This window comes from Flavobacterium ardleyense (assembly GCF_042686085.1).
Lineage (GTDB): Bacteria > Bacteroidota > Bacteroidia > Flavobacteriales > Flavobacteriaceae > Flavobacterium > Flavobacterium ardleyense.
Genome location: NZ_JBHUOL010000018.1, coordinates 287,985 through 403,327, shown reverse-complemented (window position 1 = coordinate 403,327; position 115,343 = coordinate 287,985). Strand labels below are relative to the sequence as shown.

At 32.0% G+C, this 115,343-nt stretch carries 111 protein-coding genes (2 of these 111 cut by a window edge); 53 read left to right on the top strand and 58 right to left on the bottom strand.

The genetic code is table 11. The annotated features are described in order from the left end of the window. Positions 1–1,028, top strand: the 3' portion of a protein-coding gene (locus tag ACFSX9_RS11850) for a DEAD/DEAH box helicase (RefSeq protein WP_379807923.1). It extends 373 nt beyond the left edge of the window; only the last 1,028 of its 1,401 coding nucleotides appear in the window; its start codon lies off the left edge, out of view; its stop codon occupies positions 1,026–1,028. A 155-nt stretch (positions 1,029–1,183) separates the two neighbouring features. On the opposite strand, the gene ACFSX9_RS11845 is transcribed toward ACFSX9_RS11850, so the two are convergent. From ACFSX9_RS11845 to ACFSX9_RS11725, 25 genes are all read right to left on the bottom strand, one after another. Next, positions 1,184–1,510 carry a hypothetical protein gene (locus ACFSX9_RS11845; RefSeq protein ID WP_379807921.1) on the bottom strand — a complete coding sequence of 109 codons (327 nt, stop codon included), beginning with the start codon at positions 1,508–1,510 and terminating at the stop codon, positions 1,184–1,186. Positions 1,511–1,707: 197 nt separating this feature from the next. Next, positions 1,708–2,268, bottom strand: coding sequence for a porin family protein (locus ACFSX9_RS11840; RefSeq protein WP_379807919.1), 561 nt, complete (start codon positions 2,266–2,268; stop codon positions 1,708–1,710). A 267-nt stretch (positions 2,269–2,535) separates the two neighbouring features. Further along, positions 2,536–3,159, bottom strand: a complete 624-nt coding sequence (locus tag ACFSX9_RS11835; protein ID WP_379807917.1) for a hypothetical protein — start codon at positions 3,157–3,159, stop codon at positions 2,536–2,538. An 18-nt stretch (positions 3,160–3,177) separates the two neighbouring features. Further along, positions 3,178–4,155 carry a hypothetical protein gene (locus ACFSX9_RS11830; protein ID WP_379807915.1) on the bottom strand — a complete coding sequence of 326 codons (978 nt, stop codon included), beginning with the start codon at positions 4,153–4,155 and terminating at the stop codon, positions 3,178–3,180. 58 nt (positions 4,156–4,213) lie between these two features. Beyond that, the gene (locus ACFSX9_RS11825) at positions 4,214–4,987 is read right to left on the bottom strand and encodes a hypothetical protein (RefSeq protein WP_379807913.1); all 774 of its coding nucleotides are present in this window, start codon (positions 4,985–4,987) and stop codon (positions 4,214–4,216) included. Between the two features lie 191 nt (positions 4,988–5,178). After that, on the bottom strand, positions 5,179–5,703 hold the full coding sequence (locus ACFSX9_RS11820) for a DUF488 domain-containing protein (RefSeq protein WP_379807911.1): 525 nt from the start codon (positions 5,701–5,703) through the stop codon (positions 5,179–5,181). 5 nt (positions 5,704–5,708) lie between these two features. Next, positions 5,709–6,404 (bottom strand): SMUG2 DNA glycosylase family protein, encoded by a 696-nt coding sequence (locus ACFSX9_RS11815; protein ID WP_379807909.1) that lies wholly within the window; start codon positions 6,402–6,404, stop codon positions 5,709–5,711. A gap of 107 nt (positions 6,405–6,511) precedes the next feature. Continuing rightward, positions 6,512–7,249, bottom strand: coding sequence for a hypothetical protein (locus tag ACFSX9_RS11810; protein ID WP_379807907.1), 738 nt, complete (start codon positions 7,247–7,249; stop codon positions 6,512–6,514). 1 nt (position 7,250) lies between these two features. Beyond that, a complete protein-coding gene (locus ACFSX9_RS11805; protein WP_379807905.1) occupies positions 7,251–7,538 on the bottom strand; it encodes a hypothetical protein in 288 nt (95 codons plus the stop codon). 250 nt (positions 7,539–7,788) lie between these two features. Next, positions 7,789–8,496 carry a hypothetical protein gene (locus tag ACFSX9_RS11800; protein ID WP_379807903.1) on the bottom strand — a complete coding sequence of 236 codons (708 nt, stop codon included), beginning with the start codon at positions 8,494–8,496 and terminating at the stop codon, positions 7,789–7,791. Between the two features lie 144 nt (positions 8,497–8,640). After that, a complete protein-coding gene (locus ACFSX9_RS11795) occupies positions 8,641–9,279 on the bottom strand; it encodes a hypothetical protein (RefSeq protein WP_379807901.1) in 639 nt (212 codons plus the stop codon). 122 nt (positions 9,280–9,401) lie between these two features. Beyond that, positions 9,402–11,174, bottom strand: a complete 1,773-nt coding sequence (locus tag ACFSX9_RS11790) for a MutS-related protein (protein WP_452124586.1) — start codon at positions 11,172–11,174, stop codon at positions 9,402–9,404. A 103-nt stretch (positions 11,175–11,277) separates the two neighbouring features. Next, a complete protein-coding gene (locus ACFSX9_RS11785; RefSeq protein ID WP_379807897.1) occupies positions 11,278–11,811 on the bottom strand; it encodes a hypothetical protein in 534 nt (177 codons plus the stop codon). A gap of 79 nt (positions 11,812–11,890) precedes the next feature. Then, complete coding sequence (locus ACFSX9_RS11780; protein WP_379807895.1) at positions 11,891–12,355, bottom strand: hypothetical protein; 465 nt, start codon at positions 12,353–12,355, stop codon at positions 11,891–11,893. A gap of 422 nt (positions 12,356–12,777) precedes the next feature. Further along, on the bottom strand, positions 12,778–13,449 hold the full coding sequence (locus tag ACFSX9_RS11775) for a hypothetical protein (protein ID WP_379807893.1): 672 nt from the start codon (positions 13,447–13,449) through the stop codon (positions 12,778–12,780). Positions 13,450–13,758: 309 nt separating this feature from the next. Then, positions 13,759–14,862, bottom strand: a complete 1,104-nt coding sequence (locus ACFSX9_RS11770; RefSeq protein WP_379807891.1) for a DUF4932 domain-containing protein — start codon at positions 14,860–14,862, stop codon at positions 13,759–13,761. Positions 14,863–14,934: 72 nt separating this feature from the next. Continuing rightward, the gene (locus ACFSX9_RS11765; protein WP_379807889.1) at positions 14,935–15,408 is read right to left on the bottom strand and encodes an SRPBCC family protein; all 474 of its coding nucleotides are present in this window, start codon (positions 15,406–15,408) and stop codon (positions 14,935–14,937) included. Positions 15,409–15,636: 228 nt separating this feature from the next. Then, positions 15,637–17,064 (bottom strand): thioredoxin-like domain-containing protein, encoded by a 1,428-nt coding sequence (locus tag ACFSX9_RS11760; RefSeq protein ID WP_379807887.1) that lies wholly within the window; start codon positions 17,062–17,064, stop codon positions 15,637–15,639. A 308-nt stretch (positions 17,065–17,372) separates the two neighbouring features. Then, positions 17,373–17,678, bottom strand: a complete 306-nt coding sequence (locus ACFSX9_RS11755) for a hypothetical protein (protein WP_379807885.1) — start codon at positions 17,676–17,678, stop codon at positions 17,373–17,375. A 681-nt stretch (positions 17,679–18,359) separates the two neighbouring features. Further along, entirely contained in the window at positions 18,360–19,208 is an 849-nt protein-coding gene (locus ACFSX9_RS11750; RefSeq protein ID WP_379807883.1) for a carboxypeptidase-like regulatory domain-containing protein, read from the bottom strand. Positions 19,209–19,370: 162 nt separating this feature from the next. Next, positions 19,371–20,900, bottom strand: a complete 1,530-nt coding sequence (locus tag ACFSX9_RS11745) for a SulP family inorganic anion transporter (protein WP_379807881.1) — start codon at positions 20,898–20,900, stop codon at positions 19,371–19,373. Between the two features lie 62 nt (positions 20,901–20,962). Next, complete coding sequence (gene coaD / locus ACFSX9_RS11740; RefSeq protein WP_379807879.1) at positions 20,963–21,421, bottom strand: pantetheine-phosphate adenylyltransferase; 459 nt, start codon at positions 21,419–21,421, stop codon at positions 20,963–20,965. 17 nt (positions 21,422–21,438) lie between these two features. Then, on the bottom strand, positions 21,439–22,131 hold the full coding sequence (locus tag ACFSX9_RS11735; protein WP_379807877.1) for a DUF421 domain-containing protein: 693 nt from the start codon (positions 22,129–22,131) through the stop codon (positions 21,439–21,441). Between the two features lie 42 nt (positions 22,132–22,173). Further along, the gene (locus tag ACFSX9_RS11730) at positions 22,174–22,704 is read right to left on the bottom strand and encodes a hypothetical protein (RefSeq protein WP_379807875.1); all 531 of its coding nucleotides are present in this window, start codon (positions 22,702–22,704) and stop codon (positions 22,174–22,176) included. 118 nt (positions 22,705–22,822) lie between these two features. After that, positions 22,823–23,797: a D-alanine--D-alanine ligase gene (locus tag ACFSX9_RS11725; protein ID WP_379807873.1), complete on the bottom strand. Its 975-nt coding sequence runs from the start codon at positions 23,795–23,797 to the stop codon at positions 22,823–22,825. Between the two features lie 181 nt (positions 23,798–23,978). On the opposite strand from ACFSX9_RS11725, the gene ACFSX9_RS11720 reads away from it, so the two are divergent. Together ACFSX9_RS11720 and ACFSX9_RS11715 are read left to right on the top strand one after the other, a co-directional pair. Continuing rightward, entirely contained in the window at positions 23,979–24,611 is a 633-nt protein-coding gene (locus tag ACFSX9_RS11720) for a PASTA domain-containing protein (protein ID WP_379807871.1), read from the top strand. Between the two features lie 4 nt (positions 24,612–24,615). Further along, complete coding sequence (locus ACFSX9_RS11715; protein ID WP_379807869.1) at positions 24,616–25,659, top strand: RluA family pseudouridine synthase; 1,044 nt, start codon at positions 24,616–24,618, stop codon at positions 25,657–25,659. Positions 25,660–25,781: 122 nt separating this feature from the next. On the opposite strand, the gene ACFSX9_RS11710 is transcribed toward ACFSX9_RS11715, so the two are convergent. Both ACFSX9_RS11710 and ACFSX9_RS11705 read right to left on the bottom strand, forming a co-directional pair. Beyond that, on the bottom strand, positions 25,782–26,156 hold the full coding sequence (locus ACFSX9_RS11710) for a YchJ family protein (protein ID WP_379807867.1): 375 nt from the start codon (positions 26,154–26,156) through the stop codon (positions 25,782–25,784). A gap of 3 nt (positions 26,157–26,159) precedes the next feature. After that, positions 26,160–26,300, bottom strand: a complete 141-nt coding sequence (locus ACFSX9_RS11705; protein ID WP_379807865.1) for a hypothetical protein — start codon at positions 26,298–26,300, stop codon at positions 26,160–26,162. 152 nt (positions 26,301–26,452) lie between these two features. On the opposite strand from ACFSX9_RS11705, the gene ACFSX9_RS11700 reads away from it, so the two are divergent. Continuing rightward, positions 26,453–26,968: a hypothetical protein gene (locus ACFSX9_RS11700; RefSeq protein WP_379807863.1), complete on the top strand. Its 516-nt coding sequence runs from the start codon at positions 26,453–26,455 to the stop codon at positions 26,966–26,968. 32 nt (positions 26,969–27,000) lie between these two features. Here the strand turns inward: ACFSX9_RS11700 and ACFSX9_RS11695 are convergent, their stop codons facing one another. Then, positions 27,001–27,567 carry a DUF1543 domain-containing protein gene (locus tag ACFSX9_RS11695; protein ID WP_379807861.1) on the bottom strand — a complete coding sequence of 189 codons (567 nt, stop codon included), beginning with the start codon at positions 27,565–27,567 and terminating at the stop codon, positions 27,001–27,003. 121 nt (positions 27,568–27,688) lie between these two features. On the opposite strand from ACFSX9_RS11695, the gene ACFSX9_RS11690 reads away from it, so the two are divergent. The 15 genes from ACFSX9_RS11690 (at position 27,689) to proC (ending at position 46,479) form a co-directional block, all read left to right on the top strand. Further along, on the top strand, positions 27,689–29,875 hold the full coding sequence (locus ACFSX9_RS11690; RefSeq protein WP_379807859.1) for a glutamine synthetase III family protein: 2,187 nt from the start codon (positions 27,689–27,691) through the stop codon (positions 29,873–29,875). A gap of 73 nt (positions 29,876–29,948) precedes the next feature. Next, positions 29,949–30,737, top strand: a complete 789-nt coding sequence (locus ACFSX9_RS11685; RefSeq protein WP_379807857.1) for an OmpA family protein — start codon at positions 29,949–29,951, stop codon at positions 30,735–30,737. 58 nt (positions 30,738–30,795) lie between these two features. After that, entirely contained in the window at positions 30,796–31,617 is an 822-nt protein-coding gene (locus tag ACFSX9_RS11680) for an OmpA family protein (RefSeq protein ID WP_379807855.1), read from the top strand. Between the two features lie 11 nt (positions 31,618–31,628). After that, the gene (locus ACFSX9_RS11675; protein ID WP_379807853.1) at positions 31,629–32,072 is read left to right on the top strand and encodes a hypothetical protein; all 444 of its coding nucleotides are present in this window, start codon (positions 31,629–31,631) and stop codon (positions 32,070–32,072) included. A 75-nt stretch (positions 32,073–32,147) separates the two neighbouring features. Then, positions 32,148–33,326: an AIR synthase related protein gene (locus tag ACFSX9_RS11670; RefSeq protein ID WP_379807851.1), complete on the top strand. Its 1,179-nt coding sequence runs from the start codon at positions 32,148–32,150 to the stop codon at positions 33,324–33,326. Positions 33,327–33,343: 17 nt separating this feature from the next. Continuing rightward, positions 33,344–34,795, top strand: a complete 1,452-nt coding sequence (locus ACFSX9_RS11665) for a T9SS type A sorting domain-containing protein (protein ID WP_379807849.1) — start codon at positions 33,344–33,346, stop codon at positions 34,793–34,795. A 138-nt stretch (positions 34,796–34,933) separates the two neighbouring features. Then, positions 34,934–36,466 carry a glutamine-hydrolyzing GMP synthase gene (gene guaA, locus ACFSX9_RS11660; RefSeq protein WP_379807847.1) on the top strand — a complete coding sequence of 511 codons (1,533 nt, stop codon included), beginning with the start codon at positions 34,934–34,936 and terminating at the stop codon, positions 36,464–36,466. A 67-nt stretch (positions 36,467–36,533) separates the two neighbouring features. Beyond that, on the top strand, positions 36,534–38,456 hold the full coding sequence (locus ACFSX9_RS11655; protein ID WP_379807845.1) for a lytic transglycosylase: 1,923 nt from the start codon (positions 36,534–36,536) through the stop codon (positions 38,454–38,456). A gap of 10 nt (positions 38,457–38,466) precedes the next feature. Continuing rightward, on the top strand, positions 38,467–40,374 hold the full coding sequence (locus tag ACFSX9_RS11650; protein ID WP_379807842.1) for a PBP1 and LysM peptidoglycan-binding domain-containing protein: 1,908 nt from the start codon (positions 38,467–38,469) through the stop codon (positions 40,372–40,374). Next, positions 40,374–40,778 carry an OsmC family protein gene (locus tag ACFSX9_RS11645; RefSeq protein WP_379807840.1) on the top strand — a complete coding sequence of 135 codons (405 nt, stop codon included), beginning with the start codon at positions 40,374–40,376 and terminating at the stop codon, positions 40,776–40,778. The genes ACFSX9_RS11650 and ACFSX9_RS11645 overlap by 1 nt, the downstream gene beginning before the upstream one ends. A gap of 85 nt (positions 40,779–40,863) precedes the next feature. Beyond that, positions 40,864–41,274 carry a hypothetical protein gene (locus ACFSX9_RS11640; protein ID WP_379807838.1) on the top strand — a complete coding sequence of 137 codons (411 nt, stop codon included), beginning with the start codon at positions 40,864–40,866 and terminating at the stop codon, positions 41,272–41,274. A gap of 414 nt (positions 41,275–41,688) precedes the next feature. After that, a complete protein-coding gene (locus ACFSX9_RS11635; protein ID WP_379807836.1) occupies positions 41,689–41,919 on the top strand; it encodes a DUF3820 family protein in 231 nt (76 codons plus the stop codon). A gap of 163 nt (positions 41,920–42,082) precedes the next feature. Beyond that, complete coding sequence (locus ACFSX9_RS11630) at positions 42,083–43,696, top strand: CTP synthase (protein ID WP_379807834.1); 1,614 nt, start codon at positions 42,083–42,085, stop codon at positions 43,694–43,696. A gap of 38 nt (positions 43,697–43,734) precedes the next feature. Then, positions 43,735–45,621: a membrane protein insertase YidC gene (yidC, locus tag ACFSX9_RS11625; protein WP_379807832.1), complete on the top strand. Its 1,887-nt coding sequence runs from the start codon at positions 43,735–43,737 to the stop codon at positions 45,619–45,621. Positions 45,622–45,678: 57 nt separating this feature from the next. Next, positions 45,679–46,479 carry a pyrroline-5-carboxylate reductase gene (gene proC, locus ACFSX9_RS11620; protein ID WP_379807830.1) on the top strand — a complete coding sequence of 267 codons (801 nt, stop codon included), beginning with the start codon at positions 45,679–45,681 and terminating at the stop codon, positions 46,477–46,479. A gap of 51 nt (positions 46,480–46,530) precedes the next feature. Here proC and ACFSX9_RS11615 read toward each other — a convergent pair whose 3' ends face one another. Further along, entirely contained in the window at positions 46,531–47,463 is a 933-nt protein-coding gene (locus ACFSX9_RS11615) for a fasciclin domain-containing protein (RefSeq protein WP_379807828.1), read from the bottom strand. Positions 47,464–47,646: 183 nt separating this feature from the next. Here ACFSX9_RS11615 and ACFSX9_RS11610 point away from each other — a divergent pair, with 183 nt between their 5' ends. The 5 genes from ACFSX9_RS11610 to pafA all read left to right on the top strand — a co-directional run bounded on the left by ACFSX9_RS11610 (position 47,647) and on the right by pafA (position 52,848). Further along, positions 47,647–48,411 carry a toxin-antitoxin system YwqK family antitoxin gene (locus ACFSX9_RS11610; protein ID WP_379807826.1) on the top strand — a complete coding sequence of 255 codons (765 nt, stop codon included), beginning with the start codon at positions 47,647–47,649 and terminating at the stop codon, positions 48,409–48,411. A gap of 78 nt (positions 48,412–48,489) precedes the next feature. Continuing rightward, positions 48,490–49,677 carry a tRNA 2-thiouridine(34) synthase MnmA gene (gene mnmA, locus ACFSX9_RS11605; protein ID WP_379807824.1) on the top strand — a complete coding sequence of 396 codons (1,188 nt, stop codon included), beginning with the start codon at positions 48,490–48,492 and terminating at the stop codon, positions 49,675–49,677. A gap of 27 nt (positions 49,678–49,704) precedes the next feature. Continuing rightward, the gene (locus tag ACFSX9_RS11600) at positions 49,705–50,706 is read left to right on the top strand and encodes an NAD(P)H-dependent flavin oxidoreductase (RefSeq protein WP_379808331.1); all 1,002 of its coding nucleotides are present in this window, start codon (positions 49,705–49,707) and stop codon (positions 50,704–50,706) included. A gap of 13 nt (positions 50,707–50,719) precedes the next feature. Beyond that, a complete protein-coding gene (locus ACFSX9_RS11595; protein WP_379807822.1) occupies positions 50,720–51,133 on the top strand; it encodes a hypothetical protein in 414 nt (137 codons plus the stop codon). Between the two features lie 107 nt (positions 51,134–51,240). Next, entirely contained in the window at positions 51,241–52,848 is a 1,608-nt protein-coding gene (gene pafA, locus ACFSX9_RS11590) for an alkaline phosphatase PafA (RefSeq protein ID WP_379807820.1), read from the top strand. A gap of 363 nt (positions 52,849–53,211) precedes the next feature. On the opposite strand, the gene lysA is transcribed toward pafA, so the two are convergent. After that, positions 53,212–54,417, bottom strand: coding sequence for a diaminopimelate decarboxylase (gene lysA / locus ACFSX9_RS11585; RefSeq protein ID WP_379807818.1), 1,206 nt, complete (start codon positions 54,415–54,417; stop codon positions 53,212–53,214). A gap of 233 nt (positions 54,418–54,650) precedes the next feature. Here lysA and sucC point away from each other — a divergent pair, with 233 nt between their 5' ends. From sucC to priA, 5 genes are all read left to right on the top strand, one after another. Continuing rightward, positions 54,651–55,844 (top strand): ADP-forming succinate--CoA ligase subunit beta, encoded by a 1,194-nt coding sequence (gene sucC / locus ACFSX9_RS11580; RefSeq protein WP_379807816.1) that lies wholly within the window; start codon positions 54,651–54,653, stop codon positions 55,842–55,844. A gap of 122 nt (positions 55,845–55,966) precedes the next feature. After that, on the top strand, positions 55,967–56,824 hold the full coding sequence (gene nadC, locus ACFSX9_RS11575; RefSeq protein ID WP_379807814.1) for a carboxylating nicotinate-nucleotide diphosphorylase: 858 nt from the start codon (positions 55,967–55,969) through the stop codon (positions 56,822–56,824). 3 nt (positions 56,825–56,827) lie between these two features. Continuing rightward, positions 56,828–57,751 (top strand): YihY/virulence factor BrkB family protein, encoded by a 924-nt coding sequence (locus ACFSX9_RS11570; protein ID WP_379807811.1) that lies wholly within the window; start codon positions 56,828–56,830, stop codon positions 57,749–57,751. A gap of 21 nt (positions 57,752–57,772) precedes the next feature. Continuing rightward, on the top strand, positions 57,773–58,336 hold the full coding sequence (locus ACFSX9_RS11565; RefSeq protein WP_379807809.1) for a chalcone isomerase family protein: 564 nt from the start codon (positions 57,773–57,775) through the stop codon (positions 58,334–58,336). 119 nt (positions 58,337–58,455) lie between these two features. After that, positions 58,456–60,906, top strand: a complete 2,451-nt coding sequence (gene priA, locus ACFSX9_RS11560) for a replication restart helicase PriA (RefSeq protein ID WP_379807807.1) — start codon at positions 58,456–58,458, stop codon at positions 60,904–60,906. Here the strand turns inward: priA and ACFSX9_RS11555 are convergent. Next, the gene (locus tag ACFSX9_RS11555; protein ID WP_379807805.1) at positions 60,903–61,598 is read right to left on the bottom strand and encodes a LytR/AlgR family response regulator transcription factor; all 696 of its coding nucleotides are present in this window, start codon (positions 61,596–61,598) and stop codon (positions 60,903–60,905) included. The genes priA and ACFSX9_RS11555 overlap by 4 nt on opposite strands. Positions 61,599–61,743: 145 nt before the next feature. Here ACFSX9_RS11555 and rpsF point away from each other — a divergent pair, with 145 nt between their 5' ends. From rpsF to ACFSX9_RS11525, 6 genes are all read left to right on the top strand, one after another. Beyond that, on the top strand, positions 61,744–62,085 hold the full coding sequence (rpsF, locus tag ACFSX9_RS11550) for a 30S ribosomal protein S6 (protein WP_379807803.1): 342 nt from the start codon (positions 61,744–61,746) through the stop codon (positions 62,083–62,085). A 2-nt stretch (positions 62,086–62,087) separates the two neighbouring features. Next, positions 62,088–62,384 carry a 30S ribosomal protein S18 gene (gene rpsR, locus ACFSX9_RS11545; protein ID WP_322550557.1) on the top strand — a complete coding sequence of 99 codons (297 nt, stop codon included), beginning with the start codon at positions 62,088–62,090 and terminating at the stop codon, positions 62,382–62,384. A gap of 64 nt (positions 62,385–62,448) precedes the next feature. After that, positions 62,449–62,892 carry a 50S ribosomal protein L9 gene (gene rplI / locus ACFSX9_RS11540; RefSeq protein ID WP_379807801.1) on the top strand — a complete coding sequence of 148 codons (444 nt, stop codon included), beginning with the start codon at positions 62,449–62,451 and terminating at the stop codon, positions 62,890–62,892. A 154-nt stretch (positions 62,893–63,046) separates the two neighbouring features. Continuing rightward, the gene (locus ACFSX9_RS11535) at positions 63,047–63,520 is read left to right on the top strand and encodes a DUF6495 family protein (RefSeq protein WP_379807799.1); all 474 of its coding nucleotides are present in this window, start codon (positions 63,047–63,049) and stop codon (positions 63,518–63,520) included. Between the two features lie 3 nt (positions 63,521–63,523). Beyond that, the gene (ligA, locus tag ACFSX9_RS11530) at positions 63,524–65,515 is read left to right on the top strand and encodes an NAD-dependent DNA ligase LigA (RefSeq protein WP_379807797.1); all 1,992 of its coding nucleotides are present in this window, start codon (positions 63,524–63,526) and stop codon (positions 65,513–65,515) included. After that, positions 65,508–66,221: a hypothetical protein gene (locus ACFSX9_RS11525; RefSeq protein WP_379807795.1), complete on the top strand. Its 714-nt coding sequence runs from the start codon at positions 65,508–65,510 to the stop codon at positions 66,219–66,221. The genes ligA and ACFSX9_RS11525 overlap by 8 nt, the downstream gene beginning before the upstream one ends. Before the next feature lie 262 nt (positions 66,222–66,483). Here the strand turns inward: ACFSX9_RS11525 and ACFSX9_RS11520 are convergent, their stop codons facing one another. Both ACFSX9_RS11520 and ACFSX9_RS11515 read right to left on the bottom strand, forming a co-directional pair. Further along, on the bottom strand, positions 66,484–67,398 hold the full coding sequence (locus ACFSX9_RS11520; protein ID WP_379807793.1) for a bifunctional metallophosphatase/5'-nucleotidase: 915 nt from the start codon (positions 67,396–67,398) through the stop codon (positions 66,484–66,486). Positions 67,399–67,413: 15 nt separating this feature from the next. Further along, positions 67,414–68,199 (bottom strand): 5'-nucleotidase C-terminal domain-containing protein, encoded by a 786-nt coding sequence (locus tag ACFSX9_RS11515; RefSeq protein WP_379807791.1) that lies wholly within the window; start codon positions 68,197–68,199, stop codon positions 67,414–67,416. A 45-nt stretch (positions 68,200–68,244) separates the two neighbouring features. Here ACFSX9_RS11515 and ACFSX9_RS11510 point away from each other — a divergent pair, with 45 nt between their 5' ends. The 13 genes from ACFSX9_RS11510 (at position 68,245) to ACFSX9_RS11450 (ending at position 84,345) form a co-directional block, all read left to right on the top strand. Then, positions 68,245–68,763: a DUF6913 domain-containing protein gene (locus tag ACFSX9_RS11510; RefSeq protein WP_379807789.1), complete on the top strand. Its 519-nt coding sequence runs from the start codon at positions 68,245–68,247 to the stop codon at positions 68,761–68,763. A gap of 2 nt (positions 68,764–68,765) precedes the next feature. Beyond that, positions 68,766–69,644, top strand: coding sequence for a 4-hydroxy-tetrahydrodipicolinate synthase (dapA, locus tag ACFSX9_RS11505; RefSeq protein WP_379807787.1), 879 nt, complete (start codon positions 68,766–68,768; stop codon positions 69,642–69,644). 97 nt (positions 69,645–69,741) lie between these two features. Further along, positions 69,742–70,536: an outer membrane protein assembly factor BamD gene (locus ACFSX9_RS11500; protein ID WP_379807785.1), complete on the top strand. Its 795-nt coding sequence runs from the start codon at positions 69,742–69,744 to the stop codon at positions 70,534–70,536. Positions 70,537–70,545: 9 nt separating this feature from the next. Continuing rightward, positions 70,546–70,860 (top strand): DNA-directed RNA polymerase subunit omega, encoded by a 315-nt coding sequence (locus tag ACFSX9_RS11495; protein WP_322550546.1) that lies wholly within the window; start codon positions 70,546–70,548, stop codon positions 70,858–70,860. Between the two features lie 8 nt (positions 70,861–70,868). Beyond that, the gene (gene coaBC / locus ACFSX9_RS11490; RefSeq protein ID WP_379807783.1) at positions 70,869–72,080 is read left to right on the top strand and encodes a bifunctional phosphopantothenoylcysteine decarboxylase/phosphopantothenate--cysteine ligase CoaBC; all 1,212 of its coding nucleotides are present in this window, start codon (positions 70,869–70,871) and stop codon (positions 72,078–72,080) included. Beyond that, positions 72,070–72,960 (top strand): type IX secretion system protein PorD, encoded by an 891-nt coding sequence (gene porD, locus ACFSX9_RS11485; protein WP_379807781.1) that lies wholly within the window; start codon positions 72,070–72,072, stop codon positions 72,958–72,960. The genes coaBC and porD overlap by 11 nt, the downstream gene beginning before the upstream one ends. 21 nt (positions 72,961–72,981) lie before the next feature. Further along, positions 72,982–74,634, top strand: coding sequence for a DNA repair protein RecN (recN, locus tag ACFSX9_RS11480; RefSeq protein WP_379807779.1), 1,653 nt, complete (start codon positions 72,982–72,984; stop codon positions 74,632–74,634). 62 nt (positions 74,635–74,696) lie between these two features. Then, positions 74,697–75,887 carry an enoyl-ACP reductase FabV gene (gene fabV / locus ACFSX9_RS11475; protein WP_379807777.1) on the top strand — a complete coding sequence of 397 codons (1,191 nt, stop codon included), beginning with the start codon at positions 74,697–74,699 and terminating at the stop codon, positions 75,885–75,887. Between the two features lie 165 nt (positions 75,888–76,052). After that, positions 76,053–80,294, top strand: coding sequence for a T9SS type A sorting domain-containing protein (locus ACFSX9_RS11470; protein WP_379807775.1), 4,242 nt, complete (start codon positions 76,053–76,055; stop codon positions 80,292–80,294). 84 nt (positions 80,295–80,378) lie between these two features. Beyond that, entirely contained in the window at positions 80,379–81,377 is a 999-nt protein-coding gene (locus ACFSX9_RS11465) for a glycosyltransferase (protein ID WP_379807773.1), read from the top strand. Between the two features lie 3 nt (positions 81,378–81,380). Beyond that, positions 81,381–81,968: a dephospho-CoA kinase gene (gene coaE, locus ACFSX9_RS11460; RefSeq protein ID WP_379807771.1), complete on the top strand. Its 588-nt coding sequence runs from the start codon at positions 81,381–81,383 to the stop codon at positions 81,966–81,968. 71 nt (positions 81,969–82,039) lie between these two features. Further along, positions 82,040–83,623 carry a sensor histidine kinase gene (locus tag ACFSX9_RS11455; RefSeq protein WP_379807769.1) on the top strand — a complete coding sequence of 528 codons (1,584 nt, stop codon included), beginning with the start codon at positions 82,040–82,042 and terminating at the stop codon, positions 83,621–83,623. Positions 83,624–83,646: 23 nt separating this feature from the next. Continuing rightward, entirely contained in the window at positions 83,647–84,345 is a 699-nt protein-coding gene (locus tag ACFSX9_RS11450; protein ID WP_379807767.1) for a response regulator transcription factor, read from the top strand. A gap of 31 nt (positions 84,346–84,376) precedes the next feature. Here ACFSX9_RS11450 and ACFSX9_RS11445 read toward each other — a convergent pair whose 3' ends face one another. The 14 genes from ACFSX9_RS11445 to ACFSX9_RS11380 form a co-directional block, all read right to left on the bottom strand. Next, entirely contained in the window at positions 84,377–85,102 is a 726-nt protein-coding gene (locus ACFSX9_RS11445; RefSeq protein WP_379807765.1) for an acyl-[acyl-carrier-protein] thioesterase, read from the bottom strand. 3 nt (positions 85,103–85,105) lie between these two features. Further along, on the bottom strand, positions 85,106–85,654 hold the full coding sequence (locus ACFSX9_RS11440; RefSeq protein WP_379807763.1) for a hypothetical protein: 549 nt from the start codon (positions 85,652–85,654) through the stop codon (positions 85,106–85,108). Between the two features lie 70 nt (positions 85,655–85,724). Beyond that, positions 85,725–86,315: a hypothetical protein gene (locus tag ACFSX9_RS11435; protein WP_379807761.1), complete on the bottom strand. Its 591-nt coding sequence runs from the start codon at positions 86,313–86,315 to the stop codon at positions 85,725–85,727. A 4-nt stretch (positions 86,316–86,319) separates the two neighbouring features. After that, positions 86,320–86,994, bottom strand: a complete 675-nt coding sequence (locus tag ACFSX9_RS11430; protein WP_379807759.1) for a hypothetical protein — start codon at positions 86,992–86,994, stop codon at positions 86,320–86,322. 44 nt (positions 86,995–87,038) lie between these two features. Then, a complete protein-coding gene (gene miaA, locus ACFSX9_RS11425) occupies positions 87,039–87,959 on the bottom strand; it encodes a tRNA (adenosine(37)-N6)-dimethylallyltransferase MiaA (protein ID WP_379807757.1) in 921 nt (306 codons plus the stop codon). A 1-nt stretch (position 87,960) separates the two neighbouring features. After that, entirely contained in the window at positions 87,961–88,791 is an 831-nt protein-coding gene (locus tag ACFSX9_RS11420) for an ion transporter (protein WP_379807755.1), read from the bottom strand. An 18-nt stretch (positions 88,792–88,809) separates the two neighbouring features. Then, complete coding sequence (locus tag ACFSX9_RS11415; protein ID WP_379807753.1) at positions 88,810–90,171, bottom strand: exonuclease domain-containing protein; 1,362 nt, start codon at positions 90,169–90,171, stop codon at positions 88,810–88,812. A 305-nt stretch (positions 90,172–90,476) separates the two neighbouring features. Beyond that, positions 90,477–91,142 (bottom strand): YggS family pyridoxal phosphate-dependent enzyme, encoded by a 666-nt coding sequence (locus ACFSX9_RS11410; protein WP_379807751.1) that lies wholly within the window; start codon positions 91,140–91,142, stop codon positions 90,477–90,479. Positions 91,143–91,210: 68 nt separating this feature from the next. Beyond that, complete coding sequence (locus ACFSX9_RS11405) at positions 91,211–92,134, bottom strand: virulence RhuM family protein (RefSeq protein WP_379807749.1); 924 nt, start codon at positions 92,132–92,134, stop codon at positions 91,211–91,213. A gap of 123 nt (positions 92,135–92,257) precedes the next feature. After that, positions 92,258–93,478: a DUF1015 domain-containing protein gene (locus tag ACFSX9_RS11400; protein WP_379807747.1), complete on the bottom strand. Its 1,221-nt coding sequence runs from the start codon at positions 93,476–93,478 to the stop codon at positions 92,258–92,260. A 92-nt stretch (positions 93,479–93,570) separates the two neighbouring features. Further along, entirely contained in the window at positions 93,571–94,461 is an 891-nt protein-coding gene (locus ACFSX9_RS11395; RefSeq protein ID WP_379807745.1) for a 3-hydroxyacyl-CoA dehydrogenase family protein, read from the bottom strand. A 21-nt stretch (positions 94,462–94,482) separates the two neighbouring features. Beyond that, complete coding sequence (locus ACFSX9_RS11390) at positions 94,483–95,340, bottom strand: hypothetical protein (RefSeq protein WP_379807743.1); 858 nt, start codon at positions 95,338–95,340, stop codon at positions 94,483–94,485. Next, complete coding sequence (locus ACFSX9_RS11385) at positions 95,333–96,334, bottom strand: PDDEXK nuclease domain-containing protein (RefSeq protein WP_379807741.1); 1,002 nt, start codon at positions 96,332–96,334, stop codon at positions 95,333–95,335. The genes ACFSX9_RS11390 and ACFSX9_RS11385 overlap by 8 nt, the downstream gene beginning before the upstream one ends. A gap of 2 nt (positions 96,335–96,336) precedes the next feature. Then, entirely contained in the window at positions 96,337–97,302 is a 966-nt protein-coding gene (locus ACFSX9_RS11380; RefSeq protein WP_379807739.1) for a Gfo/Idh/MocA family protein, read from the bottom strand. A gap of 131 nt (positions 97,303–97,433) precedes the next feature. On the opposite strand from ACFSX9_RS11380, the gene ACFSX9_RS11375 reads away from it, so the two are divergent. Next, entirely contained in the window at positions 97,434–98,075 is a 642-nt protein-coding gene (locus ACFSX9_RS11375; protein ID WP_379807737.1) for a protein-L-isoaspartate(D-aspartate) O-methyltransferase, read from the top strand. Here ACFSX9_RS11375 and ACFSX9_RS11370 read toward each other — a convergent pair whose 3' ends face one another. Further along, on the bottom strand, positions 98,076–98,438 hold the full coding sequence (locus ACFSX9_RS11370; RefSeq protein ID WP_379807735.1) for a helix-turn-helix domain-containing protein: 363 nt from the start codon (positions 98,436–98,438) through the stop codon (positions 98,076–98,078). A 10-nt stretch (positions 98,439–98,448) separates the two neighbouring features. Then, entirely contained in the window at positions 98,449–98,901 is a 453-nt protein-coding gene (gene smpB / locus ACFSX9_RS11365) for an SsrA-binding protein SmpB (protein ID WP_379807733.1), read from the bottom strand. 135 nt (positions 98,902–99,036) lie between these two features. On the opposite strand from smpB, the gene ACFSX9_RS11360 reads away from it, so the two are divergent. Then, positions 99,037–99,690, top strand: coding sequence for an OmpW/AlkL family protein (locus ACFSX9_RS11360; protein ID WP_379807731.1), 654 nt, complete (start codon positions 99,037–99,039; stop codon positions 99,688–99,690). A 163-nt stretch (positions 99,691–99,853) separates the two neighbouring features. Further along, positions 99,854–100,135, top strand: a complete 282-nt coding sequence (locus tag ACFSX9_RS11355; protein ID WP_379807729.1) for a hypothetical protein — start codon at positions 99,854–99,856, stop codon at positions 100,133–100,135. A 112-nt stretch (positions 100,136–100,247) separates the two neighbouring features. Here ACFSX9_RS11355 and ACFSX9_RS11350 read toward each other — a convergent pair whose 3' ends face one another. From ACFSX9_RS11350 to ACFSX9_RS11335, 4 genes are read right to left on the bottom strand one after another with little or no spacing between them, the layout of a single operon-like run. Continuing rightward, on the bottom strand, positions 100,248–101,813 hold the full coding sequence (locus ACFSX9_RS11350; RefSeq protein WP_379807727.1) for a hypothetical protein: 1,566 nt from the start codon (positions 101,811–101,813) through the stop codon (positions 100,248–100,250). Positions 101,814–101,828: 15 nt separating this feature from the next. Further along, positions 101,829–102,971 (bottom strand): ABC transporter ATP-binding protein, encoded by a 1,143-nt coding sequence (locus ACFSX9_RS11345; RefSeq protein ID WP_379807725.1) that lies wholly within the window; start codon positions 102,969–102,971, stop codon positions 101,829–101,831. A 3-nt stretch (positions 102,972–102,974) separates the two neighbouring features. Next, positions 102,975–103,535, bottom strand: a complete 561-nt coding sequence (locus ACFSX9_RS11340) for a GNAT family N-acetyltransferase (RefSeq protein ID WP_379807723.1) — start codon at positions 103,533–103,535, stop codon at positions 102,975–102,977. Between the two features lie 36 nt (positions 103,536–103,571). Continuing rightward, complete coding sequence (locus tag ACFSX9_RS11335; RefSeq protein WP_379807721.1) at positions 103,572–104,186, bottom strand: DUF2238 domain-containing protein; 615 nt, start codon at positions 104,184–104,186, stop codon at positions 103,572–103,574. Between the two features lie 150 nt (positions 104,187–104,336). Here ACFSX9_RS11335 and ACFSX9_RS11330 point away from each other — a divergent pair, with 150 nt between their 5' ends. Then, entirely contained in the window at positions 104,337–105,692 is a 1,356-nt protein-coding gene (locus tag ACFSX9_RS11330; protein ID WP_379807719.1) for a M28 family metallopeptidase, read from the top strand. Positions 105,693–105,786: 94 nt separating this feature from the next. Here ACFSX9_RS11330 and clpB read toward each other — a convergent pair whose 3' ends face one another. The 5 genes from clpB to fahA form a co-directional block, all read right to left on the bottom strand. Next, complete coding sequence (gene clpB / locus ACFSX9_RS11325; RefSeq protein WP_379807717.1) at positions 105,787–108,390, bottom strand: ATP-dependent chaperone ClpB; 2,604 nt, start codon at positions 108,388–108,390, stop codon at positions 105,787–105,789. A gap of 248 nt (positions 108,391–108,638) precedes the next feature. Next, the gene (locus ACFSX9_RS11320) at positions 108,639–110,423 is read right to left on the bottom strand and encodes an N-acetylmuramoyl-L-alanine amidase (protein WP_379807715.1); all 1,785 of its coding nucleotides are present in this window, start codon (positions 110,421–110,423) and stop codon (positions 108,639–108,641) included. 4 nt (positions 110,424–110,427) lie between these two features. After that, positions 110,428–111,270 (bottom strand): TolB family protein, encoded by an 843-nt coding sequence (locus ACFSX9_RS11315; RefSeq protein ID WP_379807713.1) that lies wholly within the window; start codon positions 111,268–111,270, stop codon positions 110,428–110,430. A gap of 150 nt (positions 111,271–111,420) precedes the next feature. Further along, positions 111,421–112,602, bottom strand: coding sequence for a hypothetical protein (locus tag ACFSX9_RS11310; protein ID WP_379807711.1), 1,182 nt, complete (start codon positions 112,600–112,602; stop codon positions 111,421–111,423). Positions 112,603–112,822: 220 nt separating this feature from the next. Then, positions 112,823–114,109: a fumarylacetoacetase gene (fahA, locus tag ACFSX9_RS11305; protein ID WP_379807709.1), complete on the bottom strand. Its 1,287-nt coding sequence runs from the start codon at positions 114,107–114,109 to the stop codon at positions 112,823–112,825. Between the two features lie 112 nt (positions 114,110–114,221). On the opposite strand from fahA, the gene glyA reads away from it, so the two are divergent. Beyond that, positions 114,222–115,343, top strand: partial view of a serine hydroxymethyltransferase gene (gene glyA / locus ACFSX9_RS11300; RefSeq protein ID WP_379807707.1) — the 5' portion only. The gene runs 153 nt beyond the window's last position; only the first 1,122 of its 1,275 coding nucleotides appear in the window; the start codon lies at positions 114,222–114,224; its stop codon lies beyond the right edge, outside the window.

The window sequence follows — 115,343 nt, the reverse complement described above, 5'->3', positions numbered from 1 at the left end:
ATCATATTGAACGCGGAAATTTCGCGACGGATAGTGTGAAAACCTATATTTTGGACGAATTTGATAAATCGTTACAACTGGGTTATCACGAAGAAATGTCTTATATCATTGGGAAAATTTCTAGAGCAAACAAACGTATTTTAGTTTCAGCGACTTCGGGTGTTGAAATTCCAAAGTATACGAAAATCATTGACCCAAGAGTTATTGATTTTATTCCGAAACAAAAACAGAATGAGAATTTAGAAACGCGTATTGTTTTCTCGAAATCGAAAGATAAGATTGAATCGCTTTTTCAATTAATTTGTTCGTTGAATTCTGAAGCGGCGATTATATTTTGTAATCACAGAGAAGCGGTAGAAAGAATTCACGAAATGCTAACAGCAAAAGGAATTATTTCTACGTTTTACCATGGTGGATTAGACCAAGACGAAAGAGAGCGTGCTTTAATTCAGTTTAGAAACGGAAGTGTTTCGTATTTAATTACGACCGATTTAGGAGCTCGTGGATTGGATATTCCTGAAATGAATCACGTAATTCATTACCATTTACCTGCGAAAGAAGATGAATTTATACATAGAAACGGAAGAACCGCACGTCAATTAGCCACCGGAACTTCGTATGTGTTGATTCACGAAACTGAAAAGAAATCAGATTATTTTGATTATGGAAAACGTCGATTAGATGTTTCTGAAGCGAAATCGTTGCCAAAACCACCAGTTTATCAAACACTTTATATTAGTGGTGGAAAGAAAAACAAATTGAATAAGATTGATATTGTAGGTTTCTTTTCGCAAAAAGGCCAGTTGGAAAAAGATGATTTGGGCTTAATTGAAGTAAAAGATTTTATTTCATTTGTGGCCGTAAAATATTCAAAAGTAAAATCCTTGCTTCAAAACATCAAAGATGAAAAGATGAAAGGGAAAAAATATAAAATTGAAATTGCCCGAAACGTTGTGAAGAAAGAGGAGGAAGAAGAGGAAACGCATCCGAAATTCACTTCTCGCACAAATGAAGGTTTTAGAAGATAACAAAAAAGGCTCCAGATGGAGCCTTTTTTATGTTTGGTTCTAGGAGTGCTTTAGTTAATTTTTATTTTCTATTATTATGAATACTACTTGTACCTTATTTAAAAAATAAAAAATAACTTTAGATGCCAGCTAAGCAATTTTTCATTTATGTAAATTTAAAAATTCCTTACCAATCTTACAAGACATTTAGGTGCTGGAGTATTGTTTGTAACTCCTTCAGAATATATCCCAGTACTAAATGATTTTGCAAAAGATCGTAAGTCATTATAGCCTTTTGAACTCCAATAATTTTTAAATTGAAATCCTCCAACAGCCTTTGCATGAAGTCGGTACATTTCATCAAGTTCTTCCATTGTTGGTAATCTCCATCTTTCGCCAACAATTAGAGTGTAAGCTCTAGCTTCGTTCCAAGTCATTTCTTGTAAGTCATTTGCAGCTATTTCGAACGATAAATTTTCTGTTAATACGTAACTTTTACACATAGTTTTTAATAATATTTTTTTTAATTTACTAATTAATTTTTTAATTCAAATAACAAATGTTTCTAATTAATTTGTTATTGCATAAAGAACTAGTAAATATAAACACAAATATATAAAAGCAATACATTCTCACAAAAAAAAAGCTAAAAACCATAATCTGATTTTTAGCTTTTACTATTTATATTTTTGAGAATTTCTTAGAAGAAAAAATAACCTACTGAAGCTTGTAACACTCCGTTTTTGTATTTATTTGAACTTCCGTCAGTATTGTTAATATTTGATAATCCTAAGTTGTATCTAACTCCAAAATTAAGTCCGTTTTCTAATTTGTAGCCTACTCCAACATTCGCACCGAAGTCCAGCTTTTTGAAACTATCTTTAATATTTTCACCGTCAAAGTCAGCTCCAATTAAATAACCAACTTGTGGTCCTGCTTCAATACTAAGCCCTTTTGCTACGTAATATTTTGCCATTAACGGCATGTTTACATAAGTTAATGATACAAAATCCTTAGTATCCTTAATACCATATCCTTGTCCAGAATACATAAGTTCAGGTTGGAAAGAGAATTTATCTGTTATAGGAATTTCGCTCATGATACCGAAATTAAATGATGAAACAAGATCTGAATCACTAGCGTTGTCGCCAAGAAGTGTAGCAAAATTAAGACCTCCTTTTACACCAAATTTAATGTCCTGTGCTGAAACATTTGAAAATCCCAAAACTGCAACAGCTACTACTAAAAGTAATTTTTTCATAATTATAAATTGTTTTTTGATTGAAGTACAAAGCAACATCTTTTCTACTGTTGTGAAATTTTATTTAGAATACTTTTAACTTTTTTAACGCACGTTAACAAGACTATAAGTTTTTATTTAGAGTTTCATTACTAAGATTTATTTTGCTAGGTAGCTTCTTCAAAAAACAAGTTCCTTAAGAATTTATTCTTAAAGTTTTAAAGCCATAAGTAAGTAATCAAATTTTATGCTTTACAGTTGTTTTTTGCTCTTATTTTAAAATATTAGCTAGTCTTTTGCTTTGATTGTAGTGTAAGTGCTGAAGCTTTTGTACACACGAGTTTCTTTTAATTTTCCATTCTTATACATTTCTATTCTATCCGTATCACTCGATTTTTTATCATAATATTTTATTTCCTTGATTCTCTTTTTGGAATTAAAATATTCTGTTTTGAACATGCGCCCATCTTTCTGAACATTTGTCATTTTTAGCTTGCCGTTCTTCTTGTAATAATAAACTGTTCTATCGTAAAAAGCACCTTTTTTATTCCATTCATCGATAGTAGAAACTCTAACAGTATATTTTCCTTCCTGAATTAATTGTTTTTTGTCGTTGTAAATAAAGTAGTAAGTTCCGTCTTTAGGCTCTATTAAATCATAATAAGTTACTAATTGAGGGCGGGAGCATGGACGTGTAACAAAGTCTGATTTTTTAGTAAAAACGGTTTCATCATTTTGAAAAACGGTAAGTGTATCGGTTTCTTGATGCTGATTAAATTTTAATAACTTTACAGAACTATTCGCTATTGTGTTGCCTAAACAAACAGTGCTTATGAATAGTAGAGAAATTAAGATTGCGGTTCTCATGTGTTTCAATTTTATCGTGATTTGTAGGGCTTGAATTGAGTTCATTAGAAAAATCTTTTTTTTTTAATTTCCTCTAACTTCAAAAGTATCATGAACAACAGGAGAAATGGCTTTTTCTTTCAAGATTAGTTCATTGTTTTTAAATTCGAAATAATGCTTTTCATCCCATGACCAGCTAGTTCCTTCTCGCATATTAATGCCATTTGCTTTAAAGTAAACTGTAATTTGATTGCCTTTTGTTTCTATGGTGATTTCATCAAAAGTATCCTGAATTGTTGCACCATCTGGCGTTGTAGGACAATTTTCAATTTCTTTCAAGATGTCTTTGTCGTTTCTAAACCAATAGCGAATAAGTTCTAAATGCGTATAGGAACATTGATAGCCTAAATCTAAAGCCGAAAGTATTTTGCATTTTAAATTTGTACGATTTTCAGCAGCAGTTCCATCCCATCCGCATTCATTTCCCACGAAAGTGGATACATAAGCTAACGCTGCTTTTTCAGGTTCTGAAATTTGGGCGATGTAATTCTCATTTAAAACAATCGAATTAAAATTTGCTTTTAATTCTTTATTATATAAGTTTTCTCTCCACAAGAACTTCGTCTTTTTATCGGTTAGTTTTAAAGATTTTAGTTTTTTCGCTTTATACAAATGCTCCGTAAAATTAAGATAGGAGTCATCTCCAGCGTATCGCATACTATCAATTTCCCATTTAATTTCAATTTCTTCACCTCTAATGTATTTATATTCATCGGAATTAAAGAGTAGGGCAATTGTATCTTTATTCTTTTCAACAATAAAGTAAAAATCGTCTGCATCATCATTAAAAGCTACGTATTTAACGGTGTCGATATAGGTTATTCCTAATTTTAATTTTTCATTAGGTCTTAATTTCGACTCAAATTCGGTGGGAATAGGAGTTTGGACCACTTCTTCGATTGCGTTTTTTGGTAGTAGCGTTTCTTCTTTCCCTTTACACGATTGAAATGAAAACAAGAGTGTAAATATTAGAAGTAAAGACAACAATGCTATTTTTCTCATTTTTCTTTTCGTTGGATTTTGTATGTTTTTTAAAATTATTTTAGGTATTTCTTGAAAACTAGTTATCAACTTCTAACTCTTCAAAATCGATAATTTTTGATAATCTAAGCGGTTGCTCTTGTTGTATATCAGACCAAGTTTCTTCAAAATCATCCTCTTCATCTTGAACATGATTTCGATTTATGCGTACTCGTTTTCTTTTGTTTAAAAAGTTAATACTCGTTTCGTTATTCACTAACGGACCGGTGTTACTACTAGCTTCATAACCAATTAATTCAAAGTCATTATTTTTTAAACGGAAATTATATTTCCAATAACCATATCTTCCATGCGCATAACCAATAAATAACTTTCCTTTTTCAATGTTGAAATATAATTCTGGAGCATAATAAACGCCACCTTCTTCGTTTTCGGACGAAAAACAATCGTAATTTTTTACCACAATATCGTATCCGTTTTCGTTCTTGAAAAGAATAATAATTCCTCTTCTATTTCGGTCTAATTTTCCTCTAGTATCATCAACAACAAAGCGGTTTTTATCGGTTCCTTTTATAATTAATACCCAATCTTCTAATCCATCGTTGTTGAGATCGCCAAAAATTTCTTCGTGAAAAACGTATCCTTCCGGTATAAAACCTGTTGTATTAATCGTTGATACCTTAGGAATCGTTTCAGGTTCTTCTAGAGTTTCTTCTGTAGTTCCTTCTGGAATTTCTTCAATTTCAATTGCCTCTTGTATAATGGGGACATCTACATGGTTGGTTTTATCCCTGCACGCTGCAGTTGTTACTACCAATGCAATTAAAAGCAAAAGAAATATCGATTTTTTCATGTGTTATCTGTGGATTTACTATTGAAATATGAGTTATATACTATCAAATTATGATTTCAAAAATAGCGATTTATTTCAAATAATTGGATAGATTTTATCGGGTATTATGCATTAGGTAAGACTTTAAACTTTGGGGCAACCCTAAAGTTTTGATTCGCTTTACATGAAACTTTAAAAAATCATCCAAAAAATTACTCCTCCGTGTATACAACCTTGTCGTCAACGATTCGTGCAGGCGCGGTATAGCGATGTTCTTGAATTTTTCCCAATCCCATAATGTGTAATACATTCCAGCCTTTCGCTTTCAGAAAATCAGATACCATAGAGCGATGACAACGCCACCAAACCGCTTCTGAACACATATAAGCTAGCGTTTGTTGTTCGGCAATTTGTTCCATGTTTTTAACTGCATTTTCAAATTCTTCCGTTTCCATATAATCCGCATATCCTCTAAATGAAACATTATTCCAGCTGGTATTTTTTGAATCTTTTTTAGCTTTTCTTCTGCCACCTAAATTAGTTAAATGTAAGTATTGAATCCCCACTTCTTCCAAAGATATTTTTAAGCAGTCTTGATTAAATTGTGGAAATTTATTGGAACCTGGCAAACTTCGGATATCAGCAAGAATTCTAATGTCGAACTCCTTTAGCATCGCGATAAATTCTTCGATACCATGGGTGGAATGGCCGATGGTATAAATTGTATGCTTGCTCATTTCATTCATCTTAAGTTATTTAAGGTTAGAATATACTTGTCAATATAAAGCTGTTTTTCTTTTGATTTATATTGTTGAATGTATCGTGGATGTTCTAAAACCTTCAAATTCCCAAATAAATTCGATTCCTTGTTCAACTTTTGGATAAAAGTTGCATTTTTCTTCCCTAAAACATAAACTTCGGAAGTATCTAATCCCAAGCTAATGTGTTGTTTTAAAGAGGCAATCATATAATCTTTTACGATTTCAAAAAGTGTCTTATCGTCATAATAATTGGCATTCAACCAATTACCTTCTTTAGATTTTCGGACAATAGCCAGTGGAAAAGGGGAGTTGATGTAAAATTGTTTGTAGAATTCAGAAGCACCACCAAATTCCGAAATCATATCGTATAAAAACACCGATGAGATCTCATGAGTGTGCGCAGAATTCATTTTGATACCACAAATACTTTCCAAACGCTTGGTGTCTGTAAAAGGAACGCCAGTTACACCAGCTCCATGCCGACTTGGGTTAATCCCAACGATAAATTTTCTTGAATTATCATCGTTGTAAAACTTGTGATAAAACTGTTGCATCACGTCTAACGTTTCGGGATTATCCAGATACGGATTTATGACCCTGAAATTTTCTGGCAGTTCGTCTGAATATTGTAAATGACGGTTGAAATCGATTACTTTCTCTCCAAATGTTTGTGACATGAAAATTTCGTTTTAAGGTTTTAATTTTGATGTGTTTTCAACTCTTAATTTTATTGTAGCTGAATCAGCGCTATAAATAAAGCATCAAGCACCTTGCCAAAAGCACCTTAAAGATAAGATTTTTTTATTTCTTCAAGTGTTCTGTCGTAGCGATCAAACACAATTTCTTCGGGTTCACTTTGAAGTGGTTTCCACTTTTCTACTCTTGTAGTTTTGTTTTTATTTTGATACGTTTGACTTGAAACTAATGCTCTTTTTGGTTGTTCCATAATGGCAATACAAACTTTTGTTTTTAAATATTCTTCAACCATAGCTGGAATTTTCTTAAACTGTTTTGTATCGTCTTTTATGTCAACTATTCTTTTATCACTATTTTTTGGGAACAATCGATTTAGCCACCATTGTTTTTCATATTTGGTGTAAACGGGTAGCGTATTGAGGTAGAATTTATAGCCAACATAATATTCTGTGAAATCGCTACCCATATGGAAATCGTAGTATATTATGGCGTCTATTGTGTCCCAATTCATGAAGCAGTTTTTATCAAACAGAGGCATTTCAACAGTAATTCCTTTCTCATCAAAAGTTAAAGAAGATCTTCTGTCATCAATTTTTTTCTGTTGCTTTTCTGATATTGAGATGCCAAAAACTGTGATGTACATAATTAGCAAAGGTAAAATAGCAAATACCAGAATAGTGATCCAACCATAAATAGGAACATTAGTTGGAAATTTTATAGCAAAATAAAGTAAAACCCACCCCATTAAAGAAAAAACGGAAAGCGGAAGAATGAAAAATATAAAATGAAAGTGCTTGTCTAGAAGTGTTTTTATGAATTTTTTCATGTTATGCTAGTAAATCAAACCAATAGATTAAGAAAAGAACTGTTAAAACACCTAATAGGTAGCATTCTATTTTATTAACTTTTTTAGCTCCAAATTTCGAAACAAAAAGTCGGTCAATAACTAAAAATAAAATAATAACAGGAAGCCAAAGAAGATTTATCATTCCTTGTATTCTTTGATTCATTCCATTGCTATTAATATAAACTATCGCCGATGTTAAGATTCCTAGAAAAGTAATTAAGCAACCTATAAAAACGATTGTAATTTTATTTAAATACGATGATGCCATACTTTATCATTAATTTTTTAAAACGTGAAGTTAATCTGTTTTTTTAATTATTACAGATTTCTCTGCAGCTATTACTAAGAATGCATCGGAATTTCTCTATAAAAATGAATTTGAGCTTATTAATATAAATAGGATTATTAATGTTTTTCTCTGAGACTTTTTTTTATAAAACTTTAGATATCTTCATATAGAATTATATTTAGTCATATTATTTATCTTCTATTTAATGAAAAAGACTGAATATTAGCTTTTAGTTTAAAATAGGAGTAGTCTTCTCTAAATTTATTTTTAGTTCTTTCGATGCATTATAAAGTCTGCTATTATTCTTGTTTTGTGGATCTTGGGCACAAAGTCTCTTCTGCTGTTCATGGAACTCGTTGATCACTATCAAACCTCTGGGATCATTACAGAGTCTATAGATTACGGCTTTTTTCATTGGTGCAAACGGGCCTAAAATAACATGTAAATCTTCAGCGCTTTTGTTTTGAATAAAATTATACAATGATGCGATAGTATTCCAATTTTCGAAAGAAGGCAAGGCGTCTTCGTTTATGAACTTATGCAGTAAATCATTAAGTTGTTCTAGATGAATTTGAGATGCTATTCTAAAACCCGACTTCGGTAGAGTATTTTTAAAATGTTCCTGATGATCAAATGAAGTGCATGGAATGTCATTATTATAGTCTGAAGCCACTAGGTTATTTTGGACTAAAATTGGATTAAGGATTTCTTCGAAGCGTGGATAATAGGTAGTTGCAGAAAAACCAAAAGCGGCCGAACATTCCTCTAAATCCTCTTCAAGCAAGATTTCAATGCAATTCCAAACATGTCGTTCTTTTTTATAAAATATTAAGGAATGCGTATTCCAGTCATTTGATTCCTCTAAGCTCCAACAGTGCTCCTGTAGTATAGTTTCAGTTTTTTCCGATATGAATTGGGCAACTTCTCTGTTTTTCATTTCTATTTATATAAAAAAGATTCAAATTCATTTTAGTAGTTTGTTAGGGTACTTTGAAAATTGTAAATGATATATTTCCATACTAAATTCCGTCAAAAATGCAAAATAGTTTAATTATTTGGGTTGCTTATAAATTTCATATTGTTACTTCTTACTTTTGACATATTCTACAAAACCATTGTAATATTCGTCGATTGTTTTCTTTTTTATTGCAGCCCACTTATCTTCTGGTTGACTTAGTGCTTTCGTCTCAGTATCTTCACTCATACCAGCTATAACAGCACCCATTCCGTGCAGGTTGATCCATCTGTGGTCATAGTTTTCTGCATTCGCTTTCACGAAGTCTACCACCTTTGTAATCGTTTTTTCTAATTGGTCAATATTTTTAAAAGCATACACATTAATATCAGATCCATATTCATTATTTAAGACAGAAACAGCTTGCTTTGCAGAATTATCAGTACACAAATTGGCATCGTAACGTGCTCTTAGTTGCGCAACATAAAACCAATAACTAGCTTCGTCCTTTTTGTCTTGCTCAAAAAGTTCATGAGAAAGTGCATAAAGAACAGGAGGATTATAGAAATTTGGATTTTTTAAAATTCCAGCAACAGTCTGCTGTTTGAGTTTTTTATTTTCGCCGTTTAATATGGCAATCGCATCATTGTGACGAGTAACATCAATTTCTTTATAGATTCCTTTAAGTTTAATCTCTTTTGTTTGTGCATTACTTAATGTTGAAAGCCCAAAAGTAATTGTCAGTAAAAAAATAATTTTTTTCATAGTTTCGCTATTGTCGGTTTTGAACTTGTCCTTTACATTTTGAGAACCAATTAGGTATTAATATTTGTATTTAAAGTAATGCAAGCAATAACAAATATAGATAAATTTTAAGTTGATTTTCATCAAATTATCTCCATTTTTTTCATTAAAAAAGTAGCGCTTTTATTTTTACAAACACCGTCCCGTAGTTTGTAATCAAATGCTAAATCGTTAGCTATGATTTCAACCTCAAAGCATTTATTAATAAGCTTTGTGGGATAGTCATTAGTTGTATCACAAACTTTTAAATCGTGAGTGGCAATTGCGCCAATTGCATTTTTAGAAATAAGCTTTTTTATGACTTCAATGGTACCGGTTTGTTTATCATCAGAATTTGTTCCTTTTAATATTTCATCTAGCAATACAAAGCATTTTTCAGATTTTAATTTATCAATGATTTGTTTTAAACGTTTTATTTCTGCAAAAAAGTAGCTCTCACTATCTGTAAGCGAATCCGTTTGCCTCATGAAAACTATTACGTTTAAAGGGTGAATATTTGCTTCACTTGCACATATGGGAGCGCCAATACCTGCGAGAACCATGTTTATGCCCAATGTTCTTAAAAACGTGCTTTTGCCAGACATATTAGAACCGGTAAGTATTATAAAATTATTTTCTTTAAAAATTACGTCGTTGCATATTCTCTTTTCTTCCGTTATTAATGGATGACCTAAATCTTTGAGTGCTATTTCATAAGTGCTATTCAAGCTTGGGAAAACAAAACTTGGATTATTGCAGTAAAAATTCGCCAAACTATTAAGAGCTTCAAAATCTCCAATAATTTCTAACCAATCTACTAACTCTTTTGAATACTCTTTTTTCCATTTAATTAAAGTATTCAACGTGTGGATATGATATAAAAATGCGCCATTAAATAAAATGGCCGCGACACCATTCTGAATCGTATCAATATTTGAAAATAATGAGGATAAACTTTTTATTTCCTTGCTTGCCGTATAGGATTTGTTTAAGAGTTTTTCCTTAAGTAGGTTTAATTTCGCACTATCAAATTTTTCATTTTCTATTTGTTCAATAATTAAACCATACTGTTTAATTATTGAAGCAATTTTATCAGCATCGATGACTTCCTTTTTTATCTTTTTTAGTTGAGTTACGAGCAAGAACAAGTTTACTAAGAAAAAAGCAACCGCGATATACAGCCACAACGGCACGTTTGTGAAAATATAAGTTACAGCTGCAGCTATAAACAGAATTGGAGTAGTATAAAAAACTAGGTTTAATGATTTAGATATTTTTTGTGGTTGTAGTTCTGTCCACTCAATTAATTTTTCAAAATTTTCTTTATTGTCTTTTGTTATCAGGGCTAATGCCAATAAGTTTTGTCTCCATTCGATTTTTTTAGAAAGTTCGCTTATTGCATTTTGATTCGATTGTATTTCGTTATTATTCAATAATTTAAGAAGTAGTTCTGCAAGTTTTTTACTCCCAATATAAGTTGCTGTTCTGTTTAAATTCTGAAAGAGCGAATTAGCACCAAAAAAATCTAGATCAAAAGAATAAAAATGTTTTAAATCCATGTAAGAACTGCCATCTTCAAAAGGTATTGCTTCTCTTTTTAAATAGCTTATTTCATCAGTATTAATTGCGATTAATTGCTTCTTTATTTTTCTATTCCATGATATTTTTTCGTGGATTTTCATTAGTATAAGAAAAGCTACAAACATCAAAATACTTAAGAGAATATAGATGGTTTGGTTTGTTGTGAAAGACTGATATATTAAAAAGAGTAACGCAATTACTATAAAAAGTCTTAGGCTTCCAATTAGGTTATAATGTTTGCTTAATCGATCATATTCTTCTGAATATTTAATTTTAAACTTTTCGTATTTCTTCATTTAGTTATTTATAAGTAAAATATGGTTTCTTCGATAAAGAGGTGTTTATTCTCGAATTTTAAATTTTTATATAGATTGATGAAATTAATTATAATTAATTAATTCACCAAAATTTCCACCAATGCTTTTCAGCTTTCTCGAAAGATTTTGAAGGATAAATAGATATTATGTGATTGTAATTTGATAAAGTTGCATTGTTAATTTCAAATTTTTCTTCATTAGCTGTTAGCTTCGTGATCCGACCTCCAAAATCATATAAGTAGTTCTCGTTTGTAGCAGTAATGATATTTACGTTGTCATATTCTTCCATATTTTTAGGTACGTAAACTATAACCCATAATTGATTTGAAAACTCGATGAGTTCTTTAATGTCTTTCGTCTGGTAGAAGCCACGAATAAATGCTTTAACTTTAAACTTAGATCCAGGATAATGTAAATAATTTACAAAATAAGTGAAACGATCTAAATCTGGTGAATTGGTAAAGCATATTAAAAATGAACTTGTTTCGTTTTGTTTTCTGTACAATTGGATACCATCTGTATAACCAGTGTGATTATACAAATTGGCAAGTTCCATCAAAATTTCTTCGATTTGATGCTCTAAAATGTTTTCAATTATGATATAGTTTTGTTCCATTTTATTTTTTTCGAAGCCGCTAACTTCAATTTTATCTAAAAATTGTTTCTCTTAATTTCTTATTACGACAACAATGTATTTAATTTTTAATCTTTGTTCTATCTTTTTTCTTCGATGTTCTGTATTCGACGATTGTCATGAAAATTAAAATGGGTGTGCCAATAAGAATAAAATAATACCAAAATTTATCATTTCTGGTGTCGTAAATCATTTCATTTTCTAGATCAACTCTACTCGGATATCTATTGGCTTTATTTCTTGTGTAAAAAGTTATTTTTTTACCACTATTCAATTTTGAATTTAATGTAGCAAATTGCTTTGAATGTGTTTTTCCAACTTGCCATTCATTTCCTTCTCTAGTTTTTATAAGTAAATAACTTTTAGAACCTCTGCGCAGTCTTTTCCATTTGATAATTTTAGAACTTTCAAAAGTTTCTTCGGTTTTATGAAAATCTTCAGGCGATTTACTTAAATGAGGAATAATTTTAAAGACTAAAAGTAGTAAGCAGAGTAATGAAAGAGCAATTAATTTTAGTAGCCTCATTTATATTTTTTGTCGAATTTATGTTTTATTACGATATTGACTGTCAAGCGTGAGTCAGCTTATTTGCTTCCATTTCTGAGAATATACTTAATTTCAGCATTGCTTAAGTTATTATTTCGCGCGTTTGATACTATTTTGCAAACAATTTGTTTCTAATATTTTGTGGTCTAAAACGTAACTTCCTTAATTGATAAAGAAAACAGTGGTTTTACTTAGAAAATAATTCAAACCTGCACTTACAATAAACTTTGTGTGGAATTTCGTTTGTTTGAGCATTAAATATGTTTGAAAATAAACCTATTACTGCTATAATTAATATTTTAAGTTCTAAGTATCAAAAGACCATTTATTATATATATTCGATTTTTTACTTTTTTTTAATATAACATACCGTTTTAATAAGCTCTCAAAATCTTTAAAAGTTACTTGCTACTACTTGAAGCACTATTTTGCTTTCTTATCAATTTAACAGCGAAAAATATTAAAAAGACACTACTTATTAACTTCAATAGTGCACCCCAGTAATTGAAAGGTTCTGCAATCTGTTTTATAGCTTTAGAATTAGTAAACGCAATGGATTTGAAGAATTTTTCCTTATTTCCTTTACTGTATGAATCCACTTTTGAGTATATAAAGACGTAGCTAATACCATTTGCAAATAATAGTAAACTTTCTCCATTTTCTTCTTCGGAATCACTGGCCTTGAAAGTAATTTTATAAGCTATCAGATCATTAAGCATTATTTGTGTTGAGTCTTTAAAAAGTAGATTTTTTTGAGCCATATCAGTGATATGTTGCGTTACAAAGTTCTTATAATTTTTTAATAACTCTTTTTTACTTGCTGGTAGATCTGGTTCTAAATCATCGTTTACTACAACACTTACTCGCAGTACGACATAAGATTCTTGATCTGAATTTAGATAATATGCATTAAGTACAGATTGATAGTTTTGATTCAGCGTATCGCTTTTTGTAACATCTTCAAATGTTTGTGGCTCGCCGGGAAATTTTACAGTGATATGTTCGTCAATCTTTGTCTGAGCAAAAGTAATTACTGAAAATAATAAAGTTAGAAGCGTTACTGCTTTATTCATAAGTTGTAGTTTTCTTGTAAAAAAGTTTGATTTTACGGACAGTAAAAGTACTAGATTCTATTGATTAAGCAAATAAGAAACTTGTTATCAAATACAATTATTTACAGCTTTACTTTGAGTACTTCTTAGCGTATCAATTCTTCTCTTATTTTTCGTCTTTAAAATTGTGATTGTGTTTTTTTCTATTCAATTTCTAAACGTTATGATGAATTTGTATTCACATATCTTAACTATCTCTTTGCAAATAGCGTATTATAAACTTTAGTAGTAATTGAAATTTATAAATATTAGAAAATAATTGTAAAAGATTTACTTCTTCAAAAGGCTTTGTTTTTTTAATGCTGCTTTTTTGATTAGTTCAATACATTGGGCATAAGTCTGTTCAAAAGGAGTTTTGTTTTCAGGTTGATATTCGCTTAATTTCAGATAAATATCTCTTCGAACATCTTTACATTCATTTAAATAGAAATTATGTCCATCATCTTTTCCATATTTTCTATAAGACAGTAACGTTTGTAAAGGAAAAACGATAAGATGGTCCACTTTATCTTTTATCTGAATTTCGCTACAATCTTCGCAAAGGGATTCATACTGACTAAATGCGCCGATATATTTATTCAATAGTTTATCAGTGAATAAATGTGAAGTTTCGTGATATAAAATGCTACGTTTAGTATTGTCTAATTCTAATATTTCATTATCGGAAGTTGGTTCTTCAGGAATATCGCACATATTTCCAAGTATCGTTGCTCTTTTCTTCGTATTGTAATTATCGAAGAAGGAAATGGCTTTGTTGTTTGCATTATTCGTTAGTTCTACGAAAACAATCATTTGTAAATCCTTTTCATTTGAATGATAAAAATCTGTTATGTAATCAAATAGTTTTTCTTCATTTACTTGCTTCTCTATTTTTTCTAATGCTTTTTTATAATAGATATCGTTAGTTGCAAAGAAATTTTCGAAGTCTGATGTCTTATAAAAATCAAGAAGAAGTGGTTGTAAGGAATCTAATTCATTTTTCGAAATTCCGAAATTAGAAAGTTCATTAGTGTATGTTTTTTCGAATTGAAAACTTTTACAATCTGTAAACATTAAACCTATTGTAGGAAAGTCAATCGCAATATTCGGTAATTCGTTAACATATTTTATTAGTGTATGATTTTTAAAGGGATCAAAATGTTGACTTACTCTTTTCGAATATTCTGTAGCGCAAGGAAGCATGTCATGGTCAATAAAATCTTCTACAGCTATATTGAATACTATTCTTAAGAACTCGATTCGTTCGTCAACCTGAAACACGACCTTTTTTGTTTCCGGTGTTTTTATGATTGGATTTTCTGATTCATTTTGATCTTTACAAGAAGAAAGAAGTAACACATAAAATAAGCTAAGTAATAGGATTTCTTTTTTCATTGTTTTATAATGCTTAATTCTCAAAATGAATATTGTTTTTTATAAAATTTCGATTCGGAAATAAATACTTTTTTAAAGCAATATTTCTTTCCATCTTTCAGATTCAGCAAAATCTTTCACAATTCTGTTTCGCTCAATTAACAAATCTGTCATGTACTTTTTTAAGAATAATTCGTCGGCTAACTTGCCTAAAATTCCTAGTGGCGATTTATAATCGAAAATATCTATCATTGTTGTTGTCCCATTTATTTCTGAAAAGTGATGCTCGTGCTTAAAAGCTTTAAAAATGCCTTGTTGCATTTCGTCCGCAAAGTACTTAGGGCTTTCAAATGCTGTGATTTTCGAGGTCAAATTTTGATAAATTCCAAAATGTTTTGCGCGCCAAGTCACACTTTCGTGCATTTCAATTAGTCCACTAGTTTTTCCAGCGATTGCTTTTTCATTCGTATGCTCGGTCGAAATCTTATGTAAATCAATACTTCTCGAAAGGTCAAAAACAATTTCTTTTTTAGCTTTTATGTTCGTCTGAAGTTCTATTCTTGGCATTTTGATTATTTGGCATTATAACGTTTAGTGACTTGTTGATCTTTTTTCTCTTGAAAAATATTTTTAATCCCCTAAGATTTCAATTTCCAATTCTTTATCGGAATATATTTTCATGAAGGTTATAAATAGGTTTAAAAAATTTGATATTAATTTCTACTAAACGAAATTACGATTAAAACAGTAATTATACTCAACCTTTAAAATTTAATACGATTTTAAAAACCGAATTTATATTGCTTTTCTTATCATTTTTTCAAGATTACTATCAAGTGGATTAGGTGCATCATCATTTAAAATTTTACCTTCCTTATCAAAAAGTAAATATCTTGGAATTGTGTTGATATTGAAATTTTTATAAATTGTAGAATTCTTCCAATCTGAAATTATAAAACTATTTTCATCTTTTGAAAGGTTTTCAACTTTAGAAGCTCTTACCCAAGCATCATAATCCTTATCAATTGAAATTTTAACAACTTGAAATTCGTTTTTATTAAATTTTAATTTTAAATCTTTTATTGAAGACATTTGTTCACGACAAGGGGAGCACCAACTTGCCCAAAAATCTACTAAAATGATTTTCCCTTTATGTTTAGCTAATACTTCTTCAAAGTTTGATTTGTTATTGTCAACCAGCGTTGTTAAAATGCCAATAGTTCTATTTTTCTTGTTTAATTCATCATTCTTTATTTTGATTTCAGAATTAATTTCCTTCCATTTATTCTTTAGATTTTGATCTGTATTTATTTCATCAAATTTCTTAAAGTATTGCTCAAAATTGCCTTTATCATCAGTTAGAATATTATTCAGATAAGAACTTAAAACAGCCATTTTGGTATTTTCATTTAAAAACGTTTGATTGTCTTTGATAAAATCAAATTTTGTAGAGAAATCAATATTATTTTTGCCTTTAAAATATTTTGAAGTAATAACAGTTTTTAAATAGTCTGTATAATCTTCATTTTTTAGCTGATTTTCATCGTTTAAAGGAATACCAAATTTTTCAAAATCAATAGTATTTTCTTTTGATTGTAAAATTGTAATTGTAGCGAATAATAGTTTTTGATATAACCTTCTGGAAGTATAAAATTCTGTTGATATACTTTTACTTTGTTTTAAATTATTGAGCACGTTAATGGAATTATCAAATATATTTTTTGCATCCCATTTTGTATTTATGAAATTTTCGGTATCAATTTCTATTGCTTTAGTCTTAATGTTTTCCTTAAGTAAAATACTTTCAAAATTGATTTCACTAAATTTACCTTTATTGTTAATGATATCGAAAACAGGTATCTCAACAGTCTTGTTTTTAGTTATTTTAATTTTTTCAAAATTAATAAAGACACTATCGCCTTTTTCAAAATCTATTTTATAACTATAAGATATAGTCGGATCTCCACCTAGTAATTTAATTGTCTGCTCCGTCGGAATAACAACGGATGTTTTATTGTGGTTTTCCCCAAGAAATAGTAGATCAGGTTTTTCTTGTAAATCGTTTACATAAATATTAGTGAAAAAAGATTTTATCGTGTCACTTATTATAAATACGACTTCATTTTTTTTATTAAGCACTTCGTTCTTAGAGGCTGTTTTTGTAATTTTATCATCTTTACAACTATAAAGTAAAATAAATAGTATTATTATTGCTTTTCTCATTGCCATTTTTTTTATTAAAAGGGTTTTTAGTTTTCAATGTTTTTCAGTAAGGATATTAAAGAATCAATGATGAAATTCATTTGTATTTACGCAATTCTAATAGAAATTCACTCATTTTAAAGAGACTTTCTACACTAGACGTAATGTCTCCATACTTTCAAATATAAATAAAATATACCAACGCTCACTAAAATTGTAAAATAATCATGCTTGTAAGGCACTAATCTAAATTTCTATTCTTGGCATTTTGATTATTTGGTGTAATAACGTTCAGTGACTTGTTGATCTATTTTCTCTTGAAAATATTCTTAATCTCCTAAGATTTTAATATTCAATTCGTTATCGGAATATATTTTCATGAAGGTTCTAAATTCTACTATGTCAATAGTTTTAGTTTTTTCTAAATTTAAATTCGTTCTTTCAATGTAATTATCAATAATCTTAATTAATGCTTTTTGATTTGCAATAGTTAGTTGAGAATTAGCATATTGATCAATAAAAATACCTGTGCAATGTTTGAATTCGGTAAATATTTCATCGAGATTCTGGTATTTTTGGTCGTCAAGTGCAAATAAATGATCATGATTATCAATTCGGTGAAAGTCTAATGCCATATTTTTTTATAATTTCCAATAATTTTTCACGTAGGTTCCAAAATTTTGATATTAATTTCTACTAAACGAAATTACAATTAAAAACTTATTAAATAAACGTTCTGTTTTATCAATTGAAAAAAAAACATTTGATTATAATGAAATGAGAGTTAGTTCAATTACTTCTTAAAACATAAAAAAGGAGCAACTGCTCCTTTTTTGTTTCTTAGTCAAACTGACTATTTTATGCTCAAATGAAGTAGTTTTTCTGACGTTACATTTGAAATAAAGTATGTTTATTTTTTTATTGCAGTAAAGTTTTTGAGAGCATTATTTCCAAAAGTAAACGTGTCACTCATTGTATTGTTTAATAAAGTACCTGAGTAATTATAATGATTTGTACTAATAGATGAATCCTGAATATAGGTTACAGAATTTCCAATTACAGACCAAGTTCCATTTTCCGGCAGCAAATCACTGTAGAGGGCTAATGGAATTTCTATAAACAGATTTGTATCGAAATGCTTGAATATTCAACATTACTTATTTTAACATCATAATAATTTAGTGTAACCTGTGTAGGAAACAGATCCAGATGTTTTTTAATTATTTAGCTTAATAATTGATAAAATTTTTGTTTGTCAAAAAAAATCTAAAATTGTACTCTTTGTAAAGCTGTAAAACACTTAATTTTGATGCCTTTTATTTAGAATATTCATTGACTTCTAAAAACAGTCCTATTCCAATATTCATTACTAGTTTTCTATTTCCCCATGTTTCATTTACATTTGATCTTGAGATATAAGGACCGCTGAAGACGGTTGAAGAAAATTTAATGTTGTTTAGTTCATTCTCATCAGTGCTGTTATTTTCAAAGCCAATCCATTCCACCGCGACAAGAAAATCATTTTCAAATGATAAATATTGGTCGGATATATCAACCTTGACCATACCGCTTTTGGTGATTTTTACGATATTGTCGGTTTCATTAATTTTTATCAAACTAATGGTTTCATCTGTTATATTATAAAAATTGATTCTAAAAGTCGCCGATTTATGCTCAAACGAAGGAATGTTAAATTGGACATTTTTTAAGGTATAAGTTTTATTCTTTCTGACCTTAATTATTTTACCAATTTCAGTTCCTAAGTTGTTTGAATTAAAGTAATTAACGATGTTCTCAGTGTCTGTTTTTGTTCCTACAGTTTTTTCTTTAAATTTTCTTTTTATAGAGGAAACAACTACTTCTTCTAACCGTTGCACTTTAGCAAGAAGCACAATTTGAGTGTCTTTTAAAGGAAGTGGAATTGTCTTTTGTTCAAAACTCAGATGCGAAATTATTATAATGTCTTTTTCTGTTATAAAGTCTTTCTCAAAATAAAATTTTCCATCTGCGTTAGTCACTGTACCAAATGCTTTGCCTTTCAGCGATATATTAACGTACGGAATTGCTTGGCCAAATTCATCAACACATTTGCCTTCGAGTTGGGAATAAGAACAATAAGTTATAAGTATGGAAGATAAAAGAAGTAATTTACGGTATAATATCATTTTATGTCGCGTTTATAAGAAGACGAATAAACACAAACTTTGTTACACTTTATAAATTGCTCTTAGCATAATTCAAAGAATAGGGCAAGTGAGATTATCCATGTAGCATATTTAAATATTTTTAATGCTCTAAGAGCTATGCTTATCTAATGTAAATTATTCCTATGGAACTACCTTATAATTTGGATCTTCCATGATATTCACGTCAATTATGGCCTCAGCGTTTTGTAATAAAGTAATGCAATCTGGACTCAGATGTTTTAAATGTACTTTTTTACCAAAAGAAGCATAACGTTCTGTGATTTTATTAACGGCATCAATGGCGCTCATATCGGTAATTCTGCTTTCGGCAAAATCGATTATAATTTCATTCGGATCGTTTTGTGGGTCGAATTTTTCTGTAAAAGCTGTTGTTGAACCAAAGAAAAGTGGTCCGAATAATTCGTAATGTTTTACGCCATTTGCATCAATATATTTTCGAGCTCTGATGCGTTTGGCACTTTCCCAAGCAAATACTAAGGCTGAAATAATTACACCAATTAATACGGCTAAGGCCAAATTATGTAAGAAAATTGTAATCAATGTTACGACAAGCATCACGAATATATCAGATTTGGGCATTTTTGTAAACGCTTTAAAACTTGCCCATTCAAATGTGCCAATTGCCACCATAATCATTACACCAGTCAAAGCAGCCATTGGAACCAATTCAATCACTGGAGCACCAACTAAAATAATAACCAAAATGGTCAAAGCAGCCACAATTCCCGAAAGTCGAGCTCGGGAACCCGCTGATAAATTCACTAAAGTTTGAGCAATCATGGGACATCCGCCCATTCCGTAAAAGAACCCATTTGCGATGTTTGCTGTTCCTTGTGCTAAACATTCTCGATTGCTATTCCCTTTTGTTGCTGTGATTTCATCAACTAAGTTCAATGTTAGTAAACCTTCGGTCAAACCGACAGCGGCCATAATTAAGCCGTAAGGCAATATAATTTGTAAGGTTTCTAAAGTAAATGGGATTTCAGGAATATGGAAAGGAGGAAGGCTTCCGCTAATTGAAGCGATATCCATTACTTGTCTGGTGTCAATATTAAATATAAGTACAACTGCAAAAACAACAATAATCGCGACTAATGAAGCCGGAATTGCTTTTGTGATTTTAGGAAATAATACGATGATTGAAATGGTCAGCGCTACTAAACCCGCCATGATTAAAAACGGTGAACCCGACAACCATTCGGCTTGACCGTTAATTTTAGTTTTAAATTGCTCAAATTGAGAAAGAAAGATGATAACTGCTAATCCATTCACAAAGCCATACATTACTGGTTGAGGCACTAATCGGATGAATTTACCTAACTTGAGTAAACCCACAATAATTTGAATCACTCCAGCAATTGCTACCGCACCAAAAACATATTCTAAACCATGCGAATTCATCAAGGCAATCAACACAATAACTGTTGCGCCAGCTCCACCCGAAATTAAACCTGGGCGACCACCAAAAATGGCAGTGATGATTCCCATTATAAAAGCCCCGTACAAACCTACTAATGGTGGAAAACCTGCTAAAATAGCAAACGATAATGATTCAGGAATCATTGTCATTGCTACGGTTAGTCCGGCTAAAATTTCGGTTTTGTAATTTACTTTTTGCTTAAAATCGAACAGATTGAGTACTTTTTGCATTGCTGTTTTGGCTTTTATATGAAGCTCCAAAAGTAGTTTTTTTCTAGTAAAGAGTTGGACTGTTATTTCTTTTTAGCAACAACTTTTGGAACCAAATTGGTAATATCGCCACCATTTCGCAAAACATCTCTAACAATACTAGATGAAATATAGGAAGTACTTGCGGCAGTTAGTAAGAAAACTGTTTCTATTTTAGACAACATTCTATTAGTATGCGCAATTGCTTTTTCAAACTCAAAATCTGCAGGATTACGAAGACCACGAAGTATGAATTGTGCATTTTCTTTAGCACACAAGTCAATAGTTAAACCTGTATAAGTGATTACTCTCACTTTTGGTTCGTCTTTGAATGTTTCTTCGATAAATCGTTTGCGCTCTTCTAAAGAAAACATATATTTCTTTTCAGCATTAATACCAATAGCCACAATAACTTCATCAAATAATGAAATACCTCGTTTAATAATATCGTAATGGCCGTTTGTAATAGGGTCAAATGAACCTGGAAATATTGCTTTTTTCATCGCTTTTAATTTTGAAATTATTTTATTCTGGTGGTATTGATTGATTTTACCCATTCGTCTTTCTTGCAAACGGTACAAATGTCTTTTTCGGTATTTTTTTCTTCTGTAAAACCACAATTGGTACACGAATAAATTCCTGCAGTCGGAATTATTTTAGATTTATTTACAAAGAGATTCGGAACAATTGGTAGTCCATATTGCACTTCTTCATCGGGATAATAATAAACGCTGATTTCTCCAGTGGTTTCAATATAGGCTGATTTAACTTGCCCCAGATGCGCGATCGATTTTATTCTTAGTTCTGTAAAAAATTCGTCTTGCGCTAGACTTTCTTTTTTGAAATTTTCAATTGAGAATTCCCCATCTTCAATAAAAGAAATTGTTTTTCCTTCTAGAAACTCTTCTATTTTTTTATTCTTTGCGGTTAACCAAGTTATTAAACGGTACAATAGCAGAATGCACATGAAGACCACTAATGCTGGAATTATTCCTACATCTTCATAAAACATAGGATCTCCGGCTGCAGAACCTAGTGCAATTATTATTACTGTTTCAAAAACAGACAATTGTTTAACACCTCTTTTACCCGTAAATTTTAAGGTAATTAATAAAGCTATAAACATTACGGTAGAACGAAATAAAACCTCTAAAAAAAAATTATGCGGTAAATTGTCAAATAACAATCTTTCCCATTCAAAAATTTCTTTCATTGCTTAAATTTTTTTCAAATTAATTCGTTTTGGTAAAACTGTTTATTCTCGGGTTATTTTAAAGAAAACTTCTAAATCTTTAGTAATATCTTTCATTTCAGCTTTTGAATAAGCAAAGGGATAGGTGTAATTTTTGGCATCTAAAATTTTATCCATTTGATCTTTAGAGTCAATTCCCATATTGTTTTCGAAACCAAAAATACTATCCTTAGTTATTTCAGTAATTTTTAATGTAGAATAATGACCGGCTTTTTCGGGCGTTTCATAATAATAGACGTCACCAACTTTAGGATTCTTAGCATAGTTAAGCATTTCATTATCGTTAAAGCTGCTGTACAGAAAAGAGCCTGCAATTATCAAAACAATTAAGATAGGAGCACTAAAGTGTTTAACAGGGGTTTTCGCTGGATTTCTGTCCATTTCCTGCTTGAATTTATCTTTTGTTCTTTGCTCAAGCTCTTTTACATCATAAGTAGCTTTGCAATTGTTGCACTCTACAATGTTAACTTTTCCTATTGGAATAAAAGGAATCCAATACAAATGTGCGTATTTCCCGAAAACACTATAATTCATTGTTACTTCGTTTTCGCACTGTGGACATTTAATGTTTCTTATTTGTCCCGTTTTAATTGTTGAAGAATTGGTTCCGTAAAAGATCATAAAATTATATATTAGTTATTTTTAAATAAAATTAGTTTTGTAGCGCCAATTCAATAGCATTTTCAAACAATTCCGGTAATGATATTCCAGCCTCTTGAGCTTGTTGAGGTAAAATACTTCCATCGGTTAAACCTGGAACGGTATTCATCTCTAACATAAAAGGTTCGTTATCTACAATAATGAATTCACTTCGAGAAAAACCTTTCATTTTCAATATTTCGTAAGCTCTTTTAGCAACAATTTCAATTTTTTCTTTCATTTCTTCCGAAATTCGAGCAGGTGTAATTTCTTGTGATTTCCCTAAATATTTCGCTTCGTAATCGAAAAAATCATTTTCAGATACAATTTCAGTGATAGGTAAAACTGTAACTTTTCCTTTATAATTAATTACACCAACAGATACTTCTATTCCGTCTAAAAAGCTTTCAATGATAATTTCATCATCTTCTTTGTAAGCACTTTCAATAGCTGGAAGAAATTCTTCCGTAGTTTTTACTTTCGAAATTCCAAAACTAGAACCAGATTTGTTCGGTTTCACAAAGCAAGGTAATCCTACTTTTTCTAAAATAGCTTCCACATTAATTTTATCACCTAAATTCAGATAAAAAGAAGTTGCTGTTTTGATACCATAAGGTTTTAACACCGACAACATGTCACGTTTGTTAAATGTCAAAGCTGACTGATAATAATCACAAGAAGTTTGTGGAATATTTAGTAATTCTAAATAGGCCTGCATTAAACCATCTTCACCTGGAGTTCCATGAATAGCGTTAAAAACCACATCGAAGTTGATTTTTGTTCCATCAACAGTCACCGAAAAGTCATTTTTATCAATCGGAAATTCAGCATCATTTTGATCTACATACACCCATTTTTCTTTAAAAATATGAATGCGGTAAGCCGTGAATTTTGAGCTGTCGATGTTGTTAAAAACTACATTACCGCTGGTTAATGATATTTTGTATTCGCTGGAATAACCTCCCATTATGATGGCTACTTTTTTCATCTAGTATGTCTTGTATTAGGATAACAAAATTACATTTTTTATTGAGATTCCGATAAAATTATAATAAAACAGCAGGGAAATATTTTCAAAGAAGTAGCGTTTTAACTTAAATCGAAAACAAAGCGTTTAGAATCCCGAAATGTTTTCTATTTTTATATCTTTGCTGAAATATCCTAGTAGTATGAGTTTATTTAAATTTTTGACAAGTAGAACCTTTTTTATCCAATTAGCATTAGCGGGAACGATCGTAGTCGTTTTTGTTTTTTTGTTATTACAATTTCTTAATTTCAGAACCAACCATGGCGAAGAAATCAAAGTGCCAGATTTATCTAAGATGAAATTAGAAATCGCAGAAGAGAAATTAAAAGAAATAAATTTAGAAGTGTTCTTGCTAGATACAGTTGACTACAGACCTAATTTCCCGCCATTTTCAATCATTGAACAAGATCCTAAAGCAGGAAGCGTTGTAAAGGATGGAAGAAAAGTATATGTAAAATTAAATTCAGGCGAATTTACAAGTATTGAAATTCCTCAGTTTAAGGATAAAACCTACCGCCAGATTTTAGCTACAATCACGGCTTTGAGTTTGAAAGAAGGTAAAATTACTTATAAACCACATTTAGCGAAAGATGTTGTACTTCAAATTTATCAAAATGGAAAACGTTTGCGTGTTGGAGATATTGTTAAGAAAAACTCTACATTAGATTTTGTACTTGGTGATGGAAAAGAAGTTTTTGATGAAGATACTTTTAATTCAGAAGAGCCAATGATCAATGAAGCACCAGAAGAAGTAATACCAGAAGAATTTAATTAAGATAATGGCAGAATATACAAGTGTTGAGAACGAACTAGGAGATGAATTATATGAGCATTATCGTTTTGAAGCAGGTAAAGGCCAATCGTCTTTGCGTGTGGATAAATTTTTGATGAACTTAATCGAAAATACAACTCGTAGCAAAATACAGAATGCAGTAGAATCAGGCGCAGTTTTAGTGAATGACGCTTCGGTAAAATCAAATTATAAAGTAAAAGCTGGTGACGTTGTTCGTGTGGTGTTAGCGCATCCCACATATGAGCAATTGCTAAAGCCAGAAGATATAGCGCTGGATATCGTATATGAAGACGATCAGTTATTGGTAGTAAACAAACCAGCAGGAATGGTGGTTCATCCAGGTCACGGAAACTATTCGGGAACTTTAGTAAACGCATTGGCTTTTCATTTTGAGAATTTACCAATGAACAGTTCAGAACGACCAGGATTAGTACATCGTATTGATAAAGATACAACGGGCTTATTAGTTGTGGCGAAAACTGAACACGCAATGGCTTATTTGAGTAAGCAATTTGCCGAAAAAACTTCGGAAAGAGAATACGTTGCTTTGGTTTGGGGAAATATAGAAGAAGACGAAGGAACAATCGAGGGCAATATCGACAGACATTTAGTGAACCGCATGCAAATGGCAGTTTTCTTAGATGAAGAGAAAGGGAAACCAGCTGTTACACATTACAAGGTTTTAGAGCGATTTGGTTACGTAACTTTGGTTTCTTGCAAATTAGAAACAGGAAGAACGCACCAAATTCGTGTGCACATGAAACATATTGGTCACACTTTATTTAATGATGAGCGTTATGGCGGTAATCTGATTTTAAAAGGTACCACATTTACAAAATACAAACAATTTGTAGATAATTGTTTTAAAACGTTGCCAAGGCAAGCGCTTCACGCAAAAACATTAGGATTTGAACATCCTGTAACCAAAGAGTTTATGCGATTTGATACCGAAATCCCACAGGATTTATTGGATTTAATTCAAAAGTGGCGTGTGTATTCAAAAGCGCAAACTTTTTCGGAAGACGAATAGAGAAAAAATATATTGATTAGAAAGCTGAACTCGTTTCAGCTTTTTTTGTTTTATTACCTTAACTAAATTATGCTATTTTGAGTTGTCAACCTACGCGGGAACTTCGTAATAATTACAATTACTCAACTAAATTCTCCATCAACATAAAACCAATTTCCGTTTTCTAATTTAAAATAGGAATGTTCTTTATGAATTTGTGCGTTTACTTTTTCATCCAAAAAATACGCCTCAAAAGTAACTGTATTTTCTGTTGCGCTCAGCACGATTAACTTTAGCCATTGATTCGCTTTACTCCAAGCTAAGATGTCTTCTTTTTTATGATATTTTCGTGTCGAAATATGAGTAGTTTCAACTAAATAATTAGCGTTTCCTGTTGCATAAGCACTATATCGCGAACGCATTAAAGCTTCAGCCGTTTTCGGTTTCTTGCTTCCTTCTATATAAGGTGCACAACATTCTTCAAACGAAATTGAATTTCCACAATAGCAATTCGACATAAGTTACGCTTTAGATTCGTTGAATTTCTTGGTAATTTCTTTTAGTTTTTCTGCACGAGCATTTTTTTTAGCCTTTTCTTTTGATTGCTCTTTGTGCAATTTATCGTTGTGCGTCTTAATGTTTTTTGCATTGTTTCTTCCCATTTTACGTGCTTCTTTAGGTTGCAAAGGTACAAAAAAAGTATAAAATAGATTTTTGGCACAAGAATTGGATAGTATTAAATAACTTTATTCTTTTAGATTAAAGGATAAGGAAATAAAAGAGATACTAATACAAACATTTAAATTATAAGACCATGAGTAAAAGAATTACCTTAATGTTAGTTTTTATCGGGATGATAACACTACAAAGTTGTACAGTGAACGAAGTAAAAGAAGGTCCTGATAAAGACACTATTAGTGAGGTTTTTGAATATTCTAATGTAAACCTTACGAATTCTAACGACTACAGTCGCATTTTAAACTTTCCATTTGCGATTTATCCTTCGGATATGGTTTTGGTTTATCGTTTGACAGGGTTAGATTCAAATAGAGATGTTTGGAAATTATTACCTGAAACCTATTATTATGACGACGGAACTTTAAACTTTGGTTATAAAAATGATTTTACAAGAGTAAATGCTGTGGTTGAATTATTTGGGTATGATTTACCAGGATTAAATCCTGATTTTAGGTTGAACCAAGTTTTTAGAGTCGTTGTTATTCCTGGAAGTTTTGCAAGTAGAACAGCAGCATTCAATTTTGAAGATTACGAAGCGGTTGTAGAAAGATATCAATTAGATGAAGCAAACGTTATTAAGATACAAGAATAACTACAAGAGCTATCCCAACAGATAGCTCTTTTTTATTTTGTCAATTTCGAAATTGATAAATAACCAATATGTTTTTCATCTGTTGAAATCGTATTGGTTTTTGTTATTTTAAGTCTGTAGTTAGCTTTGTATTGAATAGCTAAAATATCGTCTATTTTATGAATGTCATCTACATCAATGCCATATTTATCATCAATATGCGTTTCGCCTCCTCCTTTAAAACCACAATGTTTGAAGAAAGTAGTTTTCTTTGCTTTCTTTATGGCTTCGGCTTTAGTTTTTGCAACTACTAACACTTTATAATGATACTCTTCAAAATCACCTTCTTTATAACCGCCTAAGTTTAAAAAGAATAACTTTTCAGTTCCTTCAATTTCTGTTTCTGTGGAGACAACTTCAATAGTATAATCTTCAACTTGCGTAATTTTTTGCCAAGCATCAATATGAATTTTTCCTTTTGCTTCGGGCCAGAAAGCTTTCATTTCAGGAGCTAATTCTTTCAAATTATTTCCAATTCCGAAAAATATATCGTGTTGCTCCGTAAAACGTCCTTTTGGAGTACATCCTAACATTATCATATATAAATTTTTGTCGCTCATAATACAAAAGTAATAAATTTTCAAATCAACCCTAAAAAAAATAGGGTATGAAGTGAATTTTGTCGAAAAAATAATATATTTGCATAACTTTTCAGGGGTATAACTCAAAACACACAACTTTATGTCATCATTTCGATTTCAAGCAATAAAAACGGCATCCGACAGAAAACCGGTTCATGTAGAAGAATTAGACAGAAAATCAATCATTTTTGGTAGCAATGTTTTTGGAGACAAAGCAATGCGCCAATTTTTAACATCAGAAGCTTATAAAGCAGTTTTAGCAGCAGCAGACGGTGTAAAAATCGACAGAAAAATTGCAGAATATATTGCCTTAGGAATGAAAGAATGGGCTTTATCTAAAGGTGTAACACATTATACACACTGGTTTCAACCATTAACTGGAACAACAGCAGAAAAGCACGATGCATTTTTTGAAACTTTTCCTGACGGAAGCGATCCTGTTGAAAAATTTGGTGGAAGTCAATTGGCCCAACAAGAGCCAGACGCCTCATCTTTTCCAAATGGAGGAATTAGAAATACTTTTGAAGCTAGAGGTTATACCGCTTGGGATCCAACTTCGCCAGCCTTTATTTTTGGAACAACTTTATGTATTCCAACAGTTTTTGTTTCGTACACAGGTGAAGCATTAGATAATAAAACACCTTTGTTAAGAGCTTTATCTGCTATGGATGTAGCAGCAACAGATGTGGCGAAATATTTTGATAAAAATGTAAAACGTGTTACTGCAACTTTAGGTTGGGAACAAGAGTATTTCCTTGTAGATATTGCTTTGGCAAATTCGAGACCCGATTTAATGGCGACCGGAAGAACCTTATTAGGACATACCGCGTCAAAAGGACAGCAATTAGAAGATCATTATTTTGGATCAATTCCAACAAGAGTTTTAACCTATATCCGTGATTTAGAAAACGAATGTATGTTGTTAGGAATTCCTGTAAAAACAAGACATAACGAAGTGGCACCAAATCAATATGAATTGGCTCCTATTTTTGAAGAGAGTAATTTAGCGGTAGACCACAATTCACTTCTTATGGATGTGATGCAAAAAGTGGCTGAACGTCATTTTTTCAAAGTTTTGTTTCACGAAAAACCGTTCAAAGGAATTAATGGTTCAGGAAAACATAACAATTGGTCGCTAGCAACAGATACTGGAATTAATTTATTGACTCCGGGCAAAACACCAATGAGTAATCTGCAGTTTTTAACATTCTTTGTCAATACGATTAAGGCGGTTCATGATTATGAAGAATTAGTTAGAGCTTCAATTGCTTCGGCTAGTAATGACCATCGTTTAGGAGCTAATGAAGCACCACCAGCTATTATTTCAATTTTCATTGGAGAACAATTAACAAGAGTATTAGCGGAATTAGAAGGTGTTACTAAAGGTAAATTATCACCAGAAGAAAAGACAGATTTAAAATTAAACGTAGTAGGGAAATTACCAGACGTTTTATTAGACAATACAGATAGAAACAGAACTTCGCCGTTTGCATTTACTGGAAACAAATTTGAGTTCAGAGCCGTTGGTTCGTCAGCGAATTGTGCCGTTTCTATGACTACTTTAAATACAATTGTATCTAAACAATTAAAAGATTTCAAAAAGGAAGTGGATTCGTTAATTGAAACAAATGATTTCAAGAAAGATGAAGCTATTTTTAATGTTTTAAGAGAATATATCAAACAAACCAAATCTATTCTTTTTGAAGGAGATGGTTACAGTGAAGCTTGGGAACAAGAAGCTGCAAAACGCGGATTAAGTAATCATAAAACTACTCCAGCGGCTTTAAAAGCGAAAATTTCTGAGAAAGCTATTGCTGTTTTTGGTGAAATGGGCGTAATGAATCATGTTGAGGTAGAATCACGTTACGAAATTGAATTAGAAGATTATATCAAGAAAATCCAGATTGAAGGAAGAGTTTTAGGCGATATTGCACGTAATCACGTAATTCCAACAGCGATTCGTTACCAAAATATATTGATTGAAAACGTAAAAGGTTTAAAAGAGATTTTTGGTAAGGATTTTGAACAAATAGCCAAGCAACAAATTCTAATAATCAAAGAAATTTCTGGTCATATTGAAGGTATTAATACGAAAGTCGAAAAAATGATCGACGAACGTAAAAATGCAAATGCATTGACTAATACGGAAGAGATGGCAAATGCTTATTGTGATGAAGTAAAACCTTATTTTGATGAAATTCGCTACCATGCTGATAAATTAGAATTATTGGTTGATAATGAAATTTGGACCTTAACAAAATACAGAGAGATGTTATTTACTAAATAATAGTTCAAAAATAAATGCTAAAAACCTGCTTAATTAAGTAGGTTTTTTTTATTTTCGGCATAAATCTAATTGTATGAAAAAGTCAGTAGTGCTATTTCTTTTGATAAATCTTAGTGTTTTTGGGCAAACCAAATTCACGGTTTATTTTGATACCGCTTCTTACCAATTAGATAAAATTGAGTCAAATCGATTAGAGGAGTTTTTGAACAATGAAGAATTAAAAATCACGCAAATAGTTGGATTCTGTGATTTTCGAGCAAGTAATGCTTACAATTATAATTTGTCTAAAAACAGAGCGTTATTCGTCCGGAATTTTATTGGAGAAAACACAAATCAAACTTCGATTGAAATTATAGCAAAAGGTGAAGATTTTCAGCAAGACACCAATTTAGCTTTGAATCGAAAAGTAGAAATCCATTATGATGAATATTCAGTTAAAAAAGATTCTGGAGTGCTTGAAGACCATTTTGGTCAAGAAACTGATTTAGAAAGGCAAGTTTCATTGGCTAAAGTTGGAGATAAGTTAATTTTGAAAAACCTATATTTTTACAATCGTTCTGGAATTGTTGTTCGGGAATCCAAACCTATATTGGTAGAATTGGCAACTATTTTAGATCAAAATCCCAATCTGAAAATTGAAATTCAGGGACATATTTGTTGTCAAAAAGGAAAAGATGTGGAAGATACTGCGAAAGTTCGTGCTTTAGCAGTTTACAATTATCTAGTTTATAAAGGAATAGCTAAAAATCGATTGAGTTTTAAAAGTTTTGGAAGTTCAAAACCAATTCATAAGATTCCAGAAAGAAATGAAGACGAACGAAATGAAAACCGTAGGGTTGAAATTCAAATAATTGAAAATTAGCTTTGGCATAGTTTTATATGTATTAAAATTGTTGTTATTTCGTAAAAAAGAAAAAAAAATGAAGTTAGTCTTCTCCATATTATTTTTATCAGTAGGATGTTTGGTCTTCTCGCAAGAGCAAGTCACTTTTTATTTTGATAATAATAAGCATGAATTGAATAAAGTAGAATTGCCTAAACTAACAAAATGGATAGCTTCAAATAAATCATCAAAAATATTATCAATCACAGGAGCTACAGATGAGGTAGGAACTACAGGTTCTAATGATACTTTGTCGCAGAAGCGTGTAGATTATATTTACGATCAAATTAAAAATAAAGTTCAAATTCGTGCCGATTTTAAAGCTATTTCGCTGGGTGAAAAAGGCGCAACTTCAACCAATAAAGCGGAAAATAGAAAAGCTATTATTCACTTCTTACAAGAAAAGGATTTGGCAAAAGAGAATGCAATTTTAGGAATTAAAGAAGAAGTGGAAGAGCTAGTTGAAATTCCAGATAGTCTGCCTTTGATTGAAAAAGTGAAGTTGGCAAGAGTGGGAACAAAGATTGTTTTAAAAAACATTAATTTTTATCAAAATACCTTTGCTACTGTTCCAGAATCGCAAGGCGCTCTGTATGATTTGTTTTTTGTAATGCAAGAGAATCCAAATTTAAAAATTGAAATTCAAGGGCATATTTGCTGCATTAATAAAGATCACCGCAATTTATCGACCGATAGAGCGAAACAGATTAAACGTTTTTTAGTTTTCAAAGGAATTCAGCAACATCGTATTCAAACAAAAGGATTTGGCGTTTCGCAACCACTTTATCCTATTCCCGAAGCTTCAGAAGAGCAAGCGGCGGCAAACCGAAGAGTGGAGATTGAAATTTTAAGTAAATAAAGTAAACAAATATGAAAAAATATATAGGGTTTTTGGTTTTAGCGATCGCATTTTTAAATGTTAGTTGTGACAAATGTATGGAAGGCGACAAGGCAGAACCAGCTTCATTGTTTGTAGATTTACTTGATGAAACTACCTTAGAAAATGTGTTTGTGAATGAAACCTTTACGGCCCAACAAATTTCAATTAAAGATCTGGAGGATAAATTGATTCCTTTTGTTTTTGTTTCAAATATGAGTCTGATTCGAATTTTTCCAGATACTCAAAATCCTCTTGAAAATACATTTATTATCACTTTAAATAACGATATCACTGATGTTGTTAAAGAAATTACTATTACTTACGATGTTGAAGCAATTGGTCAGGAATGTTACACGACTTACAAAACGGAGAATGTACAAGTGCCAAATAATGCATCAGAAGTTATTGATGGAATTTATCGAATAAAAATTTAGTATTTCTAATTGTTAAATTTCTAAAATCTAATTTTTAAAACTATCTTTGCGACTCAACAACAACACACTAAATACATGAGTTCTGATACCAGCAAACGCTACAATTTAAGAGGAGTTTCTGCTTCTAAAGAAGATGTGCATCAAGCTATCAAAAATATTGATAAAGGCTTATTTCCACAAGCATTTTGTAAAATCATACCCGATTATTTAACGAATGACGACCAGTATTGCATCATTATGCATGCAGATGGAGCTGGGACAAAATCGTCTTTAGCTTATATGTATTGGAAAGAAACGGGAGATATTTCGGTTTGGAAGGGAATTGCTCAAGATGCATTAATCATGAATATTGATGATTTATTGTGCGTTGGTGCAACAGATAACATCTTACTTTCATCAACAATCGGAAGAAACAAAAATGTAATTCCAGGTGAAGTCTTATCAGCAATCATTAATGGTACCGAAGAATTAATTGCCGAATTGAAAAATCACGGAGTAACGATTCATTCTACTGGAGGAGAAACAGCTGATGTTGGCGATTTAGTGCGAACAATCATTGTAGATTCAACGGTTACGGCTCGTATGAAGCGCGAAGATGTAATTGATAATGCCAATATTAAAGCCGGTGATGTAATTGTAGGATTGGCTTCTTTCGGACAAGCGACTTACGAAAAAGAATACAATGGCGGCATGGGAAGCAATGGTTTAACATCTGCTCGTCATGATGTTTTTGGGAAGTATTTAGCCACTAAATATCCAGAAAGTTTTGATGCTTCTGTTCCTATGGATTTGGTTTATTCGGGTCAAGCCCAATTAACCGATGCTGTTGAAAATAGTCCAATTGACGCTGGTAAATTAGTGCTTTCTCCAACGAGAACTTACGCACCAGTAATCAAACAAATTTTATCGAAATATACCAAGAAAGACATTCACGGAATGGTTCATTGCAGTGGTGGTGCACAAACAAAAGTGCTTCATTTTGTAGAAAACGTTCACGTGATTAAAGATAATTTATTTCCAGTTCCACCTTTGTTTAAATTGATTCAAGAGCAATCACAAACAGATTGGAAGGAAATGTATCAAGTTTTCAATTGCGGTCATCGTATGGAAATTTACGTTCCGGCTGAAGTAGCTCAAGATATCATTGCAATTTCAAAATCGTTTAATATCGACGCACAAATTGTAGGAAGAGTCGAAGCTTCGGAAAGTAAAAAATTAACGATTACATCTGAATACGGTACATTCGAATATTAAAATTTTATAATAAAGATATGATTAAAACTACTACTACATTTATTTTTTTACTTTTTACAAGTTTATTTTTTGCTCAAAGTATAATACAGGATCCGACTTTTGGAACGGATGGCTGGACTGTTTTAAATGGAGATACTAATGGCTATTCAACTATTAATTCTAAAGTGCAAACTGACGGGAAGATTCTTGTTACAGGACATTTCAATCTACCAAATACTGATTTTGAATATTTTGTTGCTAGATTAAATACAGATGGAACTTTAGATAGTACTTTTGGAACTAATGGTTATTTTATTTCACCATTTTTACTTGATCCATTTAATACTGAAATTCATTTAATTAACGATAAAATATTTCTGTTTTCACCTGAAGAAAAACAAGTTCTTAAACTTAATAGCAATGGAACAATTGATACGTCTTTTGGAGTTGATGGTTTCTTATCTTATTTATTCCCAAATTCAGGTTCATATAGTTGGAATTCTGATTCATATTGTTTTAGCAATAATATTTATTATGAAGGATATTTACTTGATGATTCTCAAGTACTGTTAAAAAGAATTGATTTAGTAAATGGAATAGAATTGCCTGATTTAGCAATTTCTGGTATTTCGAATATTAATGGACTTTATGAAGGTGCAGCGGGTAATTTATTAATCAAATCATTAGATGAGGTAAATTATCAAATATTTTTCTCTTTACATTCAGTAGTGGACGGCACAATGGACACTACTTTTGGTACTAACGGTAAAATAGAATCTTACGTCTACGGTAATTTACTAGATTTTGAGGCTTCTTTCGATTATGTCGAGCGTGATAACAACAATAATATAATTCATGGAGAAATAAATGAAAATACGCTTGTAATTAGAGTTATGAAATATAGTCCAACAGGTCAATTAATAAATACTTTTGCTACAAATGGATTGTACCAATATCCAAATGCTTCTCTTTCAGATTTAAAAATTTTTAATAATAAAATTTATTTATGTGGAGCTAGTGCAGAAAATGGTCAGTTTAATTTTTTTATAAACAGATTAAATAATGATGGTTCCATAGATACTACTTTTAATGATGGTGAAGTCTACGTTCAAAATACAAATGCATATCAAGAAATAGCTAAAAGTTTAGTTGTTTTATCTGACACTGAATTTATTATTGGAGCAGAATATTTAAATGGATCAACAAGAAAAATCTTTGTTGGAAAATATTTAGTAGATGAAGATTTAAGTAGTGCTGATCAAATTATGAACGCTGAAAACGTTAAATTTGAAAATCCAGTTCAAGAAGATTTAAAAATTATTAGTGAACAAGAATTTTATAAGGTGGCTATTTATTCATTAAATGGAAGCTTAGTTAAGTCAGTGACAAACGAAAATTTAAATGTTTCAGATTTAGCATCAGGAAGTTACTTGCTAAATATCTATTATAATAATGGTAGTGTTTTGAAGGTGAAAATGTTGAAAAAATAACGATTACATCAGAATAGACAATAGTAAAATTTTTTCGAACACAGATTTTTAATATTATATAAATTTCGAAAATCTGTGTTGCACAAAAACTATAATTATAAAAAAACAACAACGACAATAACAACAATAACAATACAGATGCAACAAAACGTATTAATACTAGATTTCGGATCGCAATACACGCAATTAATTGCTCGCAGAGTAAGAGAATTAAACATTTTTTGCGAAATTTTCCCTTATGATAAAATCCCAACTGACTTATCATCTTATAAAGCCGTAATTTTAGGAGGAAGCCCATTTTCTGTTCGTGCTGAAAATGCTTTACATCCAGATTTATCTCAGATTAGAGGAAAAATGCCTTTGTTAGCAGTTTGTTATGGTGCACAATATTTAGCTCATTTTTCAGGTGGTGAAGTAGCGGCTTCAAATACAAGAGAATATGGAAGAGCAAATCTTTCTTACATCAAAGAAAATGAAGTGTTTTTAGAGGGAGTGGAATTAAACAGCCAAGTTTGGATGTCTCATTCAGATTCTATTAAGCATTTGCCAACTAATGGTGTTAAAATTGCAAGTACTAAAGATGTAGAAAACGCAGCCTATAAAATTGAAGGCGAAACTACTTATGCAATTCAATTTCACCCAGAAGTATATCATTCAACAGATGGAAAACAAATGTTGGAAAACTTCTTAGTGAAAATTGCTGAAGTACCTCAAACCTTTACTCCAAATGCTTTCGTAGAGGAAATTGTTGCCGAAATGAAAGAAAAAATCGGTAATGATAAAGTAGTTTTAGGACTTTCTGGAGGAGTAGATTCAACAGTAGCGGCGGTTTTATTAAACAAGGCAATTGGTGATAATTTATATTGTATTTTCGTAAATAATGGTTTACTTCGTAAGAACGAATTCCAAAGCGTATTAGATCAATACAAAGGAATGGGTTTAAACGTAAAAGGAGTAGATGCTTCGGAGCGATTTATGACTGCATTAGCAGGTTTAGATGAACCAGAATCAAAACGTAAAGCAATTGGTAAAGCATTTATTGAAGTTTTTGACGATGAAGCACACCAATTAACCGACGTGAAATGGTTAGGTCAAGGAACAATTTATCCAGACGTAATTGAGTCAGTTTCTGCAACTGGCGGACCTTCAGCAACAATTAAGTCACATCATAATGTAGGTGGTTTACCTGATTTTATGAAGTTACAAATTGTAGAACCTTTACGAATGTTGTTTAAAGATGAAGTGAGAAGAGTAGGTGCAACTTTAGGGATCGATCCAGAATTATTAGGTCGTCATCCATTCCCAGGACCAGGATTGGCGATTCGTATTTTAGGCGATATTACACCAGAAAAAGTAGCTATCTTGCAAGAAGTTGACGCAGTTTTTATCAACGGATTAAAAGAACATGGCTTATACGATAAAGTATGGCAAGCTGGAGCAATCTTGTTACCAGTAAATAGTGTAGGAGTAATGGGCGACGAGCGTACATACGAAAAAGTAGTTGCTTTAAGAGCAGTAGAATCTACAGATGGTATGACCGCGGATTGGGTACATTTACCATATGAGTTTTTAATGAAAATTTCTAACGAAATAATTAATAATGTTAGAGGTGTAAATAGAGTTGTGTATGACATTAGCTCAAAACCACCAGCAACAATTGAATGGGAATAAACCAAACAAATTTTAAATAATAGTTTATAAAAGCATTATTTTTATAGCACAAAAAACAGAAGAACCGATGAAATTTTCTTTTACAATATTAATTTTAGCATTTTTTTTTCAAACTGTATCTGCACAAGAATCCTTTGTAGAATACATTGTAAATAAGGGTGAAACGGTTCATCAAATCGCGAAGAAATTCAATATTTCTAAAAATGAAATTTATGAATTAAACCCAGATGCGGTAAATGGTTTAAAAGAAAATCAAGTGCTTTTTGTTTCCGTTATAAATTTAATTTCTCATGAGGTTAAGCCAAAAGAGACGTTATATGGAATTGCATTAAAATATAATGTTACGATTGAAGATATCAAACAGCTAAATCCAAATTTAGGGGACAATACTATAAAAGTTGGTAATGCAATTACAATTCCGAAGATAAATAAAAATTTTGTGGCATCATTGGCGACGAAAAACAAGTCTTCAAATAGTAATGAAAATGCTATTCACGAGGTTAAACCGAAGGAAACATTATTTAGTATTGCCAGATTGTATAATGTTTCAGTGTCTGATTTAGATGTTTTAAATACAGATTTATTAGAAAATGGTCTTCGCATTGGACAGCAAATTAAAATTCCTTACAAGAAAAAAACGTTAGATGGTAAGGCGAGAGTAATTAATGAAGAAACTATTTTTCATGTTGTTGCGCCACAAGAAACAAAGTTCGGAATTGCAAAGAAATATGGTATTACAATTGATCAATTAGAATTACAAAACCCAGAAATTCTCTCAGGATTAAATATTGGCACGAAGTTAGCAATAAACTTAAAACAGTTCCAACCTACAAACAGTAGAGAAGAATTAATGGTAGCTATTGCAGAAAAACAGATTGCATTAGAGAAGTCAAAGGTAATTAATATTGAAAATTCTAAATTAAAAGAGCAAAATAAAATTGGCTCAGCCGAATTAAATAAGAAAACGGTAGAAATTGAAGATTTGCAAGATCGAGTTGTGGTTCAAAAGCAAATGAACGAAAAAGTATTGAAAGTCAACTCCTTGAAAGTTGACTTGAATGAAATTGATAAACAACAAAGTGGTTCTGCTGAAAAATTAAAATTAGTTTTAGCAGCTAATAAAAATGTACAGGAAGTATTGCTTTACAAATTAGACTCGCTGGTTTATAATATGAAGTTAGATGTAGAAGAGCTAAAAACTAAAGAAATTGGTGATTTAGCAACCGCCAAGCAATTAGAGAAAAATTCTTATGCTAATTTAAAAGAGACCAACAGTTTATTACAAGAATTGAAGAAAGACTTGGCTAATAATAGGTCAAACTATGCTTTAATTATGAATAAAGTAAAGCAAATTAACTTAGAAGAAAATAAAGTTTATAAAAAGAAATCAAGAGAATTAGCCACTGGCAAATCAAATAGCACTATTTCTTCGGAAGACATCAGTGAAATGGAAAAAGATCAAAATTTGACGAATACTCAAAATGATGCTTTGATAAGTGAGATTGAAAAATTAGCGAGCGAAAAAGATTCTGTTATTAAAGAAAAGGTAAAAAGAGCTACGTTTTACAGTGAAGAATCGCGCCAGTATGATGATAAGATGGCCTTGCAAAAGTTGAAGAGACACAAGGAAAAAGTGGAGAATGATCCATCATTAATTACACCATCTGAAACTAGAGAGGCAAATAATTTTGCAGAAAGTATGAATTTGGTCTCTATTGAGGTTATTGAAAATTTAAAGGATGTACCTAATGGTTTTTATTTGGTTGTAGGAAAATTTACAGATGCGAAAGAAAGAGATGAAAAAGTAATGCAATTGATTAATAATGGTAAGACCGAAGCTTCATTTTTCTATAATTTCAATACATTAAGTTACTACGTTTATACTAAAATAGCCTCTAGTTCAGTTAGTGCATTACAGTTTTATAACATAAATCAAGATGATGCACTCTACAAAGATTTATTAATTGTAAGGTTGACATATAATAATTAAAAAAAAATAAATGAGGACTTTAATATTGTTTTTTGTTTTTTTCAGTTCTTGGGCTTTTGCCCAAAAAAATAATTTTATAGAGCATAAAGTAAAAGCAAAAGAAACAGTTTTTAGTATTGCAAAGAAGTATCAAGTTACTCCTTTTGATATCTATCGTTTGAATCCAGATTCTAGAGAAGGAGTACAGGAAAATACTGTATTATTAATTCCAAAGGCGGGTTCAAATGGATCAACTGCTACACACAAAGTTGCAGCAAAAGAAACGCTATTCGGTATTGCCAAAAAATACAAGGTTTCAGTTTCAGATCTTGAAAAGTGGAACAAAGATTCAATTAAAGACGGTCTTAAAATTGATCAAGAAATTTATATATCTAAACCTAACTCGGATAAGAAAGTAGTTACTGAAGAAGCAGATTTCCCTCCGGTTAAACCAATTGATGTTGTTAAAGTTGAAAAAGTAAAAACTAAAAGCGCTACTTTTTCACACTCCGTTTTAGCACAAGAAACTAAATATGGAATTGCCACGAAGTACGGAATTTCAGTTGAAGAGTTAGAAAAGTTAAATCCTCAAATTGTTGCGGGTTTAAAAATTGGCGAAGTCTTAACTATAAAGACCTCAAAGGAAAGTAAAACGGTAGTTGACAGTATTGAGAAATATGAAGTGCAACCAAAAGAAACATTATATAGTTTAACTAAGAAATTAAATATTTCTCAAGAAGAATTGATTGCTGCTAATCCAGAATTGAAAGACGGTTTGAGAGAAGGGATGGTTTTAGTGCTTCCTTCTACAAAATCACCAAACGATACTTTTTATAGTGCTAAATCAATAGTGAATCTATTAAATACAGTCGATAAAAAGAAGCAAAAAGAATTGGTTTTATTATTGCCTTTTAATGTTGATAAAATTACGTCTGATCCATCGAAAACACAAACAGAGCATTTAAGAACGAATAAGTTCTTAAACTTAACATTAGATTTTTATGCAGGAGCTTTGATGGCTATCGATTCAGCTAGAGTTTTAGGATTACCGGTAAATGTTAGAATTTATGACATTGAAAGTTCTAAAAACACTTCAAATGTCGCTTCTGTAATAGCTAAAAATGATTTTTCGAATGTAAGTGCGGTAATTGGTCCGTTCCAAAATTCACATGTTGAAAATACGGCACATTTACTTTCGAAATATGATATTCCTGTGATCTCACCACTTTCGAAAGAAAAAGGATTAGCATTGCCAAATTTATATTATGCAATTCCATCGGAAGATCGATTGAAAGCAAATCTATTTAATTATTGCAGCACTAATAATGGAAACGTAATCGCTATTATCAGCTCAAAAAAGACTTCCTCTAAAAACTATTTAAACGAGAATTATCCGGATGTTAAACAAGCTAGTTTTACTGATAAAGGGGAGTTAAATGTCGCAAGTTTAAAAACCCAATTAGTAAAAGGAAAGACGAATTATATTATTGTAGAAACGGAAGGCTCAGGAACTATTTTAAAAGTTACTAATAGTCTAAAAACTTTACAAAAAGAATTTGATATTCAAATGGTGGTTTATGAAGTGTATAGCGCACTTAATTTCGAAGGAATTCCTATGAAAAATTTAACCGATTTAAAGATGATGTATCCTTCTGCAGCTAAAGTTATCGAAACTCCTGAAGAATTAATATTTGCAAAAGAATATAAGAAAGTAAATAACGTTTTACCAAATGCGGTTGCTGTAAAAGGTTTTGATACTACTTTTGATACCATTTTACGTATTTGCCAAGAAGAAGGATTTGCGGAATCAGCTTTGAAATATAAAACAGAACAAGTAGAAAATAGCTTTGACTATTCAAACGAAGAAGGTTCAAACAATAATAATGGTTGTTATTTATTATTTTATGATAACGACTTAACGATTAAAAAAGTTCAATAATGGCTACATCAAAAGTGACTTACTTAGGCGATTTACGCACATCATCAATACATTTACAATCGGGTTCTGAAATTATTACAGACGCACCATTAGACAATAACGGAAAGGGCGAAGCTTTTTCTCCAACAGATACGGTTGCAAATGGTTTAGCAAGTTGTATGTTCACTGTAATGGGGATTAAAGCCAAAGATTTAGAAGTCGATTTTTCTGGTTCTACTGCTGAAGTAACTAAAATTATGGGAACTGAACCCCGAAGAATAACTGAGATTCATGTTGCATTTAATTTCAGTATTCATCCAGATGATAAAACAAAAACCATCTTAGAAAGAACGGCAATGACGTGTCCCGTTTTCTTCAGTTTACATCCCGAAATTAAGAAAGAAATTAGTTTCAACTGGAAGTAAATAATTGTTAATAACTTAATATTATTGTCATTTGTAGTTTAACTTTTTATTTTAAGTTTGTTAAAATTTAAAAATAATAAGAAAAATGGAAAATAATTCTTTCAAATCAACTGCTGGACAAGCAATGGGGACTACGGCATTAGTATTAGGTATTGTAGCTGTGATCGCTGCATTTATTCCTTGTTTCGGATTAATTGCAATAGTTTTTGGAGTTTTAGCAATTGTTTTTGGAGCAATAGGATTATCTCAAGCTAAAAAAGGAAATGCACCTCAAGCAATGCCAGTTGCAGGATTAATTTTAGGAATTGTTGCAACCTTATTTGTAATCATTTGGATGCTTATTGTTGCTGGTACTATCGGTACTGCTATTATGGCAAATAAAGATGAAATAGGTAAAGCTTTTGATTCTTTAAAAGTAGAAGTTGAAAGATCAGAAGACTCTATTGAAGTTGAAAATGACACCATCACTTGGAATGACTCTATTCAAGCTGAATAGTTAAAAATAAATTATAGTGAATAACCATTTGAGTTACGCTATTCTGTCATATAAAAGGATAAATATAATTTTCGCATTGATTATTATATTTATCTTTTTTTATTCTTTTTTGCTTCAATATCTTCCAGTAAGTATAGCTTCATCTTGTGAAGGATTGCCATTAGCTTATTGTAAAAGCAGAGGGTTATCAAGAGCTTTTTTAGAAATTTTAAGATTTAATTTCGAAGAAGCATTACATTACAATAGTTATAGTATAAAACTGTTTTTATTTTTCTTAGTGCAATTGTTTTCGCGAATTGGAATCAACTTCATGGTAACGATAACCAATTATAGAAAAATATTGCTTTCTGATATATTATTAAGTGTATTATATTTCATATTTTCATTTTACGAACTTGTTTTAACAACATAATTTTGGACCAACAAAAAGAACTTCTCATTAAATTAGCACATACAAAAATGCCTTTTGGCAAATATGAAGGTTATCATCTTATTGATCTTCCTGAATATTATGTGGTTTGGTACTCTAATAAAGGTTTCCCAAAAGGACAATTAGGCGAACAATTGAAATTAGTTTATGAACTTAAATTAAATGGATTAGAAGAATTAGTACGAAATATTCGTAGAAATTTCCCAAAAAAATAACTTTTTGCCTTGTTATTTATTCAAAATCAATAATTTATTAGAACGTGAAATTTCTGAACTCTAATTTCTGAATTCTAATATTATAACCTATCTTTGCACGATTTTAGTACAGACAAGTTACGTCTTGTCTCAACAATAATACAACACAACAAACAACAACACAATGAACCAAACTAAGTATATTTTTGTTACTGGTGGTGTGACTTCTTCCTTAGGAAAAGGGATTATCGCAGCTTCGTTAGCTAAATTATTGCAAGCCAGAGGATACAGAACAACCATTCAAAAGTTTGACCCATATATCAACGTAGATCCAGGAACTTTAAATCCTTATGAACACGGAGAATGTTATGTAACTGATGATGGCGCAGAAACGGATTTAGACTTAGGTCATTATGAGCGTTTTTTAAATGTTCCTACTTCACAAGCTAATAATGTAACAACAGGAAGAGTTTATCTTTCAGTTATAGAAAAAGAACGTAGAGGAGAATTCTTAGGAAAAACGGTTCAAGTTGTACCTCATATTACTAATGAAATCAAACAACGCATGCAGTTGTTAGGTCAAAGTGGTGAGTTTGATATTGTAATTACTGAAATTGGTGGAACAGTTGGTGATATTGAATCATTACCTTATATCGAATCAGTTCGTCAATTATTGTGGGAATTAGGAGAACAAAACGGAATTTGTATTCATTTAACATTAGTGCCGTATTTGGCTGCTGCCGGAGAATTGAAAACAAAACCAACGCAACATTCCGTAAAAACCTTAATGGAAAGCGGAATTAAAGCGGATATATTAGTATGTAGAACAGAGCACGAATTATCAGATGAAATTCGTCAGAAATTAGCTTTGTTTTCAAATGTAAAGAAAGAAGCAGTAATTCAATCTATTGATGCTTCAACAATTTACGACGTTCCAAATTTAATGTTGCAAGAAGGATTAGATAAAGTTGCTTTAAAAAAATTAGGTTTATCTGAAAAAAATACGCCCGATTTAAAGCAATGGAATGAGTTCTTGCACAAATTGAAGAACCCGAAACACGAAGTTAATATTGGTTTGGTTGGTAAATATGTAGAATTGCAAGATTCATACAAATCAATCATTGAGTCGTTCATTCATGCAGGAGCTACAAATGAAACTAAAGTAAATGTAATTTCAGTTCACTCTGAATTTATTGATGCAGATTCAGCGGCTGAGCAATTGAAAAATTTAGATGGTATTCTTGTTGCACCAGGTTTTGGAGGCAGAGGAATCGAAGGAAAAATTGATACAGTTCGCTATGCAAGAGAAAATAACATTCCTTTTTTAGGAATTTGTTTAGGAATGCAAATGGCAGTTATAGAATTTGCTCGTAATGTGTTAGGTTATGCGGATGCTAATTCAACAGAAATGAATGACGCAACAAAACATCCCGTTATTAATTTAATGGAAGGTCAAAAAGATGTTGAAAATAAAGGAGGAACTATGCGTTTAGGCGCATGGAAATGTACAATTAAAGAAAATACGTTGGCTCATAAAATCTATGGTAAAACAGAAATTATGGAACGTCACCGTCACCGTTACGAATTCAATGGTGCGTATTTAAACGAATTGGAAAAAGCAGGTTTAGTAGCTTCGGGAGTAAATCCAGATACTAAATTGGTGGAAATTATTGAAATTCCATCACATCCATTTTTCATAGGAGTGCAATACCATCCCGAATATAAAAGTACAGTAGCCAATCCACACCCATTGTTTGTGAGTTTTGTAGCGGCAGCTGTGCAACATAAGAATAAATAATTGTTCATTTAAACTGAACACTGAACACTAATAAGTAGATGGAACAAAAAAAATTAGACCTTAATTCGATTATCGGATTTGTATTGATTTCAGGTATTTTGATTTGGATGTTATATTCAAACGCACCAACGAAAGAAGAATTACAAGAAAAGGCGAAAAAAGAACAAGTTGAAAATAAAGAAAAAGAAGTAAAAACAGTTACATCAACAATTGTTGCTGCACCAGTTGCTGACTCTACTGAAACTGCAGTTAAACAAGCGGCATTAGGTTCGTTTGGTTATTCTGCAACGCTTCCATCTGCTACAGATGCGGTTACTGAAATTAAAAACGAACTTTTATCACTTAAAATTTCGAATAAAGGTGGTTATATTGTAGAAGCTACTGTTTTAGGATTCGAGCAATTTGAGAAAAATTCTAAAAAAGCGGTTCAGTTAATCAAAGACAATAATGCTTCCTTAAACATTACTTTAAACACAACGGACAACAGAACGTTGCAAACTAAAGAAATGTTTTTTGAACCTAAATTAACGAAAGAAGGCGAAAATCAAGTTTTGACGATGCAATTAAAAGCAGGTCCAGACCAATTTTTAGAATATCGTTACGTTTTAAAACCTAACGAATATATGTTAGATTTTGCAATTCGTTCTCAAGGATTAGAAAAAGTAGTTAACACTTCAAAACCTTTGGATTTAGAATGGCAACTTAAAACATTCAGAAACGAGAAAAGTATCTCTTATGAAAATCGTTATACGGAATTAGTTTTCGAATATGAAGATGGTAAAGATGATTATTTAAATGCACAAAAAGATTCTGAAGATGATGTAAAAGATTTGACTTATGTAGCTTTTAAACAACACTTATTCACTTCTATCTTATTAACCGATACTAAATTCGCAACAGCTAAAGTAAAATCTTTCAACTTAGTAAAAGATGAAAAGATTGACACTGTTTACACGAAAAACTTCGTAGCTCAGTTGCCATTAGAATTTAAGAATGGTGCATTGAATTATAATATGAATTGGTACTACGGTCCTTCGGATTATAAAACATTGAATGATTATAAAAGAAATCTTGACGAAATTATGCCATTAGGTTGGGGTATTTTTGGATGGATTAACCGTTATATTTTTATTCCTGTTTTCGGATTTATTTCTGGTTTAGGAATTGGTTACGGAATTTCAATTGTATTGTTTACAATTTTGGTACGTCTTGTAATGTCGCCAGTAACATATAAATCATACTTGTCTCAGGCAAAAATGAAAGTACTTCGACCGGAAATTGCTGAATTGAATGAGAAATTCAAGGATAATCCGATGAAGAAACAACAAGAAACAATGAAATTGTATTCTAAAGCAGGCGTAAATCCTATGGCGGGATGTTTACCGGCTTTAATGCAAATGCCAATTTTCTATGCCTTGTTCCAGTTCTTCCCATCTATGTTTGATTTGAGACAAAAATCATTCCTTTGGGCAGAAGATTTATCTTCATACGATGCCATTTACCAATTGCCTTTCACTATTCCATTTTATGGAAATCACGTGAGTTTATTCCCAATATTAGCTTCTGTTGCTATTTTCTTTTATATGAGAATGACAACTGGAGATCAGGCAATGAGCGCACCACCACAAGAAGGTATGCCAGATATGGGTAAAATCATGAAAATTATGATTTACATTTCGCCTGTTATGATGTTATTCTTCTTTAACAACTATGCATCAGGGTTGAGTTTGTACTATTTTGTTTCTAACTTAATTACTATTGGAATTATGTTGGTAATCAAGAATTACATTGTGAAAGACGATAAAATTCACGCGAAGATTCAAGAGAACAAAACAAAAGAGAAAAAGGAAAGCAAATTCCAAAAGAAAATGCGTGAAATGATGGAGCAAGCTGAAGAGCAAAAAACGCAACAAAAGAAAAAGTAATTTAAAATATATCTAACCCTGTCAACTTCATGACAGGGTTTCTTTTTTTATTTAATTATGAGAATAGCTATTATAGGATTTGGTAATATGGGGCAAACGTATGCCAAGAGTTTTATTAGTTCAGGATTTGTAAATGCATCCGATATTTTTATCCTAAACCGAACTGAAATTCAGAAACAGAGCCGGTTTGGAATCGATAAGGAAAATGTATTTACTATTCCGGTAGCCAAATTTTTCGAATCAGATATTTTAATATTAGCTGTAAAACCACAAGATTTTCAGCAATTAGCGATTGCTATTAAACCTTTTTTAAAATCGGAGCACGTGATCTTATCAGTTATGGCTGGAATTTCAGTCGAAGGCATGCAAAATGCGTTAGGAATTCAGAAAATAGTACGTTCGATGCCAAACATTCCAACACAAATTGGAGAAGGAATGACTGTTTTTTGTGCTTCGAATGCTGTAGATCGAAAAGAATTATTCATCGTGCAAAATTTAATCAATACAACAGGTAAATCTATTTTTGTGGAGCGAGAAGAAATGTTGAATGCTGCAACAGCCGTTTCAGGAAGTGGTCCTGCTTATGTTTTCTATTTTATGCAAGCAATGATTAATGCAGCTATAAAATTGGGATTTTCTTTGTCAGAAGCTGAGTTTTTAGTGAGTCAAACTTTTGCAGGATCTGTACAATTGCAAAATAGAAGTAAGTTTTCTAATGAAGAATGGATTGAAAAAGTAGCATCAAAAGGTGGAACAACTGAAGCTGCTTTAGCTGTTTTTAAAAATAATAATATTCAAGATAATATTCTAAAAGGTATTGATGCTGCAAATAAAAGAGCTGTAGAATTAGGGAAATAAAAAAAACGCTTTCGTAATGAAAGCGTTTTAGTCTTAACTTTTTAAATACTTTTATAGAGCAGGTAATAATACTTTGTTGATAGCGTGAACCACTCCATTAGAAGCTTGTACATCTACTGCTACAATATCTGTAGTTCTATCAGTTTGATCTGTAATCACTGTTCCCGCGATAGAAATCGTTTGACCTTGAAATGTCTCAATCGGTGTAGTTGGAATTCCTGTTGATAAAACATTTACACCTGCAACAACGTGATATGTTAATACAGCAGTTTTGTTTTCATTGCTATATGTCCCATATAATGCTAATGTTGCAGCGTCAAAAGCAGAGTTGATAGGAGCAAATACTGTAAAAGGAGAACCAGAAGTTCCATTTAAAGTTCCTACTAAATCTTGATCAGATAATAGCGTTACTAAAGTACTGAAATTTGGATTTGCTGCAGCGTGGGTAACAACAGTTGGTAAGCCAATTACCGCATCTACAATATGAATAACTCCATTTGTAGCAACAATATCTGCAGTAGCAACACTTGAAACACCATTCAAACGAACACCAGATTCAGTATTAACAAACATACTTAATGTATTTGTTGATGAAGCGGCTCCTTTGGCAAGCGTTTTGATATATCCAGTAGTAAGGCTTGTAGATAAATTAGAACCACTTACAACATGGTTTAATAAAATTTCTTTTAAAGCAGGAGTTGGTACAGCATCAAGATTATCATATCCATTAGCAGTTAAAAATGCTGTAAAAGCTGCATTAGTAGGAGCGAATACTGTGTAAGGTCCTGGTTGATCTAAAGTAGAAACCAAGTCAGTTTTTTCAAGTGCACTCACAAGAATTGATAAGTTTGAAGCTCTTGAAGCAACAGCAGAAATTGAGTTGTTTTCAACTTGTGTCGCATCATCGTCATCAGAACATGAAAACATTAACGAACTTGTTACAACTAGTAATGTTAATTTGATTAATTTTGCATAGTTTTTCATAGTAATTATTTTTTTGTTTAAACAAATGTATAAAAGATTAAACAGATAAAAAAGTATTAAAATGGTTACACTTACAATTTAACTGACATTTAGTTTTTGTTTAACTCGGATAAAAAACAAACATTGAATTTTGTTAAGTTGTTTATAATTAGATAGTAATAAAAATTAAACAATATATAAAAAATGAAATATAGTATCTTATTGCTTTTGGTTTTGTGGTCTTTTGCCGGTTTTAGTCAAGATAAAATCAATCAAATGGATGAAAAGGGAAATCGCCATGGGGTTTGGAAAGGGGTTCACGAAAAATCTAATCGTGCGCGCTACGAAGGAAACTTTAACCATGGTAAAGAAACTGGTATTTTTAAGTATTTTGATGATACAAAAGCGGCTACAGTTATTGCCACAAGAGATTTTTCAAAGAATGACGGTTCATGTTACGCTATTTTTTATGATCAGAAAGGAAATAAAGTAAGTGAAGGTAAGTTGGTAAACAAAGTTGCTGAGGGAACATGGAAGTATTATCATTATGAATCTGAGCAATTAATGTCAATTGAATTGTATAAAAACGGAAAATTAGAAGGTAACAGAAAGGTCTATTATAATAATGGAACAGTTGCAGAAGACACGAATTATAAAGCCGGCGTAAAAGAAGGAACTTCAAAAACCTTTTCAGACAAAGGAAAGCCAATCGAAGAACACATATATAAGAATGGTAATTATCAAGGAATAGCTTCTTATTATGATGGTAATGGAAATAAGCTGTACGAAGGTAATTATGTAAACGGAAAACGTGTTGGGAATTGGAAATTCTACGAAAACAACAAGGTTGTTAAAGAAGTTAAAGCAAATAAATTCAGTCAAGAGTTAATTAAGTACGAGCAAAGAAGTGCGGAGAAAGTTTCAAAAACATTTGAGCAACTTAAAAAAGAACAAGAAGAAGGAAAATAGAGGTATGAATTAGTAAGTAATTTTACCAATTCAAAATAAAATGAGCTTGTTTGCGGTTTAAAAATATATTTCAAAAAAATGAAAAGAGTTGTAGTTGGACTTTCAGGTGGTGTAGATTCTAGTGTTGTTGCTTATTTATTAAAAGAACAAGGCTATGAAGTAATTGGTCTTTTTATGAAAAACTGGCATGATGATTCGGTTACCATTTCAAATGAATGCCCTTGGTTAGAAGATAGTAATGATGCGCTTTTAGTGGCTGAAAAGTTAGGAATACCTTTTCAAACAGTAGATTTATCAGAACAATATAAAGAGAAAATCGTGGACTATATGTTCAGCGAGTATGAAAAAGGAAGAACGCCAAATCCAGATGTATTGTGCAATAGAGAAATCAAATTTGAAGTTTTCATGAAAATCGCATTGTCATTAGGTGCTGATTATGTGGCAACCGGACACTATTGTAGAAAGGGAATTATCGAGAAAGAGGGTAAAGAAGTTTTTCAACTGCTAGCTGGGAAAGACGATAACAAAGACCAATCTTATTTTTTATGTCAGTTATCGCAAGGTCAATTGACAAAAGCACTTTTTCCTATTGGTGAATTAACTAAGCCGGAAGTTCGTGAAATAGCGACAAAATTAGATTTAATTACTGCCGAAAAGAAAGATTCACAAGGACTTTGTTTCATCGGAAAAGTGCGCTTGCCTGAATTTTTACAGCAAAAACTACAACCAAAAGAAGGAATTATCGTTGAAATTCCAGCGGAAGCAAATGTTTATGCTCAAGAAATACCAGCGTTTGAATCGGAAGAGGATGCATTTGCTTATGAAGCACAACGTATTAACTATTTACAAGTGCCTGGAAAAGTTGTTGGTAAACATCAAGGTGCTCATTATTTTACAAAAGGACAACGCAAAGGTTTAAATGTTGGAGGAACGAAAGAACCTTTATTTATCATTGAAACTGACGTTGATAAAAATATCATTTACACAGGTCAAGGAAGTAATCATCCGGGATTATTTAAAAAAGCCTTATTTATTGCTAACGATGAAGTACATTGGATTCGCGAAGATTTAGCGTTGAAAGAAGGAGAGCAGTTAGAAGTTATGGCTAGAATACGGTACCGCCAACCTTTGCAAAAAGCATTCTTGCATCAATTTAAAACTGGAATGTATGTGGTTTTTGAAAACCCGCAATCCGCAATAACTGAAGGACAGTTTGTTGCTTGGCATCATGATGATGAAGTGTTAGGAAGTGGCGTTATTGCGTAATAAGGTGCTGTTTTTCGGAATAAATTTATAACTTGTGCTTATAAATTTAAACAACAGCTATTTTTTAAAAAAGAATACAAAATAATGAATAAAATTACCCAACTTTTCAATATTAAATATCCAATTATCCAAGGTGGAATGATTTGGAACAGTGGTTATAAATTAGCGAGTGCTGTTAGTAATGCTGGAGGATTAGGACTAATTGGGGCCGGTTCGATGTATCCAGAAGTTTTACGTGAGCACATTCAAAAATGTAAAAAAGCAACTGATAAGCCTTTTGGTGTAAACGTTCCCATGTTGTATCCTAATATTGAAGAAATAATGCAAATCCTAAAGGAGGAAGGCGTTAAAATTGTTTTCACGTCGGCAGGAAACCCTAAGACTTGGACACCTTTTTTAAAAGAAAATGGGATCACAGTTGTTCATGTAGTAAGTAGTTCAAAATTTGCACTAAAAGCACAAGATGCAGGAGTTGACGCTGTTGTGGCCGAAGGTTTTGAAGCTGGTGGACACAATGGAAGAGAAGAAACTACTACCTTAACGTTAATCCCTATGGTTAGAGAGCAAATCTCAATTCCGTTAATTGCTGCAGGAGGAATCGCTACTGGCAGAGGAATGTTAGCTGCTATGACTTTAGGAGCAGACGGTGTTCAAATGGGAAGTAGGTTTGCTGCTTCAACAGAAAGTTCGGCTCACGATGCTTTTAAAAGAACAATTATCGAAACCGGAGAAGGCGACACTCAGTTGACGCTGAAAGAATTGGCTCCTGTGCGGTTGATAAAAAATAAATTCTATAATGATGTGCAAGATTTGTATACCAAATGTCCATCAAAAGAAGATTTAAACGAATTATTAGGAAAGCGTAGAGCAAAACGAGGCATGTTTGAAGGCGATTTAGTTGAGGGTGAATTAGAAATAGGTCAAATAGCCGGACTAATTCACGATATCTTACCTGTAGAAACGATTGTTGATGCAATAATTACTGAATTTAACTTTGCCAGAAAAGAGTTTGCTACTTTTGAATTTTAATACAACACAACACATGAAATTTTTAAAATACCTATTATTTTTCTTATTCATAACTTCATTTTCAAGTTATGCCCAACAATTTCGCTTCAGAACCACTTCTTTAACTGTTTTGGAAAAAGATAAAAAAGACGTTTGGGGAAAATGGGGAAAACCAGAAAAAACTGCTATGATGGTCACTTTAGACTATGATAAAAATAAAATCGTAATATATTCAAGAGAAATTCAACATTATAAAATTGTTGAATATTTAGAGAAAGAAGTTACAAAAGTGGATGAGATTAATTCTTACTTGTGTAAAAATCAATTTGGCGAAGCGGTGAAAATTTCTTTTATGACGCGCACTGACAAAGGAAACAAACCTCAATTGTATGTGTATTTCAAAGATTTTGTGTTTTGTTATGATATTGTTGAAGAAGTAACCAAATAGCTCTTTTCAAACCATCCCAAAACTTAGAGAAGGTTTTTAGATGTTTTCATTTTCTTAACATAGTCCTCGATTCTAAAGCCTATTTTTGTATTAAATATAATTTCAAGATGAAAAAAACATTTTTACTGATTGTATCATTAATTGCAACAGCAAATTTTGCACAAGACAAACCAAAATTAGTAGTAGGAATCGTAGTGGACCAAATGAAAATGGAATACCTGAATAGATTTTCTAATGACTTTTCCGAAAACGGTTTCAAACGTTTAATGAATGATGGTTATGCCTTTTTGAATACGCATTACACTTATATGCCAACTTATACAGCACCAGGTCATGCTTCTATTTATACCGGAACAACGCCAGCAGTTCATGGAATTGTTGGAAACGAATGGTTCAATAAAGCTACTGGAACTGAAGTTTATTGTACAGATGATGCAACGGTTTCGACACTTGGTGATGATTCAGTTAAAGAAGGAAAAATGTCGCCTAGAAACTTACAAAGTTCAACAATTACTGATGAATTAAAGTTATCGACAAACTTCAAAGGGAAAGTAATTGGAATTAGTATAAAAGATAGAGGTGCGATTTTACCAGCCGGACATTTTGCAGATTGGGCTTTTTGGTACAGTAAAACAGGTTCATTTATTTCAAGTACGTATTATGGTGAGAAATTGCCAGAGTGGGCAACCAAATTCAATGCGGAAAAAAATTACATGAAATATGTAAACAAGAATTGGGATTTATTAAAACCAAAAGAAACATATAACGAAAGCTTAACGGACAATAATCCTTACGAAGGTAAATTGTATAAAAAAGCACCATTTATGCCTTACAATTTGAAAGATATGTACGATGCAAATGATGCAGGAATATTACGTTCAACTCCTTTCGGAAATAATTTATTAGTTGATTTTGCTAAAAAAGCGATTGAAAGCGAAAATTTAGGTCAAGATAATATTACAGACTTTTTAGCACTTAGTTTTTCATCAACGGACTATATTGGACACGTTTTAGGGCCGCGATCTATTGAATTGCAAGATACATATTTACGTTTAGATGAAACCATTGCCGATTTCTTAACTTATTTAGATAAGAAAGTTGGGAAAGGAAATTACTTGGTGTTTTTAACGGCGGATCATGCTGGAGCTGAGAATGTTACTTATATGAAAGATAATAAATATAAAGTAGACAACATCAATTATAAAAACATAGAAAAAGAATTAAAAATCTTTTCTGAAGCTACTTATGTCGATAATTTATTATTAGATTATTCGAATTTTAATGTGTTTTTTGATAAAACTAAAATCAAATCAAAAGGTTTGAATTTACAAGATGTTAAACAAGTTTTCAAGGATTATTTATTGAAACAAGATTATATTAAACGGGTTTATACCGAAGAAGAAATTATTTTCGGAAGTAGAAGTGATTATTACATTGATTTTATTGCAAAAGGATATGATCCAACACAAAATGGAGAATTGATAATGCTTTTTAAACCAGGTTATGTTGAATATTATTCTACTGGTACAACGCACGGTTCGCCTTATTCTTATGACACTCACGTTCCGTTATTATTCTACGGATGGAACATTAAAAAAGGATCCACAAACGCTAAGAAAGAAATTACGCAGATAGCACCAACGATAACTCAAATGCTAAAAATAACAATGCCAAACAGTTCAAATGGTAATGTTTTATTAGAAGTTTTAGAATAATAAAAAATTAAAAAAAGCATCAAATCATCTCAATTTGATGCTTTTTTATTTTAATCTATTTATTATTGGTGAGATTATTGTAATCGCAATCTTGTCATTCCGAACTCGTTTCGGAATCCACATCGGATAAACTAATCACAGAGAAGCTGAAACGAGTTCAGCTTGACAAATGCGTAGTATTTTTATCATAAACCTTTATCTCAATCTTGTCATCCGAACTCATTTCGGAATCCATATCGTGAAGATAAATCAAAGAGAAACTGAAACGAGTTTAGCTTGACAAATGCGTAGTATTTTTATCCTCATCTTTTATCGTCAATCTTGTCATTCCGAACTCGTTTCGGAATCTCAGTAATCAAAATCCTAAGCTTCAATTAAAATCTGATTTTTCAAAATACACTCAAAAGTTTCCTGTTCTCTTATTAAATGGCCTTTTCCATCTTTCCACAATACTTCGGCTGGTTTTAATCTGGAATTATAGTTAGAAGCCATTGAAAAGCAATAAGCTCCGGCATTTTTGAAACATAAAATATCACCTTCGTGTATTTCTGAAATTCTTCTGTTGGTAGCAAACGTGTCTGTTTCACAAATATATCCCACTACAGAATAGTAACGCTCTTTTCCTTTTGGATTCGAAATATTCTCAATATGATGTTGCGCACCATATAACATCGGACGAATTAAATGATTAAAACCCGAATCAATTCCTGCAAAAACAGTTGAAGTTGTTTGTTTCACAACATTTACTTTCGCCAAGAAATAACCTGCTTCACTGACTAAAAATTTCCCTGGTTCAAAAGCTAAAGTCAATTCGCGACCGTATTCTTTCTCAAAAGCTAAGAAACGTTTGGTTAATTTCTTCCCGAATTCTTCTACATCCGTTTCAATATCGCCTTTTTTGTAAGGCACTTTAAAGCCACTTCCAAAATCAATAAAGTCTAATTCCTTGAAATGTTTAGCGGTTTCAAATAAGATTTCAGCTGCATATAAAAACACTTCAACATCTAAAATATCTGAACCCGTATGCATATGAATGCCGTTGATATGCATTTTAGTATTTTCTATAATTCTTAAAAGATGCGGCAACTGGTGAATTGAAATCCCGAATTTACTATCAATATGTCCGACAGAAATATTAGCATTTCCTCCAGCCATCACGTGCGGATTTATTCGGATACAAACTGGAATTGTTGGGTGTTTTGTTCCAAATTGTTCCAAAATCGATAAATTATCAATATTTATTTGAACGCCTAATTGCGCAACTGCTTCAATTTCTTCCAGCGAAACTCCGTTTGGTGTATATATGATGTCATTTGGGTCAAACCCTGCAAATAATCCAAGTTGCACTTCCTGAATAGAAACCGTATCTAATCCGGCACCTAAACTTTTTAAATAGTTTAAAATCGAAACATTAGACAAAGCCTTAACCGCGTAATGTATCTTGAATTTTTCCACTTTATTAAAAGCTTTTGTTAAGCGTTCGTATTGGGATGCAATTTTTTCTGCATCATAGACATATAACGGGTTTCCAAATTCATTTGCTAACTGCAATAAAGCTTCTTGTTTCATGATTTTTATTTTCAGCAAAACTAGTTCAGATTTTTATATCCTGAAATTTTATAACGATTATTAACAAAATATAACATAATGTTTAAAATATAACAATTGTTATTTTTTGATTTCCGAAATTAAAAGAGCCGTGTATATCAAATTCCCAAATTAAACAGTAAAAAGTTAGCGAGTTCAAAATTACTTTGCTATTTTTGTGGCACTTTTTAAAATAAGATAAACGCATAACAATTATGGACATACACGAATATCAAGGGAAAGAAATTTTAGCTAGTTATGGAGTACGCATACAACGTGGTATTGTAGCTAACAATCCAGCTGAAGCTGTTGCAGCTGCAGAACAATTAACTGCTGAAACAGGTACTAGTTGGTACGTTATTAAAGCACAAGTTCACGCAGGTGGAAGAGGAAAAGGTGGAGGCGTTAAGTTGGCTAAGAATTTAGACCAAGTTTCTGAGATCGCTGGACAAATCATCGGAATGCAATTAATTACGCCACAAACACCACCAGAAGGTAAAAAGGTAAGCACAGTTTTAGTTGCCGAAGACGTTTATTATCCTGGTGAAACTGAGGTTTCTGAATTTTATGTATCTGTTTTATTAAATAGAGCTACAGGTCGTAATATGATTATGTATTCTACTGAAGGTGGAATGGATATTGAAGAAGTAGCAGAAAATACACCACATTTAATCTTTACAGAGGAAATTGATCCTGCTGTAGGTTTACAAGGTTTCCAAGCTAGAAAAATTGCTTTCAATTTTGGTCTTTCTGGGAATGCTTTTAAAGAAATGGTTAAATTTATTGATTCATTATACAATGCTTACATTGGTTGTGATGCTTCAATGTTTGAAATCAATCCAGTATTAAAAACTTCAGACAATAAAATTTTAGCGGTTGATGCTAAAGTAAATATCGATGATAACTCTTTATTCAGACAGCCGAAATATGCTGCAATGCGTGATATTAGAGAAGAAAATCCAATTGAAGTAGAAGCTAAAGAAGTAGGATTGAACTATGTTGACCTTGACGGTACAGTTGGCTGTATGGTTAACGGTGCTGGTTTAGCTATGGCAACTATGGATTTAATTAAATATGCAGGTTTTGAACCAGCTAACTTCTTAGACGTTGGTGGAACTGCAGACGCAAAGCGTGTTGAAACTGCTTTTAGAATCATCTTAAAAGATCCTGCTGTAAAAGCTATTTTGATTAACATTTTTGGAGGTATCGTTCGTTGTGACCGTGTAGCTCAAGGTGTTGTTGATGCATATAAAAACATGGGTGACTCAATTAAAGTGCCTATTATTGTTCGTTTACAAGGAACAAACGCTGAAATTGCTAAAGAATTAATCGATAATTCTGGAATGCCAATTTTATCAGCTGTACAATTCCAAGAAGCGGCAGACCAAGTTAAAGCAGCTTTATCTTAATAAGATTTAAGTTTACACATAAAGAAACTCTCAGATTTTTACCTGAGAGTTTTTTGTTTTTACTAAATTAAACTTTCATAAGAATTAAGGAATTATTACATTAGCCATTCAATTATTATATCATGATTTCAGAAGCACAATTTCAAAAAGAGTTAGCACTAATTATTAGTAATGCAATTAGAGAAGATGTAGGAGATGGCGATCATAGTTCGTTAGCTTGTATCCCAGCAACAGCGCAAGGAAAAGCAAAATTATTGGTTAAAGATGAAGGAATTATAGCCGGAGTAGAATTTGCCAAAATGATTTTTAATTATGTGGATGAGAACATGGTTGTCGAAACCTTTATTAATGATGGTGAAGCTGTGAAATATAGTGACATCGTTTTTCACGTTTCAGGAAGTTCACAATCCATTTTAAAAGCCGAACGTTTGGTGTTAAATGCGATGCAAAGAATGAGCGCTATCGCAACTAAAACGAAATTATTTGTAGATTTAATCGAAGGAACATCAGCTAAAATTTTAGATACAAGAAAAACAACTCCAGGAATTCGTGCTATTGAAAAATGGGCAGTTAAAATTGGAGGAGGAGAAAATCACCGATTCGCTTTGTATGATATGATTATGTTGAAAGACAATCACATTGATTTCGCAGGTGGAATTCCGCAAGCAATTGCTAAGACTAAACAATATTTATCGGACAATAATAAAGATTTGAAGATTATTGTAGAGGCTAGAGATTTAGATGAAGTACAACAAATTCTAAATAGTGGTGGAGTTTACCGAATTCTCTTGGATAATTTCGATTTTGAAACTACTAAAAAAGCAGTAGCTGTAATTGGTAATCAAAGTCTAACCGAATCATCGGGTAACATCAACGAAAAAACAATTCGTAATTATGCGGAATGTGGCGTTGATTATATTTCATCTGGGGCATTAACACATTCAGTATATAATATGGACTTAAGTTTAAAAGCGATCTAATTCATGTCCGAAGAAATTGAGTTTAAGCTAAATAAAATCCCTGTTGTCAAACAATTGGTAAAATTTGTAAAGGGAATTAAATTTAGCTCTTTACAAGGTTTATCGTTGTATGATATTTTAGAAATGTATGTTTTGGGAATTTTTAAAGGCGCTTTCTCGTACAGAGCAAGTTCCATTGCGTTTAGTTTCTTCATGGCATTGTTTCCTTTCGCTTTATTTATATTAAACTTAATTCCTTTTATTCCTTTAGAAAATTTTCAAGAAGACTTTCTTCATTTTATAGATAACGGCGTTCCTCCAAATACCTATTATGCTATTGAAGCTATCGTGAAAGATATTATGGAAACTAGTCACCAAGGATTACTTTCTTCGGGTTTTATTTTATCCATTTTATTGATGACGAACGGAATTAATGCGATTTTAGGTGGATTTGAAATGTCAACTCATATTACAATAACACGGACTTTTTTTAGGCAATACCTTGTCTCATTAGCGATTTCTTTAGTTTTGTCTTTTATTTTGATTATTACTGTAGTGGCGATCGTAATTGCAGAGGTTGTGATTCAAAAAATCAATATTTATGTTTATGTTACTAACGTTTCACTAATTGAATGGAGTAGGTATGGATTTATTATTTTAATGATTTTAATTACAACTTCGATTCTTTATAAATTTGGTGCAAAAGAAACCTCTAAGATTTCTTTCATTAGTTATGGCGCGGTTTTCACCACAATTTTAATAATAATATCTTCTTATATTTTTGGAATATATGTAGAAAAGTTTGCGCGATACAACGAATTGTACGGATCAATTGGTACACTTCTTGTATTAATGTTTTATATATGGATTAATTGCATGGTTTTGTTATTAGGTTTCGAACTTAATGCAACTATTTCAAAATTGAAAAGAAAAAATTTATATATTTAACAAAATTAAAAACGTATTATTATGAAAAAACAAGTTATTACATTTTTACTGCTTATTGCGACCACTTTTTCGGTTAATGCGCAAGAAACTGTTGCGGGAGTAAAAGTTGATGCTAAATTAACTTTAGAAGAGCAAAATTTAGTTTTAAATGGAGCAGGAACAAGAGAGAAATTCTGGATGGACATGTATGTGGGTGCTTTGTATTTGCCAAAGAAGAGTTCAAATGCAAAAGAAATTATGGACAGCAAAGAAGCTGCGGCAATAAAATTAAATATTGTTTCAGGAATGATTAGTTCTGATAAAATGATTTCTGCGGTAAATGAAGGATTTGAAAATGCTACAAACAAAAATACTGCATCTTTAAAAACAAAAATCGATAGATTCAAAAGTTTCTTCAAAGAGGAAATTAAAAAAGGAGATTCATTTGTGTTTGTAAACGTTCCAGAAGAAGGAGTAGTTATATACAAAAATGGCGTTAAAAAAGGTACGATTGAAGGCCACGATTTCAAAAAAGCTTTATTTGGAATTTGGTTATGCGATAAACCTGCTGACAAAGGTCTAAAAGGAAAAATGTTAGGGAAATAATTTTCTTAAACATCAAATAATACGAAAGCGTTCTTTTTAAGGACGCTTTTTTTATACTATAATTTGTCTTTTTCTACTTCTGTTTTTTCTATTCTGTTTTTTCAAACTATATTTGTTCTATGTTGTATTTTATAGAAGTTGTATTACCACTAGCAGTTGCTAAAACCTTCACTTACCAGGTTTCAGAAGCAGAGTTTAATTACATTCAAATCGGAATGCGAGTGGCTGTACCTTTTGGTAAAACTAAAATTTACACCGCTTTAGTTTTAGATAAAAATAATACACCACCACAATTATATCAGGCTAAGGAAATTCATCAGATTTTAGATGATAAACCGGTAATTAATCTATTTCAAATTGAACATTGGAAATGGATTGCTTCTTACTATATGTGTTCGCTTGGCGAAGTTTTTAGAAGCGCATTGCCTTCCGGATATATATTGGAAAGTGAAACTATTATTTCGGCAAAGCAAAATCACGACATTCCAAATGAAGAGCTTAAAGATGATGAATATCTAATTCTCGAAGCTTTAAAAAGTCAGTCATCGATTACAATTCAAGAAGTAATTAAAATTTTAGGAAAGAAAACAGTTTTTCCTGTCATCAATAAACTTTTAGCGAAAGGCGCTTTGGTTTTAGAAGAAGAAATTTCGGAACAATACAAACCAAAATTAGTACGATATATTAAACTGCAAGACGAATTTTTGCAACAAGATAAACTGGCTGAATTATTAGTGTTATTGTCCAATGCCAAAAAGCAACGCGAATTAGTTTTACATTATTTCCAACTGCAAGCCAAAGAAAAAGGACCTATTTCGCTTAAAAAATTAGTCGAACTTTCTGGATGTTCTGCAACTATTGTAAAATCATTGGTTGATAAAGCTATTTTCGAAGAATATTATTTGGTAAAAGACCGCGTAGCTTTCGAAAAGGAAGAAAATAGTCAGTTTACTTTAAGCGAAGCGCAGCAAAATGCTTTCGACAGTATAAAAACCAATTTAGAAGAATTTGATGTCAGTTTATTACATGGAGTTACCGCTTCGGGTAAAACTGAAATTTACATCAAACTCTTGGAAGAATATATTCAGGCTGGAAAACAAGTATTATTTTTATTGCCGGAAATCGCTTTAACTACGCAATTAGTACAACGTTTGACTGCTTATTTTGGAAATGAAGTAGCTGTTTTTCATTCGAAATATACAAACAACGAACGAATTGAAGTTTGGAATCAGGTATTGGAAAATTCGCCCAAAGCAAAAGTAGTAATTGGTGTTCGAAGCGCCTTGTTTCTTCCGTTTTCAAATTTAGGATGTATTATTGTTGACGAAGAGCACGAGCAAACTTATAAGCAAACCGATCCAGCTCCAAGATATCACGCTAGAGATGCAGCAATTGTTTTAGCAAGACAGCACAAAGCAAAAGTCTTATTAGGAAGTGCTACGCCAAGTTTGGAAACCTATTATAATGTACAATCAAAAAAGTACGGTTTAACCGAATTAAATATTCGGTATGGAAATGTAGTGTTGCCTGAAATAGAGCTAATCGATATTAAAGATAAATATTTCAGAAAGAAAATGACCGGACATTTTTCGGATGTTTTATTGGAAGGAATTACCGAAACTATTGCAAATGGCGAACAAGTTATCCTTTTTCAAAACCGAAGAGGATTTTCGCCATATGTTGAGTGCGTTACTTGTGGTCACGTGCCGCATTGTCCAAGTTGCGATGTAAGTTTGACGTATTATAAATTCAAAAATCAATTGCGTTGTCATTATTGCGGTTATTCCATTGCAAACCCTACGCATTGTCACACTTGTCAATCTGTAGATTTAACGACTAAAGGTTTTGGAACGGAACAAATTGAAATGGAGTTGAAAGCTATTTATCCCGATAAGAATATTGGAAGAATGGATCAAGACACCACAAGAGGTAAGTTTGGTTTCGAAAAAATCATCGATTCCTTTAAAAATAGAGAAATCGATGTTTTAGTTGGAACACAGATGTTAGCAAAGGGGTTGGATTTTGATAACGTAACAATGGTTGGAATTCTAAATGCCGATAATTTATTAAATCAGCCCAACTTTAGAGCTTATGAACGTGCCTTTCAAATGATAATGCAAGTATCGGGTAGGGCAGGACGCTCTGAGAAACAAGGTAAAGTTCTGATTCAAACTTATAATCCTTATCACAATACTATTCAACAAGTTTTAAGTAACGATTATTTAGGTATGTATAAGGAGCAGATTTACGAACGTAAGAATTTTAAATACCCACCATTCTTCCGATTGATAAAGCTCACTTTAAAACATCGCGACTTCGATCGTTTGAAAGAAGGTTCGCTTTGGTTTTATAATGTATTGGTGCAAAGTTTACCAATTCCTGTATTAGGTCCAGAAGAACCAGCCATTAATCGTATTCGAAATGAATACATTCGTACGATTATGATTAAGATTCCAACAACCGCGCATTTAGGAAACACAAAAGCTATTATAACAAAAATGCGAAATAGTTTTGAAGCTATTCCGCAGTATCGTTCTATTCGAGTTACTATAAATGTAGATGTTTATTAGGAGTTTTCAATTGCTTTCACAATATCGTCTTTTTTATTTCTGCTTAACGGGATTTTAGTATTTCCAATTTCGGCAAACTTACTGTTGAATTTCTCAACGCGGTCTAAATTGATGATATATGATTTGTGAACCCTGATGAATTTTGCAGCAGGTAATTCTTGTTCAAAACTTTTCATAGTGGATAATACCAAGTGACTTTCATCATCAGTAACGACTTTAATGTAATCACCAAAAGCTTCAACCCATTTAATTCTGGATAGAAAAACTTTTAATTTCTTTAAATTACTTTTAATTACGATACTTTCGCCTTGATCCTCGTGATTTTCATAACGAAGCGCATGCAATTCTGCAGCTTTCTTGACCGCTTTATTAAAACGTTCTTTAGATATAGGTTTTTGTAAGAAATCCGTTGCTTGATAATCAAATGCTTTTACGGCATAATCAGCTTTCGAAGTAATAAATATAATTTGAGGTTTAGTTTTTAAACCATCTAAAAGGTCAAATCCATTAATCAGAGGCATTTCGACATCTAGAAATATCAAATCGATTGCATTGTTGTTAATACAATTTTTGGCTTCTAACGCATTGGCAAAGTCCCCTATTAAGTTTAAAAGGGTGGATTCATTGACTAACTTGGTGATCGTAATCCTTTGAATAGCGCTATCATCTACAACGATACAATTCAATTTCATGTGCTTATAATTTTCAAAGATAAAAGTAGAACAAATATATTAACTGGGCAAACTTTGATATAGAAATATTATTAGATAAAAGATTGATTATTTAAAAATAAGCATTACTTTTGCACAAAATTGTATAACAATAAATATAAAGATTATGAATCATTATGAAACTGTTTTCATCTTGAATCCCGTTTTATCTGAACAACAGGTAAAGGAAACAGTAAGCAAGTTTGAAGATTTTCTTACTTCTAAAGGGTCTGAGATGGTATCGAAAGAAGATTGGGGCTTAAAAAAATTAGCTTACGAAATTCAACACAAGAAAAGTGGATTTTATCACTTATTCGAATTTAAAGCGCCAGCTGAAATTATTATTGCATTTGAAACTGAATTCCGTCGTGACGAACGTATTATGCGTTTCTTGACTGTTTCTTTAGACAAACATGCAATTTCTTGGGCTGAAAGAAGAAGAGTTAAATTAAAAGCTAAAACAAACTAATCATGTCTACACTAGAGCAATCTGCAAAAGGTAAAAAAGACGGAGATATCAGATATCTTACGCCTTTAAACATCGATACAAACAAAACTAAAAAATACTGTCGTTTCAAAAAATCAGGTATCAAGTATATCGATTATAAAGACGCAGACTTTTTATTGAAATTTGTTAACGAACAAGGTAAAATTTTACCAAGACGTTTAACAGGAACTTCTTTAAAATACCAAAGAAAAGTGTCTGTAGCTGTTAAAAGAGCTCGTCACATCGCTATCATGCCATACGTGGCGGATTTATTAAAATAATAATTAATCAATAGTTGTTGTTTCGATAATATCGGGACTAACTTCTACAAAAAAGGACAACAACATGGAACTTATCTTAAAACAAGACGTTCAAAACGTAGGATTTAAAGATGACATTGTAACTGTAAAAAACGGATACGGTCGTAACTTCTTAATCCCTCAAGGTGTTGCTGCTTTAGCTACTCCTTCTGCTAAAAAAGTTTTAGCTGAAAATTTAAAGCAAAGAGCACACAAAGAGCAAAAATTAGTTGATGACGCTAACAAATTAGCTGAACAATTAAGAGCTCTTGAAATCAAAATTACATCTAAAGCAGGTGGTGATAAATTGTTTGGATCTGTTACTAATGCTAATATTGCTGAGGCATTACAAGCAGCTGGACATGCAATCGACAGAAAATTCATTACTAGTGGTTTAATTAAACGTGTTGGAAAATACACAGCTTCAATTAGATTACATAGAGATGTTATCGTTGAATTACCATATGAAATCGTAGGCGAAAAAGCTTAATTTTTCTAAAAATAATAATTAGCTCCGCATTTTTTGCGGGGCTTTTTTTTTATATTTACATCTTGTTTTTATTAAATTAAATGTTTTTTTTTAATTCTAATAAGATAAACGCCGTGCAAAATACATTTTACAAAATACATTTTACATTTTTTTAATGAAATACGCTAGATTAACGAAAGAACAATTAGAGGAATTACATCCTGAATTTATTAATTTTTTGGCAACACAATCAATTGATAAAGCAGAATGGGACGACATTAAAAAAAACAGATCACACGTTGCTGAGAAAGAAATTGATGTTTTTTCCGATATGATTTGGGAAAAAGCATTAACTAATGTGTCTCATATTGATCATTTTTCTAAAAATTATATTTTTCTTTTTAAATGTGTAGAATACATGGTTTATTCCTTCGTGGTGAAAACTAATAATTCAGATATTGATTTTGTTTCCGCTACAGGTATTAACTGGTTGGCCGATAATTTATTTTCGGACGACGTAGAAATTATAAAAGGGAAAAAGGATATTTCTGAAAATAGAAATGAAGCTTTGTTTCAAATTATTAAACAAGGCGGAATCATCAGCAAAGGAGAGTTGTTTATTAAATTAGAAAACTTAATTAATCAATAAATTATGAATGTTTTAGAGCCTATTAAAAGTTTAAGAGATGAATTGAACCAACATAATTATAATTATTATGTATTGGATAATCCCACTATTTCAGATTTTGAGTTTGATAGTAAACTAAAACAATTACAAGAGTTAGAAAATAAACATCCCGAATTTTTTGATGAAAATTCACCTACACAACGCGTGGGCGGTATGATTACGAAAAATTTCGAAACGATTCCACATGAATTTCGAATGTATTCTTTAGAAAATTCCTACTCGCTCGAAGATTTACAAGATTGGGAAATTCGGATGCAAAAAGTTTTAGGCGACGTTCCTTTGACTTATACATGTGAATTAAAATACGACGGCGCTTCGATCAGTATCTTATATGAAAAGGGAAGATTAGTGCGCGCTGTGACCCGAGGTGATGGTTTTCAAGGCGATGATGTAACGAATAATATCAAAACTATCAAAGCTGTTCCTATTCATTTGAAAGGTGATTTTCCTGCGAAATTCGAAATTCGTGGTGAAATTATTCTTCCGTTTGCCGGATTTGAAAAAATGAACCAGGACTTAATTGAAATTGGTGAAACTCCTTATTCGAATCCTAGAAATACAGCTTCAGGAAGTCTGAAATTACAAGACAGTGCTGAAGTAGCAAAACGTCCTCTAGATTGTTTGTTATATTATGTTATCGGTAATAATTTACCATTTAAAACGCAGTTCGAAGGGTTACAGAAAGCGAGAGATTGGGGATTTAAAGTACCAAATCAGTCGAAATTAGTAACGAGTTTGGCTGAAGTTTTTGAATTCATTAATTATTGGGACATTCACCGTCACGATTTACCTTACGAAACCGATGGAGTAGTGGTAAAAGTGAACGATTTACAACGTCAAGAAGAATTAGGTTATACGGCAAAATCGCCGCGTTGGGCAATGGCTTATAAGTTTAAGGCCGAACAAGTTACTACAAAATTAAACTCAATTTCATATCAAGTTGGACGAACTGGAGCGATAACACCAGTTGCAAATTTGGAGCCCGTACAATTAGCTGGAACCATCGTGAAACGTGCGTCATTACACAATGCTGATCAAATTGAAAAATTAGATATTAGAGTAGACGATACGGTTTTTGTTGAAAAAGGAGGAGAAATTATTCCAAAGATTATCGGTGTTGCTGAAAGAGGAAATCAATCTGAACCAACAAAATATATCACGCATTGTCCGGAATGTCATACCGAGTTAGTTAGAAATGAAGGTGAAGCCAATCATTTTTGCCCAAATTTCTATGGTTGTCCACCCCAAATTATAGGAAGAATCCAGCATTTTATCACGCGTAAAGCCATGGATATTGATGGTTTAGGAGCTGAAACTGTTGCTTTGTTGTATAATGCAAATTTGGTTTCGAATTATGCCGATTTATATGAATTGAAAAAAGAGCAAATTCTTCCTTTAGAACGAATGGCCGAAAAGTCTGCCGATAATTTGATTAATGGAATCGAGAAATCGAAACAAATACCTTTTGAACGTGTTTTATATGCTTTAGGTATTCGATTTGTGGGCGAAACTGTCGCTAAGAAACTTGCTAAACATTATAAATCTATTGATGCAATAGCAAAGGCTACAATGATGGATTTAGTTTTAGTAGATGAAATTGGGGAGAAAATAGCACAAAGTGTAGTGCAATTCTTTGAAAATCAAAAAAATATAACTATTATTGATAGATTAAAAGAATCTGGCGTTCAATTAGAATCTGGAGCAGAGGCTGTTTTGTTGTCCGAAAAGCTAAAAGGTAAGGTATTTGTGGTTTCAGGTGTTTTTGAAATTTACTCAAGAGATGAACTAAAGAAAGCAATTGAAGACAACGGTGGAAAGGTTGGAAGTTCCATTTCAGCAAAAACAAATTATGTTATAGCAGGTGAGAATATGGGTCCAGCGAAATTAGATAAAGCGAATCAGTTAAAAATTACAATAATTTCAGAAACAGATTTTAAAAAAATAATAGATGAGTGAAAAAAAAGGCAATTTGAATCCTGCATTAGTGCTATTTTTTAGCGCTCTTGCTTTATATCTTATTTCTCTTTTTCTAGACAGTCCACATTTGGAGCTGTTTTGTAGGCCTGTTATTATTCCTGCAATTTTTTATTATTATTACACTAGTGTTAAAGGAAGAATTAATTTACTTTTTTCTTTAACTATTTTATCTTATTTCACTGCCGAAATCTTATTTTTAATCAGTGATGTGGAGTTTCTAATTCCACGTTTATTGTTTAATTTAATGCCTTATTTTGTAATAACGCATTTCCTAGTACAGGATTATTTTTATTACCTCAAAAAGAAAAAATACAAAACAATAAATTTGTTTTTCTATCTAATTTTAATTTTCCTAGTATATATTTTATTCAGCGTTTTGTCGCTAACTTTAGAATCTTCTCAAATTATATTTGCAATTTATATCGCTTTTGCAGTTTTGTTATTAGCAATTAGCTTTGTGTGTTTTTTAATACTCTTCGCGTTTAACAACAAAACCATCTTGTATATGGTTTTAATGGTAATTTCATTTTTGATATCAGATTTGTTTTTTATTTTCGCCACTCAAATGACTGATATCTTCGCTCTGAAATTTATATTTTTAGCGTCTAAACAAGTTTCCTTTTTCTTATACACTAGTTACTTTATCAAAAGAACCAAGTATCAATTATGGAAAGTGACGATTTAAGTGATTTTGCAATTCCAAACACTTATCGAATTTCTTCTGTTTTGAGCAAAACCACTATTTTTATCGTTCATTTTTGTAGCCTTACATAAAGTAATAAAGCATATCATTTTTATCAATCTCTTCTGGAGTTTTTTAGCGCTGTATTCTTCATACTGATAAAAGGATATGTGTCAAAAAAATAAAATTTACTTCTGTGTCTTTTTTAAAAAGCATTTTATGTGTAATTTCTTACTTTGCAAATGTTTAACTAGTCGGAAAATAATTAAACGATAATATTTTTCCCTTTATTTTTGAGTTCCTCGTCTTTGGAAAAATAAAAGTCAATTCTTCCTAGATTAATTCCATAGCAACCCACCTGATTAATCAAAACTTCTTTACCTTCTATGTTTTTCTCAATTACTGGTTTGTCTAAAAAAGTATGGGTATGACCACCAATAATCAAGTCAATATTCTTCGTTTTCTTAGCCAATGAAAGATCTGATACTCTGTTTGGATCATTTTTATAGTTGAAGCCAATGTGTGAGAGACATATAACCAAGTCACACTTTTTTTCCTCTTTTAGAATTCTCGCCATATCTTGTGCCACTTCAACAGGATCAATGTAAACGGTTTCTTTGTACATTTTCTTATCAACTAAACCTTCTAATTCAATTCCTAAGCCAAAAACTCCAATTTTTAGGCCTCCTTTTTTAAATATTTTATAAGGTTTTACAATGTCATGCAAAATGGTGTTTTTGAAATCATAATTTGCCGAAACAAAATCAAATTTAGCATGAGGTAACTGTGCGTAAAAACCGTCAATTCCGTTATCAAAATCATGATTTCCCATGGTAGCTAAATCGTACTGCATCATGCTCATTAGTTTGAACTCCAATTCTCCACCATAATAGTTGAAATAAGGTGTTCCTTGAAAAATATCACCTGCATCTAGCAATAAAACATTTGTTTCTTCCTTGCGAATACTATCAATTAAAGCGGCTCTTCTAGAAGCACCACCCATGTTTGCATTTCTGGGATGATCTGCTGGAAAAGGATCGATATGACTGTGCACATCATTCGTATGAAGTATTGTTATTTTCCTTGTCTCTACTGACGTGAAACTACTTAGACTCACATTAGTTAAACCTAATAAAGCAGAACTAGCAGCGGTTTTTTGGATAAAATCTCTTCTTTTCATAATATAGGTTTAAATTTATTCTAAAATAATTTTTTCATCCGTTAGGATAGGTAATATGTCTACCTTTTTGAAATAATCAATCAGTATATTTCGTAATTTATAATCCAAATCAAATTTTATATCACTGTCTCTGAAAAATATCATGCTGTCACCGCCGTTTGCTAAGTAATCATTGGTAGCTACATAATAAAGTCTATCATCTTCGACTTCTTTTCCATTAATTTCGATTTTTTTTACTTTTAAAGTATTTTTGTCGACATGGATTTCAATGCCATATAAAGGATGTGGTTTGTTTTCCTTCATGAAGTAATCTGCCATTTCTTTAACCTTCTTACCTGTCAAACCAACAACGATTAATGTGTTTTCAAAAGGCATCACCTCAAAGGCGGTACGAGTAGTAACGTCACCTTGTGGTATTATTGAACGGATTCCTCCATGATTTAACAAACAAAAGTCAATACGTTTTTGTTCTCTTTTTTCAAAAATAGGGTTTCCCAAATCGAAAACAACTTTAGCTAGTAAATTTCCAATTGTAGTTTGCCATTTACCTTTGCTTTTGTCTAAAGTTTCTGGAGAAAAAGCTAAAACATTGTCTAGATCTTTAGTGATGTTTTCTCTATAAGGTGCAATATAAGTTTCAATTTTGTCGTTGTCTCCATTTGCATCCGTAACGCCAATTTTCTTACCTTCTACCTTGTAGTTATAGTATTCACCAGTTTTGCAAGAAATAAAAAAACTAAATGTTAATAATATAACAAAATAACGAAAATATGTCGTATTCTTTTTTACATTTACCATCATAATAAAAGACTTAATTTATAATTTTGTCGAAGATGTAAAAGTACTATGTTTTATACTATTTTAAAAAGGTTTTTTCTTAAAAAGAGAGTCGCTAAAAAATTGCAGAAGCAACAGCCTCCTTTGGAACAGCAAAAAATTTCAACAATTGGTGTTTTGGTGGATGAAGCTTATTTTTCACAAGCTTCAACTTTGGTGAAAGAAATTATGAATCATGGGTTTAAAGAAGAGCAAATCCAAGTTCTTGTTTTTAGAGAAAAAAATAAGCCTAAAGAAATAATTAAAGAACCGTTTTTAACACCTAAAAATATTTCTATTACAGGAGAAATTAGCAAGCCTCAAGTGATTGCTTTTTTAGATACTCCTTTTGATATGTTGATCAATTATTATGACGTGAGTAAATTCAGTCTGATGATTTTGTCAATTCGATCTAAAGCTGATTTTAAAGTAGGATTTGATGCGATCGACAAAAGGGTAAATCACCTTATCATTAAAGGTGAAGTTGAGAAATATAAAGAATACATAGCTGAATTATTCAAATATTTAAAAATTTTAAATAAAATATAAAAATGCAAGCATTTATTGGGACTGGTGTTGCACTTGTTACGCCGTTTAAAAAAGATTTTTCTGTAGATACAGAAGCATTGACAAAAATTGTTAACTACGTAATCGATGGAGGCGTTGAGTATTTAGTAGCTCTTGGAACTACAGCAGAAACGGCAACGCTTAATCATGATGAAAAAGAATTGGTTATAGCGACTATAATTAAAGCAAATGCCGGAAGATTACCAGTAGTTTTAGGTGTTGGTGGAAATAATACGATGCAAGTGGTTGAGGAATTAAAAACTAGAGATTTTTCTGGTTTTTCTGCGATCTTATCAGTTTCTCCCTATTATAATAAACCAACGCAAGAGGGAATTTATCAGCATTTTAAAGCTATTGCAACTGCCTCTCCAATTCCTGTAATTATATATAATGTTCCTGGAAGAACTGCGAGTAATATGTTACCTGCAACAGTTGTAAGATTAGCTAATGATTTCAAAAATATTATTGGAATTAAAGAAGCAGCTGGAGACATCGTTCAAGCTATGAAATTGATCCAGCATAAACCGGAAGGGTTTTTAGTGATTTCTGGAGATGATATGATTACTTTACCAATGGTTTTAGCAGGTGGATCAGGAGTGATTTCTGTTATTGGAGAAGGTTTTCCAAAGGAATTCTCCGAAATGGTACGTTTAGGTTTACAAAGAAAAGTGGATGAAGCTTATAAATTACATTATTTATTAGCGGATAGTATTGATATGATATTTGAGCAAGGCAATCCTGCCGGAATCAAAGAAGTCTTTAAATCATTGAGTTTGTCAGAGAATATAGTGCGATTACCGTTGGTAAATGTGAATGAAGAGCTAGCTTCAAAACTAGATAATTTCACAAAAAAGCTAAGTTAAAAAAAGATTTTTATAGTAAGTAAATTATATCTAAATTTGCAGTTGCTTTTTTAGGTGTCTACTTACGGGTGTTTAAAAAGTTAATAAAGTAAAACAAATGAATAAAATTTTCAGTGTCCTTCTTATATCCGTGTTGTTTGTTTCATGCAGTCAATATCAAAAAGCCTTAAAGTCCGAAGATATTGCCGTAAAAACTGAAGTGGCTAACAAAATGTATGATGCAGGAAAATACACAAAAGCAATTCGTTTATATGAGCAAATAGCTCCGGCATATAAAGGAAAACCTAGCGCAGAACGTATGTTTTTTTTCTATGCAAATTCGTTATACAAGTCAAAACAGTATTATTTAGCAGGTTATCAGTTTGAAAACTTTGCAGCGACATATCCAAAAAGTGAAAAAAGACAAGAAGCAGCCTTTTTAGGTGCCGAATGTTTTTATAGATTATCGCCTGTATATAGTTTAGATCAAACAGATACGGAAAAAGCTTTAGATAAATTACAGCGTTTTATTGATACATATCCTGAATCTCAATACTTAGAACAAGCAAATTCTTATGTAAAGGAGTTAAGAGAAAAACAAGAAAAAAAGGCATTTGAAATCGCAAAGCAGTATAATACCATTTCTGATTTTAAAGGTGCATTAAAAGCTTTGGAAAATTTTATTTCAGATTATCCAGGAACTCCTTTCAAAGAGGAAGCTTTATACTACAGATTTGATTCAGCTTATAAATTAGCGATGAATAGTGTAGAAAGCAAAAAACAAGAACGTTTGGCTTATGCTAAAACAACACATATGAATTTAGTAAAATTTAACGATGGCACTGAATACAAAGAGAAAGCTGATAAAATGTTAGCTGATATTGAAAAAGAATTACAACAATTTTCTAAATAAGACTGAATCATGGATTTAAAGAAAACAAATGCTCCTGTAAATACTATTACTTATAATAAAAGTAAATTAGAAGAGCCTACGGGAAACATTTACGAAGCGATAACTATCATGGCAAAGAGAGCTAATCAAATTAACGCCGAAATTAAAAAGGAGTTAATTGAGAAATTAGAAGAATTTGCTACTTATAACGATAGTTTAGAAGAAGTTTTTGAAAACAAAGAGCAAATTGAAGTTTCAAAATTCTATGAAAAATTACCAAAAGCTCATGCGCTTGCAGTGCAAGAATGGGAAGAAGGTAAAATTTATTACAGAGACTCTAAATAAAAACGAATATGTCTGTTTTAAGCGGTAAAAAAATCTTACTAGGTATTTCTGGTGGAATAGCCGCATATAAGACGGCAAATTTAGTTAGATTATTCATAAAAGCAGGTGCACAAGTACAAGTTGTAATGTCGCCTGCTTCTTTGCATTTTATAACGCCACTAACTTTAGCTACTCTTTCTAAGAATCCAGTGTATTCTACTTTTTATAATGAAGAAGAAGAGACAGGAGAATGGAATAATCACGTAGCGTTAGGACTTTGGGCAGATATTATGCTAATAGCTCCGGCAACTGCAAATACACTTTCTAAAATGGCTAATGGGAACTGCGATAATTTACTTATTGCCACCTATTTATCTGCAAAATGTCCTGTATATTTTGCTCCAGCAATGGATTTAGACATGTATAAACACCCATCAACTCTAGATAGTTTTCATAAGCTAAGTGCTTTTGGAAACATTATGATTCCTGCTGAAAATGGGGAATTAGCTAGTGGCCTTTCAGGTGAAGGAAGGATGGCGGAACCTGAAAATATTGTATCTTTTTTAGAGCGCGATATTTCGGGAAAACTACCTTTGAAAGGTAAAAAAATTCTTATTACTGCTGGTCCAACTTACGAAGCAATTGATCCTGTCCGATTTATTGGAAATCACTCTACCGGCAAAATGGGATTTGATATTGCTAATGAAGCGGCAAAAATGGGAGCGGAGGTAATTTTAGTTTCTGGACCTACACATTTATCTGTTGATAATTCTATGATCGAATTGATAAGAGTTCAATCTGCAGAAGAGATGTATATTCAATGCCACAAGTATTTTGATTCAGTTGATGTTACAATTGCGGCAGCGGCAGTTGCGGATTATCGACCAAAAAATGTGGCGCAGCAGAAAATAAAAAAGAATGATGAAACGTTTACTATAACGTTAGAGAAAACAAAAGACATATTAGCTTCGTTAGGAGCCATTAAGAAAAATCAGTTTTTAATTGGATTTGCTTTAGAAACGGAAAATGAAATTGAGCACGCAAAGCAAAAAATTCAGAAAAAAAACTTAGATTTGATAGTTTTAAATTCACTAAATGATGAAGGAGCCGGTTTTGGACAACCTACAAATAAAGTCACATTTATTGACAAGAATTTTGTAATTGAACCAATGGATTTGAAATCAAAAGAAGCAGTGGCTTTGGATATTATAAATAAAATAATTCAACATTATGAAGCGTAATCTAATTCTATTTTTATTCATTTTATATACGAGTGTTAGTTTTTCACAAGAATTACGCGCTACTGTTTCAATAAACTACGATCAGGTAAATAACGGTAATCCTCAATTATTTAAAAATTTAGAAAAGCAAGTTACTGAGTTTTTGAATAATACAAAATGGACAGATAGCGAAGTAAAAGAAATTGAGAAAATTGAATGTAATTTTTTTATTAATATCAGTTCATATGGTTCAAATAATTTTGAAGGAACCTTACAAATTCAAGCATCTCGGCCAGTTTTTAATTCAACATTATCAACTCCTATCTTAAATATTAATGATAAGAATTTTAATTTTAGATTCATCGAATTTGAAAATATGATTTACGATGCTAATAGCTTTACTTCGAATTTAGTTTCGGTAATGGCATTTTATACAAATGTAATTATTGGAATTGATAAAGATTCTTTTTCAAAATTAGGTGGATCAGATTATCTTAAAGTAGCATCAAACATTACAAACGTTGCACAATCAAGTGGTTTTAAAGGTTGGGGTCAATCTGAAAGTGGTAACAACAATAGAAATTTCTTAATTTCAGATATGCTGTCAACAACTTACGAACCTTTTAGAACAGCAATGTATTTATACCACAGAGAAGGTTTAGATGTAATGGCTGAAAATACAAAAGCAGGAAAAGATGGTGTAGCAAAATCAATTGAAGTGTTAGCTGAGATTCAAAAATCAAGACCAAACTCTCTTTTGATGCGAACTTTTTTTGATACTAAAGCAGACGAATTAGTTTCCATTTTTTCGGGTGGACCTAAAGTAAATGTTGCTTCAATAGTTGAAAATCTAAATAAAATTTCACCGCTGAATTCTCAAAAATGGAATAAAATAAGATAATTCTTATTCAAAAATCACTTTATGCTACTTTCACTTTCTATAAAAAATTACGCACTTATTGAGTCGCTTGAGATTGATTTTTCCAATCAGTTTTCTGTTATCACAGGAGAAACTGGTGCTGGTAAATCTATTCTTTTAGGTGCTTTAGGCTTGGTTTTAGGAAATAGAGCCGATTTAACTTCTTTAAAAGATAAAGAGCAGAAATGTGTAATCGAAGCTGAGTTTTTGCTTTCGAACTATAATTTGCAACCTTTTTTTGAGGCTAACGATTTAGATTACGAAGATAAAACCATCATCAGAAGAGAAATTTTACCTTTAGGTAAATCAAGAGCTTTTGTAAATGATAGTCCAGTGAATCTGCAAGAGCTTCAAAAGTTAGGTGGTTTCTTGTTGGATATTCATTCACAAAATCAAACGCGCGAATTAACGGAAGAAGCCTATCAATTAGAAATTTTGGATGCGGTGGCTTCCAATCTAGATACAATTACCAAATATCAAACTATTTTAGCGCGTTTTAAAACGAAACAGCGGGAGTTGAAAAAGATAACTTCTGAAAAAGAAGCTTTAGAAAAGGAACACGAATACCATTCTTTTCTCCTTACAGAACTTTTGAATGCTAACTTAATTGATGGCGAGCAAGAAGTTTTAGAAGAAGAATTAGAGCAGTTAAGCAATGTAGAATTCATCAAGGAGAATTTTGAGCGAATTTTGGCTATTGCCAATGAAGAGCAAGTTGGTGTTTTAGTCAATTTGAAAGAAATTAAATTAGCACTTCAGAAAAACAGTCCTTTTGCAGCAAGTTACACAACTTTGAATGAACGTTTGAACAGTTCGCTATTGGAATTAGAGGATATTTTTGAAGAGTGCAATCAGAATAATGAAAATATTCTAGTAAATCCAGAACGCTTAGAATTTGTAAACACCAAATTACAAGCGATTTATAATTTACAGAAAAAACATCAAGTGGATTCTATTGCTCAATTATTAATAATTCAAAATGAATTAGATAATAAGGTGATGAAAGTTGATGATCTAGAATTTTCGATAAAAAAAATACAAGCAGAATTACAGGAAGTTACAAAGCAAATCGATGAATTAGCAACTACTATTTCTAAAAACCGAATTAATGCGGTACCGAAGTTAGTAGATAAGATAAAATATATCTTAGCCCAACTAGGAATGGCAGAGGCTAATTTCGAATTTGATATTAAAAATACAGTAAATTATTTTCCAAACGGAAAAGATGAAGCAAGTTTATTATTTTCAGCTAATAAAGGAACCGATTTAGGTTTGTTGAAAAAAGTAGCTTCTGGTGGAGAAATGTCAAGGATTATGTTGGCTATCAAGGCGATTTTAGCCAATTACTCGAAATTACCAACCATTATTTTTGACGAAATAGATACAGGAGTTTCAGGGGAAATTGCGATTAAAATGGGTGAAATAATGAAGGAAATGAGCAAAACGATGCAAGTTTTTGCAATTACTCATCTACCTCAAATAGCTGCTAAAGGAAATTTACACTATAAGGTGGTGAAAAGGAGTCAGGGTGAAACCACTATTTCAGAGTTGTTATTATTGACTCCGGAAGAAAGAATTCAACAAATTGCCGAAATGCTTTCAGGTAAAGATGTTTCAGAATCGGCATTGCAGCATGCAAAAGCTTTGTTGAATTAATAATTTGAATTACTTTTGTTTAGATAACAATACAATAAGAATATAAACCAATTTTATATAAGATGATTATAGAACCAAGAATGAGAGGATTTATTTGTTTGACAGCGCATCCAAAAGGCTGTGAACAAAACGTAAAAAATCAAATTGAATATGTAAAGTCTAATGGGAAAATAAACGGTCCTAAAAGAGTTTTAGTAATTGGAGCTTCAACAGGCTTTGGTTTGGCCTCAAGAATTACTGCGGCTTTCGGTTCAGATGCATCAACGATTGGTGTATTTTTTGAAAAACCACCATCAGAAGGAAAGACAGCTTCTCCAGGTTGGTATAATTCAGCTGCTTTTGAAATTGAGGCGGGAAAAGCTGGTTTATATGCAAAAAGTATCAACGGAGATGCTTTTTCAAATGAAGTAAAGCAACAAACAATCGATATGATTAAGTCTGACTTAGGGCAGATTGATTTAATCATATATAGTTTGGCTTCACCGGTCCGTCAACATCCAGTATCTGGTGTTTTACATCGCTCAACTTTAAAACCTATCGGATCTACCTTTAGTAATAAAACTGTCGATTTTCACACTGGAAATGTAAGCCAAGTTACTATTGAGCCTGCGGTCCAAGAAGACATTGATAACACAGTTGTAGTAATGGGTGGTGAAGATTGGTCTATGTGGATTGATGCTTTAAAAGCGGAAGATCTATTAGCAGAAGGAGCAACTACAATCGCTTATTCTTATATAGGACCAGAAGTTACCGAAGCAGTTTACAGAAAAGGAACTATCGGAAGAGCAAAAGATCATTTAGAAGCAACTGCTTTTGAAATCACAGAGAAATTAAAAGACATCAACGGAAAAGGATATGTGTCTGTAAATAAAGCTTTAGTAACTCAAGCGAGTTCAGCTATTCCTGTAATTCCATTGTATATTTCCTTATTATACAAAATTATGAAAGCAGAAGGAATTCACGAAGGTTGCATTGAACAAATCCAGCGTTTATTCGCTGAAAGATTGTATAGTGGTAATCCTATTCCTACAGATGAGCAAGGGAGAATCCGAATTGACGACTTAGAAATGAGAACAGATGTTCAATCTACTATTGGTCAATTATGGGGGGAATCTACTACAGAATCATTAGTACAATTAGGAGATTTAGCAGGTTACAAACAAGATTTTTTAAATTTGTTCGGATTTGGATTTGATGGAATAGACTATCAAGCAGATGCAAATGAGATGGTTATGGTGCCAAGTATAAAATAAAAAATTTTCGATACTATAATGTTTTTAAAAACCCTGATTTTATCAGGGTTTTTTTGTTTTTAAAACACTTTGTGTTTTATTTTAGTAAAACACTCAGCTTTTTATGACTATACTTTGAATATTTTTTGATATATTAGCATTTGATTAACAATTAACTAACTATTTATGAAAAAAATTACTTTATTATTCACTTTTTTAATAGCGTTTGGGTATTCGTCCTATGCACAAGTTAGTGCATACACGTTTACACAAAGCGCAGGAATGTACACTGAAAATAGTTCAGGAGCCACAATACTGGCAGATGTTATGGCCGATTCATTTATTAGTGATGCTCAACCCATAGGGTTTTCTTTCAATTATGAAGGAGTAGATTACACGCAGTTTAAGATGAGTTCCAATGGTGCTATTAGTTTCAACATGGCAGGAACAAGTAATTTGACTGGAAATAGTTTTTCAGATGCAAATACTGCATCCAGACCAATTATCGCTCCATTATGGGATGATTTAGATGGTAGATCTACTGGTTCGGTTGCCTCTTATGAAGTAACAGGAACTGCTCCAAATCAAGTACTAACAATTGAATGGAGAAACTGGGAATGGAATTATAATTCTGGAGCTACCCCGGTAATTAGCTTTCAAGTGAAATTATATCAAACTACTAACGTTATAGAGTTTGTTTACAGAAGTGAAGCTGGTACTGTGAATTTAGGAAGTGCCTCTATTGGTATTGGTTCTGCTTCAGGATCCGGGGCTGGAAGTTATTTAAACTTAACAAGTATTACAACTCCAGCAGTTTCTAGCACAACTTCAACAACAAATATAAACACAAAACCTGCTACGGGGCAAATTTATAAATTTTCTCCGCCTTCATGTTTAGCGCCAGGTAATATCGTTGCAACAAATATTACAACAAACGGTGCTGATTTATCTTGGTCGCATCCAAGTATGTTTGACTTTGAATATGTTGTTCAGCCAGTGGGAACAGGGGTTCCATCGGGATCAGGTACTCCAGTTGGAGATGTTTCTGAATCTATTGTTGGAACGCTTAGTGCAGGGACAAATTATGAAATTTATATTAGAACAGATTGTGGATCAGGTGAATTTAGTGGATGGGCTGGGCCAGTGAATTTCAGAACATTATGTCTTCCTAACACTATACCTTATTTTGAAGGATTTGAAGTAGGATATGTGCAAGGAGCATCTATTACAGGATGTTTGTCACAACAAAGTATCGGTGGTACTGGCGTATGGTCTGCTAATACTTCATTAACTGATTATAATAGAACTCCAAGAACTGGATCGTGGAATTCTTTTTTAGGATACAGCAATGAAGATTGGATTTTTATTCCCATTAATTTAGTGGGGGGAACTAACTATACAGTTAAAACTTATGCTAGACAAGATGGTAGTGGTGGAACGAACGCTAACTTATCAATTAGTTATGGTACAATAAACACCGCCACTGGAATGACAAATTCCATTGTTGCTGCAACACCACTTATAAATGGTGGTTACCAAAAAATATCCGGAGCATTTACTCCTGCAACAACAGGTACATATTACGTTGGAATTAAAGGGTCTATAAACACTGCACCATGGTACATTTCATTAGATGATATTTCTATTGATGTTACGTCTTCTTGCGCAGAGCCTACAGCTTTAGTCGCTTCGAATATTTCAACAACAGGTGTCGATTTGGCTTGGAATCATGCTACAGCATTAGATTTTGAATACGTGGTTCAAGTAGCTGGAACTGGTCTTCCATCAGGAGCAGGTACTTCAGTAGGAGCTACAACTGCTTCAATTTTAGGAACACTTACTCCAGCAACAAACTACGAATTTTACGTTAGAGCAGATTGTGGATCAGGTGAATTGAGTGGCTGGAATGGTCCTTCAACTTTTACTACTGCGTGCACATCTGTTACAAGTTTTAATCAAGGTTTTGAGGGAACTACAGGAGCACTTTTCCCTACATGTTGGACAAAAGTTGGCACAGCTGGTACTGCTTATACTCAGACAAGTACTGCTATTACAGGTGCTAGAAATCTATATATTTATAGTACAGGTGCTTCTAGCAGACCAGTAGTTTCAATGATTACTGTTAGTAATGCTAATGCAGGTACTCACAGAATGGCTATGAAAGTTAGAGCTAATTTTTCTGTGGGTGAAACTGTAGAATTAGGTTATTTAACAAACCCAGCTGACGCAACATCTTTTGTTTCAATTAATTCAATTGTAACAAATAGTAGTACTGTATCACAAAATTTTGTAACTGTTCCTTCTGGAATGCCTGCTGGAGACGTTGTTTTTGCAATAAGAACAGGTACGGCTTTACTTAGCGTCTTGATAGATGATGTTGTATGGGAAGCAATCCCTTTGACTGCACCATTATGTTCAACAATATCTACGCCCGCTAACAATGCTGTAGATGTGGCTATTAGTAGTAATATTTCTTGGGCCGCTAATATAGATGCAACGGGGTATTTTTTACAAATAGGAACTACTGCTGGTGGAGTTGATATACTACCAAGTACAGATTTAGGTAATGTTTTAACTTATAATCCACCTGTTGATTTAGCTTTTAGTACAACTTATTTCGCAACATTAACTGCTTATAATGCAAATGGTAATGCTTCTGCATGTGCAGAAACTACTTTTACTACAAAAGCTGCTCCACCAACAGGTTCAGTTTGTTCTGATCCGATTGTCATTAATGCTGCAACCTTACCTTATGCTACAACAGATAACACTAATTTATACGGTAATGACTATGCAAATGGTTCTACTCAATGTAGTTCTTATTACATGAGTGGTGATGATGTGGTTTATGCGATTACACCAGCTTCTAATATGTCTGTTAATATTGTATTAAGTGATTTAAGCGATACATATTCAGGTATTCACGTTCTCGATGGTTGTCCAAATTCAGTTACACCTCCAAATTGCGTTGCGTTTGCTGGTGATACAGGAATCACAACTAGAAATTTACAAAGTGTTTTATTAACAGGAGGAACAACTTATTACATCGTTATTTCAACTTGGGCTTCTCCTCAAAGCACCGCCTATACTTTGACTATAACAGAAAATTCTTGTATAATTCCAACAGTTACTTTTTCAAAGTCAAATAACTGTCCTACTGAGACTTTTAATGCAGTAGCTAATATTACTAATTTAGGTTCAGGTACTTCATTAACAGTAAGTGACGATCAAGGCAGTTCACCACAAGTTGTATCTGCAATAGGAAATGTTTCATTTGGTCCTTACGCTTTTGGAACGAATGTAGTTTTAACAGTTGTAAATAATCAAGATGTTAGTTGTGCTGTTACAAGTGCTATTCTAACATTAGTAGCTTGCCCTCCTGCTAATGACGAATGTTCTGGTGCATTTCCTTTAACTGTAAATGCAGATTTTAGCTGTGCATCATTTACAGCAGGTACAGTAAGTGCTGCAACTGCTTCAGCCGTTGATGGTACGGCATGTTCTGGAACAGAAAACGACGATGTTTGGTTCTCTTTTGTAGCTACTGCAACTACGCATAAGATTAAGTTAACTGATGTTGTAGGATCGTCAACTGATTTATTCCATTCTTTATGGACTGGTGCAGATTGTAATTCATTAACTTTAGTGCCTGGAACTTGTTCAGACCCTAATACTAGTACCCCAGCTGGATTAACACTTGGGCAAACATATTTCATTAGAGTATATTCTTTTTATGCAGTGCCAGCGACAACATCTTTTAATGTGTGCGTAGGTACGCTTCCACCAGTACCAGCTAACGACGATTGCGCAAATGCAATTGCAGTAACAATGCCATATAATAATTTTCAAGACGCATCCTCTGCAACAAACAACGCTGGTTTCGTAACAGCATGTGGAACTGGAACTAATGACGGTGTTTGGTATACTGTAGTAGGTGATGGAGGCAATATTACTATTGATGTTACTGATGTTTCAGACTGGGATGCTAGAATAAGTGTCTACACAGGTTCTTGTGGAGCATTTACTTGCGTTGGCACTGTTGATCAATCAACAGGAGACGAAACTTATACTATTACAGGCTCCGTAATTGGAACAACGTATTATATTAATGTAGGACATTGGAGTGCATCAACTGACGGACCAGAAGGACCATTTACAATTGATATAACAACTACTTTATCTTCTGATTCATTTGATAATGCTAGTTTTATGGCTTATCCAAATCCAGTGAAAGATGTATTTAATTTATCATACACTTCTGAGATTTCTTCTGTAAGAGTACTTAATTTATTAGGTCAGGAAGTAGTGTCTAAAGCAGTAAATGCAACTTCAACTCAAGTTGATATGTCTCAATTAAGTGCTGGAACATACATTGTAAATGTAACAGTAGGTAATTCAGTAAAATCAATTAAGGTGATTAAACAATAATAAGATTCTAAAACAATTATATTTTTAAAGTCCCACTTAGGTGGGACTTTTTTATTTATACTATATTTGTAAAAAACAAAAAGTATGTATTTTTCTTTTATAATCCCTGTTTACAACAGACCTGATGAAATTGACGAACTTTTAGACAGTTTGTCAAAATTAAAATCAGACATGCCCTTTGAGGTGGTGGTTGTGGAAGATGGTTCAAGTATAATTTGTGACCATATCATAGAAAAATACAATTCAAAGCTTACTATTTCCTATTTTTTTAAACCAAATTCAGGTCCAGGTGATTCACGTAATTATGGAATGCAACGTGCACAAGGCGATTATTTTATAATTTTAGATTCCGATTGTATTATTCCCGAAGATTATTTACTTCATGTTAAAAGTAGTTTACAAAGCGACTATGTGGATTGCTTTGGTGGACCCGATGCTGCTTTAGCTTCTTTTTCGGACATTCAAAAAGCTATTAATTTCACGATGACTTCTTTTTTAACAACTGGTGGAATTCGAGGTGGTAGCGAAAAAGTGGGCAAATTTCAACCAAGAAGCTTTAATATGGGTATTTCGATAAAAGCTTTTGAAGTTTCTAAAGGATTTGGAAATATTCATCCGGGCGAAGATCCAGATTTATCGATTCGATTGTGGAATTTAGGATTTCGAACAAAATTAATTAAAGACGCTTTTGTATATCATAAAAGGAGAATTAGTTGGGAGAAGTTTCAAATTCAAGTAAATAAATTCGGAAAAGCGCGACCTATTTTGAATTCTTGGTATCCTCAATTTTCAAAAATAACATTTTGGTTTCCTAGTTTGTTTCTTGTAGGATTTCTATGTGCGTTAATTTTGAGTTTTCTTAAATTTCCCTACTTTTTAGGATTGTATTTATTGTATTTCGGATTGCTGTTTATTTCCTCTTTAATTGCCAATAAAAGTTTTAAAATAGCGTTTTATACTATATATGCTACTGTTATTCAATTCTATGGTTATGGAAAAGGATTTTTATTATCGTATTATCGAATTTTCATTTTAAAACAAAAGGCACAGGAAGCATTTCCGGAATTATTTTTTAAAAAGTAAAGTATGACAAGAATTATTGGTTTAACAGGCGGAATTGGCAGTGGAAAATCGACTGTAGCTTTTTATATCGCTTCAAAAGGTATTCCAGTTTATATTGCGGATGAGGAAGCAAAGAAACTAATGGATTCGAAAGTTATAATTAAAAAAATTCAAGCTATTTTCGAGGAATCAATTCTTACCGATGAAGGAAATTTAGACCGAAAAAAAATAGGTAGCATTGTTTTCAATACGCCCGAAAAACTAGCGCAGTTAAACAATATCGTTCATCCCGAAGTAAAAAAGCACTTTGAGAATTGGGTTAAACAGCATAAAAATCAGCCCTTTGTTGTTAAAGAAGTAGCAATTTTGTTTGAAACAGGCGGTAATTTAACTTGCGATAAAGTAATAATGGTCACAGCTCCCGAAGAAATTCGCATTGAAAGAGCAATGAAACGCGATAGTGTGGATAGAGAAAGTATTGTGAATCGCATTAAAAACCAACTTCCGGAGGAAGAAAAAATTAAAAAGAGCGATTTTGTAGTTTATAATACTGATTTACAAAATACTTATAACGAAATAGACAAAATTCTTAAAATATTAACAAAAACATAAAATAAGGTTTTTATGTTAATCTTTGGTTAATGTATTTTAACAAGAAATGTTAAAATGTTAAATTTGTCTCGATGAATAAATCAAGATTTAGATTATTAGTCTTTTTAATGAGTCTGTCATTAATTGGAATTATTGTTGTTCAATTGTATTGGATCACTACTTCTTTGACTAAAAATGAAGAAGAATTCAAATATCATGTACAGCAAGTTCTAGGTAATGTTTCAAGTATTATCAAAGAAAAGGAACAAGTAGCATTTTACAAACAGTATGATAAAATCATCGATAGCACTGGTACAGTTCCAAAAGAAGAAGACTTAAAGGAAATCTACTTTTATGAACGTGATAAAAGAACAAATGAAACTATTATTTATTCAAATACGCTTGTAGCTGAAAATTATGGAATTACAGGTTCATTCTTCGACAAAAGCGCAAATTCAGTTAATTTTGATAAAGTAATTTCGAAGAGACAAACGGAAGTTTATAACGGAAGTAGCATCAATGACGGAAGTTTTAGTATGAGTACCCAGCCTAATATTACTATTAGGAAATCAGGAAGCTTATCAAGTTTAGACAAAGTAAATTTTGAAGTTGCTTTTAAAGATATTGTGGCTCAGAAGTCGTTGCAGAAACGTATTTCAAATGAAGATTTAGAAGAATTACTGAAATCGGAATTAAAGAAATATGGTGTTAAAACTCCTTTTGAATTTGGGATATATAGCAATGGACTAGCTACAAAGATACGTTCTGATAAATTTAGATATAACAAAGAAACAACTTACGGAATTCCAATTTTTCAAGATAACGAAGGAATGTCTAAATATCAGTTATTGGTTATGTTCCCGGATAAAGATAAGTTTGTTTTTTCTTCCTTAATTGGAATTACGAGTTTGTCTCTTTTATTTACATTGGTGATCGTGTTAACCTATTCAAGCGCTTTAAATCAGTTGATTAAGCAAAAACAAATTTCGGAAATCAAAACTGATTTTATCAATAATATGACGCACGAGTTCAAAACACCTATTGCTACGATCAATTTAGCTTTAGATGCAATTCGAAATCCGAAGATTATTGATGATAAGGAGAAAGTGCAACGTTATCTTCAAATGATTAAAGAAGAAAATAAACGCATGCACGCGCAAGTTGAAAATGTTTTAAGGATATCAAAATTAGAAAAAAACGAATTAGATATTGATAAGGAACCGAGAGATGTTTCTGAGATTCTTCAGGATGCAATTGATCACGTAGGTCTTATTGTTGAAGATAGAGGTGGTATAATTAATACGCATTTTGAAGCGAAAAGAAATACTATTTTACTTAATGATGTGCATTTCACAAATGTATTAGTTAATGTTTTAGATAATGCTATTAAATATTCGCCAGACACACCAATTATTGATGTTTATACAGAAAATGTAAAGGATTTTATCCTAATTAAAATACAAGATCAAGGCGCCGGAATGAGTAAACTTGTACTTAAAAAGGTATTTGAAAAATTTTATAGAGAACACACTGGAGATTTGCATAATGTTAAAGGTCACGGTTTAGGTTTGTCCTATGTGAAACAGATTATTGAGGATCACAACGGACAAATTTATGCAGAAAGTGAAAAAGGGAAGGGCAGTACCTTTATTATTAAAATGCCATTAATTAACTAGAAGAAATATACACAAAATTAGCTATGGAAGGGAAAAAAATATTACTAGTAGAAGATGATCCAAATTTTGGAGCTGTTTTAAAAGATTATTTATCAATCAATGATTTCGATGTCACTTTGGCAAAAAACGGAATGGAAGGTTTTGAAAAATTCAAGAAAGACACGTTTGATTTATGTATTTTAGATGTAATGATGCCTTATAAAGATGGGTATACTTTAGCGAGAGAGATTCGTGAAAAAAACCAAGAAGTGCCTATTATTTTCTTAACTGCAAAAACATTGAAAGAAGATGTTTTAAAAGGGTATAAAGTAGGAGCAGATGACTATTTAAATAAGCCATTTGATTCTGAAGTCTTGTTGATGAAGATCAAAGCTATTATTCAAAGAAAAGCATCAGAAGTGAAGCCAGATACAAATCAATTTGAGTTTGAAATTGGTGGTTTCCATCTGAATTCTAAATTGAGATTTTTAACTTTTCCAGGGCATGAACCAATTAAGTTATCTCCAAAAGAGTGCGAATTGTTAAAAATGTTAGCGCTTCATGAAAATGATTTAATGCCAAGAGAATTAGCATTAACTAAAATCTGGAGAGATGATAACTACTTTACTTCAAGAAGTATGGACGTTTACATCGCTAAGTTGAGAAAATTCTTAAAACTAGATGATACTGTAGAAATCCTTAACATTCATGGTGAAGGTTTTAGACTAGTAATCAAAAAATAAATAGAGAAGCTCTGAGAAATCAGAGCTTTTTTTATTCGTTTAATTCTAAGGCGAAACAAATTTTATCATCTTTAGAAATTATTGTTGTATGCTCTTTTCTTGCAATGATAACTTCATCATGCAGCGATAATTCGCGCAGGAAATTCATTTCAAAACCTTTTATTTTCTGTCTTAGAATATATTTCACATCTAATTCATTCAAACACCATTCTAGATATTTAACGTTGTTTGCGTGATTAACAATATCAATGTCAGATAATTGAACTGTATAATTTTTCTGAATTTCGAAATCTAAATTCACATTTATTTTTTTCACTTCGTGCGAAGTTGCGTTTTGTAAAGGGAATTTTTCAAAATGATCATGAGGTAACGCTAAGTTTTCAGGTCTTCTTGCTTGTGTATTAAGCACCGCCCAAAAAGTTTCACAACCTACTAGTTTTTCTTCACCTCGATATAATTCCAAACAACGCGTTGAACGGGAATTTTCTAAAGACTTAATCCAAGTTTTTACGGTCACTTTTTCTTTCCATTTTGGAAGAGCGATAATTTCTAAACGCATTTTACTCATTACCCAAGCCTGATGATGTTCTTGCATATCACTAAAGCTAATACCACCAATATCAGCATGAAGTCCCGCTGTAATCTGCAAAATATTACATAAATCGGTGTATTTCAGAAATCCATTTGGGTAGCACTGTAAAAAGTTGATTTCGTATTCTTGTTCTAAAATAGAAGTGAAGTTTGGAGAAATGGGCATATATTATTCTACTGTAAAATTTATAGTTTGTTGATTATTGTTGCTAAGTGTAGTGCTAATGTCAAGTCCCTTATCGTCGCAATTCAAACCTTCATTTCTAAAGGTAGCTATTTTATAAAGATTTATTTTATACACTCCTGTTTCAAGTATCTTGATTCCAACTCTACTCTTTAAAACATCACCAACTTTTTCATATTCAAATAGATTGCAATTATTTATGCTACCATTTGTAATTTCTGTGGTGGTCGAATCTAAACAAAGATAAATTTCCGAATTATAAACTGATGATCGATAGAATTGAACACCCCAAGAATATTCTAAGGGATAACTAAATAAATCAATAGTTTCAGTTGGATTTTCAAAAGTTTGATTGCGATCTAAAGTGGAATTAAACCATATAATATCTCCAAGATTATACGTTGTCTGAAGATTTTCGACTGTAATTAAATTTGGCTTATAAATTTGCTTGATAGTTGGAAAACAAGGTTCTTCGCCCTCACATTTAAAAGCCAAAAGAGGAATTAACAGCAACAGAAGGAATAGTTTTTTCATTTTCGGTATTCTTAAAGTAAGTTTTATTAATTGCAAGATTGGTTCATAAAAGTTTGCGATGAATTTTATATTATTTTATTATTAATCCAACTGATATATTTATAGATTGAGAATTATTAAAATAATCTTCATATGCTGGAGTTGTATCAACTTTTAAAAAGCTATAATTGTAGCCAACATTTGTAAAAATTGACAGCGTTTTGTTAAGCTTATAAATTACATCAGAAGAAATACCGATTTGGGTTCCGTTTTGACTTCCATAAAATTTACTTCCATCTTTTTGCCTAAGTTGTATGCCTGCAATTTTAAACTGAGGTTCAAATGCTATTTTATTGTTAGTATACAATTGGTAACTAATTACTCCTCCTAAACTATTGCTGTTGGTTTTGGAAATGTTTCCACCAATCTCTTTGTCGATTACTTTTTGTGTAGTTTTTTCGAATTGAAAGCCTAATTTAAAATTTTTGTAAGTAATAAAGTTGAATTTTAAAGAACCTCCAATTCCATCATTATGTCCTTTTGATAAATAATTATCACCTGAATAGAATTGGGATGAAAATGCGAAACTTGCTTCTGGAGTAAATTCAATTTGTTCTTTCTTTTCAGTTTGACTCCACGCCATTGTTGAAAAAAGTACTAATAACACTATGCTTTTTTTCATTTTTTTAATAATTTAAATTATAATTAATTAAAGGCGATGAATCAATTAAAATTGTGTCTTCAACAATTTCATCGACATTTGTAGCATAATTTTTCAAGGTATATCTAATAATTATATTCTGGTTTTTGACGACTTTTTTATTTATTTCATTGTACAAATAATTTATTTCCATAGGATTTAGAAATTCAATTTCATTTGCAACTTCTCCTATATATTCGATGCGAACTAATTCCTTATTTGTATTTATTCGATTAGCAGTAACTGTTAAAAGCGCTAAGTTTGAAATATCGTAGATTTTTTGGATTCCTAAGTTCAATTCGTAATTTATAAAATTGTCGACCTGAATATTTCTCAATTGTTTTTCATTGTATTGATTTTGTTGTTCATTAATAACAATGATAATTTCAGAATAGTTTGCTTTAGGTTTTGGAATTGCTAGTGTAAAGGCACCATCTGAATTGGTTTTTGCTTTCCCAATAAAATTACTCTCTGAAGGAACTGACCATACAAAAGAATTTGAAGCCGATTCTCTGCTAACAAATAATTTTATATCTTTATTTTTGATAGGATCATTATTATCATCAAGAATAATCCCTTTGACAATTAACTTTGTTTCGCCGTCGTATTCAATTTCACAAGCAGTAAATACAAATAAAAGTAAAATCACTATTTTTTTCATTTTCTATGTTTTAGTTAAGATGAATTTATTTAGGATAGGTTGCGTTACTTTACAAATGTTTCAATTAAATTTATAACTCCCTCTTTATCTGCTATATAATTAAACCATTTTACATTTTCTACGCGTTTAAACCACGTAATTTGGCGTTTTGCAAAGCGTCTGGTGTTCATTTTAATTTGTTCAACAGCAAAATCTAAAGTTGTCGTTCCGTCAAAGTAGTCGAATAGTTCACGATATCCAACGGTTTGTAAGGCATTCAATTGTTTATTTGGATAGAGTGTTTGTGCTTCTTCCAAAAGTCCTTCCTTTAGCATGATGTGCACGCGCTGGTTTATTCTATTGTACATCACATCGCGATCAGCTTCCAAGCCAATAACGATAGGAATAAAGTTTCTATTATTTTTTCGCTTTCCAATAAAACTCGAATACGGTTTTCCACTTCCCAAACACACTTCAACAAAACGTTTCATTCGTTGAGGATTTTGCAAGGTTTGCGGATTTTCAAAAGTAAGTTTTTGGTAATATTCCGAGTCTAATTGCTGTAATTGTTCTTGTAAATAGTCAATTCCTGAAACTTCAAATTGCTGATTTATAGTTGCTCTTACAGATGGTTCAATTTCTGGAAATTCATCAAAGCCTTTCAAAACTGCATCTACATATAATCCTGATCCACCAACCATAATTTGAACGTTATTTTTAGCAAATAATTCGTCTAATTTGGATAAGGCTTCTTGTTCGAAATCACCCACTGAATAACTTTCGAAAATAGATTTATTTTGAATAAAATGGTGTGCAGCTGCAGCTAATTCTTCTGCATTCGGAACAGCCGTACCAATTTTCATCTCTTTATAAAACTGACGACTATCGCACGAAATAATGTCGCATCCAAAATGCTTTGCCAATGTGATGCTCAAAGCAGTTTTTCCAATGGCAGTAGGACCTATAATGGTAATTAAATAATTCATTTTATAATTTAGAACCGCATTTCTGACAGAATTTAGCATTATTCAAATGCTTACTGCTGTTACATTTCTGACAAACGGTATTTTCACTTTCATTACTTCTAAGCGTATTTTTAGCCATTTCAGCCGTAACAATTCCTGTAGGAACGGCAATTACACCATATCCCATAATCATTACAAACGATGCGATGAATTGTCCAAGTGGCGTAATTGGAGTAATATCACCAAAACCAACAGTTGTGAGCGTCACAATACACCAATAAATCGAAACAGGAATACTAGTAAATCCGGCTTGTTCGCCTTCCACCACATACATTACCGATCCAATTATAATACAACTGATCAACATAAAATACATAAAAACCAAAATTCGACCTCGACTGGCAATGATAGAATCTCGTAAATGTGTAGATTGATTTGAGAACTGCGGATGATTTAGGATTTTGAATAATCGCAACAATCGTAAGGCTCTAATAACTGAAAACACACTAGAACCTGCCACAAAAAATGACAAATACATTGGTAAAATAGCAATTAAATCTATTATTCCGTAAAAACTTAAAATGTAGGTTTTAGGTTTTTTTAAGGTAATGATTCTTAATACATATTCAATGGTAAAAAAGAAGGTAATTATCCATTCAAGACGAATTAAATACCAGTGGTAATTTGCATCAAAACCTTTAATGGTTTCTAACATTACTAATATAACGCTCAGCAATATTAAACCTAACAAAACTAAATCAAAAAAACGTCCAGCAGCTGTATTGGTTCCGTAGATTATAATATGCGTTTTCTGCTTAAATATCTCGAATTTTGATTTGATCACATTCCTCATAGAAACAAATTTACATAATTAAAAAGTAATAATTTTATGCATCTTATTTTTGCGCATATAGGACTGAATGATCGTTTTTGTATCGCGATTGTTTTGCATTGAAATGATAATATTTCTTAAAATTTCAATATTGCTCACCTGATAATTTAATGCATAAAAACAATACCCTTTATAAACGCCATTTTCTATTAAAATTGCAGATCGTTCATCATATGTTCTTCCCTTATCAATTACAATCATATTGCTTTTGTCAAAAGAATTTTTGTCGATGAATTCCAAAACGCGTTCGTTGTATGTTGCCGGCGCTTCTTTACTTATGCATGCACCGTGGCATTCCTCAATTTTATACTGAAAACAATCGTTTTTAGTTTCGTATAAGCCATTTATTTTCTGACATAAATTATACTTTTCGGTGATTCTAAAAAGTGCATTTTTTCCTTCTTGCAACGAGGTAAATGCTGTAATTTCTTTTTTTCGACCATCTGCTTTATCAACGCTTAGCGCGATATAACCCGCTTCCGTCTTATGTTGATATAAAGCATAAGGGAAAATACTCTTACGCTGGGCTTTATTGTAGATAGGTTTATTTACTTTTATCTCTTCGCTCTCTTTTAAAAGCGCGATTAATTCACTACCAGTTTCTTCAAAAGTAACGGCATAAACTTCGTTTTGTATTTTTTTACTTCTGCTAGATGTCCCTGTGAAATGTTGATTGACACGCTTTTTGATGTTTCTGCTTTTACCAATATAAATTAAATCTCCTTTTTCATTATGAATGTAATAAATCCCCACTTTTGAAGGAAGGTTTTCCACAATATCCAACAATTTTGGAGACATTCCTGATTTGATTTCCGTTTTAATGAAACTTTTTACGATTTCTTTTTCAAGATCTTTAGATAACAACAACTTGAATAATTTTACCGTTGCCATTGCATCGCCATTCGCTCTGTGACGGTCGGCCATCGGAATTCCCAAGGCGCGGACCAATTTTCCTAAACTATAAGATTCTTGTTCGGGAATTAATTTTTTAGATAATTCAACAGTACAAAGGGTTTGTTTTTTGAAGTCGAAACCCAAGCGTCTGAATTCAGTTTTTAAAATTCGGTAATCAAATGACGCGTTGTGTGCAACAATAACACAGCCTTCTGTCATTTCGATTATTCTTTTTGCAACTTCAAAAAATTTGGGTGCACTTCGAAGCATGGCATTATTAATACCCGTTAATTTCACCACAAACGGCTGAATTGGCTTTTCCGGATTCACTAAACTGATGAATTGATCTACTACTTCGTGACCATCATATTTGTAAATGGCAATTTCAGTAATACCTTCTTCGTTAAATTGACCTCCTGTGGTTTCTATGTCGAGTATTGCGTACATATTCAATGGCAATTTCAAAATACAATGTTCAATTTCAATGACAAAGTCCAATTAATAGCATATTAAGAAGATCTAATTTTGTTATTGCAATTGATATTGCTCTTGAACTATTTTTTATTAATTATCATTTTTAAAGCTACAAAATTTAGCTTTTCAACTTATCGTAAAAGTATATTTCTTAGAAAGAGTACACATTCATTCACAAACTTAACGAATCTATCTTCAAAAGCGAAAATTTTTTCACTAAATGGATTATGTTCAGTCTATTTTCTAGTTAATTTTTGAAATTGAAATTGATCATAATTCTAATTTCTACCTCCGAATATACTGCTTCCTATACGAACCATTGTGCTTCCGCATGAAATAGCAAGTTTATAATCGCCTGACATTCCCATAGATAATGTAGAGAAGCGGTTAATTGCGTCTTTATTATTAATGGTTTCAAAAATAGTTTTCAAATGTTTGAATTCCTTTTCAATTTGATTTTGATTTTCTGTAAATGTTGCCATTCCCATCAAGCCCACAATATTTACATTCTCGTATAATTCTTTCTCATTCTGAACCTGATTCAGAATCTCATTCAATTCATTTTCATCCAATCCAAATTTACTTTCTTCTTCCGCAATATAAATTTGCAATAAAACATCAATTACACGATTGTGTTTTTTGGCTTGTTTGTTAATTTCTTGCAATAATTTCAAACTATCAACGCCATGAATCAAACTCACATATTCCGCCATAAATTTGACTTTGTTCGTCTGCACGTGACCAATCATGTGCCATTGAATATCTTTTGGCATTTCTTCCCATTTCTCCGTCATTTCTTGGATTTTGTTTTCTCCAAAAATACGTTGGCCCGTTTCATAAGCTTCCATTAAATCCGCCACTGGTTTGGTTTTTGATACGGCGACAAGTGTTACATTTTCCGGAAGAGACGCTTTTATTTTAGTAAGGTTGTTTGTGATTGACATTATTTTTTTAATTTTTTTATACTTTCATCTAAGTCAGAAATAAATTTTTTGTCTTGCAAAATTCTAAATTATTCGTATTCAGTGTGGGCTTTATCAATTGCTTGGTCGTGCGATATTTTTCCTGCATTTGGTAAAATCTCTAAACTGTTACTTTCTAAGAATTTATTTGTTCTTTCTAACCAATCTATCATATTCATTATTTGCTTTCTTCTAGCTTGAAATTCAGCTAAATCTAAAAAAGCACTTACTAATAAATTCAAATCTCCAATTTCATTTTCGTTGAGATAATTTTTAGCAATTGAAACATCGCTTTTTAGAATTTTTCCATTTGGTGAATTTTTCCAAGTGGCTAAACCCATAAAATCTTTTGCTTTATCAGCTCTATCAAAAATAATTTCAGCTGCTGTTTTTCCTGAAATAGCGAAATGGAGTTTATTTTGTACCATTTTAAAAAACAGTTTAGTTTCTTCTGTATTTTTTGAATAATCGGAACTACATTGTTCGAAAATATCACCTAATTTTTGGTATAATCTTCTTTCGCTAGAACGAATTTCTCTGATTCGCTCCAGTAATTCATCAAAATAATCTATCCCAAAAGGTTTTCCGTTTTTCAACATTTCATCGTTTAAAACAAAACCTTTGATGATTAATTCTTTTAAATTTTGTGTTGCCCAGATCCTAAATTGCGTAGCTTCTTTAGAATTGACCCGGTAACCAACGGCTATAATAGCATCAAAATTGTAGAATTCCACTTTTCTTTTAACGTTTCTGTCTCCTTCAATTTGAACTGTTTCCAAAATGGAAATAGTTGCTTCCTTTTGGAGCTCGTTTTCTTGAAAAATGTTATTTAAGTGCTTGCTAATTGCTGGGACTTCAACTCCAAAAAGTTGAGAAATCATTTTTTGTGAAAGCCAAAAACTTTCATTGAAGTAAGTAACGTTAATCGTTACATGCTGTTTTTCAGTTTTGTAAAATAAAATATTGTTTTGCATGGCGTAAATTTTTATAAAAATAGTCAATTTGAATTATTTTACAAAGAGATATTTCTGGAGCACAAATTTTCAAATATTTTATTAATTTCTATAATCTGTTTTGCTATTTATTTTTAATGGAATTTAAAGTTCATAAACCACTAATCCACTTCTGAATTTAGGTTCAATATACGTACTTTTTGGTGGCATTATTAAATTATTATCGGCCAAGGTTTTAATCTCTTTAATATCAGAAGGGTAGAGCATAAAGCCAACTTCAAATTCGCCTTCGTCAATTAATTCTTTAATCACTAAAATAGATTGTTTGCCAGGAATGTAATCAATGCGTTCATCATTACGTAAGTCTTCGATTCCTAATAACGGGTGCAAAACTTTATCGTATAATATTTGGGCATCAAGATTGTCTAAAATACCGTTTTCGTTTTTATCATTGAATTGGTAAAATAATGCGTAAAAACTTCCGTCTAAATACATTCCAAATTCATATTTATTTTGAGGTTTCCACAATTCTTGGTCTTTATCTTCTATTTTGAAATGTTCCGAAAGCTTCTTCAGGAATTCATCTTTTGTTAATCCATTCAAATCACGAATTAATCGGTTGAATTCGTAAATTTTGATGTTGCTTTCGGCAATTAAAAAACTCATAAAATAATTTAGGTTTTTATTTCCTAAATGCTTGTCTTGCTGATATAGTAATTCGGCGGAGGCGGAGCGATGATGTCCATCAGCAATATATAAATTTGGAATTTTCTCAAAATGTTCTTGTAAAAAATCAATTTCACTTTGTGTATCAATTTTCCAAAGCGTGTGTTTTTCCTTATTAGTTGTTGAAAATTCGTAAATAGCTTCACTATTTTTACGCAACGAAATAAAAGTATTGATTTCTACACTATCTGGATAAGTGATTAAAACAGGTTCCGTATTAAAATGCGTTTGATGCAAATAATCTTTGAACAGTTCCACACGATATTGTAGAGTATCTTCGTGCTTTTTGATTACATTATTTTGATAATCTTCTACCGAAGTTCCTGCGATAATTCCAGTAAATGTTTGACCTTTCGCCTGAATTTCGTACAGATAAAAAACAGGATCTTCTTCTGAAAATAATATTTTTTCCTGTTTGAAATCTTGATACTTAAGGGCAACACCTCTAAAACGCTTGTCCAACGTGATTTTTTGAGCATTGGCATAAGCCGGATGAATGACGTGTAAAAATGAATACGGATTATAATCCAACCAAGAGGCAAGCTCCGCCGAACTATAAGTGTCATAGGTTTTGCAAGTAACTAAAGCTACTTTATCAGCCACCGGACGAACCGCTTTAAAAGGAATTATTTTTGCCATTTTTCTTAACCACTAAGGTCACAAAGTTAGCACAAGGAACACGAAGATTTACCGAGCTTAGCGCACTCTTCGTGTTCTTTGTGGTTATAATATTATTTTGAAAATTGTTTAGAAACTTTCTCTGCTTTTTTACTTTCGGAATAATCGTAGAAACCTTCACCAGATTTTACACCTAATTTTCCTGCCATTACCATATTCACTAATAAAGGACAAGGTGCATATTTTGGATTTTTAAAGCCGTCATACATCACATTTAAGATCGATAAGCAAACGTCAAGTCCTATAAAATCAGCTAATTGCAAGGGACCCATTGGATGCGCCATTCCTAATTTCATAACCGTGTCAATTTCTTGAACGCCAGCAACTCCATTGTATAAAGTTTCAATCGATTCATTAATCATCGGCATTAAAATACGATTTGCTACAAATCCTGGATAATCGTTAACTTCTGTTGGTGTTTTACCAAGTTTAGTTGATAAATCCATAATGATTTTAGTCACTTCATCCGAAGTTGAATACCCACGAATGATTTCAACTAATTTCATAATTGGCACCGGATTCATAAAATGCATGCCAATTACGCGCTCTGGATGAACTACTTGTGCAGCAATTTGCGTGATAGAAATGGACGAAGTATTTGATGCTAAAATTACATTATGGTCGCAAACATCGCTCAATTGCTTGAAGATGTTCATTTTTAAACCAACGTTTTCTGTTGCTGCTTCAACCACTAGATCACAACCTACAACACCATCTTTGATATCCGTGTAAGTAATGATGTTTCCAATTGTTTTGTATTTATCGTCTTCTGTGATCGTTCCTTTAGTAACCATTCGGTCTAAGTTATTAGCAATAGTTGCCATTCCTTTTTCCAAAGATTTCTCTGAGATATCAATTAATTTTACGGTAAATCCGCTTTGTGCAAACGTATGAGCAATTCCGTTTCCCATTGTTCCTGCTCCAATTACAGCTATTTGTTTCATTATATATTGTTTATTTTTTAATTATTCTTCATCGGATATTGTATATTCTCCGTACTCATTTTTAATATATTTTTCAATGTACGAGTTTAGTAAAAATTCGTCTTCTATAATATTAATTTTTTCTAAATCTAATTCTTTTAAATTAGTGTACGAAACGGTTTTATCTATTTGTCCTTTAATATTAAATTTTTCAGGAAGTTCAAGAATATGTGCTTTATAAATCGCGTCTGTTTCTGCGTTGTCAATTATGAGGACGTCAAGGCGGTAGTATTCTCCTGATTTTGATGTCCCATCAGAACTCGCAGATATTTGAAATCCACTAGAAGTCTCAATTTGTATGATTCTAGTATCTAAATCCCATTGGTACGAAAGGTGGTCGTAATGCGAATCTATTAAAAATTCATACTTTGTTTGACCGTGCATTTCTCTGAAATTCTTTATAAAAGCATCTCGGTCTTTTTTAGAGTCGAATCTGGATTCGGCGTAATATGCGATCGGCTTTTTATCTAGATTTGCTAATACGAAAATTCTGTTAAAATATTGATTTCCTATTCGTGCAACGCTATCTATTTGGCGCGTTTTATATAAATATCCCAATTCTTTAGTTGGTAAATTAATTTTAAAAACCTCGCCCAAATAGCTTTCTATCTTATACTTAAATATTGTATCTGATAACCAATTTTTATCGGTTGTGTCAACTTCAATTTCATAAAAATAAAATGGTTTTTTAGCAAATAAATTAGAAATATCTTCTTTAAAATCTATTTTTTCTAGATCAAATTTGCAATTTTCCTCCAAGACGGTAGGTTGCTGAATTATTGTTTCTTTTTCGTTGCAAGAAATTAAAACTAAAGCGAAAATTATAAGTAGTTTATTCATTTTTTATATTTTCTATTTCTTTTCTAATTTCTGTTAACAGTTGTTCTTCAGACGGAAGGATCAAATCATACTGACTTGCTAAAATAGTTTTATTATTCTCAGGCAAGCTGAATTTTACGACTTCATTATTCTTATCTGTACAAAGTAAAACACCAATTGTTGCTTTTTCATGTTCTAATTTTTCAACACGATCAAAGTAGTTGACATACATTTGAAGTTGGCCTAAATCTTCGTGGGTTAGCTTTTGTGTTTTTATTTCAAACAATACAAAACATTGTAAAATGCGATTGTAAAACACTAGATCAACATAAAAATCATCACCATCCAGATGAAGCCTTTTTTGACGCGCCACAAATGAAAACCCATTTCCTAACTCTAATAAAAAGTCTTGTAAATGTGTAATTATTGCTTGCTCTAAATCTTTTTCATAATACGCACTTTCGCGTTTCAATCCTAAAAACTCTAAAACCATCGGGTCTTTAATAATTTCATTTGGATTTGAAGGAATTGCTTCATTTCGAGCTACAGCTAAAACACTTTCTTTGTCATTACTTAGAAGCAAGCGTTCAAAAAGCTGACTGTTTATTTGGCGTTCCATTTGCCGAACCGACCAATTATTCTTTACGGTTTCACCGATATAATATTCCCTTTTATCTTCGTCATTAATACGTATCAATGATTTATAATGTGTCCAACTCAATTGTGTCCGCAGTGAGTCCACAATTGGAAATGTTCTGTAAAATTGTCGATATCTATTAAGTTCTCTGTATGAAAAACCACTTCCAAATTCAGGTTGCAATTGTTCTGAAAGATATTTAATTACATATTCACCATAATTAGCACGTTCTTTTCCGTCTTGTTCTTCATTAAAAATACGTTCACCAATATGCCAATATAAAAGCGTTCGCTGAAAATCAACCGAACGAATCGCTGTCTGTTTTGCAGAAGCAATTAAGTTTTTTATATCGAGAATTAAATTGATGTTCGACAGCATTTTTATCTTTTCATTGATTCGATAATCATGTAAGCAACTCTCAACGCCTCGGTTCCATCTTCTAAAGTTACGATTGGCGTTGTATCGTTATTGATAGCAGCTGCAAATGATTCTAATTCGTCTAAAATTGCGTTGTTTGCCAAAATATTTGGATTATCAAAATAGATTTGTTTTTTCTCGCCTTCTGCATTTTGTAAAATCATATCGAAATCACCTGGAACTTCTGGAGCTTCTTTCATTTTTACGACTTCGCAAATCTTATCTAAATAATCTACAGAAATGTAAGCATCCTTTTGAAAGAAACGTGATTTACGCATGTTTTTCATTGATATTCTGCTCGAAGTTACATTGGCAACACAGCCGTTTTCAAATTCAATTCGAGCATTTGCAATATCTGGCGATTGGCTTAACACCGAAACACCGCTTGCATGAACCGATTTTACTTTCGATTTTACTACACTTAAAATGGCATCGATATCGTGAATCATCAAATCTAAAACCACCGGGACATCAGTTCCACGAGGATTAAATTCGGCCAAACGATGCGTTTCTATGAACATCGGATTTTTAATTTGATCTTTCACAGCCGTAAAAGCTGGATTAAAACGTTCTACGTGTCCAACTTGTCCTTTTACGTTATATTTATTAGCTAAAGCAATAATTTCTTCAGCTTCTTCAACTGTATTTGAAATTGGTTTTTCAATGAAAATATGTTTTCCAGCTTCTATAACTTGTTTCGCACAATCAAAATGTTGCATTGTTGGGGTAACAATATCTACAACATCAACTGCAGCAATCAAATCAGCAATAGAATCGAATTTTTTATAGCCAAATTCAGTCGCCACTTTGTTCGCATTTTCTTCAAAAGCGTCGTAAAAACCAACTAATTCATATTTATTTGATTGATTTAACAAGCGTAAATGTATTTTTCCAAGATGACCAGCACCTAAAACTCCAACTTTTAGCATATGAAAGTATTTTCAACAAAAATACATATTTGTTTGTTGTTTTCCTTTTATATAAGGAGTTTTTTTCGGAATTTGCAATTTGTTTATTGACATTTAAAGGCTAATTTTACCAAAAATAATTCTGACTCAAATTGAAAGATACGAATAAACACCAAGGACTTCGAAATCAACTTGTAAAGCAGTTGCAAGACAAAGGAATTACCGATAATAATGTGTTAAGCGCTATTGGTGAAATTCCGCGTCATCTGTTTTTAAACTCTAGTTTCGAAGATTTTGCCTATCAAGACAAGGCATTTCCTATTGGTGCGGATCAAACGATTTCCCAACCTTATACCGTAGCTTTTCAATCTCAATTATTAGAACTACAAAAAAATCATAAAGTCCTAGAAATTGGAACTGGAAGTGGTTATCAAACAGCAGTTTTATGTAAAATGGGTGCAAGCGTGTATTCAATTGAAAGACAGAATGAATTGTTTAAAAAGACTTCACGATTATTACCAAATATGGGAATTCGACCTAAGAAATTAATATTTGGTGATGGTTATAAAGGACTTGAAGTTGACGCACCTTTTGATAGTATTATTGTAACTGCTGGTGCACCTTTTATTCCGCAGCCGTTGATGGCGCAATTAAAAATAGGAGGTAGGCTCGTAATTCCTGTGGGTGATAAAGAACAGATTATGACGTTGTTAATTCGTAAAAACGAAACCCAATTTGAAAAACACGAATTTGGTGATTTTAAATTTGTACCGCTTTTAGAGAATAAAAACTAGTTACTTCAAACCTGTTAATCTTTGTTTTAAAGCTTCAATTTCATCTAAAATTTCGTCAATTTTATTATCCTGATTTTCTTTTACAACCTCAATTCCTTTTTCCTGAAGTATTTGGCTAATTGCTTGAATAGCAAATTGATTGAAATCTAAATTGTTCAATAATTTCGATTTATACCAAGCTACTAAAAGCGTGGAAAGTTCAATTTCTAAGACAAAAGCAATCGTTTGAATTTGTTTTTTAGTGGGAATACGATATCCATTTTCAAATTTACTAATCAACGCTTGGTCGATTTTTGTCAATTCAGCCAGTTTTCGAGTTGAAAATCCTTTATCAATACGCGCTTGTTTTAGAATTTCTTTCATATTACTATGATTAGAAACTTTTCTTAATTCGGTCTAAATCTCTCTTAGTATCTTGTTCTTTCAGTGTTTCACGTTTATCGTAATTCTTTTTACCTCTACATAAGGCAATGTCTAATTTAGCCATTCCTTTTTCATTGGTAAACAGACGAAGTGGCACAATAGTTAATCCCTTATTGTCCGAATCTTTGAAAAGTTTTTTCAACTCCTTTTTGTTTAAAAGTAGTTTTCGTTCACTTTTTGCTCGGTGATTGTATTGATGGCCAAATAAATACTCTTCAATAGTAGAATTGATCACGAATAATTCACCATTGTGAAATTCGCAGAAACTTTCAGCAATAGAAGCTTTTCCTAATCGGATCGACTTTATTTCTGTTCCTGATAAAACAATTCCAGCCGTATATTTATCGAGAATTTCATAATCGAATTTGGCTCTTTTATTAAGTATGTTTATTGTTTTTAGCATTTGACAAATGTAAAGGAAATATCTAGGATTTTAAAGCTAAATCTACAAATTAATAATTTTCATTCTATGATTTATATCAGTCTTTGGAGTTAAGAATGCCATTACATTTGTCCTATAATTTTAAAGAAATTAAAAATGAAAAGAATAGTTTTTGCAATCATGGCAATTTCATTAATGACTGTAAATTTTGTTAATGCACAAAATTCAAATGAATTTAAAAAATGGCAAGTTAGAGTTAGAGGAGTTGGTGTTGTTACCCCAAGCCAAAGCGCTAAAATTGGAATTATCGGTGGAGATGTTCAAATTTCAGATACTTTTATTCCAGAATTAGATTTTACATACTTTTTTACAGAACATTTTGCTGCAGAATTAATTTTAGGAACGGCTAAACACGATGTAAAAGCAATTAATACCGTTGCAGGTGAGATTGACCTTGGAAGTGCTTGGTTATTACCTCCAACATTAACAGCACAATATCACTTTTATGTATCTGACAAAAAAATAGTGAAACCTTATATTGGAGCTGGTATAAATTATACCTTGTTTTACAATGTAAAATCGGGAGCAGTTGCTGATGTTAAGTACGATAATGCTTTAGGATATGCAGCACAAATGGGAATTGATCTAAATATTACGGATTCTTTCTTTATTAATATTGATGCAAAGCGTTTGTTCTTAAAAACGGATGTTACAGTTGATGCAACTAATTTAGTACCGGATTTAATTGTTCCAGCTGAAGTAACGATTGACCCTTGGTTATTTGGAATTGGAGTAGGAATGAGATTCTAAGTTAAACAATACATTTATAAAGTAAAAAAAGAGATTCTTGTACAATCTCTTTTTTTGTATGCTAAAAGCTGCCATTAAAAAAATAAGAATTTTATTATTTTGCAAAATGTATTTGTCTGTGTTTTTTTACTAATTTTATCCCGATAACCTAACCAATTAATGTATGACGACAGAATTTCAACTAATAGATAAAGAAGCAGTGAAAGAGTTACATTTCCCTAATGCGGAAGTTTTAACTGAAAAGCAGGCTATCATGCAACGAATGAATGACTTAGATAGAGCTTTGTCATTAGGTAATCTAGAACATGGTAAGATTAAGATCTTTTTTGAAGATGATATTTCTAAAAAGTCTATTGAAACCACCATTTGGGGAGTAACGGATAGTCGTGTTATTTTAAAACAAGGATTGGTAATTCCGGTAAATAGAATTCATAAAATCGTGTAATCCTCACGATTATAAAAAAGTATAGCGACAAAAACAAAAAATCCCGAGCAATCGGGATTTTTTTTGATTCTACTTTTTAGTAATGATTATTTTAAGAACTTAGTTTTCTTAGCTAGTCTTCAGCTATTCCTTTCCAATTTCTTATTACTTTCGAAACTAAAAACAAAATGACAACCGATAAAATAAAGTTTGCACACATCATTTGAACTTGATGCTCTCTTAACCAATCATGAACAGGTGATTCAAGTTGTTGGTAATAATCATTTACATAATAATTAGGTTTGAACATTTCAATAATTAAAAAGTAAATGATTGGAATAATTAAAGTGAAAGACCAGAGTGCTATATTAAGTGCAATTCTACTTAATTTCAAACTTTTGTTACTGAAATATATTAAAAAGAAATAAATTATAATTCCTATAATAGTGGCTAATATTTGGTAAGGATATAAAATTCCTTCACTAAAAATAGCAGTAATAATACCTGTAATTAAATTAATAATACCTACTACAACAATTGCAATTAACCAACTTTTTCCCGAAGTTACTCTGAAAGAGAAAATCAACAGTGACAATCCTAATACACCATATAAAAAACCTAATAACAATTCAATTTCAACAAAAATATCAGTGTGGGCATCAGAAACAGTATCATATTTATCTTTTAAAACATCTTGTTGTACATAATATTTTGAGTAATTATTTTGATTGAAGTCCGCCGGCCGTTCAGTTCTATAATGATATGAATTGTAACGGTCTGCTTCATTTTCCTTTAAATAAGGTTGAATTCGAAGATATTCTGTAAATTCTGGAGCGCTATACATTATTTCAAACCATTTATTTAAATCTAAATTAGTCGCTAAATTATGTTCCCGAATTATATTTAAGTAATCCGTCATCAATTTTTTTACTTCAATTTCATTTTTAGTAACTAACCAATTATTTATTTGGATTTTATTCAATGAATCTTGTTCTCTTGAAATTACTGAGAACTCAAAAACATTTCGGTTTAACAGAGAATATTCGTCATACATTCTATTGTTGAAAATAATATAATCTTTATAAATAGTTTCCTGTATGGCCTCATCTACGTATTCCATATTTATAATTGCTTCTTCTGCGCTTTCTGCTGCAGACGTTGCCACGTCATAAACATTATTTCTTAGAATTTTATTTCCCGAGCTATCAATTAATCCAGAAGCTAGTGAATCGATTTCTGTTGATCCAAAACTTCCATCAATAAAAACATCAGCAGTACTAATTGTTTTACATCTTTTTGTAGTTTCTTCTAAAGAATAATAACTTTTTTGATGCAATTGTTTTCCAACTTTAAAAGGGATGAAAAACGTTGCCAGTAAAAAACAAATTGTAAATATTTGCAACCATTCAAAAAACAAGCTGTATTTAGATTTGCTGTAAAACGATTTCAGCGCGTTATTTTTAAAATAGGCCACAAGCCATAAAATCAGGATAATAACTGCCGCTAAAATACCAATCAGCATGCAATATGCCATAATATCGATTATGATTTTCCCTGAAAAATCGATAGTTCCATCTATGTAACCTAATCCAAAAAATAGGATTTGAAATATAATACCAATTGTAATCATTGGAATAAATTTAGTATTCCAAAGCAATGGATATTTTAATAATAATTTTTTCTGTATATCTTTAAACATGAGATTTTTTAATTTTTAGTTCACAAAAAAGCGACGCGTTGAATTTGAAATATTTCGCATATAATTCATTGGAATTGAATGATTAACAACAATTTTCATAAAATCATTAATGCTTATATTTTCAGGAAATGTTGCAATATAAGTTCCTCCATTTTGAACCAGCGAAACAATATCAATTGGGCTAAATAGTTGTTTTAAATCACTCAGGTTAAGTGAACTTTCAAATTCTATGATGCAATTCTTGTTAGCTTCATTTTCATCTAATAAGTTCTTCTGAGCACCACGTTTTAAAAACACTACTTGATTAGATGTTTTTTCCACTTCATACAATTGTTGTGAACTTAATACAATCGCTATCGGTCTAAAAGCAGAGTTGGCAATGTTTCTAAAATCATCTAGAACAGTCTGTTGCGCTAGAATATCCAGGTTAGCCAAGGGTTCGTCAATTAATAAGATTTTTGGTTTTCTTAATAACATTCGAGCCAGTTCAAAACGCATTTTATAACCAGACGATAAGTTATTCCACGAATGGTTTCTAAATTTACGCAAGCCTAAACGTGTAATTACTAAATCCACTACCAAATTATTTTCTTCGGGTAAAAACCCATAACAACTTGCAGTAAATTCTAAATTTTCGTACATCGAACCACGCCATGTATCTGTTCTTTGTGGAATATAGACTAGCTTCGAACGAAGATCATACAAATCATCATATTTGAAATTATACTTTATTGTTCCGGAAGAGGGATGTAATTCTCCACAAATACTTCGCAATAAAGTCGTTTTTCCATTTCCGTTTTCACCAACTAAACCAATTATTTCTCCTGTTTTTATATCGAGGTTTATTGGACCTAATCCAAAAGAAGAATTGTAGACTTTTTGCAGATTCTGAACCGATATTATAGTTTGATGTTCATGACATTCTTTTTTAGTTAGAATAGTATGAAGTTCGGTAAGTAAATCTGAAAGCTTTTGTGTTTTTTCAACTTCGTTGCTTTCGTTGCTGTCATGCCAATTTAAAAAGGTATTTGTTTTTTGATACTGTACAATATCTTCAGTATCTAAGGTAAAATCGATAATGCGTTTGATTACTTTGTTGTAATCTTTAAATTCTAAAAGTTCTTTAACTTCTCGAAATTGTCTTTCAAATTCAGTCATATATTATTTTATGAAATTTCTTTTAAGTAAACTGTAAATCACCGTATCGGTAAATTCATTATTGTAATAAAAATTTTCTACAAAATGTGCTTCTTTTATAAAGCCATTTTTCTGTAAAACTCTCTCGGATGCATTGTGTCTGGAATCAATTATAGCTCCCACAGAATGTAAATTTAAGCTATTAAATGCAAAATCTAACAAAGTTTGAACCGCCTCAGTAACATATCCTTTTCCCCAATATTCAGGCAAGATCATGTAGCCAATTTCTGCTCTATAATGTTCGGGTTCCGTTCTGTAAAAACCCATTATTCCGATACATTTGTCGTTGTCTTTTTCGGTCACTGCCCAGTTGATATCTAAATTCTCTCCAATTTTATCATCAATCATTTTTATATGTGCCAAAGCGCTATCTAAATCGGTTAGCAATGGTCTTGGAATAAATCGCATTGTTTCAGGTTTGCCTCGTAATTCTAAAACTTCAGGTGCATCCGCATTAGTTAGCTTTCGGAACTGTAAACGTTTTGATTCTAATAGAGGAAAAGGATTAAAATTTAGTTCTAACATGTTTATATTTTTGAGTAGGAATTATAATTTTTGAAGTTATTGTTCCGCTTGGATTTCTAATTTATCAATCGAGTTGTCGTGCATTTTACTAAAGAAAACAAGCATACAGATAGCACCAATGGTCGCAAATAGCATATCAGATTGGGTGTCCCAAATATCGCCTTGTGTTCCTAAAAATGAATCGCCACCTTCGCCAGTTCCTAAAGAAACGATCCATTCAATCCATTCATAAGCAGCGCTAATAGCCAAACAAATTGCCACAATTATAAAGTTGAAGAAGCTTTTATTAGCGACTACATTTTTTCGTATAAATAATTCTCGCACTATCATTGCGGGAACAAAGCCTTGTGCGAAATGGCCTAATTTATCATAATTGTTTCTACTTTGATCAAAAACTTCTCTAATCCAATCAAAAAGCGGGACTTCGGCATACGTATAATGACCACCCAAAAATAAAATATAGCAATGAATTAAGATAAAGAAGTAGGTAAAATTAGTAAACTGAAATTTTTTATAGGTAAAAATTAAAATCAACAAGCCAACAATTGCTGGTGAAACTTCTAAAAACCAAGTAAAATATTCCTTCGGTTGAATTCCCGATATAATTAGTCCAATAAAAAATAAGACAATATAGAGTTGTTTTGTTTTCATAAGTGCTAAAGTATGTTTTTTCTTTCAAAAACTAGAAAGTCAAGTCATGTAATTTTACTACTTGATTTAATTGATACAAATTCAAGAAAAATAAAAATTATTCAGACTAATAAAGAGTGTAAGTTTTTTATTAAATTTGAAATAAAAAAAATGAAAAAGAGCTATTTATTTTCCTTACTAATTGTAGGTCAATTTGTTTTTTCGCAGACGGATGAAAAAATTTATGCAATAGTAAAAGAAGTTTCAAGTAAAAGAATAGAAAGTGACATTCGTACATTGGCAGGCTTTGGAACTAGAAACACATTCAGTGACACTATCTCAAATAAAAGAGGAATAGGCGCTGCTAGAAGATGGATAAAAAACGAATTTGATAAGGTTTCTAAGGATTGTTCTAATTGCCTTGAGGTTTTTTACCAAAAAGATTTTGTAACTACAAATGATGGAGAACGCGTCCCAAAAGACACATGGATTGTAAATGTAGTAGCAGTTCAGAAAGCTAAGAAAAAGAGTAACCGATATGTAATTATGTCTGGTGATATTGATAGTAGAAATTCAGATCCAATTGATTTTACAAATGATGCGCCAGGAGCTAATGATAATGCATCTGGAATGGCTGGAACAATTGAAGCAGCAAGAGTTTTAGCAAAATATAAATTTGATTACAATATCGTTTATCTTGGATTATCTGGAGAAGAACAAGGTTTGTTTGGAGGAAAAGGTTTCGCGGAATATGCAAAAAAGAATAATTGGGAAATCATAGGTGTTATTAATAATGATATGATTGGCAATATAGAAGGGGTTGATGGTGTAATTGACAATAGAACTTTTAGGATATTTTCTGAGCCCACACCAATTAATGAAACGGAGAAGGAAAAAAGTAATAGACGTTTTTATGGGGGAGAAATAGACGGAGTTTCACGCCAATTAGCGCGATATATTCATAGACTAACAACTACTTATATGCCAGAACTAAATCCGATGATGGTTTATAGATTAGATCGCTTTGGAAGAGGAGGTCATCATAGACCTTTCAATGATCTAGGTTTTCCGGGCGTTAGATTGATGGAAGCGCACGAAAATTACAACCGTCAACATCAAGATTTACGTGTTGAAAATGGAATTAGTTATGGTGATGTAATTGAAGGCGTAAATTTTGAATATGCTAAAAAGCTAACAGCCGTAAACGCAATTACGTTAGCAAGTTTAGCTTGGGCAACACCTGAACCTACGAACGTAAAAATAGGAGGTGTTGTAGAACCTAACACAAAATTAAAATGGGAAAAAATTGCAGATGAAAATATACTAGGTTATAAGATTTACTGGCGCTACACAACTTCACCTCAATGGGAGTTTAGTAGATTCGTTGGAAATGTGGATAATTTTGAATTAGAAGGTATTGTAATTGATAATTTTTATTTTGGAGTTGCTTCGGTTTCTAAATCAGGACATGAAAGTGTAGTTGTTTTTCCAAATGATATTATTAGAACTACTTTTAAAAGAAAATAAGCTTATCAATTATTTAGCAAAAAAAAAGCACCAACACATTAATGCGTTGGTGCTTTACTAACTAAAACTAAATCCAAACTTATGAAAAATCTACTTATTCTACTAATTCACTTTGGTTTCTAAAAACCAAATTCCCATCAAAACTATCTAGCAAAATAATGCTATCAGTTGTTACTTTTCCTGCTAAAATTTCTTTCGACAATTGGTTTAAAACTTCACGTTGTATTACTCTTTTTACGGGTCTAGCTCCAAATTGAGGATCATAACCTTTATTGGCTAAATAATCTACTGCTTCTGGGGTTGCGTCCATAATAATATTTTGTAACCCAACCATTTTAATGACACTTTTCAATTGCAATCCCACGATTTCTTTAATATTCGCTTGAGTCAAAGGCGTAAACATTACAATTTCATCAATACGATTTATAAATTCAGGTCGAACAGTTTGTTTCAATAAACCCAAAACTTCCACTTTTGCAGCTTCCGTAGCTGCTTCAACAGAACCTTTCAGATTCTCGAACTTCTCTTGAATTATGTTACTTCCCATATTAGAAGTCATAATTATAATCGTATTTTTAAAATCGGCAACACGCCCTTTATTATCGGTTAATCTACCTTCATCTAAAACTTGTAATAAAATATTAAATGTGTCGGGATGTGCTTTTTCGATTTCGTCTAATAACACTACAGAATACGGTTTTCTTCTTACGGCTTCGGTCAATTGACCACCTTCTTCATAGCCCACATATCCTGGAGGCGCACCAACTAATCTACTCACACTATGACGTTCTTGATATTCACTCATATCAATTCGGGTCATTGCATTTTCATCGTCAAATAGATATTCGGCTAATGCTTTTGCTAATTCGGTTTTACCAACTCCAGTTGTTCCTAAAAATAAGAACGAACCAATTGGCTTTTTAACATCTTGCAAACCAGCACGACTTCTTCTAACAGCATCACTAACGGCCTCAATTGCTTCTTCCTGACCTACAACTCTATGGTGTAATTCATCTTCTAATTTTAATAATTTCTCGCGTTCGCCTTGTAGCATTTTCAAAATTGGTATTCCAGTCCATTTCGCTACAACCTCAGCAATATCTTCACGCGTAACTTCTTCTTTAATAAGTGAAGTTCCAGATTGATTTTCGGCTAACTGCACTTGAAAAATATCTAAACGTTCTTGTGCTTCTTTTATTTTTCCGTAGCGAATTTCCGCTACTTTTCCATAATCTCCATTGCGTTCCGCTTGCTCCGCTTCTTGTTTTAAATCTTCAATCTCTTGTTTTACGGATTGGATATTATCTACTACATCTTTCTCCGATTTCCATTTGGTAAAAATTTCGTTGCGTTCTTCTTTTAAATTTGCTAATTCCAATCCTAAACCTTTCAGTTTCGTTTCGTCATTTTCACGCTTAATAGCTTCAATTTCAATTTCTAATTGCATGACTCTTCGATCCAAAACATCTAATTCTTCAGGTTTTGAATTGATTTCCATACGTAATTTAGAAGCTGCTTCGTCAATTAAATCGATGGCTTTATCTGGTAGAAAACGATTGGTAATATAACGCTGTGATAATTCAACCGCAGCAATAATGGCGTCATCTTGAATTCTTACTTTATGATGTGTCTCGTATTTTTCTTTAATACCTCTCAGAATAGAAATCGCACTTTCGGTATCCGGTTCATCGACCACAATTTTCTGAAAACGACGCTCTAAAGCTTTGTCCTTTTCGAAATACTTTTGATATTCATCTAATGTTGTGGCACCAATGGCTCTCAATTCTCCTCGTGCTAAAGCAGGTTTTAAGATATTTGCAGCATCCATAGCACCTTCGCCACCTCCAGCACCAACTAAAGTGTGAATTTCGTCAATGAAAAGTACAATATCGCCTTCGGCAGATGTTACTTCTTTTACTACAGCTTTCAAACGCTCTTCAAACTCTCCTTTATATTTTGCACCAGCAATCAAAGCTCCCATATCTAATGAGAACACTATTTTATCTTTTAGATTTTCAGGAACGTCACCGTCTACAATTCGATGCGCTAAACCTTCAGCAATAGCAGTTTTACCCACTCCTGGTTCTCCAACTAACATTGGATTATTCTTAGTTCTTCGGGTTAAGATTTGTAAAACACGACGAATTTCTTCATCACGACCAATTACTGGATCTAATTTTCCGCTTTTTGCTAACTCATTTAAGTTTTTAGCATATTTATTTAAAGCATTATACGTTTCTTCCGCAGAAGAGGAAGTTACACGTTCCCCTTTTCTTATTTCTGCAATAGCGGCTTCTAAATCTTTTTCGGTTACGCCCTGATCTTTTAGAATTTGGGCTACTTTACTTTTTGATTTAAAAATAGCTAATAGTAAATGTTCGATAGAAACATACTCATCGTTCATTTTTTTAGCGATAATTTCCGCTTCATTCATCGTCGTCCCAGTGCTTCTTGAAAACATAATTTCGCCTCCAGAAACTTTTGGGAAACTTTGAATAGTGCTGTCTAATACTTTTTTGAACAACTCTACATTAACGTTCAATTTTTTTAAAATAAACGGTGTTACATTTTCATCGACTTCTAAAATACCTTTGAAAATATGCTCGTTTTCGAGCTGTTGTTGCCCTAAACTCTGCGCAATTTGCTGTGCTTGTTGTAAAGCTTCTTGCGATTTAATGGTAAATTTATTGATGTTCATATAGTATAGTTTAAGAGACAATTTCTTGTCTTATTTTTTGTTAATTGTTTTCATAAGGAATATTTCAATTTCTATTCCAATACGAAAAATAGGACAAAATGACTGATTTATCTAAGAGTCAATACTAAAGTTACGACAAAATGTCTTAAAAAATGACAAATAAGGCCTAAATCTTTATATCAGCTATTTTTTAAAACAAAAAAAGCACTCGTGAAGAATCAAGAGTGCTTTCGAAAAGAAGGTTTTATTTATTCTTTAATAATCTGTTTTACGAATTCTTGTCCATTAACAATCGTTCTAATGAAATAGACTGAAGAAGGTAAGTTAGAAATATCAATTGCTTCCATTTCTTCCATTTTAGCTTCTTTTATAATTCTTCCATTAATATCTATAATTGAGTATTGAATAGTATGGACATTATCTTGATTTACTTTTAAATTTAAGATTCCATTGGTTGGATTTGGATAGAAAGAAACTACAAGTTTTTCTTGCAAATTGGTATCGTCAGTATTCATTCTAGCTGCTGCACAAGATTTCGCTTTAATAGATAAAGTACCGTTTGAATTATCAATAGTTCCCAAAGCATTTTTAGCTTTTACATAATAGGTAAAAGTAGTTCCCGCTGTAATTAGATAAGTATTTGAAAAAGAAGTATCAGTTACGTCCGAAGCGTATAGATTGCCATTTCTATATATGTCATAAGAAGTTGCATTTGCAGAAGGAGTCCAAGATAAATTAATTACGCTAGTTGCTCCATCACATACAGTGCTTAAAGTAAGACTAAATGGAGAAACTGTAGTACAATTTTTAGCTACAACAGATAAAGTACCATTTGAATTGTTAATGGTTCCCATTGTATTTTTAGCCTTTACATAATAAGTAAATGTTGTACCACCTGTAATTAAATACGTGTTTTCAAATGAAGTGGTGGTAATGTCTGATGCGTATAGATTTCCATTTCTATATACGTCATACGATGTTGCACTAGCGGAAGCATTCCAAGATAAATTTATTTTACTAGTTGCGCCATCACAAATAGCCGACACTGAAGCACTAAATGATCCAGGAGTGCCACATTTTGAAGCAACAACCGCTACAGTTCCGTTTGAATTTGTAGTTTGAGTACCACTAGAATTTTTAGCTTTCACAGAGTAGGTGTGATTTGCACCTGCTACAACACCATTAGTGTTTGTGTAGGTTGTAGTTGTAATATTAGAATCCCATAAAGCACCATCTTTGTAAATATCGTACGAAGTTGCATTTGCAGAAGCTGTCCAGCTTAATGCCATTCTGCTTGTAGTTCCGTTACATTGTGGAGTTACTGTTAACTTAAAAGTACCTGGCGCGGCAACAGCACCATTACATGCTAGATTAATATTAGATTTTAAACCAGTATAAAATCCTAAAGCAAATTTATCGCGCCATGAATCATTTAATAATTTCGCTTTATCGCTAGAGTTATCGACAAAACCTAGCTCATTCAAACAGGCTGTAGTTGATCTCCCTAATATTCCTAAATTATCCCGCAAATAGGGATTTCCACTATTTCTTTTTGCCATACTCCCTTTTAAAGCAAGTTCAGCATTCATTAATTTCGCGTAAGCAAAATGTATTGCATCACTTTGTGAATTTGCCGTACTCTTCGTTGCTGTCGAATAGTAAGTTTCTGTTCCTGTTGCAGTACTTGTTGCCGAGGCATCATTACTTGCATCTCCATCAGCGTTACAATGAATACTTATTAGTCGGTCTGAATTCCAGTTTTGTGCTTGTAACGCTCTTGCACTTACATTTGACCATCCATTTACATTAGTTGTTCTTGACATTCTAACAATAACTGATGAGCAATTATTTGTTAACAGAGTTTTTAATTTTAAACCCACTGCAAGATTAGTTTCAATTTCGGTTGCCGTTCTTCCGTCTGGATTGTTTGATAACGTTGCACCATATCCATGACCAGGATCAATATAAATTACTTGAGCATAAGATGTTACTGATACTATCAAGATAAGCAAAAATGAGTATATTTTTTTCATAGTATTAGAATTTTATTTTAGAAATAATGATGTCGCCCGTTTTTTCGTCAGCATATATGATTTGGTCTTTACTTAAAAAGCTCACATTACTTTCAAAAACATCTTTGGTATTTGTAATTTTAGAAGCTTTTTCATTTTTCACATCAAATAAATAAAGATCAGAATTAGATATTACATGACCGTCATTACTTTCGCTTAAATACCCGAGTAGAAAATTATCGTCATAAGACCATGAAGTAGCAATTCCTTGGCCTAATTTTGCAATTATTCCTGAACCATCAATGTTATATACAAATAGTTCAGAACCTTCATGAACAGCAACCTTTTTACCGTCATGCGATAATGTTGCGCTGTAAAATTGACCGTCATTATTCGTTACAACCCATGATTTCATTGTACTTAAATCAATAGCTTCGATTTGTAACGTTCTGATATTAGTATAAACTACAACTTTTTCTTCACCTTGATAAGAAGGTAAATAATTGTGATCAACAGCTAATTTGCTTGTTTTTTTGTTTTTAATATTGAAGCTAAAAACTTCGGAATCCATTACGTAACCATTTTCAGGTTTTACTTTATAAAAAATAGTTTCATTATCAGAAGCCCAGCTGTACCCATAACCATTAGCTTCGGTAATTGAAATAGGCGTAATCTTTTTTGTTTTTAATTCTAAGAGATAAATTCCGATAAACTGTTGGCCAGTAACTAAAGCAAATTCGCCATTTGGAGAAGTAATCGGACTTGTGTAGAAGTCATTAAATTCCATTTTTTTTGTATCGTACAGATTCTGAGAAAATCCTGCAGTACAAAACAGAATAATTAATAAAAAATGTGAAATTTTTTGCATAATTAATAGTTTTTTAAGGTTAATTAAAAGTAAATGATAGATTTTTAGGATACCAAGATAAAATATTTTTTTAATTTTAACATTATTTTAATAAAAAAAAGCATCTAAAATTAATTTTAGATGCTTCATTATGAGTTAGGTGTGGTAAATTTACCTCCTAAACTTATTATTGGTAATAATATTTTTTAGCTTTAGCTTTAAATCCTCGCCAGTGTCATAAACCATTTGTTCATTAGTTGGAAATTGAACAGCTCTGCGGTCAAAATATTGATAATATGTTTCTTCAACAGCTCGTTTATCGCCATTATAATTAGCGTAAATGTAACTAAAAACAAATTCACTAGTTACTGGATAAGCATCTAATAACTGATTTGTTTTTAAATTGATATAATCCACTTTTGCCGTTACCTTACACGATTTAAACTGCGTAAATTCATAAACACTAACTGTGATAGTCTTCATGTTATCCACCTTAATTACTTTGCCTAAGCTATCTTTTACTACATTTCCATTAGCATCAACTAGGTTTTTTACACCATCTTTAATTTGCTTTTCTTTAATAAACTGTTTTTCCTTGATTTGTTCAGGCGAAATAGCAATTTGTCTAAAATTAACCAGCATCGCAAAATCATAAGTAACGTTCTTCTGCTTGTTGTTGTGATAAACAGTCCATTTATCATTGATGCCATAAGTGCTAAAATCCAGTAAATCATCTTGTAATCGAACCGGAATAACCATATTTGTTTCGTTTTTAGTATAAACGTGAACAAAATCGGTACCTTTAAATTGCGCGTCATCCATCAAAGCTCTAACATCTTTGTAATTTGGATTCAGTTTCTCTAAATAAGTCAAGTCATCAAAAGCTTGTCTAAAATCCATTTTGTTTTTAGAAGTCATTAGCTTTTTAGCGTTTGTATATAAAAATCCTGATAAATTCGATTTACTGTTCACTAAATCATCCGAATAATCATCCATTGGAAAAATCGCATTTCTACCTTCTTTTAGTAATTGCAAAGGCAAAAGCGGTTTAATGCGTTCTTGGCGATTGCTTAACTGGGTATATAAATTATAAATTTTCTCATAATTTGCCGGACTTTTCTCTTTTGACAATAGATTCAGAGTTTCTAAATCACGTTGTTTCGCTTTTGCAAAAGCCTCTTCAAGTAAATAGACATAATCTTGTTTCCCTTTCGCGTTTTTATTGCTTTTCAAGGCATCAATAGCACTATAAATAGCACCATCATAATCGCCGTTGCTCAGCATTGACTGTGTTTGTTTCACACCACAAGATGCTATAACTAGTACTAAAAATAATAAAGTAATTTTCTTCATAAATTAAATATTTTGCCAAAGATAATTTTTTTTCGGAGCTATTTCCAGCTATCCGTTTTATCTTTTTGTTTTTTATGTAAAAACAAAAAGGATGCCACTCCCATCTGGGCTAGGGCAATTGTAGTCTTAATGATGTTTTTGAGTAATTAGAATTAATAAACAAAAATAAAAAAAGACGCTAAAACAATTTCAGCGTCTTTTCATATCTAATTTATTTTTATTAAAATTTCAAATCAATAGCCGGTAAAAGTTTACTTGCAACTTCTCCAAAACCAATTCTGATTCCGTCTTTTTCACAGTAACCTCTAATAATAACCGTATCATTATCATTGATGAATTTGCGTTCAGAACCATCATTCATTTTTACAGGATTTTTTCCACCCCAAGAAAGTTCTAACATTGAACCGTATGAATCAGCTGTTGGACCAGAAATTGTTCCACTTCCCATCATATCGCCACTGTTTACTCTACAACCATTTATTGTATGATGAGCCAATTGTTGTGCCATTGACCAATACATATATTTAAAGTTGGAACGAGAAACTACAGTTTCTTCTTTATCTTCAGGTTGAATTGCTACTTCTAAGTTGATATCGAATCCTTTTTCTCCTTTTTGTTGCAAGTAAGGCATTGGAGTAGGTGATTGCTCCGGACCTTTTGTTCTGTAGCTTTCTAAAGCATCCATAGTTACAATCCAAGGCGAAATTGACGAAGCAAAGTTTTTAGCTAAGAACGGACCTAACGGCACATATTCCCATTTTTGGATATCTCTTGCGCTCCAGTCATTGAATAAAACCATTCCGAAAATATGCTCTTCTGCTTCATCCACTGGAATTGGTTCTCCCATTAAATTGGCATCGGTAGTGATAAAAGCAGTCTCTAATTCAAAATCTACTAATTTAGACGGACCAAAAACAGGAGTTGTTTCCCCATTTGGTAACGTTTGTCCATAAGGTCTGTGCACCGGAATTCCAGAAGGTACAATCGTAGAACTTCTTCCATGATATCCTACAGGAATGTGTAACCAGTTTGGTAATAATGCATTTTCAGGGTCACGAAACATTGCTCCAACGTTTGTAGCGTGTTCTTTTGAACTATAAAAATCAGTATAATCACCAATTTGAACAGGCAAAAGCATTTCAATTTCGTCAACACAAAAGATAACTACATCTCTGTGTGATTTATTATCTCTTAATTTCGGATTGGTTTTGTCGAAAAGTTCAGCTAAACGATTACGAACCAAACGCCAAGTTTTCTTACCGTCTGAAATAAAATCGTTTAAGGTATCTTGCATAAACATATCGTCTGTCAATTCAATACCTTCAAAGTAACCTAGTTGTTGCAGTGCGCCCATATCAATGGCGCAGTTACCAATTCTTGTTCCAATGGTAATTACGTCTTCTCTAGTAATGAAAACTCCAAATGGAATATTCTGAATAGGGAAGTCGCTATTTTGTGGAACCTCAATCCAAGATTTTCTATTTGGATCATTCGCAATATTTGGCATATCTATATTGTTAGTTAGTTGTTGAAAAATTATCAATCAAATATAAAATTATCTAGCAATGTAACAAACCTTTTTCGTAATTTTGACCTAATTTTAACGAAACTTTATTGCAATGCAACGCGACGAACAAATTTTTGATCTAATTCTTGACGAACAAGATAGACAAATTCACGGAATTGAATTAATTGCTTCTGAAAACTTTGTTAGTGACCAAGTAATGGAAGCTGCAGGTTCATGTTTAACCAACAAATATGCTGAAGGCTATCCAGGTAAACGTTACTATGGGGGTTGTGAAGTGGTAGATATTGTAGAACAAATTGCAATTGACAGAGCAAAAGCTTTGTTTGGCGCAGCTTACGCGAATGTACAACCACATTCTGGTTCTCAAGCTAACACAGCAGTTTTTGCAGCTTGTTTAAAACCAGGAGATAAGATTTTAGGATTTGATTTATCACACGGAGGCCATTTAACACATGGTTCACCAGTGAATTTTTCAGGTAAATTATATGACCCAGTATTTTATGGAGTAGATGAAGAAACAGGTGTTTTAAACTATGATAAAATTCAAGAAATTGCTTTAAGAGAAAAACCAAAAATGATTATTGCGGGTGCTTCGGCTTATTCTCGTGATATGGATTTTGAACGTTTTAGAGCAATTGCTGATAGTGTTGGTGCTTTATTACTAGCTGATATTTCGCATCCAGCGGGATTAATTGCTAAAGGTTTATTAAACGATCCAGTTCCACATTGTCATATCATTACAACTACAACTCACAAGACTTTAAGAGGTCCAAGAGGTGGAATGATTATGATGGGTAAAGATTTTGAAAACCCTTGGGGATTAACTACGCCAAAAGGAGAAATCAGAATGATGTCACATATTTTAGACATGTCTGTTTTCCCAGGAAATCAAGGTGGACCATTAATGCATATTATTGCAGCTAAAGCAGTAGCATTTGGAGAAGCTTTAACGGATGAATTTTTCCGTTATTCAATGCAAGTACAAAAAAATGCTAAGGCTATGGCTGAGGCTTTTAATAAAAGAGGTTATAAATTAATTTCAGGTGGAACAGACAACCACATGATGTTAATTGATTTAAGAAACAAAGGAATTTCTGGAAAAGACGCTGAAAACGCTTTAGTAAAAGCGGAAATCACTGTTAACAAAAATATGGTTCCTTTTGACGATAAATCACCTTTTACTACATCTGGTATTCGTGTGGGAACTCCTGCA

What these genes read in the sequence shown, in the direction of transcription:
- ACFSX9_RS11845 (WP_379807921.1), bottom strand. Translation starts at nt 1,510, where the DNA reads ATGTGTAAAAGTTACGTATTAACAGAAAATTTATCGTTCGAAATAGCT.
- ACFSX9_RS11840 (WP_379807919.1), bottom strand. Translation starts at nt 2,268, where the DNA reads ATGAAAAAATTACTTTTAGTAGTAGCTGTTGCAGTTTTGGGATTTTCA.
- ACFSX9_RS11835 (WP_379807917.1), bottom strand. Translation starts at nt 3,159, where the DNA reads ATGAACTCAATTCAAGCCCTACAAATCACGATAAAATTGAAACACATG.
- ACFSX9_RS11830 (WP_379807915.1), bottom strand. Translation starts at nt 4,155, where the DNA reads ATGAGAAAAATAGCATTGTTGTCTTTACTTCTAATATTTACACTCTTG.
- ACFSX9_RS11825 (WP_379807913.1), bottom strand. Translation starts at nt 4,987, where the DNA reads ATGAAAAAATCGATATTTCTTTTGCTTTTAATTGCATTGGTAGTAACA.
- ACFSX9_RS11820 (WP_379807911.1), bottom strand. Translation starts at nt 5,703, where the DNA reads ATGAGCAAGCATACAATTTATACCATCGGCCATTCCACCCATGGTATC.
- ACFSX9_RS11815 (WP_379807909.1), bottom strand. Translation starts at nt 6,404, where the DNA reads ATGTCACAAACATTTGGAGAGAAAGTAATCGATTTCAACCGTCATTTA.
- ACFSX9_RS11810 (WP_379807907.1), bottom strand. Translation starts at nt 7,249, where the DNA reads ATGAAAAAATTCATAAAAACACTTCTAGACAAGCACTTTCATTTTATA.
- ACFSX9_RS11805 (WP_379807905.1), bottom strand. Translation starts at nt 7,538, where the DNA reads ATGGCATCATCGTATTTAAATAAAATTACAATCGTTTTTATAGGTTGC.
- ACFSX9_RS11800 (WP_379807903.1), bottom strand. Translation starts at nt 8,496, where the DNA reads ATGAAAAACAGAGAAGTTGCCCAATTCATATCGGAAAAAACTGAAACT.
- ACFSX9_RS11795 (WP_379807901.1), bottom strand. Translation starts at nt 9,279, where the DNA reads ATGAAAAAAATTATTTTTTTACTGACAATTACTTTTGGGCTTTCAACA.
- ACFSX9_RS11790 (WP_452124586.1), bottom strand. Translation starts at nt 11,174, where the DNA reads ATGAAGAAATACGAAAAGTTTAAAATTAAATATTCAGAAGAATATGAT.
- ACFSX9_RS11785 (WP_379807897.1), bottom strand. Translation starts at nt 11,811, where the DNA reads ATGGAACAAAACTATATCATAATTGAAAACATTTTAGAGCATCAAATC.
- ACFSX9_RS11780 (WP_379807895.1), bottom strand. Translation starts at nt 12,355, where the DNA reads ATGAGGCTACTAAAATTAATTGCTCTTTCATTACTCTGCTTACTACTT.
- ACFSX9_RS11775 (WP_379807893.1), bottom strand. Translation starts at nt 13,449, where the DNA reads ATGAATAAAGCAGTAACGCTTCTAACTTTATTATTTTCAGTAATTACT.
- ACFSX9_RS11770 (WP_379807891.1), bottom strand. Translation starts at nt 14,862, where the DNA reads ATGAAAAAAGAAATCCTATTACTTAGCTTATTTTATGTGTTACTTCTT.
- ACFSX9_RS11765 (WP_379807889.1), bottom strand. Translation starts at nt 15,408, where the DNA reads ATGCCAAGAATAGAACTTCAGACGAACATAAAAGCTAAAAAAGAAATT.
- ACFSX9_RS11760 (WP_379807887.1), bottom strand. Translation starts at nt 17,064, where the DNA reads ATGAGAAAAGCAATAATAATACTATTTATTTTACTTTATAGTTGTAAA.
- ACFSX9_RS11755 (WP_379807885.1), bottom strand. Translation starts at nt 17,678, where the DNA reads ATGGCATTAGACTTTCACCGAATTGATAATCATGATCATTTATTTGCA.
- ACFSX9_RS11750 (WP_379807883.1), bottom strand. Translation starts at nt 19,208, where the DNA reads ATGATATTATACCGTAAATTACTTCTTTTATCTTCCATACTTATAACT.
- ACFSX9_RS11745 (WP_379807881.1), bottom strand. Translation starts at nt 20,900, where the DNA reads ATGCAAAAAGTACTCAATCTGTTCGATTTTAAGCAAAAAGTAAATTAC.
- coaD (WP_379807879.1), bottom strand. Translation starts at nt 21,421, where the DNA reads ATGAAAAAAGCAATATTTCCAGGTTCATTTGACCCTATTACAAACGGC.
- ACFSX9_RS11735 (WP_379807877.1), bottom strand. Translation starts at nt 22,131, where the DNA reads ATGAAAGAAATTTTTGAATGGGAAAGATTGTTATTTGACAATTTACCG.
- ACFSX9_RS11730 (WP_379807875.1), bottom strand. Translation starts at nt 22,704, where the DNA reads ATGAATTATAGTGTTTTCGGGAAATACGCACATTTGTATTGGATTCCT.
- ACFSX9_RS11725 (WP_379807873.1), bottom strand. Translation starts at nt 23,797, where the DNA reads ATGAAAAAAGTAGCCATCATAATGGGAGGTTATTCCAGCGAATACAAA.
- ACFSX9_RS11720 (WP_379807871.1), top strand. Translation starts at nt 23,979, where the DNA reads ATGAGTTTATTTAAATTTTTGACAAGTAGAACCTTTTTTATCCAATTA.
- ACFSX9_RS11715 (WP_379807869.1), top strand. Translation starts at nt 24,616, where the DNA reads ATGGCAGAATATACAAGTGTTGAGAACGAACTAGGAGATGAATTATAT.
- ACFSX9_RS11710 (WP_379807867.1), bottom strand. Translation starts at nt 26,156, where the DNA reads ATGTCGAATTGCTATTGTGGAAATTCAATTTCGTTTGAAGAATGTTGT.
- ACFSX9_RS11705 (WP_379807865.1), bottom strand. Translation starts at nt 26,300, where the DNA reads ATGGGAAGAAACAATGCAAAAAACATTAAGACGCACAACGATAAATTG.
- ACFSX9_RS11700 (WP_379807863.1), top strand. Translation starts at nt 26,453, where the DNA reads ATGAGTAAAAGAATTACCTTAATGTTAGTTTTTATCGGGATGATAACA.
- ACFSX9_RS11695 (WP_379807861.1), bottom strand. Translation starts at nt 27,567, where the DNA reads ATGAGCGACAAAAATTTATATATGATAATGTTAGGATGTACTCCAAAA.
- ACFSX9_RS11690 (WP_379807859.1), top strand. Translation starts at nt 27,689, where the DNA reads ATGTCATCATTTCGATTTCAAGCAATAAAAACGGCATCCGACAGAAAA.
- ACFSX9_RS11685 (WP_379807857.1), top strand. Translation starts at nt 29,949, where the DNA reads ATGAAAAAGTCAGTAGTGCTATTTCTTTTGATAAATCTTAGTGTTTTT.
- ACFSX9_RS11680 (WP_379807855.1), top strand. Translation starts at nt 30,796, where the DNA reads ATGAAGTTAGTCTTCTCCATATTATTTTTATCAGTAGGATGTTTGGTC.
- ACFSX9_RS11675 (WP_379807853.1), top strand. Translation starts at nt 31,629, where the DNA reads ATGAAAAAATATATAGGGTTTTTGGTTTTAGCGATCGCATTTTTAAAT.
- ACFSX9_RS11670 (WP_379807851.1), top strand. Translation starts at nt 32,148, where the DNA reads ATGAGTTCTGATACCAGCAAACGCTACAATTTAAGAGGAGTTTCTGCT.
- ACFSX9_RS11665 (WP_379807849.1), top strand. Translation starts at nt 33,344, where the DNA reads ATGATTAAAACTACTACTACATTTATTTTTTTACTTTTTACAAGTTTA.
- guaA (WP_379807847.1), top strand. Translation starts at nt 34,934, where the DNA reads ATGCAACAAAACGTATTAATACTAGATTTCGGATCGCAATACACGCAA.
- ACFSX9_RS11655 (WP_379807845.1), top strand. Translation starts at nt 36,534, where the DNA reads ATGAAATTTTCTTTTACAATATTAATTTTAGCATTTTTTTTTCAAACT.
- ACFSX9_RS11650 (WP_379807842.1), top strand. Translation starts at nt 38,467, where the DNA reads ATGAGGACTTTAATATTGTTTTTTGTTTTTTTCAGTTCTTGGGCTTTT.
- ACFSX9_RS11645 (WP_379807840.1), top strand. Translation starts at nt 40,374, where the DNA reads ATGGCTACATCAAAAGTGACTTACTTAGGCGATTTACGCACATCATCA.
- ACFSX9_RS11640 (WP_379807838.1), top strand. Translation starts at nt 40,864, where the DNA reads ATGGAAAATAATTCTTTCAAATCAACTGCTGGACAAGCAATGGGGACT.
- ACFSX9_RS11630 (WP_379807834.1), top strand. Translation starts at nt 42,083, where the DNA reads ATGAACCAAACTAAGTATATTTTTGTTACTGGTGGTGTGACTTCTTCC.
- yidC (WP_379807832.1), top strand. Translation starts at nt 43,735, where the DNA reads ATGGAACAAAAAAAATTAGACCTTAATTCGATTATCGGATTTGTATTG.
- proC (WP_379807830.1), top strand. Translation starts at nt 45,679, where the DNA reads ATGAGAATAGCTATTATAGGATTTGGTAATATGGGGCAAACGTATGCC.
- ACFSX9_RS11615 (WP_379807828.1), bottom strand. Translation starts at nt 47,463, where the DNA reads ATGAAAAACTATGCAAAATTAATCAAATTAACATTACTAGTTGTAACA.
- ACFSX9_RS11610 (WP_379807826.1), top strand. Translation starts at nt 47,647, where the DNA reads ATGAAATATAGTATCTTATTGCTTTTGGTTTTGTGGTCTTTTGCCGGT.
- mnmA (WP_379807824.1), top strand. Translation starts at nt 48,490, where the DNA reads ATGAAAAGAGTTGTAGTTGGACTTTCAGGTGGTGTAGATTCTAGTGTT.
- ACFSX9_RS11595 (WP_379807822.1), top strand. Translation starts at nt 50,720, where the DNA reads ATGAAATTTTTAAAATACCTATTATTTTTCTTATTCATAACTTCATTT.
- pafA (WP_379807820.1), top strand. Translation starts at nt 51,241, where the DNA reads ATGAAAAAAACATTTTTACTGATTGTATCATTAATTGCAACAGCAAAT.
- lysA (WP_379807818.1), bottom strand. Translation starts at nt 54,417, where the DNA reads ATGAAACAAGAAGCTTTATTGCAGTTAGCAAATGAATTTGGAAACCCG.
- sucC (WP_379807816.1), top strand. Translation starts at nt 54,651, where the DNA reads ATGGACATACACGAATATCAAGGGAAAGAAATTTTAGCTAGTTATGGA.
- nadC (WP_379807814.1), top strand. Translation starts at nt 55,967, where the DNA reads ATGATTTCAGAAGCACAATTTCAAAAAGAGTTAGCACTAATTATTAGT.
- ACFSX9_RS11570 (WP_379807811.1), top strand. Translation starts at nt 56,828, where the DNA reads ATGTCCGAAGAAATTGAGTTTAAGCTAAATAAAATCCCTGTTGTCAAA.
- ACFSX9_RS11565 (WP_379807809.1), top strand. Translation starts at nt 57,773, where the DNA reads ATGAAAAAACAAGTTATTACATTTTTACTGCTTATTGCGACCACTTTT.
- priA (WP_379807807.1), top strand. Translation starts at nt 58,456, where the DNA reads ATGTTGTATTTTATAGAAGTTGTATTACCACTAGCAGTTGCTAAAACC.
- ACFSX9_RS11555 (WP_379807805.1), bottom strand. Translation starts at nt 61,598, where the DNA reads ATGAAATTGAATTGTATCGTTGTAGATGATAGCGCTATTCAAAGGATT.
- rpsF (WP_379807803.1), top strand. Translation starts at nt 61,744, where the DNA reads ATGAATCATTATGAAACTGTTTTCATCTTGAATCCCGTTTTATCTGAA.
- rpsR (WP_322550557.1), top strand. Translation starts at nt 62,088, where the DNA reads ATGTCTACACTAGAGCAATCTGCAAAAGGTAAAAAAGACGGAGATATC.
- rplI (WP_379807801.1), top strand. Translation starts at nt 62,449, where the DNA reads ATGGAACTTATCTTAAAACAAGACGTTCAAAACGTAGGATTTAAAGAT.
- ACFSX9_RS11535 (WP_379807799.1), top strand. Translation starts at nt 63,047, where the DNA reads ATGAAATACGCTAGATTAACGAAAGAACAATTAGAGGAATTACATCCT.
- ligA (WP_379807797.1), top strand. Translation starts at nt 63,524, where the DNA reads ATGAATGTTTTAGAGCCTATTAAAAGTTTAAGAGATGAATTGAACCAA.
- ACFSX9_RS11525 (WP_379807795.1), top strand. Translation starts at nt 65,508, where the DNA reads ATGAGTGAAAAAAAAGGCAATTTGAATCCTGCATTAGTGCTATTTTTT.
- ACFSX9_RS11520 (WP_379807793.1), bottom strand. Translation starts at nt 67,398, where the DNA reads ATGAAAAGAAGAGATTTTATCCAAAAAACCGCTGCTAGTTCTGCTTTA.
- ACFSX9_RS11515 (WP_379807791.1), bottom strand. Translation starts at nt 68,199, where the DNA reads ATGATGGTAAATGTAAAAAAGAATACGACATATTTTCGTTATTTTGTT.
- ACFSX9_RS11510 (WP_379807789.1), top strand. Translation starts at nt 68,245, where the DNA reads ATGTTTTATACTATTTTAAAAAGGTTTTTTCTTAAAAAGAGAGTCGCT.
- dapA (WP_379807787.1), top strand. Translation starts at nt 68,766, where the DNA reads ATGCAAGCATTTATTGGGACTGGTGTTGCACTTGTTACGCCGTTTAAA.
- ACFSX9_RS11500 (WP_379807785.1), top strand. Translation starts at nt 69,742, where the DNA reads ATGAATAAAATTTTCAGTGTCCTTCTTATATCCGTGTTGTTTGTTTCA.
- ACFSX9_RS11495 (WP_322550546.1), top strand. Translation starts at nt 70,546, where the DNA reads ATGGATTTAAAGAAAACAAATGCTCCTGTAAATACTATTACTTATAAT.
- coaBC (WP_379807783.1), top strand. Translation starts at nt 70,869, where the DNA reads ATGTCTGTTTTAAGCGGTAAAAAAATCTTACTAGGTATTTCTGGTGGA.
- porD (WP_379807781.1), top strand. Translation starts at nt 72,070, where the DNA reads ATGAAGCGTAATCTAATTCTATTTTTATTCATTTTATATACGAGTGTT.
- recN (WP_379807779.1), top strand. Translation starts at nt 72,982, where the DNA reads ATGCTACTTTCACTTTCTATAAAAAATTACGCACTTATTGAGTCGCTT.
- fabV (WP_379807777.1), top strand. Translation starts at nt 74,697, where the DNA reads ATGATTATAGAACCAAGAATGAGAGGATTTATTTGTTTGACAGCGCAT.
- ACFSX9_RS11470 (WP_379807775.1), top strand. Translation starts at nt 76,053, where the DNA reads ATGAAAAAAATTACTTTATTATTCACTTTTTTAATAGCGTTTGGGTAT.
- ACFSX9_RS11465 (WP_379807773.1), top strand. Translation starts at nt 80,379, where the DNA reads ATGTATTTTTCTTTTATAATCCCTGTTTACAACAGACCTGATGAAATT.
- coaE (WP_379807771.1), top strand. Translation starts at nt 81,381, where the DNA reads ATGACAAGAATTATTGGTTTAACAGGCGGAATTGGCAGTGGAAAATCG.
- ACFSX9_RS11455 (WP_379807769.1), top strand. Translation starts at nt 82,040, where the DNA reads ATGAATAAATCAAGATTTAGATTATTAGTCTTTTTAATGAGTCTGTCA.
- ACFSX9_RS11450 (WP_379807767.1), top strand. Translation starts at nt 83,647, where the DNA reads ATGGAAGGGAAAAAAATATTACTAGTAGAAGATGATCCAAATTTTGGA.
- ACFSX9_RS11445 (WP_379807765.1), bottom strand. Translation starts at nt 85,102, where the DNA reads ATGCCCATTTCTCCAAACTTCACTTCTATTTTAGAACAAGAATACGAA.
- ACFSX9_RS11440 (WP_379807763.1), bottom strand. Translation starts at nt 85,654, where the DNA reads ATGAAAAAACTATTCCTTCTGTTGCTGTTAATTCCTCTTTTGGCTTTT.
- ACFSX9_RS11435 (WP_379807761.1), bottom strand. Translation starts at nt 86,315, where the DNA reads ATGAAAAAAAGCATAGTGTTATTAGTACTTTTTTCAACAATGGCGTGG.
- ACFSX9_RS11430 (WP_379807759.1), bottom strand. Translation starts at nt 86,994, where the DNA reads ATGAAAAAAATAGTGATTTTACTTTTATTTGTATTTACTGCTTGTGAA.
- miaA (WP_379807757.1), bottom strand. Translation starts at nt 87,959, where the DNA reads ATGAATTATTTAATTACCATTATAGGTCCTACTGCCATTGGAAAAACT.
- ACFSX9_RS11420 (WP_379807755.1), bottom strand. Translation starts at nt 88,791, where the DNA reads ATGAGGAATGTGATCAAATCAAAATTCGAGATATTTAAGCAGAAAACG.
- ACFSX9_RS11415 (WP_379807753.1), bottom strand. Translation starts at nt 90,171, where the DNA reads ATGTACGCAATACTCGACATAGAAACCACAGGAGGTCAATTTAACGAA.
- ACFSX9_RS11410 (WP_379807751.1), bottom strand. Translation starts at nt 91,142, where the DNA reads ATGTCAATCACAAACAACCTTACTAAAATAAAAGCGTCTCTTCCGGAA.
- ACFSX9_RS11405 (WP_379807749.1), bottom strand. Translation starts at nt 92,134, where the DNA reads ATGCAAAACAATATTTTATTTTACAAAACTGAAAAACAGCATGTAACG.
- ACFSX9_RS11400 (WP_379807747.1), bottom strand. Translation starts at nt 93,478, where the DNA reads ATGGCAAAAATAATTCCTTTTAAAGCGGTTCGTCCGGTGGCTGATAAA.
- ACFSX9_RS11395 (WP_379807745.1), bottom strand. Translation starts at nt 94,461, where the DNA reads ATGAAACAAATAGCTGTAATTGGAGCAGGAACAATGGGAAACGGAATT.
- ACFSX9_RS11390 (WP_379807743.1), bottom strand. Translation starts at nt 95,340, where the DNA reads ATGAATAAACTACTTATAATTTTCGCTTTAGTTTTAATTTCTTGCAAC.
- ACFSX9_RS11385 (WP_379807741.1), bottom strand. Translation starts at nt 96,334, where the DNA reads ATGCTGTCGAACATCAATTTAATTCTCGATATAAAAAACTTAATTGCT.
- ACFSX9_RS11380 (WP_379807739.1), bottom strand. Translation starts at nt 97,302, where the DNA reads ATGCTAAAAGTTGGAGTTTTAGGTGCTGGTCATCTTGGAAAAATACAT.
- ACFSX9_RS11370 (WP_379807735.1), bottom strand. Translation starts at nt 98,438, where the DNA reads ATGAAAGAAATTCTAAAACAAGCGCGTATTGATAAAGGATTTTCAACT.
- smpB (WP_379807733.1), bottom strand. Translation starts at nt 98,901, where the DNA reads ATGCTAAAAACAATAAACATACTTAATAAAAGAGCCAAATTCGATTAT.
- ACFSX9_RS11360 (WP_379807731.1), top strand. Translation starts at nt 99,037, where the DNA reads ATGAAAAGAATAGTTTTTGCAATCATGGCAATTTCATTAATGACTGTA.
- ACFSX9_RS11355 (WP_379807729.1), top strand. Translation starts at nt 99,854, where the DNA reads ATGACGACAGAATTTCAACTAATAGATAAAGAAGCAGTGAAAGAGTTA.
- ACFSX9_RS11350 (WP_379807727.1), bottom strand. Translation starts at nt 101,813, where the DNA reads ATGTTTAAAGATATACAGAAAAAATTATTATTAAAATATCCATTGCTT.
- ACFSX9_RS11345 (WP_379807725.1), bottom strand. Translation starts at nt 102,971, where the DNA reads ATGACTGAATTTGAAAGACAATTTCGAGAAGTTAAAGAACTTTTAGAA.
- ACFSX9_RS11340 (WP_379807723.1), bottom strand. Translation starts at nt 103,535, where the DNA reads ATGTTAGAACTAAATTTTAATCCTTTTCCTCTATTAGAATCAAAACGT.
- ACFSX9_RS11335 (WP_379807721.1), bottom strand. Translation starts at nt 104,186, where the DNA reads ATGAAAACAAAACAACTCTATATTGTCTTATTTTTTATTGGACTAATT.
- ACFSX9_RS11330 (WP_379807719.1), top strand. Translation starts at nt 104,337, where the DNA reads ATGAAAAAGAGCTATTTATTTTCCTTACTAATTGTAGGTCAATTTGTT.
- clpB (WP_379807717.1), bottom strand. Translation starts at nt 108,390, where the DNA reads ATGAACATCAATAAATTTACCATTAAATCGCAAGAAGCTTTACAACAA.
- ACFSX9_RS11320 (WP_379807715.1), bottom strand. Translation starts at nt 110,423, where the DNA reads ATGAAAAAAATATACTCATTTTTGCTTATCTTGATAGTATCAGTAACA.
- ACFSX9_RS11315 (WP_379807713.1), bottom strand. Translation starts at nt 111,270, where the DNA reads ATGCAAAAAATTTCACATTTTTTATTAATTATTCTGTTTTGTACTGCA.
- ACFSX9_RS11310 (WP_379807711.1), bottom strand. Translation starts at nt 112,602, where the DNA reads ATGAAGAAAATTACTTTATTATTTTTAGTACTAGTTATAGCATCTTGT.
- fahA (WP_379807709.1), bottom strand. Translation starts at nt 114,109, where the DNA reads ATGCCAAATATTGCGAATGATCCAAATAGAAAATCTTGGATTGAGGTT.